Here is a 113306-nt window from a genome sequence, read left to right on the forward strand (position 1 = left end):
CAACACGACGATTAGCCCGGATACAGTACGTTATAACGATAAAAATAGGAACCTTTTCAGACTTTTTCACCTGCTTTTGTGCACAGTTTTACAATTAAACACGTGACAAAAAAAAGTTAAACAGGGTCTGTATTATCGGTTAAACATCGACAAAACATTACAGCTGTTAAACTAATTTTCTTAGCAGCAATTCACTGAGGAAAGGCTGAAAACCGCCGAAATTGCGGTTATTGTGTAACAGAGATGCTATACAGATGATCCAGATCTCATTTTTCTGCCCGAAAAACTGGCAGCGCCGCTCTTTTCAACAGCACTGTAAAAAAAGTGTCATTAGCCAGTCGCTATGATGGCTTGCCGTTCGTGCACTGAACACGACAGAGAATCTGCTGTCGGTCACTACAGGGAGATAGACTATGTCACTCACACTCTGGCAATCTCGCTATGAAAGCTGGTTTCAGGCGAACTGGATCCACGACGACGGCGCGCACGATATTGCCCATTTACGGCGCGTCTGGATGAGCGCGCAGCGAATCATGACGGGTACACCCGCTGATCCATTGGTAGTGCTCACCGCCTGTTATTTTCACGATGTGGTTAATCTGCCAAAAAATCATCCGGAACGTCATCTCGCCTCAACCTATGCCGCCACGGAAACCCAGCGCATTCTGCAGCAGGACTTTCTCGATTTCCCTGCTGAGAAGATTGATGCGGTGATGCATGCCGTTAAAACTCACAGTTTCAGTGCTGGCATACCGCCTCAGACACTGGAAGCTAAAATCGTCCAGGATGCTGACCGGCTGGAGTCACTGGGCGCAATCGGACTGGCGCGCGTTTTTTACACGGCGGGTGCGCTGAATCGCCCGTTATTTGACAGTCAGGACCCGCTGGGCAGAGATCGCGAGCTGAATGATGTTAAGTGGACGCTGGACCATTTTCAGAAGAAGCTGTTGCGCCTGCCGGAAACCATGCACACCGAAACCGGCCGCATGTTAGCTGAGCATAACGTCGATTTCCTGGTGCGCTACATGGCGAAACTTTATGCCGAACTGCAGGGCAATCTGGTGGGGCTGGATGAGGGCGTACTGCGTGACTTCACCCCATTGAAAACTGAATATTAAATTTTTATGACAGTATATTAATCGAAACGGGCATCCGGTAGCGTGTAGCGATAACAAAAAGGAGCTGCCCGATGACCGAAACTGTTAATTTAACAATTAAAATTGATCCTGAGTTGAAAGAAACGATTAAACAGCTGGCGCTGGAAAACCAGATTTCAATGAGTCAGGAAATTGTGCAACGTTTGCAGGCCAGTCTGGAAACGCATCCCCATCCGGCGATTGATAATCAGGACATCACCGAAGAGGGGACTGAGGGATCAGGTGCCACTGACGTGAAATCCGATGGATTGAGCGCCAGCGAGTTGAAGCAGATTCGTCTGCTGCTCAAGAAACAGAGCAAGAAGAAGAAATAAAACAGAAACCCGTCGCAGGACGGGTTTTTTTATTTCAGAACCATTACGATTTCAGCTGACGTATATGTGGCAGCAGCAGCTGCGCGACTGCCGCAAACACCGGCACAACCACCGAGTTCCCAAACTGTTTATAAGCCTGCGTGTCCGAGACCGGAATGCGGAACGGCTCACGGCCAGGCACATCGAAGCCCATCAGACGGGCGCACTCGCGCGGGGAGAGACGACGGGGCCGTCGTGCCATATTGTCTGCATCCTGAAACGCTGCTTCGCCAACAGCGCTGTCCCAGCCGCGGTCAATCAGAATTTCTGAGCCATCTTTATAGTACCGCGCCGACAGCGTCCGCACGCAGCAATCAGGATTACGCGGATCGTTAAGGCCAAAACCAAAGCCATTGCCTTTCGCTTTATGTTTTTTCGCATACTGGTAGAGGTAGCGCCATAACACCGGCGACAGAATATATTTGTCGTCTGGCGCGCGCTCCAGCAGGCTCTGCAGGCTGGGCACCTGCGCCGGATAGAAACGGCGGATGTCGCGTAGCGTAAAGTCCTGCTTCTTCAGGTCGCGGCGGATACCGACCAGCACAATGCGTTCGCGATGCTGTGGCAGAAAGTGACGCGCATCGATCACTTTGGCATCCGGGCTGCCGGCTCCGGCATCGGCCACGTCATAGCCCAGCTCATCCAGCGTCTCCATGATAATGGCGAAGGTGCGGCCTTTATCATGGCTCTTAAGGTTTTTCACATTCTCCAGCACAAAGAAGGGCGGTTTCTTGGCGGCCAGAATACGGGCGACATCGAAAAACAGCGTGCCCTGCACCTGACACTCAAAACCGTGCGCGCGTCCCATCGCATTTTTCTTGCTGACGCCCGCCAGCGAAAAGGGCTGACAGGGAAAACCCGCCAGCAGTACCTGGTGATCAGGGATCGCCGCATCAATCGCGCGGTAAATCGCGTCGTCATCGGTCAGACCTTCCGGCTGGGTAACCTGACGGATATCGGTATTAAAGTGATGCTCCAGCGGATCGCTGTAGTGATTGGCTTTGTAAGTGCGAACCGCCTCTTTATTCCATTCACTGGTGAAGACGCACTTGCCGCCAATTGCCTCGAATCCTTTACGAATGCCGCCAATCCCGGCAAAAAGATCGATGAAACGAAACTCAGGATTATCATAATGGGCCGGTCGGGTCGGCAGCAGACTTTGCAGCAGCGACAGCTCCGCCTCGCACAACGGCGGCAAGGCGCTTTTACCCTGACGGATCCGGTTCAGCAGTGATGGCGTCCAGCAGGAAAACCCTGCCTGATGCAGGCGGGCCGTAAGATCACGAACTGAATAGATTGCCAGCACCTGCTGAACAAGTTCAGACGCGTCAGCAGATGAGGGTGCAGCAGAGAGTGGGGCAGCGAGAGCGGCGGAATGCATGCGTTTTTCCTTAACAGTAAGGCGCCTATGCTATCACTCCAGACGCTATGAGGAAATTGCCGGGATGTGCCCCGTGCCAGCGCCCCGGAAAGTTCTGTTTTTGCGGCATACTCTCCGAACTCATCCGGCGACAGCTTTCGCTTTTCGTGGCGCAGACTAAAGTTACAGAACCAGCAAAAAAGGAGAGGTTATGGCTGATGTTCACTCCAGCGAAACGCGCAGCAAAAATATGCGTGCTATTCGCGCTCAGGATACGGCCATTGAGCAACGTATTGCACTGTTGCTGAAGGACCGGGGATTCAGCTTTCGCGTGCAGGATAAAAACCTGCCGGGTCGGCCTGATTTCGTTCTGACAGAACAGCAGGCAATCATCTTTGTTCATGGCTGTTTCTGGCATCGCCATCACTGCTATCTGTTTAAGATGCCGGCGACGCGAACAGAGTTCTGGACCGGCAAAATCAACAGCAATGTTGAACGTGATCGGCGCTATGTGCGCCAGCTGCAGGAGGGCGGCTGGAAAGTACTGATCATCTGGGAGTGTGCGCTACGGGGCAAACTGCGCCTGACGGATCAGGATCTGCTGGAGCGGCTGGAGGAGTGGCTGATGGCGATGTCGGAGAGTGCCGAGGTCGACCATCAGGGTATTCATCATTACAACGCTGATTGCTAATCAGTAACATAATTGGTTAGATCTGCGCTTTCTCCGTGGCCAGGAGCCTAAATGAGCAGCATAAAACTGACGGTAAAACGCCTCTATCAGATTCGTGACGAGCGGATGGTTAACACCAAAGCGACTGCGCGGGTCTACTGCGGTGACAGGCTTATTGCCACGGAGGAGATTACCGGCATGACCGAAAGCCCGGTCAGCAAATATTTGCATGCTGAAGGCAAAGCAGGTGAGACGGTACGGGTGGAGTGGGATTGTGAGGGCATCGCAGAGATGACCGTTACGGAAATTGAGCGCTGCCCATGTTGTCAACATAACGAACCAGACTAAGGATAAGAATTTTGGCAGGCACCAGTTTACTGACTTTACTTGATGATATTGCAACACTTCTGGATGATATTTCCGTCATGGGGAAAGTAGCGGCAAAAAAAACCGCTGGCGTACTGGGCGACGATCTGTCGCTGAATGCACAGCAGGTCACCGGCGTAAAAGCCAATCGTGAGCTGCCTGTGGTCTGGGGCGTTGCCAAGGGCTCGTTCCTCAACAAACTGATCCTGGTGCCCATGGCGCTGGTCATCTCTGCGTTTGCGCCCTGGCTTATCACGCCGCTGCTGATGATTGGCGGGGCCTATCTCTGTTACGAAGGCGTTGAAAAGGTCATGCACACGCTACAACAGGATAAGCAGAGCAAATCACCGGAAGCGCGCAAGCAGCGACTTGACTCACTGGCTAAAGAGAATGCGGCAGAGTTCGAGAAGAAGAAGATCAAAGGCGCGGTGCGCACGGATTTCATTCTCTCTGCTGAAATTGTCGCGATTACCTTAGGGATTGTGTCGGAAGCACCGCTGCTTAACCAGGTGATTATTCTGGCGGGCATCGCGATTCTGGTCACCATTGGCGTGTACGGCATCGTGGCCGCCATCGTGAAAATTGATGACCTTGGCTTCTGGCTGCGTGAAAAAACCTCGCGGCTTGCGCAGGGCATCGGCAGCGTGCTGCTGGCTGCAGCGCCCTGGTTGATGAAGATTCTTTCAGTGGTCGGCACCATCGCGATGTTCCTTGTGGGTGGTGGCATCGTGGTGCATGGCATTGAACCGCTGCATCACCTCATCGGGCAAGTCAGCAGCGGCTTTAACGGCTGGATCGCCATGCTCCTGAGTAATGGCGCAAACCTGGTGCTTGGTTTTATCATTGGGTCGATCGTGCTGTTAGTGGTTAACCTTATTGCCAGAGTGCGCGGAAAATCGGTATAAAGCGCACTGTGATTTACGGTCAGGAGAATGACGATGAACGACGACATGTTTGAATTTGATATCGACGCACAACTTGAGCAGGCTGAAGCGAAAGCGGAGAAAAAAGCCAGCGAAGTGCCGGATGATCTCGGCGACGAAGCCGATTGCGAAGGCTGTAAAATCTGACGTCAGCGTCAAGACTTCATCAAAGCGGATAAGTTTTTATCCGCTTTTTTTATTTTCCGCATATCCAGCTGATTAATTCCGAATTTGCCCTTTTTTTGCGTGCCTTAACAGGCAGGAACCTTCTTCGCCTGCTATAAAGAAAATAGTCACTCAGGTTAATAACACACAGGTAATCAAAGGAGCGCAATATGGTTTTCGCAATCAGTGAAGAAGTGCAGCACAAGGAACAGGGACAGACGATGGTGGTGACCGGCTTCGCGAGTGGCATGGTGGAATGCCGCTGGTACGACGGTTATGCTGTTCGCAGTGAAGCCTTTCGTAGTGATGAGCTGAGCGCCCTGAATCCTGAGCAACTGGCGAGCTGATAGCATACAGGCCTGTGGGTCCAGTGACCCGCCAGGCCCGCTTAAATTTTATTGATGGCCCGGCACGTCCCTGTGCCGTCCTGTTTCAGACATTCCCGTCGTTATCCTCTTCAACGGCCTGATAGATACGCTGCAGCACGTCCGGAAAAGCAGACTGGACACGGCTCCAGCTCGGTATAAACGGCTTATCGTTAGGTCGCTCAATAAAAGCCTGGCCCGCTTCCAGAATGGACTGGGTAAACATCTCTACTGCTGCCTCTTCCACATGCTGATCAAACTTCAGCCCGTTCATCGCCGCCTCGTGGTTATAGGTCTCCATCATATCCAGCGCATTACGGTAATAGGTTGCTTTCAGCACACGAAACGAGTCGCTGGTCAACGGCACACCCATGGTGGCGAGCTTACGCAGCAGTGACTGGACGATATCGCTGCTCATACGCTTCAGGCCGCCGGTGCCATCATCTTCCGCCAGTGGCTGATGCTTGTGATCGTAATTATCGGCGATTTCCACCTGGCACGACTGACGGGTGGTGTAGTTGCGGTAAATCTCTGACAGCACACCAATCTCAAGCCCCCAGTCGCCGGGGATTTTAATGCCGTTCAGCACATGGGTTCGCATAGCGAACTCGCCGGAGAGCGGATAGCGGAAGCTCGACAGATAATCCAGATATTCGGAATGGCCATAGACTTTCTGCAGCGAGCGCAGCAGCGGCCCGACCAGAAGACGGCCTACGCGGCCATTAAGCTTGCCATCCGCAACCCGCGCATAGAACCCTTTACAGAATTCATACTGAAACGCCGGGTTTGCCAGCGGGTAAAGCAGACGGGCCAGCATGCCGCGCTCATAGGTGACAATATCGCAGTCATGCAATGCCACACAGCTGGTGCGGTCCGACGCCAGGGTATAACCGGTACAAAACCAGACATTGCGGCCTTTACCCGGATTGGTGGGTGACAGACCCTCTTTATCCAGCTCCGCATCGATCGCCTTGAGGCGTGGGCCATCGTTCCACAGAATGCGATGCCGTTGCGGCAGACGGGAGAAGAATTCCCGGGCAAACAGGAACTGGTCGCGGTCAGCGCGGTCCAGACCAATCACGATTTCATCCAGATAAGGCACTTTAGCCAGTTCATCAACGATTTTTGTCAGCGCCGGGCCTTCAAGTTCAGAAAATAGCGATGGCAGGATCAGCCCCATTTTGCGTTTGCGGGCAAAGCGTACCATCTCTTTTTCCAGCGACTCCACACTGCGGTGGGTAAGGTTGTGGAAGTTAGTGATTACGCCATTCTGGTAAAAGTCACTCATCGCATCATCCTTTTAATGCCCGTGGGCAGCTTATTGAGATTGAGTCAGAAAATAGTCCAGCCCTTCACGCCAGCCTTCGGGGCCATGATGAGCCGTGTGATAAACCTGAGCAGGGTCGGTCCGGCTGAGTGTCACCGGCGTTTTACTGTAGCCTTTAATCACCACGGCATAATCAACCGCATCCAGCATCGGCGCATCATTAGGCCCGTCGCCCAGGCCGATTGTGGTGCGTGTCTCTCCGGGGAAGTGATCCAGCAGCCAGCGCAGCGCTTCGCCTTTGCCGCTCCCGGCGGGCAGGACATGCCAGAAACGTCCGCCCTGGGTCAGTGCCAGGCCTTCAGCGCGTAGTGCGTCATGAAAACGATCAAAGGCTTCGTCACTGTCGCGCCAGACAATGACTTCAGAAGCGTCGCGCTGACGGGACAGCGCTGATTCCGCTTCGCTTAATCCAGTCATTGAGGCAACTTCCGGATCAGAGAAGTCATGAAAACCGGTAAAGCGAAAATCTTTTTTTAAAGCAGCCAGGCGCAGACAGAGGTTGTCATAAGTCAGCGTGTTATCAGGCAGGCGAATCCGCTGTTGATCCTGTGTCTGTATCACTGCGCCATTCTCAGCAATAAACGGCGAACCGCTGATGCCGAGCCTTTTTTGCAACGGAATAATTTCGGCCGCTGTTTTGCTGGAACAGATCACCAGCGGAACCGCATGGTGTTTCAGCGTGGTGAGCCACTCGGTGGCCGCATCCCAGCGATAGGTATGATGGTCCAGTAGTGAACCATCCAAATCGGTAATAATCATTAACGGCTGGTGGAGATCGGGCATTAACAGGCTCCTTTCATCACGTTCGCGGCTAAAGCGGCGATTTTTCAATATTATAGTTGAATATGGCTCACACTTTTTTTCCTGCGTCATTGGCCCGAAATCCAGGATAATTCTTAAAACCAGGTCGCAATAATCCGAGGGATGCATGAAGTGTGCGGGGCGCAATGACCAGCTGGCGCGGTGTTTCCGGTAACATTTTTACATATCTGTCTGACATGTTGCAAAAATGTGCATATCTGATGCTTGTTTCAATCCAGGGATAGGGTAATCTGCAGAGGTGTTAAGAATTCCCTGGTGTAACGAATGAGTTTTTTACCCGGCCTTCCCGCCGGGTATTTTTTTGAAATCGATTTCAGCCATCAAATTCTCAGGCGCGATAATTCGAAATGTCGATCTCAAACGCCTCTGCCAGTTCGGTGTAGGAGTGAAAAACCCGGCCTTCAACTTCCAGCCGTGGCTGCTGGTCCTGATCCATATACTCCCGAATTTCTCCAGACGTTCTGGCCTGAATAGCCGTTAGTAAACCCTCGATATCAACCTGTAAATCTGACGGCTGACCCTCGCTGTGCTGCATTTCGTCTTTCATTTTCTGACTCCTGAGAGCAAACAGAATATTGAGTATAGAACCTGATGCAGAAAGGCGGGCGCGGGCAAATTTCAGGCAAAAAAAAGCCCGCGCTGCGCGGGCAAAATCCTTGTTACTTGCATTTTGGCTGCACCTATTGGGGGGGTGCAGTCAGGGAAGTGTATAGGCGAGGCGCGTAAGAAATCTTGCGGTAAAACGTTAAGATACTGCAAAACTTTATCCTTACTCAGATTTACCTGACTTTATGTCCTGACAGAGCATATTCAGCTATAGTTGATAATAAAGCTGATTTTTATCAATACCTAAAGGAATGGTCATGGACATTTTACGAATTATTATTGCGATATTGCTGCCGCCACTGGGCGTGTTTATGCAGGTTGGTTTTGGCGGCGCATTCTGGCTGAACATCCTGCTGACAATCTGTGGGTATATCCCGGGCATCATTCACGCCGTCTGGGTTATTGCCCGCCGGTAACGCGCTGCATTGGCACGGTTCTTCGTTTAGACTGTATTCAATATATTATCTGGAGAACCGAAATGAAGGTAAATGACCGCGTCAGCGTTAAAACCGATGGCGGCCCCCGTCGCACAGGCAACATTCTGGCTATGGAGCCATTCAATGAAGGCACTATGTTTTTAGTGGCGCTGGAAGATTACCCATTGGGTATCTGGTTTTTTAATGAAACAAACCAGCCGGATGGCATTTTTGTAGAGCCTTGCCAGGATGCCTGAACCTGACGCGCAATAAAAAAGCTGCGTTCCGGTATACGGAAACGCGGCTTTTTGCTGTTGGTAATCCCCCGGCAGTCGTCGCCCGCCCGGGATGACTGGCGATGACCTTAGAAGGTTTCCCAGTTATCAGTACCGGTGGCGAGCGCAGGACGTGCTGCCAGTGCCGGTGTTTTGAGTGGTGCAGCGGCGCGTGGAGCCACACCTGCGGTAGCGGGGGAATCGTGCAGGCGGAATGCGGCCACCGCCTGTGTTAATTTACCGGCCTGATCTTCAAGCGAGGCTGCTGCGGCTGAAGCTTCTTCCACCAGAGAGGCGTTCTGCTGGGTAACGTTATCCATCTCGGTAACCGCCTGGCTCACCTGCTGAATGCCACGGCTCTGTTCATCCGACGCTGCGGCAATCTCTGACATAATGTCGGTGACGCGACGGACTGCTTCTACAATTTCACCCATCGTGTTCCCGGCCGCGCCGACCTGATGCGAACCGTCATTGATCAGCGTAACCGACTCCGCTATTAAAGATTCTATCTCTTTAGCAGCCTGCGCACTGCGCTGGGCCAGATTTCGCACTTCGCTCGCTACCACCGCAAAACCACGTCCCTGTTCACCGGCCCGTGCCGCTTCAACCGCCGCGTTCAGCGCCAGAATATTGGTCTGGAACGCAATGCTATTAATGACATTGGTGATCTCAGCGATTTTCTTCGAGCTGCCGGAAATATTGGTCATGGTTTTCACGACATTATTGACCAGATCGCCTCCGCTGCGCGCTTTGCCTGAGGCATCTGCGGCGAGCTGACTGGCGTGATGCGCATTCTCGGCGTTCTGTTTCACTGTGGCGGTAAGTTGTTCCATGCTGGCTGCGGTCTGCTCCAGTGCCGCTGCCTGCTGCTCGGTACGGGATGAGAGATCGGTGTTACCGGCTGATATTTCGCTGGAACCCTGATAAATGGCCACTGCGCCTTCACGCACCGTACCCACGGTGGTCACCAGCGACTGCTGCATCAGCTGCAGATTGTGGATCAGTGTACCAATCTCACTGCGACCAAAGGGCAGGGGGGCGGAGGTCAGATCGCCCTGCGCAATACGCTCGATACGCAGCACAGACTGACGCAGGGGGCTAATGACCACGCGGCGCAGGAACACAAAGGTCAGCAGCACCAGCACCAGTGCGGCACTGAACGCCACAGCCATTGAGATAAAGCCGATGCGCGATTGCTGATCCGCTTCAGCGGTAATGGCATTGGCGCGGTCAGTACGAATCTTGATCGCTTTGAGTAATACCGCGTTGTACTCGTCATCCAGCTTGCGGGTAACGTCCGTCTCCTGAGCGATAATGCCCTCAAAACTGCCCTGTTTACCGGAATCGATCATCGGTATCAGGCCTTTATTGATGTAATTGTTGAAGCGGGTCTGCAGTGTGGCGTCCAGTTCAACGTCTGCTGGCGTCTTCACTACACGCGCCATATAGACCGCGAACCCCTGCTTTGCCTGTTGAATACGTTTTTCAGCGGCGGCGATATTGGCACGAAAATCGTCCATTTCACCGATACGCGCGGCGGCACCCGCCTGAATAATGGTCAGTCGCGCAGTACGCAGGTGGTTTGAACTGTTAGAAAGGCCCATACGAACCTGAATTTCGTCCGTGGCATCATCAAGTGAGTGGTTGCTTAAAATCAGAAAGTAACTGGCGACACCAATGCAGAGTGCGAACAGCAGCAAAATGCCGCCGAAGATCAGGCTAAACAGCGGCACCAGGCGGAGATTCTGCCAGATGCCAGCGCTTTTCTGTCCATCATTATCTAATGCAGTGTTCATATCCTTGCTCTCTTGAGGCTGTTGTTATAAGGCATAACATCGGCAAAAGAGCGAAAAAGGTTAGCAGTAAGAATGAGACATGGATCGCAATTTAGTGCAAAAAAAAACCGGCCATACCGGCCGGTTCTTCAGGATTTACGATCAGCGAATATTAACGTAAATACCCGAGGTCACATTATCGGTCAAACGCACCACATGATAAATAACCTGCTTATTATGGGTTTTGATTTTGCGTTTAATATTACCTTTGTGTGACGATACCGTTTTGGCCTTAATTTGCATTTTATCTGAGATCTGAATGGTATCATGACCTGACATCCACATCTTCAGCATGTTTGACTCAGTCTGGCTCAACGTTAATGGATGAACATCCATGCCAGAAGAGATGCGTGCAGACTGGTTAAGCTTCTTCTGCAAATAGGTGCCGAGTAAGGAGTCCAGGGTCGATGTCTTCATCGATTTTGATGTAATAATCAGGTTCTTACGAACGTAGAGATATTCCTCAAAATGGATATTGCTAATCGCCATGAATATAAAGAACAGTGTGTCCGGATGCTGCGTAATAATACTGCGAATACGTTCACTGGAATCTGACTCATGAATGAAACAATCTTCATTAATAAAGACGACACCAGGATTTAATTGCTCACATTTCTGCTGTAGTTGCTCAATATCGGAGACAGAAGAGATATTTTTCTTCTTAACTCCTTTTAAAGACATATAGTCTGATAATCCCAGGCGTGTGTAGTTGCAGGAATCCATAATAATAGTTGGCATAATAGCGACCCTCACCAATTTGTTATCCGTTTAAATCAACGATGAATACGCGTTGCGGTACGAGAGAGATTTCTTAGATACTTTTTATTCTGCTCGTGCAGTTTGGCAACAGGCAACCGCCCGTAAAAGTCTTCATCCCTGACCCGTTCTGCAAAAATTTTGTGCCGCCATGACGTCACACACTCTCCGACCATGGCGGGGGAGTGCCAGTGAAGTGTCGGAAGCAGTAAAACGCATTTTTGAGAGCTGTATCACTATCCTAGAAAACAAAGCGTTTTCTGATAGGACAATTCTCAAAAACATTTGTTTTACGAAAGTGTGAAGTCTCAGCGTGCGTTGACAATGCCGGAAAAACACTTTTTTAACAAGAAAAATCACTTAAAGAATTTTTTCTTGTAAATACAGTGATTTGCCGATTTAGCCTGCACATTCACAGTCTGACCGCTTCTGTGAACCACCCAACTAAAATACGCGAAGCCCGGTTTAATAAGAATTATTTTCAGACTCTGCGCACGTTTATCAGAATTTCCTTAGTTGCATTCTGGAAAACATGGTTCTGAAGATGCATGGATGGTTTTGTGATACTTAAGTGTCATTTTGCAAAGGTAGTTAGAAACTTAATGTTCAGGGACGGGATAGTTCTGTCAGGAACAGGGCGAGTAAATCAAAAATTTCACCGAATAAACGTTCACAGAACGGGGCTAGCAGGGGCATCAGCAAGCTGATGGTTAAAATTCCAACTGATAAGGTAATAGGGAAGCCAATTGCGAAGATTGATAACTGTGGTGAAACACGATTTAACAAACCCAGTACCAGATTTACCATGAGTAACAAAACGATTAAGGGCAGCGCTAACATCATGCCGTTAAGGAAAATTAATCCGCCCGACTTCACCAGTGCCATGAACGCGTTGGCATTTACCGGCTCACCGCCAATCGGCAGCGTATGAAAACTGTCCACCAGCAGCGAAATCAGCCACAGATGCCCGTTAAAGGTCAGGAACAGCAGCATCGCCAGCATGTCGAGAAAACGGGCCAGCACTGGCATGTTCAGGCGGCTGCCGGGATCGAAAAAGGTGGCGAACGAGATGCCCATCTGCAAACCAATCACTTCACCGGCAAGGCGCACAGCCGCAAACGCGAACTGCATGGTGAAGCCGAGGGCAATACCTATCAGCATCTGCTGAATCAGCAGCAGAAAGCCGGGAGGTGAAAACAGCGTCACATTAACAGCCGGTAACAGCGGCATGACCAGCCAGGTGATCATCACCGCCAGACCGATTTTGACACGCTTGCTGATAGATCGTTCATTGAGGATGGGAGCAGTGGCGAATAATGCCATGATGCGCACCAGAGGCCAGAAGAACTGGCTGACCCAATGAACCAGCTGGCTGCTATCGAGAGTAATCATCAGCCGATGATGTATGGCAGGTTAGTAAAGACGGTGCGGATATAATCCAGCAGCAGATTCAGCATCCACGGACCGGCAATGATACCGGTGGTGGCAACGGCCAGAATCTTAGGAATAAAGGATAAGGTCTGTTCGTTGACCTGCGTCGCCGCCTGGATCAGGCTGATCAGCAGGCCACTGACCAGGGCTGCCAGCAGCAGCGGGGCGGCCAGCATCAGGGCGACGCGCATCGCTTCCTGTCCCATTACCATTACTGATTCAGGTGTCATATGTTGCTCCGGTAAGAAAAGGGGGATCAGGAGTAGAAGCTTTGCGCCAGTGAACCGACCAGCAGTTGCCAGCCATCGACCAGAACAAACAGCATCAGTTTAAACGGCAGCGCGATAGACGCTGGCGGGACCATCATCATCCCCAGCGCCATCAGCACACTGGCAACCACAAGATCGATGATCAGGAACGGGATAAACACGGTAAAGCCAATCTGGAACGCCGTCTTCAACTCGCTGGTGACATAGGCGGGCAACAGAATGCGCATCGGCACCGCTTCAGGGCCGGCAATCGGGGCGGTATTCGCCAGACGGGCAAACAGCGCTAAATCGGCTTCGCGGGTCTGACGCAGCATAAATTCGCGCAGTGGCTGGGCGCCTTTATCGATCGCCACATCCATGCTGATCTTGTCCTGACTGAATGGCAGATAAGCGTCCTGATAAATTTTGTCGAACGTCGGCGCCATAATAAAGAAGGTCAGAAACAGCGACAGTCCAAGCAGCACCTGGTTAGGCGGCGCCGAGGGCGTGCCAAGGGCGTTACGCAGTAAGCCAAACACGATGATGATGCGGGTGAAACTGGTCATCATCAGCAGCACGGCTGGAATAAAGGTCAGTGCAGTGATAAAAACCAGCGTCTGAACCGGCAGGGACCAGCTCTGACCGCCGTTCGGCAGTGAGTGGCTCACCAGGCCCGGCAGCTGGGCATGGGCAACCGGTGCCAGTAACAGCAGTGGCAGTAAAGGAAGCAGTCGACGCATCATTGTGGTTTTCCGGGACGTTTAACCAGGTTCTGTAACAGCTGACGAAAATCCTGTGGCGCACTGTTCACCGGCGTCACAGCGACCGGTTCACCCGGCGGCAGCGTGTGCAGATGGGTAACCTGCTGTGCGGTGACGCCCAGCACCAGACGGGCATCGGCGGTATCGATAATCACCACCCGCTCACGCTGGCCCACCGATACGCTGGCGGTGAGTTTAAGCTCCTGGCTGCTGACCTTTTTCGGCGCGAAGCCGACACGGCGTGCCAGCCAGGCGCAGGCCAGAATCAATAAGATAATTACGGCTAATACGCTGCTGACCTGAGCCAGCATAGAGCCGGTTGAGATCGCCTGAGCGTGCGGTGCAGCCGGTTGCAGCGTTTGATTCTGGCTATTCATAATGTGACTCTTAGCGACTCAGACGACGCATACGTTCAGATGGGGTGATGATGTCAGTGATGCGCACGCCATATTTGTCGTTCACCACGACAACTTCACCCTGAGCGATCAGGTAGCCGTTGATCAGAATATCAAGCGGTTCACCTGCCAGGCCATCCAGCGAGACCACCGAACCCTGCGTTAAACGCAGCAGCTCTTTAATGGTCATTTTGGTGCGACCCAGTTCCACGGTGAGTTTCACCGGGATATCCATAATCAGATCGATATCCTGCAGCGATCCAGCGACGTTGCCGCTGTCGAATGATTTGAAGACGTCGTCGGTCTGCGGCGCACTGCTGCTGCCGACCTGCTCATTCATCGCTTCAGCCCACAGATCGTCCGCAGAGATATCGTCAGACGGTTTATTACTGTCAGTCATGGGGCTGTTCCTCGTTCAGCGAATTCAAAATCGGGTTAATCAGGTGTTCGACACGGAGCGCGTACTGACCATTCATCGTGCCATATTGGCTGGTTAAGACCGGGACGCTATCGACATGGGCGATAATGCGTTCCGGCTTCTCAATCGGCAGCACGTCACCGGGTTTCAGCTGCAAAATCCGTGACAGACGCAGTGAGGTTTCGGCAAAGTGCGCAATCAATTCCAGCTCAGAGTGCTGCACCTGTTTGACCAGGTTGTCGCGCCAGTGGTTATCTTCCTGACGAGAGTTTTCGAGCGGTGGGTTCACCAGCAGCTCGCGCAGCGGTTCAATCATTGAAAACGGGATGCAGATATTAAACTCACCCACCAGGTTACCAATCTCCACCTGGAACGGCGTGTTAACCACGATATCGTTCGGTGAAGTGGTGATGTTGGTGAACTTTACCTGCATCTCTGAACGTACATACTCAACGTCCAGTGGATAAATGGCTTTCCATGCGTCGCTGTAACCATCCAGCGCCAGCTTCAGCATGCGGCGAATAACGCGCTGCTCGGTATGGGTAAACTCACGGCCTTCAACTTTCGTCGGAAAACGTCCGTCGCCACCAAACAGGTTGTCGACAGCGATAAACACCAGGCTTGGTGAGAACACCACCAGCGCTGTACCACGCAACGGTTTCAGGTGGATCAGGTTCAGGTTGGTTGGCACCGGCAGATTGCGGGCAAACTCATGATACGGCTGAATCTTGATCGCCCCGACACTGATATCCGGGCTACGGCGCAGCAGGTTAAACAGCGCCATACGGAAACTACGGGCAAAACGCTCGTTAATAATCTCCAGCGCCTGCAAACGCTCGCGCACCACGCGGCGCTGGGTATTCGGATCGTAAGGACGAATATCGCCTTCCGGTCCGTTTTGTTTCTTTTCTTCTTCCGCGCTGCCACTGTCGCCGTTTAAAAGGGCGTCAATTTCAGCCTGGGAAAGAATGCTATCGCCCATTGATTCACCTCAAAATGAAGGCAGTAAACAGCACGTCGCTTACAGCCTGCGGAGGTTGACCTTTTACCAGCGGGGGTGTCAGCGCCTGTTTGATTTGTTCAACAAGCGCCTGCTTTCCTTGCTCTGTCGCCAGCGTCGCAGCGCTTTGACGCGAGAGCAGCAGCAGCAAACGGCTGCGCACCTCAGGCAGATAGTCATTCAACCGACGCCGGGTATCCTCATCGGCCAGACGCAGGGTAAAGCCTACGTAAAGCACGCGGTCGGGATCGTTGTCGGGATTGACCAGGTTAACCGTAAATGTATCAAGTGCAAAAAAGACCGGAGCGGGAGGCGGTTCAACTTTCGCCACCTCAGGCTTATCGCCCTCATGTTTATTCATCATTCGCCAGACTGCATACCCTGCCGCGCTGCAAGCGGCCAGCGTTACAATGAGCAACACTGGTATTAAGAGTTTACGTTTGCGGCCTTTTGCTTTCGCGTTATCAGACATGGTTGCAGTTACTTCCTGTGAATTATGGGCAAGCCTCTCGGCTCACGGGACAGATTATCCGCGTCTTAAGTCAAACCAATGGGTAGATAAGACGCGGGTTTTACGCTTACCTTCAGCGTTTGCCGCTGTCAGGCGAAAGTATCGACGGCGCTGTTGCCGCTAACACGAGCCTGAAGGGCGGCGGGAACGGCAATCGGCGTAATGTCGGTGTCACTGTCCTGGGTGAGGGAGAAGCGGCCGTGCTGTCCATCGCGGCGCGCCTCCTGTTGTTGCTGGAATTGCTGGCCCTGCGCGGAACTGTCACTGCTCACCTGACTCTCGCCCAGGTTAATACCGCTTTCTGCCAGCGCACTGCGCAACTGCGGTATTGCGGCTTCCAGTGCCGCTCTGACGTGGCTATGGCCGGAAACCAGATTAATTTGTGCCTGGTCGTTATCCAGTTTCAGGCTGATCTGGATAGCGCCAAGGTCTGCCGGATGTAAACGCAACTCCGCGTTCTGCTGGCCGTTACGCGTGAACATCACAATCTGCTGACTTAGCGCCTGTTGCCACTCGTCGCTGCCCAGCTGTGAGTTCAGCGTTGGCGTTGACGGGGTGCTGATGGTCGCGGAGGCGGTCACCGCGGCGGGCAGGCTGCTGGCGGTGGCAACGGGCATCGCGTTGATCGTGCTATCGCTGGTGCTGGCTTTGATCGCTTGATCATCCTGCTTAACCATATTGCTCAGTGCCTGCTGAAAACTGCTATCAAGCGTCAGGCCATTGCCTGTTGCACTCTGCGCGGCGGTGTTGCTCTGGCTGGCGGCAGTCGCGACGGCAGGTTTGCTTTGTGCGTCGCTTCTGACTTCAGCCTTCTCATCGTCACCTGTTTCGTGGCCCGGTTGTGCGCTGCTCAGCAGTTGCGTCAGCGACGTCTGACTTTTCCGGCCGGTGTCGGTCTGGGCAATCAGCTCGCCCGCCTCACTGCTGACCGGGGTCGAAGGCGTCGCTGTCGGTGTCACCGCACCGGGTAACATGGCGAACAACGCCTGCACATTTTGCATGTCAGTGGCGCTTAAGGGTGCCACGTCCGGCTTGTCTTTATCATCGGCTGATTTTGACCCAGCTTTAATATTTTCCGGTTTAAACAGGGCGGTCAGCGCAGCAGGATTATCCAGCGCCGCCATCAGTGCATTCAGGGGGGCCTTCGGGCGGGCGTCATCAGTCTTTTCTGCTTTAGCGTCAGCGGATTGCGCCACTTTCCCATGCTGTTTCGCCAGGCCGAGCAGCTGGTTTCCCAGCGCAGTCAGAAAGTCCTTAGGCAGCGCGTCTTCACCCGCTGCAAGATCGGTTGAAACTGATGGTTCCGCGTCGGTTTTAACAGACGCTTTCGTGGCAATATGTGGCAGCGTAATCATTCGCCTCTCCTCGATGCGGCCCGTTGGGCAAATTCGTCCATCCGTTTCTGATCGAGACGGTTTTCCTGTCGTAATGCATTTTCTGCTGCACGCGTTATCAGCGTCTGATAAGCGTTCAGCCGCTGCTGTTTGTCGCGCCAGTTGATCAGCGCCTGTTCCAGCCGCTGATTCCAGTTATTGAGCTGGTTACGATGCTGCTCAATCGCTTTTTCCAGCGTCTGAATAAACTGGTGATAGTTGGTCCAGCGGGTGCTGGCGATACCGGATGACATATCGTCGTTGAGCTTGTTGCGATACTCATCCTGATAGTCGAGCAGCATCGTCAGCTGCTCGTTAGCGGCGTGCTGGCCGCGACGCATATCGCCTAAGTAGATGGCGGCACGTTCGAGATCCTGCTCCGCTAGGTCGCGCAACGTATCGATGGCATTTGCAGTTTTCATTGCCGTTACCTCGTGTTAATTCATGTGACTAGCCAAACAGCGCATGCAGATGCAGGCTGGCGTCGTCATAATCGCTGCGCTCAAAGATGCCCTGTTGCAGGAAAGCTTCCATCTGCGGATAGAGCGTGATCGCTTTATCCAGCATCGGATCGCTGCCGGCGGCATAGGCGCCGACGCTGACCAGATCGCGGTTTCGCTGGAAGCTGGAAAGCAACTGCTTAAACTGGCGCACCTGTGCATAGTGGTTCTCATCGATCAGATGCGTCATCGCACGGCTGATCGAGGCTTCAATATCGATGGCCGGATAGTGACCCGCTTCGCCCAGCCGGCGCGACAGCACGATGTGGCCGTCGAGAATGGCGCGCGCAGAGTCTGCAATCGGGTCCTGCTGATCGTCGCCTTCGGTCAGAACGGTATAAAAGGCAGTGATCGAGCCGCCGCCGTCGATGCCGTTACCGGCACGCTCAACCAGCGCAGGCAGTTTGGCGAATACGGAAGGCGGATAGCCTTTGGTTGCGGGCGGTTCACCGATTGCCAGGGCGATCTCACGCTGCGCCATGGCGTAACGGGTCAGGGAATCCATAATCAGCAACACATGCTTGCCGCGGTCGCGAAAATCTTCCGCGATGCGCGTGGCGTAAGCGGCACCCTGCATACGCAGCAGCGGTGACACGTCGGCCGGCGCGGCAATAACCACTGAACGCGCGCGGCCTTCAGCACCGAGAATGTTCTCGATAAAATCTTTTACTTCACGGCCACGTTCGCCAATCAGACCGACCACGATCACGTCGGCTTTGGTGTAGCGCGCCATCATGCCGAGCAGCACACTTTTACCCACGCCCGAACCGGCGAACAGGCCCATACGCTGCCCGCGACCGACCGTCAGCAGAGCGTTAATCGCCCGCACGCCGGTATCCAGCACGTCGGTAATCGGCGTACGCTGCAGCGGGTTAAACGGCGGGGTGTTCAGCGGTGCGCGATAGCCGGTATCCGGCGACGGCAGGCCATCCAGCGGTCGACCGCTGCCATCAAGTACGCGGCCGAGCAGTTCCGGGCCCAGCATCATCTGTTTGCCTGCCTGCGGGTTCTCACCGTTCTGGCGCGCATAGACACGCGCACCCGGTAAAATGCCGTCCACTTCTTCCAGTGGCATCATCAGCAGTTTCTGCCCGTTGAATCCCACCACTTCGCTTTCGATTTCACTGATGGTTTTGCCATCGTTGCGTTCGATCACACAGGTCGCACCCAGTGGCAGCTGTAAGCCGGTCGCTTCGAGCACCAGGCCGGTGGCGCGGGTCAGGCGGCCATAACGGCGCACCGGCTGCACCTGGGCGATCCGTTTCTCAAAGGCGTCGAGCGAGCCAAGCCAGCGATTCAGACGGGTGGTCATTAAATTTCTCCAGGTGCAGCAAGACGGCAAAGTTCCTGCCAGCGCGTCGCGACGCTGGCATCCAGGTCGCCATCTTCTGCGCTGAGTTTGCAGCCGCCAGGATGCAGGGTGCTGTCAGCGATCAGACGCCAGCCATGCAGATCCAGCGTCGGACCCAGGGTCTGCTCAATACGTTGTAAATCATCCGGGTGAACACGCAGCTGCGGTTTGCCGCTGAACATTGGTTCCTGCTGCAGTAAACCCTGAATCTGGCGCAGCAGGGCGGTGCCATCTACCGTGGTCGCCTGACCAATCACCGAGCGAGCCGCTTCCAGCGCCAGCTGCATCAGACGGGCAGCGATGACGCTGTCCAGGGATTCCAGCGTGTTCTGGAACTCCGTTACCAGTTGCTGCATCCGCGCCTGAAGGGGCGCCTGCTGCTGCTGGGCATCGGCCAGACCCTGCTGAAAACCGGCGTCATAGCCCGCTTTCTGTCCTTCGGTCACACCCTGCTGATAACCTTCGTTGTAACCCTGACTCTGTGCCTCTTTCCGCATCTGCTGCTGCAGACGTTCAAGCTGCTGTTGCTGCTCATCAACGCCATCGCCATCTTCAGCGTCGTAGATTTCTGGCTGCAGCGCCGGTTCAGGCTCATCAAAACGGCCTAAATCATTGGGCTGCCACAGCTGCCAGGGGCGGGCAGAAAATGCATCAGACATACGTTTCCTCGCCACCACCAATCACCATCTCGCCAGATTCGGCCAGGCGGCGAACCACCAGCAGGATTGCTTTCTGTTCGTTTTCCACTGCCGACATCCGAACCGGACCACGGTTGGCCAGATCGTCGCGCAGGATATCGGCCGCACGGGCTGACATGTTTTTGAGGAATTTCTCGCGCAGTGGCTGTTCGGCACCTTTCAGTGCAACCAGCAGCTGCTCGGACTCCACTTCCTGCAACAGACGCTGGATGCTGCGGTCGTCCACGGCCACCAGGTTTTCGAACAGGAACATCTCGTCGATAATTTTCTGTGCGAGTTCGCCATCGAAGTCGCGTACCGCTTCGATAACGGCCTCTTCCTGCTGCGTTTTCATCAGGTTGATGATCTCGGCTGCCGTTCTCACGCCGCCCATCTTCGCGCGCTTGAGGTTGGTGCCATCCAGCAGGCCGTTCAGTACTTCGGTCAGTTCGGCCAGCGCGGCTGGCTGCACACCACCGAATGTCGCGATACGCAGCATCACATCGTGACGCAGACGTTCGTCGAACAACGCCACGATATCCGCAGCCTGGGCACGCTTGAGGTGCACCAGGATGGTCGCGATAATCTGTGGATGCTCGTCGCGAATAAGGTCGGCGGCGGCCTGCGGTTCCATAAAGTTGAGCGTTTCCATACCGCTGGTGGTTTCGCGCGTTTCGAGAATGTCCTCCAGCAGGCTGGAGGCACGCTCTTCGCCCAGTGCACGTGTCAGCACCGAACGCAGGTATTCGTTCGAGTTCAGGCTCAGCGCCGCGAACTGCTCAGCATCTGCTTCGAACTCACGCAGCACCTCTGTCAGCTGTTTGTGCGACACCTGACGCATATTGGCCATCGCACCACTAAGATGCTGCACCTCGCGCTGATTCAGGTGTTTGAAAACTTCCGCAGCACGCTCTTCACCAATGGTCATCATGAGGATGGCGCTTTTTTCGGTTCCGGTCAGACTCATAGCTCTTTACTCATCCATTCGCGAATTACCAGCGCGACGACGCGCGGATCGTTTTCTGACATGTCGCGGATGCGTTGACTCATCACTTCTGCGCTCATGCGGTTGTTTGACTTACGTTCCTGATCCAGCTCATCTTTGCTGAGCTGCACATTAAAGGCTTCTTCCTGCGGCTGATCAGTAGCGGCGCGGGCGGCAACGGCTTCAGCAGCGGCTTTCTCTGCGGCCTGCTTGCGAACCAGATGCGGACGAACCATCTTGCGGTAGAGGACGAAGGCGACCAGAGCAACCAGCAGCCACTTACCGGCATCCATCAGCTGATCAAAGAAGGACTGCTGTTGCCAGAATGGCAAATCAGTGGTCACAGGTTCAGTGGTGTTAAACTGCGAGTTCACCACGTTAATGCTGTCGCCACGGCTCTGGGAATAGCCCATCGCTTCGCGGGTCAGGTCTTCAATCTGCTTCAGTTGTTGTTCGTTCAGCGCAACGGCTTTGCCTTTATCATCTGCACGAAAGTTCACCACTACCGCAACCGACAGGCGCTGTACGTCGCCGACGTTGACTTTGGTATGACGAATGGAGCGATCCAGCTCGTAGTTCACCGTGTCATCACGACGTGAATTCGTCGGGCCTGAGCTGGCCGGTGCAGTGCTGGTGGTCTGGCTGGCGTTATTCGCCGCGTTATTCTGACCATTCGCGGCCTGACCGTTGGCTGCATTGTTGTTCGGCGTCGTCACCGGCGCGGTGTTGGCTGGCGCCGGCTGGTTAGAAAGTGCGCCCGGCACGCCGCCCGGATAAGGGCTGCCTGATTGATCGCTGGTGCTGGTCTGACGCGAACGAATCGCTGAGTTCGACGGATTAGCGTTAGGCTGATATTTCTCGTCAGTCTGCTCGGCAGTGTCGAAGTTAATCTGCGCGGTAACCTGCGCATGCACATTGCCCTGGCCAAGAATCGGATTCAGGATTGCTTCAATACGTTGCTGGTAACGCGCTTCAACTTCAGAGGAGTATTTCAGCTGCGCGTCATTCAGATCGCGACCAGCAGAATCAGAACGAGTCAGCAGGCGTCCGGTCTGATCGACCACCGTCACGTTGCCCGGCGGTAAACCGGCGACGCTGCTTGAGACCATGTGGGCAATGGCCTGAATCTGACCTTCGTCCAGCGCACGGCCAGGTTGCAGCGTTAAGGTGACAGAGGCGGAGGGCGCTTTCTGCTCACGCACAAATAAGGTTGGTTTAGGCATCGCCAGATGAACACGGGCACTTTTGACCGGGCCCAGCGATTCGATGGTGCGTGCCAGTTCGCCTTCCAGCGCGCGCTGGTAGTTAACCTGCTCGCTGAACTGGCTGATACCGAACTTCTCTTTATCCAGCAACTCGAAGCCTACCGAGCCGCCTTTCGGCAGACCCTGCTGAGCCAGACGCAGACGCAGCTCATGCACATTCGCTTCAGGCACCATTAATGCGCCGCCGTTTTCGGCGAAGCGATAGGGAATGTTCATCTGCGTCAGCTGCGTGACGATGGCACCGCCATCCTCATCAGTGAGGTTATTATAAAGGACGCTATAAGATGGCTGTTTCGCCCAGAGCACCATCGCGATCACGATTGCTATGACAGCAGCCGCGGCGATGACTAAAGGAATACGCGGATTTGCGCGCAGGCGAGCTAACAGGTCACCGAAGCCTTTCTTTTCTTGTTCTGTTGTGGCGGCTGTACTCGCATTCATGACCGTTTCCTGCCTGACGTAATTGACCGGGTAAGTTGAGATGGCAAAACAGACTCCCTGACCTGCGTAGATAAAATTTCCACTTCAATGCCAGGCATTATTAGGTGATAAGCAAAATTCGATGGCTGGATAAGGTAGGGTTTTTGATGTTATTTAGCGGCTTTGTCTCATTGACAACGTGCTAACTTTTGCTCACATCAAAAATGTCATCCTCTTTAAAAGGTATCGTTCATGTCCATTCAGGCAATTGACGGCGTACTGCAGCAGCTACAGGCGACCTCACTGCAGGCCAGTAATCGCAGCAGTGAAGCCCCCAATCAGATCGATTTCGGCGCGACCATGAAAGCGGCGCTGGATAAGATCAGCGAGACGCAGACTACCGCACGCACCCAGGCGCAGGATTTTGAAATGGGGAAACCCGGCATCGCATTGAATGATGTGATGGTCGATCTGCAGAAATCATCAATCTCAATGCAGATGGGGATTCAGGTCAGGAACAAACTGGTGTCGGCGTACAGCGAAATCATGAATATGCAGGTTTAGGCGGGTAACTGTCTGAAGCTGTTAGGGTTTATCATACTGCCACTTTAGTGGAGCACGTATGTAGCACAAGATCGCTCATTTTCGTGTTGATGAGTGATAGCTGGTCGGTATTGTTCTCTGACATCCAGGCGCCATAAACCCGGTACACCCTCTGCGCATCGGAGTGACCCATTTGCGATGCAACGTAGTTCGGGTTTGCGCCTGCTGAAAGCGCCCAGCACGCAAACGTATGACGTGACTGATAGGCTTTCCGGTGCCGCAGGCCTGCACGCCTTAGTGCGCCGGTCCATATCTGCCCGAGAGACTCTGTTGAGTAATAGGCTCCCGACCTGCCGTTGACTGCGTTAACGCTGGGATTGAACACGAATGTCTTCTGTTCCTCAATTCGCTCGCCATACTCCCTGGTATGAAAGGTGAATGAGGTCTGAGGATACATTCGGGTCAGTTCCCTTTGATCGCGCAGAATATCGACAGCTGCATCCATCAGGCATATGACACGGTTTCCGGCTTCAGTCTTCGGCGGCGTGAATAAACCCTGCGGCGTAAGGTTGCGGCTGACTGTCAGCTTATTGGCTTCAAGGTCCACATCCTCCCAGGCAAGCGCACATATCTCTCCGTGACGTAATCCTGTCAGGATGGCGAGTGACCACATATTTGCTGTCTGTCGTGTAGAGCATGCGGCGATGAGGCGAGGGTACTCCTCGCGCGTAATCGGGTCCGGACGCTTATTCGACTTTTTCAGAGGTTTGATGCCGGTCATCGGATTTGCCTCTATATACCCGTTGCCATGAGCAAAGGCGAAGATTGCCTTCAGGTCTGCCATGCTGGAGTTAACCGTGGCCGCCGTCCTGCCTTTCTTTTCTATATTCATCTTCCTGCCGGTAAAGTAACTGCCATTCAGAAGCTCAATACGGAGATTGAGGCTATCTTTCTGCATGACTGACCGGATATCCTTTCCACTGCCGATGATATCCAGCGTCACCCTGACGCGACGCTCTGTTGTGACATACGAGCTGTTGGCCCAGTCGGGCTTTTTGAGCTTGAGCCACAAATCTGCCACCTCCCTGATAGCCACCGATTTCAACGAACCTACCTCGTTCTTAAAAAGTGGTGAGTCGGGAAACTCACTCCGGTAATCAAACGTCCCTGTTTTAATGCGGTAGACAATGTTGCTTCGCAGCTCGCCAGCCATCTTCCTGTTTTTGGGTGTATCGAGAACCCCGATCGCCTCCCACCGTCTTTGCCCCTCATACATGAACCAGATTCGAAGGTGGTTCTTGTTGTGAGCCACTCCTGTCGGATATCCAGACATACGCCTTCTCCTGTTGAAATGGATCTGCATTTAAGCAGATTTCTTCCTGGCAATCGCTGCTGGCTGGTTATCAATCCACTTCTCGATCGCCTTCCAGTCGTAAGTCGTAAAAGCACATGCTGTTATCGCGCGGCGCGCCATCGGGGGAGACGTGCTTATACTCACGGCCTTCCATCCATGACACCTCGCGGGCTGTTTTGATGGTGTTTTTCTTCATGCCGGTGATTGTCATCAGTACTGCTTCAGATAAGCTGTCGGGCTATAAGTTTGGGTGGGATGGTTGCTGCGAGTTCTTTCAGAAGGACTATCTCATCGGGTGACCAGCGGCGGCCAAGAGTTAACTGATTGCCGCGACGCCGGTATTCAGGTGATTCCATGTTGTCTCCTGTTATTTGCTGAGTGCCTCTTCAATCTCCGCCTTGCGAAGCAGGTAGACATCGGTGGCCTTTTCTAACGTTTCAGCTTCGCTTGCCAGCATGCGCGCCGCGTACTTATAGAAGCGATCTAGGCTTGAAACGGAATCAGCGTTAGCAGAAGCTTCAGTGAAATCTGCAAGCAGCTCATCCGGCGTGCGCGCTGCTGCACTGGTATTCGTCGCCGGGTTAATTTCGCACTCGGCCTGCTGCGTTTCAGGCTTGCTGTTAATCAGGTTGTTCAGGTGGGCACGGCTGCGGGCTGGCGTTACGTCGCGTTCCGCTCGCTGCGCTGGCTCAAACTCGTCAGGCGTATAGACGCCGAGAATTACGTCAGGGCAGTAGAGGCGCGCCCAGTATTTAACTGCCAGATACGCCAGCTGCTGCTTTGGTGCCGTCTTCCAGAGCGGGGAATTGCGAGTGGTGACGTATTCCATATAAAGCCACTCACCCCAGGTGATTTCCGCTTCACCCTTCAGTACTGCCCCGACACGCACAGACAGTCCACGCTCATTCGATGCGTTGGCTGCACCTGGTTTGAACTTCTCCCAGTCGCCGCCGTATTCGTATTTGAAACGCCCCTGCACGGCTGTGGAGCTGGTAATTACCGCGTTGACCAGCTGCGCCTCATATCCCAGCGTGCCGTTTACCAGGTGTGTTTTCTGCGCCACGGCGTAAGGATTCATTCCCCACTGAGCAGCCTGTAATGCGATCGCCAGACAGTCAGCGGGCTTGCCGGACAGGTGAGCAGGAACTGTTGCTTTACCCTGCGCCATAACTTCCGCAAACGCCTGCAACTTCTGCAGGCCGCTCGGGCTGAAGATTGCCGCTTTCGTGTCAGCCTCATTGACGGGCGCGGTGATGATGTCTTTGCTCATGCGTAATCCTTTCTCTTAGCCCAGTAAGGGCGTGTAATTTCTTCAATGCCGCCCCAGTTACCGGACAGCATGCATTCGTGATAGGTCTCAAGATTGCGGCGGAACAGGTCGTAGCCCACGGCAACATCGTCTTCCTGCAACTGGAAGGTGCGCACCGGATAGCGGCCACAGTCGATCGACTCACTGACGGCAATGAAAACGAATAGCGGATACTCGCCGAAGTGTTTACTGAATCCCTCCTGGTAATAGGCGTCCTGAAAGTGATAGCGGAACTCTTCGGCGTGGCGGGCGAAGCGGGACATATCGGCCACTTTTTTTACGTCGACGATGACGGGCTGTCCCGAAAGGAATTTATCTGGCCGTATCCGGCAAAGTCCTCGTTGCTGATGTCGTAGTAGATGCCTGGCTGCATAGCCGCGTCAAACATTGTCATAGTCTTTAACGAATCAGCATCCTGCAGCACAGCTAACATCGCGCTCACGGTGACATCATGAGCAAATACACCGACAGAATAACCAACTATCACCGGGGAAAGCCCCTCTTTGTCGAGCATATCGACCTTTCCACGCAGCCGCTTAACGACACCTCCATAGCATTACAAAGCCTGCTCACTGCCTTCGATATCGACAGCGCAATCGGTGTGCAGCTTGACGTGTTGGGGGAGTGGATTGGGCGAACCAGAATCGTCAGCCAGCCAATCAGCGGAGTGTATTTTTCCTTTGATACCGATGGGCTCGGATGGGATCAGGGGGTGTGGCAAGGTCCATACGACCCTGATTCAGGTTTTACCAGCCTAAGCGATGATACATACCGAACCGTTCTGAAAGCGAAGATAGCCATTAACAACTGGGACGGGCAAAACGACTCACTACCCCCAATCCTTGAAACCGCTTTGGAAGGCTCAGGGCTGAAAATGCAGATTGTCGATAATCAGGACATGACGATCTCAGTATTGGTACTCCCTGAAATAGATATTGCCCTTGTTTCACGTGAGCTTATCGCTGCAATAAAACAAGGCTACCTGACAGTAAAAGCTGCGGGCGTATGGGCTGGCGATATTCAGACACCTTCAATATTGACACCATCTGTCGGAACGAAATTCTTCGGTTTCGATATGGATAATGAATTTATAGCCGGATTTGATGACGGCGCATGGGGAGTAAACCTTTAATGGCGACAAATAACTTCAAACCGTTTGCTACAGGCAGTGGTGCCAATGTTACAGCCCAGTCAGACTATGAGGCACTTGCAGCTTTACTGAGTGGCTTCCAGTCAGGTAAAGCCAGCTCAGCCCAGATCAATAAAGCTCTTCGGCAGGGAACAGTAATGGCTGCCATGCTGGGTGCATTTTTAAATGACAGGGGGCAGGACGCTAAAGATGATGGAAATATCAGCACGCTGATGGCTAGCTTTAAATCAGCACTGACGAGTCTTTCTGATACCAGATATCTGGGAATTTCAAACAGGCTAATCGAATTCCTTAATGCCGGAAGTCAGGCTCAAGCTGATGCCCGATTTAATATCGGGTGCAGCACAGCGGCAACGAAAAATGTCGGGACTGCAGTCGGTAATATCCCTGACATGGCAAGCTTTGCAAGCCTACAGTCATCAAGCGGCTATCAGCAATTACCAGGTGGCCTAGTCTTGCAGTGGATAAATAGCACCGCACCTGACGGCACAACGAGCGGATCAGTGGCTCTGCCAGTCGCTTTTAGCAATCAAACGCTTGTAGCCTTTATTTGCGATTCTATTACGACTGGCTCACCCAGCAGCTTCAACTTAGCATGGAGCATTAACACGACAACCAGGAGCTCAATCTCTTGGGTTGCAACTTCCGCAGGCGTCGGAGCCTTTACAGTTTTAGCGATAGGTAGATAAAAAAATGACTAAATTCTATTCGGCTTTAACAAACGGTTTTTACTCCGAGGAAATGAATGGCGATACTATTCCTGAGGATGCGATTGAAATAACGGATGAGGAGTGGGGAGCTTTACTTGATGGTCAATCTAAGGGCAGACTAATCTCTTCAGACAAAAAAGGCCGTCCGATCCTGAAGGACTATCCAGCACCTACGGCAGAACAGCTCGCTGTAATGGCTGCATCTGAAAAAGCAAAGCTTCTCGCTCTTGCCACTATCGCAATCGATCCACTACAAGATGCCGCAGACCTTGAAATTGCAACAGACAAAGAAGCGGCGAGCCTCAAGGCGTGGAATACTTACCGCGTAATGGTTAATCGGATTGATACGTCAAAAGCACCTAATATTGAGTGGCCTAAAGCGCCTGAGTAACAGCTTTCCGCCTGACCTTGTCTCTGATCTTCCTTATGTTCTCATCAATCAGATAGATGCAAACCAAAGACATTGCGATGGACACGATGTAACCAATAAAGAATATCTCCCACCCGCGATTCTGCTCATTAAAACCCACGATATACCAGGCTACATACCCGCCAAAATACTGACATAGAAAAACCGGGTAAGACAGGTCTCCCATTAATCTGGCTACCTTACCCGGTCTTCCTTCTGGATTTAAATCACATAACGATATAACTATCCACATAGATATTATGTTGTTTAAATAGTAATTAAATGGATGCCAGCTTCCATTCTGGCCTATGTTGAACAATTCCCAGTTCGCGAAAAATAGAAAAACTGAAGCAGAAAGTAGCGCCCATTGGTACCTTTTAAAGGCAATCATGATCGCACTCTTGGTCTTCACTTTTGAGTATATAAAATACCCAAGTGACCCTAAACTAAAGGGCAATATGGCCGCTAAGAAAGGGAAGTACGCCATTGTTGGCTCACCAGTAGTGCGGTAAACAAAGATGTGATATGCAACTGATGCTGCAATACTGAACAAGGAACAGGCAAGGTTTCGCGCTATAAATAACCAGAGAAGGAAGTAACAGACTAGCTCTACCGCGACAGACCAGCTAGATGTGATTATCCTGAACCTATATGAGTCAGCGAAAAAAGGATACGAGTCCGTAAATGCCCCAAATGTATTCGGCACTGCATAGTCAGATAAGAAAGCCCATGGGAATATTAGAGCATTACCTAGCCAATCTAATGGGAGGTAGTTACGCGACCAAGAAGGATGGAAATTAATCGTATTTGGCATTAGGTAAATTATCAGTATGCCAACGACCAGGAAAAAAAAGTAAGTGGGATATAGGCGAAGGAATCTGTTTATAGAAAAGCTGATAAAGTTGAATTTATATGTTTTATTAAGTATCAGCGTGATAAGAAAACCACTAATGACATAGAAGAAGTTGACTGCGAATTGACCAAGAAAAGGCAATTTACCGGTGAGATGAAACGCCACCACGCAACTCGCAAGTAAAAATCTGATTATCCCTAACATGGCGCTAAGGCTCCGTAAAGAATTCGTAGGGCGTAAAGATACCATTCAAACCAGAAGGCATCCATGATGTCGTGGCGCATAAAAAAGCCCCAGCGACGGTGTGGACAGTACAGCACCAGTCTCAGCGGGCTGCGGGTGTGATTTAAGATTAGCCACTCATCACCATACCAGACTGATTAAAATTCCTTTGGCCTCAGCCCCTTTACAAATCTGTGAACTGGTCCACCTTGATCAAACCTATCGATTGATATTACTGTTTATCCATACAGTATTTATCAAAGGAGGATTTATCATGGCAAGAGAGAGTGACATACACCTGGCATTTATAAGAGCGATAATATTGGACGGCAGAGGCCGCAGGGTGCTAACTACCGCAGTATTCCAGAAGCAACTGGAGGAAGTGAATCACGTGTGGACGCTGCAGGAGTGCAACAGGTGGATACGGCGTTACCAAAACTACTTCTTCGAGCTGATTACGGAGGAAAGCGAGAATAAGATCTGGTCGTTACGCAATATGGGATACGTGAGGTAGGTATGGGATTTCCATCACCTGCAACGGACTACATCGAGCGCCGCCTCGACGTGAACGACATCCTCATGCCTCATAGAAACAATATGATAATGATTGAGACACCGGACGGGTTCGTGCTGGCGGACAAATCACTCAAGGCAGTGCCAGGCGACAAGGTCGCGTTCCAGCTCGGCGAGTTTCCGCAACTGGGCAGGTTGTTCAAAACCGGGATTATCACCTCTGACGGCGAGACGATCGACGGAGAAGGCATGGAAGGGATTATCGTGCTGGGGAAAGTGACGGCCGAGATAGTGTCAGTACATGAGCCTGACAGGCCGGTAATTTAGGTGTAGCACACATGTAGCACAAAAAAATACCGCAAATCACCTCAAAACCACCAACATGGCAGTTTGTGACTTGCGGTATGTCTCTGTAAAACAACGCTTCAACCTACATCACCTTAGAGGCCATAATATCCAAAGTGAAATCATGAATATGCAGGTTTAGTTATACTGACCTGCGCATTAAATCTTTCTGTTTGCCTTAAGATAAGCAGACTTGAATGTCAGCAATAATGTCAGTCCTTTTGCTAAGCCTATGACCCTGTACTGACGTCAATGCAGGCGTCATTGGCTATACTGTTCATTATTAGTCGTTACGCACCGGGCACCTCACTTTTCGGCGCTATCGACTCATCGCCCATCAGCAGGACGCCAGCACAGTGCTAAAAATAATTATCCTTATCGCATCGTTGATTAGCCTATCAGCTCCCGGCATTGCCGCCATGCAGTGCGGACCCTTTTACCTTAAGCAGGATAAGAGTGGCTGGTTCTCAGTAAATGGTGAACGGGCAAAAACCCAGAAAGTGACGTTTGCCAGAGAGAAGGGTGACTACAGCAACGCAACGGTGAAAATCCGGGTTAAAAATAGCAAAGCGCCGGGAATGGTGGATATGGAGCAGACGAACCGCGATGGCAAAGGGTTGTTAAGGGCAGAAATCGTCCGCACCAGTCAGAGTCAGATCCGCATTCGGGGTGACTATGATTGCGAGCCAGCTAAGTAAGTTGAGTTATTACTGCAAATGCCCGTGATTATCGCAACTATGGAGTAATGACACCTGGTGCTTTTGGGTCATAGTAAAATGTCGCACTGGTTTGATGATGACTTAACTTTGCCCTTTCAACCCAGGCTACTGTTTCATTATCCTGCACCATGTTAAACCGCTTTTAACCAGTAAGCAGCGGATCATCCTGCTCCAGATTGAATCTCCGGTCCTGTGCCATTCCGGTAAGGCAAGACCGTCAAAATAAGCGGTTTTATATAAAGGCGCAGCCCAACCCGTTCACTATCCATGACCGCCAGCAGGGGCAGGCTCAGGGCAATAATGATCTTCTTCATCTGTTAAATCATAAGCATTATTTTGTCGACAAATAACATCGGGAACTCACTTGTCCCGCTGATTTTCAATCAAAAATTTGCGCTTAATATTGCTAGCGCCGCTGAGTAAATGTAACATCCGACGGATAAATAAAGCATCGAATATCTTTTAGCTGCAACAATATTTTATTCCACTGTTACATTGTTAGCCAGCTTACAATAAACACGGAAAGTTTAACGCAGTTAAATACCGCATCTATCAGACGCATATAAATCAGCCTTATAAAAAGGTATGCAGACGTTTGTTAAGTGCCATTAACACCATTGTCCTGATGAAAATTTTCTACTTAAGTGCCTCTGATGACTATGATTTATGACTGTTTTTTATACTACGATGAAGATGTTTTGCTTGAAATGCGTCTGAACACGCTTGAGCATGTTGTTGACCGGTTTGTCATTGTTGAATCGCTTTATACCTTTACGGGTAAACGCCGATGCAAGCTTAATTTTGACATTGAGAAATTCGACCGTTTTCGCGATAAAATTATTTATGTCGTCAACGATATTGCGCCAGTATTTTATCAGCACGCCTTTCAGTCGAATAGCTCTCTGGTTAAGGCGGGCGAGACCGATCCCTGGGAGAATGAATCCACTGCACGGAATCAGATTATGCAAGGTCTGGCTGGCGCGCAGGATGATGATATTATTATTGTGTCAGACGTCGATGAAATTCCCCGACCTGAAGCGATTAAAGCCTGTAGCCATCGTCACCTCTGTACAACATTGCACCAGCAATATTTCAATTTTAAATATAATGTACGTGTATTGAACAATGACGGTACACCGCGTTGTGCCACACTGGCAAAAATGGTGACGTTTAAAACATTACGAACCTTTTTCATGGGACAACCGGAATTACTGCGCAACGTTAAGCGCCGTGGAACACCCATACGCGACAGCTGGTGGCGCTGGAAATGGCTCGGCTGGCGAACGAAAGTCATTAAGGATGGAGGATGGCATTTTTCATGGGTGATGAGCGATGAACGCATAAGTGAAAAAATGGCGTCGATTTCACATACCGAACATAACTGTCCTGAATTCAATAACCCGGATCATATCCGGCGCTGCGTTGAGAACAACATTGATATCTGGAATCGCCCAAGAAGAATGGAAATATTGCCGATTACCGCTGAACATTTTCCTGAGTGGCTGGTTACACATCAGCATCAGCTGACTGATTTTATTAAATCCTGATGCTGACCAGCGCGCCCACCGGGCGCGCCTCTCGTCCTTCAGGTTGCTTTGTAGGGATCTTTTTTATCATCCTGACTGTCATCATTTTTCCGCGGCACTTCACCATGGTCTTTTGGTGCATCGGTGGCGGGATGATCATCTTCCTCATACGCATTACCGGCGTTAGGTGCTGCTTCGGGCAGGCCTTTGCTGACATCACCTTCTTTCTTACGTTCTTCATTCGTATTGTGCTTAAACATAATTCACTCCTGTTGTCCCAGTCGTTTAAGTCTAGACCAGCCCTGAGATCCCGCATTAGCATGGAATTAAAGGCAAAAAAAAGCCCGCCAGAAGCGGGCTAATCGGAGTTTCTCTCATACTGAACATGTTATCTTTTGATGTTTTGGTGTACAGCAGCTCAATGCTAACGGGAAATTCCTGATGCAGAAATGGACAAACTTGCCATATCGCTTGCGACAGGTCACATTCCAGGTCGATAAAAACATCGATAAATAAATTCGATTGAACTGATTAATGAAAAGCATATAGTGGCCTCCGTTACCAGGAGATAGAAAATATGTTACGAGACCATTTAAAGATTGAAGCAGAAGATCAGTTAATTGAACAACGCTCCCTAAGCCTGAGAAATCGTGGTCAGGAAGAGGTGACCGAGTGGATTATCGTTAATCGTCAGGGCGTTAAAAAAGGCGGTGTCACACTGTTCGATAAACTCAGTACCCGCCGATCATGGCCAGTGAACTACCGCATTATGCAGACCGATCTGCAGGGCAATGTGGTCGTGGATCAACTCACCGACGCCCTGTAGTTACCAGACCCGGACGCTGTGCACTGTTGTACGATAAAAAATTAACCCGCATTGGCGGGTTTTTTTATGACTGCCGGTAGCGGCGCAGTTCAACCACTGTACCAATTAGCTTCAGGTTCTCCCGACTGGAATGCAGTTCAGGAAAGTTGATGTTAATGGGGGCCAGCTCAAACTGCGTAACGCCACCTTCACTGCTACGTTGCCGCCAGGTACGGATCAGAGCAATCTGCTGCTGTAATGCCAGCACGCTATCGCCAGGCCGGGGTGAAACTCGCGGATCGATGATCACCACATCATCCCGCACAATCGCGGGCATCATTGCCTGTTCTTCAACGCGAAAGGCAAAGCTCTGCTGCGAAAGCGCCATATCGTTATGCATCAGCAATTCGTGTCGCACTGAACTGTCATCCGTCAGCCATCGTGTCACATCACGCTGATTAAGCAGCGGAATCTGGTGAAGACCGCCATAAGCACTTTCGCTGAAAACAGGGCCATCCCCATCTATCAAAAAAGCCGGGGCACAACCCAGCGCTTCGGCGAGCCGTAGCAGATTCTCACCGCGCGGAAGCGTCTCCTCTTTTTCCCATTGCGAAATCGCTACATGGGACACTTTTACCTGTTGTGCCAATTGCTTCTGCGTTAATTGCAGTGATTTCCGTCGGAGGCGGATTCGGTCACCCAGCGTTTCGTTTTTCATAAGCTTGACATATTGGTTGAAAGTGATTTAAGTATACTTAAGCATGGTATTTAAGTAAACTTAAATTTCAAGCGGAGGACGTGGCTTTTCAGCACGCAATATGTTCCAGCGACCTAACCGGAAAAAGGGGTATGGCATGGAAAGTAGTCTGATTACCAGTATGGGAGCGTTAGTTCTGGGTGGAGGCGCAGCAGCACTGTTCTGGAAACCGTTATTGGCGGGTATCGCGTCAATCGTAACCAGTAACCGAGCGGGCGGCGAAATTATTACCAGCTACAAAGAGCAGGTGGTGTTGCTGAAAGAGAGCAACCTGCTGATACGGGAGGAAAACGATGAATTACGCGAACGGCACGACAGGAATTTGCGGCGAATCTCGACACTCGAAACCGATCTTAGGTTAATCAAGAATGCGGTAGGGATTTTGCTAGCAATGACCGAAACCGATCAAAACGACAAATTTCGTAATGAAGTTGATCGGCTTATCTCAACTCTGGAGGATCGCAGCAATGGCAATGATTGATAATACCAGGGCTCCAATATCATACAGGCGTAAAGTTATCCTCGGCTGCATTCTTCTCAGTTGTTCGATGATTTGCATCCTGATGACGATTATTTTTCTTTATGTCAGTAATACCGCAAACAAACGAGTCGAGGAGATTAGGGCGGATTACCGGGCAATAGCGGCACGACGTGATGAAAGGGTCGAGGTGCTGACGGATAAGGTCACAGCATTACAACATAAGCTTGATGTGATACCGGATCGTACCGCTGATAAAACACTGAGTAGAGTGAAAGAGGTCGTTTCTGAAGACAACCAGACGTCCGCAAAACCGGGCCAGACACCGTAACTTCCGATTATTCTTAGTGCGGCTTCGCTATTATCGACTAGTTTTAAATCTCCGGGCAACATTTTGTACCTGAATGCAGGCCCGATGATTGGCCGGTCGATGAACCGCTAAGCCTAACCACTTTGGATAACTGACCAGAAGGAAATTTAGCATGAGCGATTCAACAGAAACCAAGACCAAAACTGACTATCTGCGTGATGTGACGTCTCAGCTAAAAGAGATGCGCCACTATGCGCAGACCAACACCGAAACGCTGTCCAGCCATTGGTTAGCGTTTGACGCCGGTGAATACAAAGATAAGACGAACGCCGACCGAATCGATGCATTGCTGAATAAGCAGGGCAAGCTGTTGGAAGATTTGGATGCCGCCATTCAGGACATCGAGATTGAAATTAATCACAGCGAGCAGGAGAGCTAAGTCATCTCCCGCTAACTGATGCGGTGGCCGGTAAAGGATTAATCGGCCACCAGCCACATCTCCGCTTCGTCGAACATCTCTTCAACAATCCGCGCAACCGTCGCTTTATCGTTCTTACTCAAATCAGTATCAATCGCGTTACGTTCCATCGGCTTGACCTTAACTTCAATGTCAGGAAACACCCGATGCACCCGCTTTTCCAGCTCCTCACGAATCATCTCGCGGGCACCCGGTAAACCGGCAACGTTGCGCTTGTCATAAATCAACTCAACAAACATGATGGCAATCCATTCAGGGCAAAATCGCTGACATATAATACTGTAAATAAAAACAGTGGCAAGGCGTGGCGCGTGATTTCGCGTAAATTTTTATGTCGTGTAAAACACGATCTTCAACTGGAAAAATGCGCACGCATCACGACATAATGACGGCTTACTTTTCAGGAGGTCCGCGATGCGACAACTGGTAATAGATATTCTGCTAAAACTGGCAAAGATGGATGTCGATGCAAAAGAGTTGACGGCGCAGCTTGAAGCGCAGTCCCTGCTGGTTGCAGCGCTGCTGGTGCAGGCGAAACAGGACAACTCGCTGACCATTTCGGAAACGGTGCAGGATGCCATCATTACCGCTTCGCAATCGTCGACCGGGTTTCTGCAATCGGATGTTGATCTGCTGCTGACGCACATTAATCGTCTGCTGGCTGTGGCAAGTTATGTTGAAGTGAAGGGTAAAGCGACGGAAGAGAGAGAGTAGGGCAGGAAAAATTCGCCTCTGGAGATGGATATTTATCAACATCTTCAGAGGCAGTGCAGGCGCAGGCGTTGTTCAGGGATGGTCATGATCTGAGTCCTGCGGAAAAGTGACTACTCTCTTAACCGGGTACACATTCTTCAGCTACTTTCATGCAGGCAGGCGTTGTGCTTTACCGGCCTCTTCTCTGCAGCGCGTATTAAAGTTCGTTTTTAATGCAAAATTCTTCCCAGCTCATACCCAATGATTCAGCGTGAGATTTGAGATAAGTCTCGATCGCTTCAGCCGCCACCGCTTTATCTGGCTCAGCGAGCTGAATGGAGAAGATCATTCCATCCAGATTCTTCTGGCGCAAAAAGGCCGCATAGATACGTTCGGCATGCCATTCGCGCAATTGGCGCAATGACAGGTTGGCGGCGCGGGCATCGCTTTCAGTTAATTCGTCAAGTGCGGATTGAAAGTCTGGATGCGCGGTAAAAAACATCTCGCGTGCCTGGGCATAGTAAGCTTCTGGAGTTTTCATATTCATATTCCTGAAAGTCTGTTGCAGCGCGTCAGTGTAGCGGGTTGTCTCCTGCTTGTCAGGCGTGGCAAAGATAAGGGATGAACCTGCTTCGCCAGCAATTTTCCGGTTAAAATGCTTCATGCAGACCTCACTGCGGGTTTCGTTCTGCCGCAATCATCGTCTGCGTGGCCTCTTAACATTCAGATATCTTGCGTAACGCGGTGGAAAAATTATAACGTAGCCGCCATTGACGTGATCTTAGGGATTAAACATGAAAAAGTGGATGCTGATTGCCGCGCTGGCATTGAGTGGTTGTGCGCAAATCAACGATTATGAAAATGCGGTGCAGACACCGGCACCTGCTGATCTGCAGGGGACCTGGCAAACCGTCGGCCCACAGAGCAGCCTGATCAGCGACAAAGCGATAGCCAGTCTGATCATTAATGCCGATGGCAGCACCCTGGATTGCCGTCAGTGGATGCGGGTCATCGCGAAGCCGGGCAAACTGACCCGATTAAATGGCGATTATGTGAATGTTACACGTAAGATACGGGTGATGCCGCTGGTGGTCGATAATGGCGAACTGAGCTATGACAGGATGACCCTACGCAAAGTGGCGCGTCCGACAGTAGAGTGCCAGCAGGCACTGGAAGAAGTCGCAAAGCAGCCAAAAGCCGCCGTGATTCAGAACATCGAACCGCAACTGTTGCGCACGGCGATTACCGAGAATAACGCGAAGTCATAACCGTCGATCCATAGCAAAACCGCCCCAACAGGTTGAGTGCCGTTCACGCACTTGTCTGCCGGGGCGGTTTTCGTTTTTACTGCATCCCTTATTTTGCTGCTAACTTATTCTGCGATGACCCAGACGCTGACGCTGCCACCGTTACAGGCAAAGACTGCTGTGCCATGCTCGTCGGCGGTAATCGTCTCTTCACGGTTACCCAGATAATCCCGCCAGACCTTACCGGCAAAACCTTCACCCATCGGCACGCTTTTCTCACCTGCATCGCCATTCGACATGATCACCACACAGCCTTGCTGCGTTTCGGTGCCGCTGCGGCTGAATGCCACGCAGTTAGGATGATCAAAATAGTCGGTCTGAACGCCCCAGCCATATTGCTGACGCGCCCGGATTAACCCTTCCAGTTCAGGGACCACCGGCATCTCTATTTTGTGCGTCTCACCGTCGCCGCCTTCATCTTCGTAGGTTGCCCCGAACAGATCAGGATAAAAAATGGTGGGCACACCTTGTTCACGCAGCAGGATCAGCGCATAAGCCAGTGGCTTAAACCAGGCTTCAACCGGCGCTTCCAGAGACTGCAGCGGCTGGGTGTCGTGGTTGGCGACGATCGTCACGGCATGCCAGGGATCAGCCACGACCAGCGAATTAGCAAAAATCTGGCTCATGTCATAGGCGCTGCCCGCGGTGGAAGCCTGATGGAAGTTCATATGCAGTGGGGCATCAAACAGCATGGTTTTACCTTCCACCTGATGCACATACTCCTGCAGTTTCTCGGTTTCAAATGACCAGTATTCCGCGACGATAAACATCGGCTCTTCAGCAACCTCCTGAATATGCTCGATCCACTCTTTGTAGAACCAGGCCGGAATATGTTTGACCGCGTCCAGACGAAAGCCAGTGCAGGGGACCTGTTCCATCACCCAGCGCGCCCAGTACTTCAGCTCTTCCCGGACCGCATTGTTACGGAAATCGATGTTGGCACCCATCAGATAGTCGAAGTTACCCAGTTCGTTATCGACCTGATCGTTCCAGCCTTCGGCGGTATAGTCATTGATGATTTTAAACACGCCGTTTTCGTCCGGATTCTCAATGTGGTCTACACCGCTAAAGCACTTGTGATCCCAGACAAACTTAGAATATTCCCCGGCACGGGCCGGAAAGGTGAATTTCGTCCAGGCTTCGCACTCGACAACCTCTTCGTAGATTTCATCACGGTTATCCGGGTTGACGCGGTTAACACTGATCGCCTCTTTCTCATCAGCACCCATTTTGTGGTTCAGCACCACATCCAGCAGTACCCCAACGTTGTGGCTGCGCAGGGCTTCTGCTGCCGCCAGTAATTGCGTTTTGTCGCCATATTTGGTGGCAACACCGCCTTTTTGATCAAATTCCCCGAGGTCGAACAAATCGTAACTGTCGTAACCGACTGAATAGCCGCCTGAACCCCCTTTGTAGCAGGGTGGTAACCACACCATACTGATTCCAATTTCGCTGAGCCAGGCTGCACGATCGGCGACCTCAGGCCACAGTTTGCTGCCATCCGGGTAATACCAATGGAAAAACTGTAATAACGTTGGGTTTTGCATGTACCACACTCCAGGGGATGATGAGAATCAAGTATGGAGTAAGCGGCAGAAAAGAGACGCCGCGCAGAGAAATAAATCTGGCGGCGTAGCAGAGAAGGGGATCAGGAGAGCGTTTCGCGCGGCACCATGACTAAGCCGCCCTGACTACTGTAGGCAGACATGACCGATTTCTGACGGGTGTTCTGACCTACCAGCGAGGCCAGCTCATCCATCCGCGCCTGCAGCAGACGTTTTACTTCGCTTTCGTTATCCAGTATACGACGCAGCACCGGGCGTAACTGCTCCTGCGTCTGCGATGAAGGCGACACAGCTTCTGTCGATTGGGCTAAGTTCTGCACCGCACTGACATACTCCATCTCCCTGCTGATCAATTCATCCCATTCGCCCTGTACTGCATGACGCAGCATTCCCTGGCTGAGATCGAGTAACTGTTGGTAAACGGTAATCAGATGCGGTGCAGTGGTCATTAAACGGCGTCCTGAATCAGGTGAGATTGAACTACTTCTTTCCACGCGTCCGCAATATTGCGCAGCAGGCCTTCGACCTCCTCGACCGCTGCAACATCATTATGCAGGTTGGCATGCAGCAGGCGACGGGTCATGTAGTTGTAAAGATCCAGCAGATTGTCTGCCAGTTCATCACCACTGTTTTCAAGCAGGCCCTCTTTCAGGCCTGCTTCGATGATATTGATCGCTTTGGAGATCGAGCTGCCTTTGCCTTCAATATTGCCATCCTGCATAAACAAGCGTGCGCGGATTAACGCGCTCAGTGCACCGTCGAACAGCATCATCACCAGCTGCTGCTGGGTGGCGCTCATCACGGCGCTTTCGACGCCAATTTTTGCATAGGCTTTGGTGCCTGTAGCGCTGTACATGGTCACTCCTAGGATTTACTTGAAGAACTTGACGTATCGAACTGCTGTGTCAGATACGTACTGGTCGAGTTGAGTTTACTGATGGCCAGATCAAGCTGAGTAAACTGTGTTTTATAACGGGCGATATCCGCATCAATACGATCGCTGGTGGTGTTATAGAGGGCGGTTAAATTATTCAGTGTCTTACTGACGCCATCGGTAGCCGCCTGAACAATCCCTTTGGTCGATAACCAGCCCGTGATGTTGGTTGCGATTTTGGTGGTAATACCGGTGGTTTTACCGTCACCCACGATCATCTCTTTTACACCTGCGGCATCTTTATCCAGCGCTGCGTTAACCTTCGTCGTATCAATTAACAATGATCCGGTTTTAGGATCGGTGGTGACTCCAATCTGCCCCAGCGATTTGAATGAAGAAGAGCTTTGCGCATTGGTCAGCATAGTTTTCAGCTGCGTCTCAATCGTCCGTAACGTGCTGTCACCAATCAGGGCACCATTGCTGGCATCCTGAGAATCCGTATTGGTATCCACCTTGGTGTACTTGGTCAGGGTGTTGAACTGATCCAGCAACGTATTGTAAGCACTTACCCAGCCGCTGATTGCGCTGGAAGCTTTTGAGGTATCTTTGGTGATCGTCAGCGACTGATCGCCAACCGTCGTCGCGGTCAGATTTAAGGTAATGCCTTCCAGCGCATCACTGATCTGGTTGCTGCTGTTCTCAATTGCCACGTTGTTAACCGTCAGCTGGGCATTCTGCGCCGCAACGCTCTGCGTCAGCGGATTGCTGCTGGCAGAGGCGTCAAAACCCACGATCCCCTGTAGCGTGCTGTCACCAGTGACAGCAATCGTCGCCACCGCATTGTCACTGCCAGTTTTATTGGCATTCATGGAGAGACGGAAGCTGCCGTCTGACACCTTAATAATGGTGGCAGTGACGCCAGCATTGGCGCCGTTGATGGCGTCACGCATACCGGTTAGCGAGGTTTGATCGCTGGAGAGGGTCACGCTTTTGCTTGAACCATCTTTTAAGGTAATCGCGATGCTGCGGCTGGCCACAGAGCTGTCGCCCAGTGCAGCAGTGTTGCTGCTTTGCACCGCAGAGGTCAGGACCTGCGCCTGGGCCAGCTGCGTCACGTTAATCGCATATTTGCCGGGCACCGTGGTTCCAGACGTGGTCGCGCTGAATGCCGTGGAGCTGCTGACCGCAGTAGTAGAGGTAAACAAATCCGCACTGTTCAGCTTAGTGTTGGCGGTCTGGAACGTCGTCAGTGAGCTTTTCAGCGATGCATAAGCACTTAACTTGGCCGTATAAGCCGTTTGCTGTTTTGAAATCGGTGTCAGTGACGCTTTTTCAGCGGTGGTCAAACTGTCAAGCATGGTACTAAGTGGCAGGCCGGAGCCCACACCAAGGTTGCTTATACTGGCCATGTTAATTCCTTTATAAGGTCGACAGAGAAATTGATACCTGGGTTATCGGCCTTGAATAAGGAAAGTTTAAGGTTATCTGCCTTAGGGTAATGAGGTAAATAAGCACTATAGAGAAGGGTAATTCAGCGGCTAGAAAATTAATGAATTAAGTCTAAAGAAGTTCGGACGGGTGGCGATAACTTAAAACGTGACAGGTTGAAGCAGAAAAATTCGCCTGGTACTAAAAAAATTCTAAAGGTTGTTAAACGGCAGACGATAACAACTTTGACGGCGCTGAAGCCGGCGGGTTGAAGCCCACACCTTAACCGAAAGACTTGATTAACAGGAAAATTCATCATGGCCCAAGTCATTAATACCAACAGCCTCTCGCTGATCACTCAGAACAACATCAACAAGAACCAGTCAGCTCTGTCTACTTCAATGGAGCGTCTGTCTTCTGGTTTACGTATCAACAGCGCGAAAGATGACGCTGCTGGTCAGGCAATTGCCAACCGTTTCACCTCTAACATCAAGGGCCTGACTCAGGCTGCTCGTAACGCCAACGACGGTATCTCTGCTGCGCAGACCACTGAAGGCGCGCTGTCAGAAATCAACAACAACTTACAGCGTGTTCGTGAACTGACTGTACAGGCTCAGAACGGCACCAACTCTGATTCTGACCTCGGTTCAATCCAGGACGAAATCAAATCCCGTCTGAGCGAAATCGACCGCGTATCGGGTCAGACTCAGTTCAACGGCGTGAACGTGCTGGCTAAAGACGGCGCAATGAAAATTCAGGTTGGCGCAAACGACGGCGAAACCATCAACATCGACCTGAAGAAGATTGACTCTTCTACTCTGGGCCTGTCAGGTTTCGGCGTCTCTAAAAACGCACTGAAAACCAGCGATGCAATCACTCAGGTTGGCGCAAGCGGTGCTCTGAAAGCTGTTGACCTGTCAGCGGTTGCCAATGCTCTGAAAGTAGATGCAAGCTCACTGTCACTGAAAAATGTTCAGACTCCAGCTGGTGCAGCAACAACTACTTATGTTGTTTCTTCAGGTAGCGACAACTATGCGGTTTCTGTTGATGATGGTACTGGCGCAGTAAAACTGAACACCACCGACGTATCTTACACCGATTCTAAAAATGGTGTAACGGCTGGTACTATGGCTGATCAATTTGTTAAAGTTGGCTCCGATAAAGCTGGCGCACCAGTTGGTTACGTAACAGTTCAAGGTAAAGACTATACTACTAACGCAACCGCTATTAACAACGGTGACGGCACCAACAAGACCAACCTTGATGTCGCGTCTAACATTAATGATATTGCAAGTGATACTAATGCAGCATCATTTACCGGTAGCGCAACTGCTGATCCGCTGGCACTGCTTGACAAAGCAATCGCGACTGTTGATAGCTTCCGTTCAAGCTTGGGTGCGGTACAGAACCGTCTGAACTCAGCGGTAACTAACCTGAACAACACCACCACTAACCTGTCTGCAGCACAGTCTCGTATTCAGGATGCTGACTACGCAACTGAAGTTTCCAACATGTCTAAAGCACAGATCGTGCAGCAGGCTGGTAACTCAGTATTGTCTAAAGCGAACCAGGTTCCACAGCAGGTTCTGTCTCTGCTGCAGGGCTAATCGCCTTCGACTCAAATTCAAAACCCCGCCTCGGCGGGGTTTTTTTTATGCGTACGATTAGCCTGGTTTTTAATCTTTTCTCTGCCAATCAATTTCTGTTCTTTTATTTATCCTGACACTCACCCTCATGGCTTTTAGCACCCTGGTTGAGCAGGTAAAAATGAAAAATATTACTGTTGTGGAACCGCAGTTTGTCAGCGCTTTTCAATGTATTGGCAGTGAATGTCGCGATCACTGCTGCAAAGGCTGGAATATCCATCTGGACAAGCCCACGGTCAATCGCTATCTGAAATCTTCGCAGATTGAAATTAAAACTCTGGCCATTGAAAATATTGATGTCACCCGAAAAAGCTATGCCAGTTGGGGCTTGATAAAGCTGACTGCATCAGGCAACTGTGCGTTTATGGATGAATCCAGTTTGTGCAAAGTACACGCCAAACTGGGCGTCTCCGCGCTGAGCAATACCTGCGCCACCTATCCCAGAAAGTCCCGGATTTTTAAAACTGAACAGCAAAAGACCCTGATGATTTCCTGTCCTGAGGCGGCCCGACAATTGTTATCTTCACCTGATGCGATGTTATTTGAGGAGACAATTAAGCCTCAGGCTGAAACCTTTAAAGCGAAAAATCTTGATCAGCAAAAGAAGCTGCTGAATCTGATGTGTCTGAATATTGTTAAAATCAGTGCATCAAAGCTAGATGAAGGATTCTACGCGCTGACGAGTTTTCTGCTGGGTGCTGATAGGATCAGCCCTGACAAAGATTGGCTTGAACAGATGGAACACAATTTTTCTGCCGTGCTAGATAGTCTGACTCAGGGCCATATCAGACAGCAGCTTGATCAGGTAAAGTCGGACCATAACCTGCAATGGTCTTTACTGTTAAGATTACAAACATGGTTCGGCAGAATGACAGACAAACGTGCTTTTCCTATGCTGTATCATTACCTTAATAAGCTGATTTATATTCAGACTGAAGGGGCTAAAACTGATGACGTCAGTCAGTCAATGATTCGGCTGGAGAACGTCTGGCAGAAGCAGGTTATGCCATGGCTTGCTGAGCGCCCATGGATAATGAACAACTATATTCAGTACCGAATTTATGATGAATTTTTTCCTAATGACGAAACCGGCAGCCCATTACTGAGTTTGTATCTTCTGACGGCAGAATGGTTCCTGCTTAAATCACTGATAGCCGCGAGTGTTGAATTAGTCGGAACCATTGATGAGGAGGATATTATCAATATCATCTACAGCTTCCACTCGATAACAAAGCATAATCCAGAGTCGGTGATAGCGTTTGTAGCCGAGATTAACAAAGTTAAGGTCAATGACGATCTGTCGCTGATTTATTTGCTGAAATAACCGTTTGTACCTTCATTAAAGCGTGTGCAGGAACCCGATGTTTCTTTCCATGGGCTTGCCTCTGCTGATATCTAAAGCGTGACTGCTGGCGTGCCGGGTTATTGTCAAACCGGCACACCAGGGCACTCGCACGCGATCAGGGCATTCGCTCTCGTTAGCAAAACGTCCTTTGTTCAGACCCTGACCACAATGGTGCAGGCCCGCTTTCTCTTATCCTTAAAACCACTCAACCCCGTTACAGTTCCCCCCACGCCTGCCGATAACTCTCTACAGAACAACATCATTAATGATTTTCACTTTGTGGAGTGTCTATGCGCTTCAATTATGACCTGTTACCGGGCGAGCGGCTGACCTTCGACGAAATCGCCCGGCGTTATGCTTTGCAATATCCTGATGAGAAAGAGCTGACAGCCCGCGCATTGCTCAGTCCCTCAACGGGCCTGCGTACGCTGAAGATTCGTGCGGTGTTCGCGCAGGAAGAGAGTAACAGTCCGCTGGAGGACCTGCTGTTCATCTCACATGACAACGAGCGAAAAAATTACCTGCGTCGCTTTGAGCACTACCTGAAGCAGAATCTCTCTTTCCTCTATTTCCGTCGCAGCGAGAACGAGAAGCGCGAAAACCTGTGGAAAGTGATGGGCAGCAGCCAGGTTTTCGCGATGATCGATCCGCAATCCGCCACGGCACAAAACCTGCTGAACAGTCGCGGCTATAAACTGGTGCTGATGCATCAGGATGATGATGACGCTTACTGGCAGCTCTTCAGTCCCCAGGCCGATCCCTGTTTTCCGCAGTCGCAGCGCATTCAGTTCATCGTAGTGCTGAGTACGCCGCAGCACAAAGTTCCTGCGGCGGTGATGCCCGGAACGGAGGTAGGGCGTCGGGTTAAAGCGCGGGTGCTGCAGCGTGCCAGTCAGGCGGAATTCAGCGCCGGTGTCAAAGCACGCTACGGCGCCTGTGTGATGACCGGAACCGAGCTGACCGAACGCCATAACTGGCCGTGGGTGGAAGCCTGCCATATCGACACACAGGAAGGCGATGACGGTATCCTGGCCGATAACAGCATCGATAATGGCCTCTTTTTACGCAGCGATTTACAGCGATTATTTATTAACCGACTGATTAGTATAAATGGTGAGTCGGGAGAGATTCAGGTGCACCCTGGCGAGGAGGCGCGGCAGCATATCGCGCCCTGGTATCAGGAGCTGGATGGTCGCGTCTGTAGCCTGTGGGCCGCCGTACCACCCGCCACGCGGCAACGGCTTCGCGCCCGTCGTTAATTTCTATTGATGGGTGCAGAACGATATGCACCCTGACTTAACAAAAATGAAATAGCCTCGTTTTACCCCGCCTATTCAGTCAATCGAAAACGCTACAGAATTGCATAATCATGCCGATAACTTCATTAACGCAGGGTAGTCAACGTGAACGATTTCTATACCGCCGAAGGCGTGATGGACAAGCATTCGCTCTGGCAGCGCTACGTGCCGCTGGTGCGTCATGAAGCGTTGCGTCTGCAGGTTCGCCTGCCGGCAAGCGTTGAGCTTGACGACTTGCTGCAGGCAGGTGGGATAGGGCTGTTAAATGCCGTAGAGCGCTACGACGCGCTTCAGGGTACAGCCTTTACCACCTACGCCGTGCAGCGTATTCGTGGCGCAATGCTCGATGAGCTTCGCAGTCGGGACTGGGCACCACGCAGCGTGCGTCGTAACGCACGTGAGGTGGCTGGCGCAATGCACAGAGTTGAACAGTCGCTGGGGCGTTCTGCTTCCGAGCAGGAAGTCGCGCAGCAGCTGAACGTTTCAATGGAGGAGTACCGGCAGATCCTGCTGGACACCAACAACAGTCAACTTTTCTCCTACGACGAGTATCGGGAAGAGCACGGCGACAGCGCGGAGCTGGTGACGGAAGGCCATGAAGAAGCCAATCCACTTCACCAGTTGCTTGAAGGGAGTCTGCGTGAGCGCGTCATTGAAGCGATCGAAGCGTTACCCGATCGTGAAAAGATGGTGCTGACACTGTACTACCAGGAAGAACTGAACCTGAAAGAGATTGGTGCGGTGCTTGATGTGGGTGAATCCCGTGTCAGCCAGCTGCACAGTCAGGCGATTAAACGCCTGCGGGCCCGACTTGCGGGAGCGCGCTAGCAGTATCAGTTCCTGGCGATTCAAAATTATAAGAAACCGGGGACTCAGTAATGGGAGCCAAGACCAAAGCCAGACCGTTAAGTCGTTATCTTAAAGACTATAAACACAGCCAGAGCAATTGTTCACACTGTGGCAAAGTATTAGATCGAATGGCGCTCGTTTTTCGTGGCCAGATCATCAATAAAGAGGCCATCGCTCGGATGGACCAGATGATTGATGAACAGCTGTGGCTGAAACTTCAGCCCGAGCTGACCGCGCTTTGTCGTTTTTGTAGTGATATTTTTTGCAATACCCATCCTAATTACTTCGACATTATGGCGTTTAAACAGTACCTGTTTGAACAGACAGAGATGAGCCCGAGCACGATTCGTGAGTATGTGGTGCGTCTCCGTCGACTGGATGAGATGCTGAAAGCCAAAAATTTCCCGGCCGAAAAGCTTAAAGGAAATAGCTGGCATCAGTGTCTGGAAAGCGATCTGCCCGATGCCGGTAATAACAATTACCGCATTGCGCTGCGCAAGTACGATCAGTTCTTAGGCTGGCAGCAGGCGTAAGCCTGATCTGCACCGATTGCTCCCCCGCGTGCCTGTGGCACAATCCTCTTTTCCCACCAGCCGGGAAAAAGGGGCGGGGGAGCACGGCGCTTCTTCCTCCTGGTTTTTTCCCTGCACTTCCGTCACACCGCATCTGCTGACACCTGAATAGGGTGATCCTTTTCGCATCTTCTGCAACACTGTAAGGATAATTCCCGTGCCCAAACGGAGGCCGCATTGTCTTTGCATTTGTTACACCAATTTCCTCGTCTTGAACTGCTGGGCGCACCGACGCCGTTAGAACATCTGCCACGGCTTTCTGATTATCTGGGGCGCGATATTTTCATCAAACGCGATGACTTCACGCCTGTCGCGATGGGTGGCAACAAGCTGCGCAAGCTGGAATTTCTGGCGGCCGATGCCCTGCGTGAAGGTGCCGATGTGTTACTGACTGCGGGCGCTATTCAGTCCAACCATGTGCGTCAGACGGCGGCAGTCGCTGCCCGGCTTGGCCTGAAGTGCGTAGCGCTGCTGGAAAACCCGATCGGTACACACGCTGAAAACTACCTGAGCAACGGCAACCGTCTGTTACTGGATCTGATGGATGCTGAAGTGATCATGGTGGATGCGCTGCACAATCCCACCGAACAGCTGGCTGAAGAGGCAACCCGGCTGGAAGCGCAGGGCTTTCGTCCTTACATCGTGCCGGTCGGCGGCTCAAATGCGCTGGGTGCACTAGGCTATGTGGAGTGTGCACAGGAGATCGCGCATCAGAGCGAAGGCGTGGTTGATTTCGCCGCCGTGATCGTTGCTTCCGGTAGTGCTGGCACCCATGCCGGACTGGCGGTAGGACTGGAGCATCTGCTGCCGGAAACCGAGCTGGTGGGCGTCACCGTTTCACGTCAAGTTGACGCGCAGCTGCCGCTGGTTGAGCGGCTGCGTCAGTCGCTGGCAGAGAAGCTGGAAGTACAGGTTAAGGCACCGATCACCCTGTGGGATGACTATTTTGCGCCACGCTACGGCGAGCCGAATGATGAAGGCATGGCGGCGGTAAAACTGCTGGCGCAGCTGGAAGGGATACTGCTGGATCCGGTTTATACCGGCAAGGCGATGGCCGGACTGCTGGATGGCATCAGCCAGAATCGTTTCCGCCGTGAAGGTCCGTTGCTGTTTATTCATACGGGCGGGGCACCGGCGTTATTTGCTTATCATCCTTCAGTCTGAGACAAGCGAATAAAACAGTTTATACTCCGTGCGTTATCATTTTGAACAGGCAGCGATACGCGGTGCTGCCCTTATAAGAACACACACACAATACTGTCAATAATGGGGTGAATATGTCCTTTTCTCGTGCAGGTCGTCAGATGGTGATGGGCGTTATGGCTGTGGCGCTGATTGCAGGCGTCAACGTTAAAACCTTTGCAGCGGAAAACCTGCTGAACAAAATTAAAGAGCGCGGCACGCTGCTGGTGGGGCTGGAAGGCACTTATCCGCCATTCAGCTTTCAGGATGAAAAGGGCAAGCTGACCGGTTTTGAAGTGGAATTCGCGGAACAGCTGGCGCAGCACATGGGCGTCAAAGCGAGCCTTAAACCCACCAAGTGGGATGGCATGCTGGCGTCACTCGACGCGAAGCGCATTGATGTGGTGATCAACCAGGTCACTATCTCTGATGAGCGCAAGAAGAAGTATGACTTCTCTACGCCATACACAGTCTCCGGTATTCAGGCACTGACCATGAAAGCCAACGCCAGCACTATCACTAAACCGGCTGATCTGGCCGGTAAGAAAGTGGGCGTGGGTCTGGGCACCAACTACGAGCAGTGGCTGCGCGAGAATGTGAAGGGCGTGGACATCCGTACCTATGATGATGACCCGACCAAATATCAGGATCTGCGTTCTGGCCGTCTGAATGCGATTCTGGTTGACCGTCTGGCCGCGCTGGATCTGGTGAAGAAAACCGGTGACACCATGGCCGTCGCGGGCGATGCGTTCTCCCGTCAGGAATCGGGCGTGGCGATGCGTAAAGGTAACGACGATCTGCTGAAAGCGGTCAACCAGGCTATTGCTGATATGCAGAAAGATGGCTCGCTGAGCAAGCTGTCTCAGAAATGGTTTGGCGCGGATGTGACGAAATAATGCAGGAAAGTCTTCAACTGGTGCTGGATTCAGCACCTTTTTTATTAAAGGGCGCGCTGTTTACGCTGCAGCTCAGCATCGGCGGGATGTTCTTTGGTCTGCTGCTGGGCTTTATTCTGGCGCTGATGCGTCTGTCACGCTTCTGGCCGGTTCGCTGGCTGGCGCGGATCTATGTCTCGATTTTCCGTGGCACGCCGTTAATCGCCCAGCTTTTTATGATCTATTACGGCCTGCCGCAGTTTGGCATTGAACTGGATCCGATCCCCTCTGCGATGATTGGTCTTTCCCTGAATACCGCCGCTTACGCCTCAGAGTCACTGCGCGGCGCGATTTCATCGATTGAACGCGGTCAGTGGGAAGCGGCGGCCAGTATCGGCATGACGCGCTGGCAAACGCTGCGCCGGGTCATTCTGCCGCAGGCCGCGCGCACCGCGTTGCCACCGCTGGGCAACAGCTTTATCAGTCTGGTGAAAGATACCTCGCTGGCAGCGACCATTCAGGTGCCGGAACTGTTCCGTCAGGCGCAGTTGATCACCTCACGCACGCTGGAAGTCTTCACCATGTATCTGGCGGCCTCGCTAATCTACTGGGTGATGGCAACGGTGTTGTCTGCGTTGCAGAACCGGCTGGAACAGCATGTTAATCGTCAGGATTCGGAGTCGAAATGAGCGCCATTGAAGTCAGAAAGCTGGTGAAATCGTTTAACGGCCAGACGGTGCTCCACGACATCGACCTTGATGTTGCCGCTGGTGAAGTGGTGGCGATTATCGGTCCCAGCGGCTCAGGTAAAACCACGCTGCTGCGCAGTATTAATCTGCTGGAAGTACCGGATAGCGGCACGATTCGTGTTGGGGAGATTACTGTGGATGCCGCGCTGGCGCAGAGCAAGCAGAAAGAGCAGGTGCGTCGTTTGCGTCAGCAGGTCGGCTTTGTCTTCCAGAACTTCAATCTGTTTCCGCACCGTTCGGTGATGGAGAACATTATTGAAGGGCCGGTCATCGTTAAAGGCGAGCCGAAAGCGGATGCAATAGCCCGTGCCCGCACTCTGCTGGAGAAGGTCGGGCTGAATGGTAAGGAGGAGAGCTATCCGCGCCGTCTGTCAGGAGGACAGCAGCAGCGCGTGGCAATTGCGCGTGCACTGGCGATGCGGCCGGAAGTCATTCTGTTCGACGAGCCGACCTCTGCGCTGGACCCGGAGCTGGTAGGCGAAGTGCTCAGCACCATTCGTGCCCTGGCCGAGGAGAAACGTACCATGGTTATCGTCACGCATGAGATGAGTTTTGCCCGCGACGTTGCGGACCGCGCCATTTTTATGGATCAGGGACGTATTGTCGAGCAGGGCGACGCGAAAGCGTTGTTCATTAACCCTCAGCAGCCGCGAACCCGTCAGTTCCTCGATAAATTCCTTAATCAGTAATTCTACTGCCTTCTCCGGAAGGCAGTTTTAGCCCTCCCGTACGCCTGTTTTAACGCAGCAATGGACTGCTTTTTCCTGAGTGTGCGGCGCAGTACCACAACTATTTATTTAGCCGTTAAACCTTTTGGCACATCTGACAAATCTTTTCTTTTCATCGGATATTAAATGGCTTTTACTGTTGCCACTTTCTCTTATTTATATTTTAGCGATCATCAGGCAATATTATCTTTTTTCCTGAGTGGAGCGGCGGTAATAAGCGTATCGCTGCGCCAATTAATAAGTGTAAGGAAACGTTCAGTCAGGTAAATAACTGTAGCAGCAGGGCCACTCTGCGGATTTTAAGAGTTTCGCTACATTCAACTTCGGCTCATTGGCGAATAATCGCTGGATAACCATAAAAGCAAAACTGCTTTCCTCGCTTTTACATTCCAGCATTCTGACCTACACAGCAGGAGTTATTAATGAGCCAGACGAAGTCAGATCAGATATTATGGGTAGATACCCTTAAGGGCGCCTGCATATTGCTGGTGGTCCTGTACCACACGGTTTTACCCGGCTTTGAAGGAACCATGAAATATCTCACTGCCGGATGGATTCCTGCCGAAATATGGATACAGTTTAATACGGTATTGTCGCCGCTGCGTATGCCTGCCTTTTTCTTTGTTTCAGGATTGCTGGCGACGAATGGCATTATTAACCGGCCCTGGGAACAGGTGTTTACCAGTCGTATCACCAATCTCTTTTATCTCTATATTCTATGGGGCTTTATTCAGTGGTGGTCTATCATAGGCATCTCTACTGAAATTACCGGCCAGCGCATTTCCCAGAATCTCAATGCCGCCTATGCGGGTTCACTATTCGAGTTCCTGAAACTGACCTTTATGGCCATGAGTACGTCATGGTATTTGTATGGGCTGGGGCTCTATTTCCTCTGTGCCAAAGTTTTCCGTCAATATAAGCTGGCCCTGGTATTGGTGGCGATCCTGCTGAATTACCTCGCGGTGGAAAAAGTGATTCCGTTCTGGGGTCCCCAGAGTCTGGCCCAATATTTCCTGTTCTTCCTGTTAGGTGCGTTCTGGAGTCAGACCATGCTGCGCCTGAGTGAGTGGCGGCGCGAGAATCTGATGCCCTGGGCGCTACTGGCAGCGGTCGCGGGGATTCATGTGATTTTCGGTCTGGATAAGAGTCTGTTCCTGTGCGTACTGGCTGTGTTGTTCAGTATTGCCGCGTGCCGCTGGCTGAATCAGCATTTCAGCATGCGCTATCTCAACTGGGTTGGCCGCAATACACTGCAGATTTACGTTATCCATCGTATCTTCATCGAGTTCTTTGGTATGTCTGCGATTCTTTTCGCGCAGCGTCATCATCTGTTTGAGCAGGCGTGGTTTTCGTTTCTCTGGGCTTGCTTCTATCCGGTGGCGATAGTCGGTCTGTGTTCGCTCTGCTCAGTGGCTATCTGGTCGCTGACCAATCGCGGCGTGGGGCAGTCGCTGTTTGTATTTCCGACACTGGTTAAGCGGGCGCATGGCAGGGGGTGAGGTTTGCGCCTTGCAGCGGGCTGCGCGGTAGCTTCCACCTGGAAGCGGGCAGGGTACGCTTTGCAGCGGGCTGACACTGAGCGGGTTACGCCCGCCAGGCGGTGGGGAGTTTCAGGTTGCCCGTTCAGGCGGACGCGTTAAGGGGCGTACGCCCGCCCCTTAACAATCCCGGCGTCCGGCAGCCTGCGCGCCCCGCGTTGCGGGGTGCCTTCGTCACGCCCTTTGGCCTGCGGACCGTCCGGACGCGCCATCCCTGGCGCGTTCCGTCCTTTCGCCGACGTCCTGTCGGCTCCTCCTTGCCTCCGGTTATTCCTCAGCGCTTCGGATGCCTCTGGTAAACCCCTGCCGGTGGGATTTTTGCCCGGTTCGGGGATTAAGGCCGCTGAAAGGGGGGGGAAGGGGCTGGCTGGTTTCGCTTTGCAGCGGGCTGACACTGAGCGGGTTACGCCCGCCAGGCGGTGGGAAGTTTCAGGTTGCCCGTGCAGGCGGACGCGTTAAGGGGCGTACGCCCGCCCCTTAACAATCCCGGCGTCCGGCAGCCTGCGCGGCCCGCGTTGCGGGGTACCCTCGTCACGCCCTGCGGCCCGCGGACCGTCCGGACGCGCCTTCCCTGGCGCGTTCCGTCCTTTCGCCGACGTCCTGTCGGCTCATCCTTGCCTCCGGTTGCTCCTCAGCGCTTCGGATGCCTCAGGTAAACCCCCGCCTTTAATATCCTGGTTTTTATCGGACGTAGCGTTGTCTGGTAATTTGAAAGCCAAAGCTAATTTTGAAAGCTATCAGCGGCAATGCATCAACATTAAAAAGAAGAGCCAACAGAGGATGGTGTGAAAGGCCACTCTTCCTGCCCGGCAGAGAGCCGCAGATAACCCTCCGGACTTACAGGGACGACGTACCCAACACAAAAAGAAGAGATAAAAAGTAGATAGGGTGGAAGGCCATTCTTCCTGCCCGGCAGAGAGACACAGATAATCCTCCGGACTTACAGCGACGACGTACCCAACACAAAAAGAAGAGATAAAAGCGGGGAAGGGAGGCCGTCAGAGCCGCTGAGCGGATGAGGGATTTCAGGACGAGCGGCAGGGATGCCGCGAAGAGGCGGGTTCGCGCCAGGGATGGCGCGTCCCGCCGGTCCGTAAGAAATCCGGAAGAAGCGAAGGAACCGCGAAGCGGCGGTGAAGCAGGCCGGAGCCCGGGGTCAAGGGGGCGCGGCGACTGGCGCCCCCTTGTTGGTCGCCTGCAGAGGCGTAACTGAAACTGGCCAGCTCACCAGGCGAACGAAACCTTCTCATAGCTCGTTCGCGCAGCGAACCCCCCAGCACCTGTGTGCACCCAAGCCCCTTCGCGAAGCGAACCCCCCCTTAAGCTTCAGCGCTACCCAATCGTCATCAGACTCGCATTACCGCCCGCCGCGGCAGTATTCACACTCAGCGAACGCTCAATCAGCAGACGTTCCAGCAGCAGATTGGTCTCGCCGCGGGCAAAGCCCTGCACCGAGACAATCGCGCCGTCGCGCGCCGCAATTTGTTCGCACAGGGTGCGCAGCTGATCGGCATCGCCGTGATAGATCACCGCATCAAACTCCGACGCTAACGGGTCACGCGCCAGCGTGATGCGTGCCTTCACGGCGTCAGGCAATGAGGCTCGCAGGGTGCGATGCAGCTCATCATCCGGCCACAACGCTTTACTGCCAACGCTGGTGACCGCAGCCAGCTGGACTAACGCATCCTGCTCGTTGTCAGCCAGACAGATCACCTGGTCACGCGGCAACAGCGAGAAAGTGTTACGTTCGCCGGTCGGGCCAGGCAACAGGCGGACCACGCCCGCCTGGGCCAGCTCGCCATAGTGCCGGCAGAGTTCAGCCAGCTCAGGCTTATCTTTAGCCCAGTTGCTGAGTGCCTGATGCGGTGCCAGCAAAGAGTGACGGAGCGTGCTGTCCGCCGGGCGCTCGGCATCCTGACGATCAAAGGTCAGACGCAGTGCGCTATCCGGGCGATGGGCCAGCAAGCGATAAAGATAGAGTGGGCCACCCGCTTTCGGACCGGTTCCGGATAAGCCTTCACCGCCAAACGGCTGAACGCCGACCACGGCGCCGACCATGTTGCGGTTAACGTAAAGGTTCCCGACCCGGGCGTTCGCCGTCACCTGCGCGATGGTTTCGTCGATGCGCGTATGCACGCCCAGCGTCAGGCCATAGCCGGAGGCGTTGATCTGATTAACCAGCTGCGGCAGGTTGTTGCGGGTAAAGCGCACGACGTGCAGCACCGGCCCAAAAATCTCTTTATCCAGATCGCTAACCTGATTCAGCTCAATCAGCGTCGGTTTCACAAAGGTGCCGCTATTCCACTCTTTGCTGTCCTGCGGGTTATCCTGCACCGCCTGATACACCGTGAAGCCCTTGTTACGCATCGCCTGAATATGACGGTCGATATTGGCTTTGGCTTCGGCATCAATCACCGGACCGATATCGGTTGAGAAGCGTTCCGGATTGCCCATGCGGCACTCCGCCATCGCGCCACGCAGCATCTTCAGCGTATGGTCGGCGACATCTTCCTGAATACAGAGCAGACGCAGGGCAGAGCAGCGCTGTCCGGCACTGTCGAAGGCCGAGGCGACGATATCGATCACCACCTGCTCAGTCAGCGCGGAAGAGTCGACGATCATCGCGTTCATCCCGCCGGTTTCCGCAATCAGCGGCACCGGACGACCATGTTGATCAAGGCGACCGGCAAGATTGCGCTGCAGCAGGGTTGCCACGGCAGTCGAGCCGGTAAACATCACGCCGCGAATCCGATCGTCTCCGGTCAGCTGTGCACCGACCGTTTCGCCCTGGCCTGGCAGCAGTTGCAGCACGCCTGGCGGCACACCCGCATCCAGCAGGATCTGAACTGCCTGCGCGGCAATCAGTGGGGTTTGCTCAGCCGGTTTTGCCAGCACGCTGTTGCCAGCTGCCAGTGCAGCTGCAATCTGACCCGTGAAAATCGCCAGCGGGAAGTTCCACGGACTGATACAGACCACCGGGCCAAGTGGACGATGCGTTTCGTTGTCGAAATCGTCCCGCACCATACCGGCGTAGTAATAGAGGAAATCAACGGCTTCACGGACTTCCGCGATAGCGTTGTTATAAGTCTTGCCCGCTTCACGCACCAGGATACCAATCAGCTGTTGCATCTGGCCTTCCATCTGCTGTGCAGCGCGTTCCAGAATCGCAGCACGCTCCTGCGGTGGCGTGGCAAACCAGATCGGTCCGCTGTTCACGGCGGCATCCAGTGCCACAGAGACCTCCTGCTCAGTAGCTTCGCGAACCTGACCAACACGGTCGCCCGGTGCGGCCGGGTTAAGGATATCGCGCAACTCGCCAGCACCCGCTTCACCCTCAATAATCGGCTCGGCCAGACAGGGCTGTGCGGCGCTGCTCAGCAGGGCGCTGGACAGTGAGGCAAGACGATGTTCGTTGGCCATATCCAGACCCGAAGAGTTAACGCGGTTATCGCCATACAGTTCGCGCGGCAGAGGGATCTTCGGATGCGGCAGGCCAATGGCGCCTTCGCTGGCACCCAGTTTCTCGACGGCAGTCACCGGATCGGCTACCAGCTCATCGATCGGCAGCGAGGTATCAGCAATACGGTTAACAAAGGAGGTGTTGGCCCCGTTTTCTAACAAACGACGAACCAGATAGGCCAGCAGGGTTTCATGGGTGCCCACCGGCGCATAGATACGGCAGGGACGATTAAGCTTGCCGTCCGCCACTTTGCCGACCACCTGCTCATACAGTGGTTCGCCCATGCCGTGCAGGCACTGGAACTCATACTGGCCCGGATAGTAGTTATTGCCCGCCAGTTGATAAATTGCCGCCAGAGTGTGCGCGTTGTGCGTCGCGAACTGCGGATAGATCAGGCTTGGCACCGCCAGCAGTTTGCGGGCACAGGCCAGGTAAGAGATATCGGTGTAAACCTTGCGGGTATAAACCGGGTAGCCCTCCAGGCCTTCCATCTGGGCGCGCTTGATTTCGCTGTCCCAGTACGCGCCTTTCACCAGACGGATCATCAGGCGACGGCGGCTGCGCTGTGCCAGATCAATCAGCTCATCAATGACAAACGGACAGCGTTTCATGTAGGCCTGAATCACAAACCCGATGCCGTTCCAGCCTTCCAGCTCTGGCTCGAAACAGAGTTTTTCCAGCATATCGAGTGACAGTTCCAGCCGATCGGCTTCTTCTGCATCGATATTGATGCCGATGTCATAAGAGCGGGCCAGCAGCGTCAGTGATTTCAGAATAGGATAGAGCTCGTCCATCACCCGCTCATACTGCGCGCGGCTGTAGCGGGGATGCAGTGCGGAGAGCTTGATGGAGATGCCGGGTCCTTCATAAATGCCACGTCCATTCGACGCTTTACCAATGGCATGGATCGCCTGCTGATAAGAGAGCAGATAGGCTTTGGCATCGCCTGCAGTAAGTGCCGCTTCGCCCAGCATATCGTAAGAGTAGCGGAAACCTTTCTCTTCCAGCTTGCGGGCGTTAGCCAGCGCTTCGGCAATGGTTTCACCGGTAACGAACTGCTCACCCATCAGACGCATCGCCATATCCACGCCTTTGCGGATCAGTGGCTCGCCACCCTTACCAATAATGCGGTTAAGCGAGCTGGAGAGGTTCGACTCATTGTGGGTCGAAACCAGGCGGCCGGTAAACAGCAGGCCCCAGGTCGCTGCATTGACAAACATTGAGGAGCTGCGTCCCAGATGTGACTGCCAGTTGCCATTGCTGATTTTGTCGCGAATCAGCGCATCGCGCGTGGGCTTGTCAGGAATACGCAGCAGCGCTTCAGCCAGGCACATCAGCGCTACGCCTTCATGTGAGGAGAGAGAGAACTCCTGCAGCAGACTTTGCACCATGCCAGCGCGTCCGGTTGCCCCTTTCTGGTGCCGCAGCTTGTCGGCGAGCTGATAAGCCAGCTGATGGGTTTTCTCTGCCAGCGCTGCCGGCAAGCGGGCCTGCTCCAGCATCATGGGTACTGCATCAGTCTCCGGACGACGCCAGGCGGCGGTCACCGCTGAACGGGTCACTGACTGAGGTAAAATCTGCTCTGCGAAGTCAAGGAACGGCTGGTGCGACTCCTCTGGCTGGGTGTCATCGGACTCCGCGACCGCCAGGGCAGAAAGCGGGATCTCCGGCACGGCGTCGCCGCTTTCAAGCTGGCCCAGGTAGTTAAAGATCGCCTGTTTAATCAGCCAGTGTGGCGTGCGATCAATCCGCTGTGCAGCCAGTTTGATGCGCTCACGTGTTGCGTCATCCAGTTTTACACCCATGGTGGTTGTAGCCATGACTCCAGAGCTCCTTGTAGTGGTTCGGTACGGCGTTGGCTGCACTATCACTTAAGTTGCAACTTTGTGCAACCGTGTTAAATGTGAGCCAGTTAACACCCTTTAAATGAGGCCGATTGTTAAATTTCTCAAAGCGGCATGGATATTGCTGCAAGATCCTCGCCAGGTTGGCAAGCCTGATAAAAAGCGGTTTTATGGCGGGTAATTCCGTGGTGCAACCGGATAACTGTGAGCGAGTGCAACCTATCAGCACGTTTTCACAAACGGTTAGTGAAATCACTGTAACGCCTGTGTTAAATCCATTGTGCGCGCCACGCCTTTCCGGCAGGATACCGCGCCGCTGGGAAATGACTGACGCCCTGACGAAAAAATCGGCCCGCTTTGCCCCGTTCCGGCTGGCGGGTAGCTGGCGATTTCTCTTGGATATCAAATAATAAGTGGAGAGACAGATGAGTGTAAGTACACCAATGCTGGTGACCTTTGTGATTTATATTCTTGGGATGGTGTTGATTGGTTTTATAGCCTGGCGCTCAACCAAAAACTTCGATGATTACATCCTCGGTGGCCGCAGCCTGGGTAGCGTGGTCACGGCACTCTCTGCCGGTGCCTCCGATATGAGCGGCTGGCTGCTGATGGGATTACCCGGTGCCATTTTCATCTCCGGTATCTCTGAAAGCTGGATTGCGATTGGCCTGACCATCGGTGCCTGGCTGAACTGGAAAATCGTGGCGGGTCGCCTGCGGGTCCAGACCGAGCATCATGACAACGCGCTGACGTTGCCGGACTTCTTCACCAGCCGCTTTGAAGACCACAGTAAAATCCTGCGTGTCATTTCTGCTCTTGTGATCCTGGTGTTCTTTACTATCTATTGCGCCTCGGGCGTGGTGGCCGGTGCGCGTCTGTTTGAAAGCACCTTTGGTATGAGTTATGAGACTGCTCTGTGGGCGGGTGCAGCGGCGACTATCCTCTATACGCTGGTGGGTGGGTTCCTGGCGGTAAGCTGGACCGATACCGTCCAGGCAAGCCTGATGATTTTTGCGCTCATCCTGACGCCGGTGTTTGTGATTATCGCGGTCGGCGGCTGGTCTGATTCCATGGCAGTGATTGAAGCGAAAAGCCTGGAAAATCTCGACATGCTCAAGGGGCTGAACTTCGTGGCGGTCATCTCGCTGCTTGGCTGGGGTCTGGGTTACTTCGGGCAGCCGCATATCCTGGCGCGTTTTATGGCGGCAGATTCACATCGCTCAATCCGTACCGCACGTCGCATCGGTATGACGTGGATGGTGCTCTGTCTGGCGGGCGCTGTGGCGGTGGGCTTCTTTGGTATCGCCTACTTCCAGAACAACCCGACGCTGGCAACGGGCGTTAATGATAATGCTGAGCGCGTCTTTATTGAGCTGGCGCGTATTCTGTTCAACCCATGGATTGCGGGAATTCTGCTGTCAGCGATTCTGGCCGCCGTGATGTCAACGCTGAGCTGTCAGCTGCTGGTCTGCTCCAGTGCCCTGACTGAAGATCTCTACAAAGGTTTTCTGCGTAAAAATGCCAGCCAGAAAGAGCTGGTGTGGGTAGGGCGTCTGATGGTGCTGCTGGTGGCACTGATTGCCATTGCCCTGGCGTCTAATCCGGAAAACCGCGTGCTGGGCCTGGTGAGCTACGCCTGGGCGGGCTTCGGTGCTGCGTTTGGTCCGGTCGTGCTGTTTGGCGTCTGCTGGAAGCGCATGAACCGCAACGGTGCGCTGGCGGGCATGATTATCGGTGCGCTGACCGTGCTGGTGTGGAAACAGTATGGCTGGCTGGGACTGTATGAAATCATCCCAGGCTTCATCTTTGCCAGCATCGCGATCGTGGTCTTCAGCCTGATGGGACGTGAACCTTCAGCAGAAGCGCAACAGCGCTTTGTCGCTGCAGAAGCAGAGTTCCAGACCAAATAAGCGAAGCGTTAATCCTTAAGGCCTGTCCCGGAAGGGGCGGGCCTTTTTGTTACAAAGATAAATCACCCAAAGATGAAATTATCTCCACCAGTAACTTGTTTTTTTCGCAGCGATAATGATAATCGGTATCGTTTACACTTTACCTGATTTTACTATTTATTGACGCTGCTTAACATTCAAGAGGTTGGCGATGTTTGTTCCTTTTCTCATCATGCTGCGTGAAGGGCTTGAAGCCGCGCTGATAGTCAGCCTGATAGCCAGCTATCTCAAACGCACCCAGCGCACCCAATGGTTCCCGGCGATGTGGGCGGGCGTGTTTATCGCCGCTGCACTCTGTCTGGGCCTGGGTCTGTTCATCAATGCCACCACCGGTGAATTCCCGCAAAAAGAGCAGGAGCTGTTTGAAGGTATTGTGGCGCTGATTGCGGTCGTCATCCTCACCTCAATGGTGTTCTGGATGCGCAAAGTGGCACGCAATATCCGGGTTGAGCTTGAGCAGGCGGTCGATCAGGCGCTGCACCGCTCCGGCCGTGGCGGTCTGGCGCTGGTGCTGATGGTATTTCTGGCCGTGGCACGTGAAGGGCTGGAGTCTGTCTTCTTCCTGCTGGCCGCCTTTACTCAGGATGTCGGTTATGCGCCGCCGATTGGCGCGGTGCTGGGGCTGGCAACGGCGGTGGTGCTGGGCATGCTGCTCTACTGGGGCGGTATCCGCCTGAATATGGCGCACTTTTTCCGCTGGACCAGCGTGTTCATTTTATTTGTTGCGGCGGGCCTGGCGGCGGGGGCAATTCGTGCGTTCCACGAAGCAGGCCTCTGGAATCGCTTTCAGGATGTGGCGTTCGACCTCAGTAGTACTTTATCGACCCATTCGCTGTTCGGCACCTTGCTGGAAGGGATTCTGGGATATCAGGAGGCCCCAAGCGTGAGTGAAGTGACCGTTTACTTCGTCTACCTGATCCCCGCGCTAATTTTGTTCTTTATGCCTGCGCGTCCTGCTGCGTCGGCCACGGTGTAATCAGACATTTAACAGGCGCGCCCGCCGCGCCGGCAACTTAACAGGGAATATCGAGATGACAATGCGTTTCCGCCGCAAGGCACTGCTGCTTCCTCTGCTGGCGATCTCCGCTTCGGCCGCGGCAGCGGTTCCTCAGGTTACCGTTAGCGTCAACGACAAGCAGTGTGAGCCGATGAGCTTAACGGTCAAGGCCGGCAAGACTCAGTTCCTGATCAAAAACAACAGCCAGAAAGCGCTGGAGTGGGAAATCCTCAAAGGCGTGCTGGTGGTTGAAGAGCGTGAGAACATCGCGCCAGGCTTCAGTCAGAAGCTGACCGCCAATCTGGAAGCAGGCGAATATGAGATGACCTGTGGTCTGCTGAGCAATCCTAAAGGCAAGCTGATTGTTGAGGCGGGCGAGGGCACGGCGAAAAGCACCACTTCCGCGCGTATGCAGTTAGAAGGCCCGATCACCGCCTATAAAGCGTATGTGACGGATCAGGTGAATCAGCTGGTCAGTAACACCCAGGCGTTTACTGATGCTGTTAAAGCGGGTGATGTGGAAAAAGCCAAAATGCTGTTTGCGCCGACCCGTCAGTATTATGAGCGCATTGAGCCGATTGCTGAGCTTTTCTCCGATCTCGACGGCAGCATTGATGCCCGTGAAGATGACTACGAGAAGAAGGCAGCCGATCCTAAGTTCACCGGTTTCCACCGTCTGGAAAAAGCCCTGTTTGCGGATAACAGCACCAAAGGCATGGCGGACTACGCGGATAAGCTGAATAAAGATGTGAAAGATTTGCAGGTGCGCATCAGTGAACTGGCCTTCCCGCCAGCTAAAGTGGTTGGCGGCGCGGCCGGTCTGATTGAAGAAGTGGCCTCCAGCAAAATCTCCGGTGAGGAAGATCGCTACAGTCGTACCGACCTGTGGGACTTCCAGGCCAACATTGATGGCGCGCAGAAAATTGTTGAGCTGCTACGCCCGATGGTGAGCAAAGCGAACCCGCAGTTGCAGGCTAAGGTTGACGCTAACTTCAAAAAAGTCGATGCAATCCTGAGCAAGTACCGCACCAAAACCGGTTTCGAATCCTATGAGAAACTGACCAGCGCCGACCGTAACGCGCTGAAAGGACCGATCACCGCGCTGGCGGAAGATCTTTCGTTACTTCGTGGCACTTTGGGTCTGGATTAATCATGAGTCGTAAGGAAGATGACGCGCAGCCTGCGCGTCGTCGTTTACTGAAAGGTTTGGGTCTGCTGGGCGGCGCGGCGGCGATCGGCGGCGGTTGTCCGTTCCACGCCGCTGCTGCGGACAGCTTTTCGCCGGGTACGGTAACGCCGCAGGCGCGACAGCAGACGCAGCCGTTTTACGGTCCACATCAGGCGGGCATCACGACGCCCCAGCAGGCATCGATGATGCTGGTGGCATTTGATCTGCTCAGTAGTGATAAAGCGGAGCTGAAGCGTCTGTTCCAGCTACTGACCCAGCGTATCGCCTTTCTCACCACGGGAGGGCCGGCACCTGCGGTGACTAATCCGCAACTGCCGCCAATGGATTCCGGCATTCTTGGGGCGACTATCGCGCCTGATAATCTGACAATTACTGTGTCGGTCGGCCATTCGCTGTTTGATGAACGCTTTGGTTTAGCGCCTCACAAGCCGAAAAAATTGCAGCCGATGACGCGCTTCCCCAATGATTCGCTTGATGCCAGTCAGTGTCATGGCGATCTGCTGCTGCAGATTTGTGCTAACACGCAGGATACGGTGATTCATGCTCTGCGTGACATCATCAAGCATACGCCTGACCTGCTGGGTGTACGCTGGCGACGCGAAGGTTTTATCTCGGACCACGCGGCACGTAGTCAGGGGCAGGAGACGCCGATCAATCTGCTGGGTTTTAAAGATGGCACCGCCAACCCGGATACGCACAATCCTGCTCTTATGAACCAGTTGCTGTGGGTGACCTCCGATCAGGATGAGCCTGTCTGGGCGCGCAATGGCAGCTATCAGGCAGTACGACTTATTCGCTTTCACGTTGAAATGTGGGACCGCACCCCACTGGGTGAGCAGCAGACTATCTTTGGTCGCGAGAAGCTGAGCGGCGCGCCACTGGGCATGCAGCATGAACATGACGTGCCGGATTACGCGCGTGATCCGGATGGTGAGGTCATTGCACTGGATGCGCACATTCGTCTTGCGAACCCCCGCACACCTGAGACCGCCAGTAGCCTGATGCTGCGACGTGGCTACAGCTACTCTGCGGGTATCTCTGCATCCGGGCAGCTTGAGATGGGATTATTGTTCGTCTGCTACCAGCACGATCTGGAGCGTGGTTTTCTCACGGTGCAGCAGCGTCTCAACGGTGAAGCGCTGGAAGAATATATCCGTCCTTTTGGCGGTGGTTACTTTTTCGCTTTACCCGGAGTTGCCGACGCCAGCCATTATTTAGGACAGTCGCTACTGGAGACTTGATTAATTTTTGAACAGCGCGGGCGGGCCTGTCTCATGCCGCCCGCGGTTTACCACTTTCAGGTATTATTGGCTAAGTTTTTACTGAGATTTACCGGGTGTCGGGTGTTTATAAAATATGGTAATTGACTGAAATGTAGAGATTTTACATTTTGCCTTAAAAGAAATACTTACCCGCGATTAGCAATTCCTTTGCCAGCAGGTAAAATTACTGTTGCAAAGGCCCAACAAAATGGTGCAATTTATTAAACAGGCGTAATCGTATGTGTTGATGTATCACACTGGAGTTCGCGAATGGGTCGAGTCTTTAATGGAAAGTCACTGTCACTAAATAAATTGCGCCTGACCGCGAGGGCAATTCTGCCTCGTTATTTCTCCCTTCCTTCAACCATTTCTTTTGTCTTATCGCATCCTGTTTTATCCGGTGTTCAGCCACGTCATTGTGTTGCTGCATACCCATTATCCTGTCCTGTCATGGCTCTAAAGGAAGCCAACTGAAACCTCTAAAGCGTTCACGTAATCGCAACGGGTCAACGACCTCGCGCGGGAAATGAAACCAACTGAAAGGTGCCACTATGGGAAGACAGAAAGCAGTGATCAAAGCGCGTCGTGAAGCAAGAAGAGTGCTTCGCAGTGACTCTCGCAGTCATCGTCAGCGCGAAGAAGAGTCGGTCACTTCGCTGGTGCATATGAGCGGACTGGATGCAATTGGCATGGCGCGTGATACGCGTGACCGGTTACCGATTGAGGCCCGTAATGAAGCTCAGGCGCACTATCTTAATGCCATAGGAACGAAACAGCTGATCTTCGCAACCGGTGAAGCCGGATGCGGTAAAACCTGGATCAGTGCTGCGAAAGCAGCTGAGGCCCTGATTAATAAGGATATCGACAGGATTATCGTTACGCGCCCGGTACTACAGGCAGATGAGGATCTGGGTTTCCTGCCCGGTGATATTTCTGAGAAATTCGCCCCTTATTTCCGCCCGGTTTATGACATTCTGGTTAAACGTCTTGGCGCATCATTTATGCAATATTGTCTGCGTCCGGAAATTGCCAAGGTAGAGATTGCGCCTTTCGCCTACATGCGAGGCCGCACTTTTGAAAATGCTGTGGTGATTCTGGATGAGGCGCAGAACGTTACCGCCGCGCAGATGAAAATGTTCCTGACCCGACTGGGCGAAAACGTCACAGTCATTGTTAACGGCGATATTACCCAGTGCGACTTGCCCGCTGGGGTGCCTTCCGGTCTCGCGGACGCGCTGGCGCGTTTTGAAGAGGACGAGATGGTTGGCATTGTGCGCTTTGTCAAAGAGGATTGTGTGCGTTCTGCGCTGTGTCAGCGCACCCTGCACGCGTATAGCTAGCGTTTGATTGAGTAGAAGTGTAGCGCCCAAACCCGGCTTCGGCCGGGTTTTCTTTTCAGGCAATCCCTCAACAGAATTCATTCTCATCTAATAAGTGATTTCACTCTCATTTTCCCATGAAACCGGTTGCATGAAATATCTCGCAGGATACCGTGAAACCGGTTGCATGGCAGGTTTCCAGATTGCCATGCAAATATTTTCACTTTTTCAGACGGTGTAGTCAGTGACAATGAAAGGGAAAAAATATGACAGGCATCAGGGATTACAATAAGTTAGCAAGCGATATTCTTCATGAAGTTGGTGGGCAAGAGAATATCCAAAGTTTTACCCGCTGCGCCACGCGTTTAAGGCTGGTGCTTGTTAAAACGCCCGCTGAGGCGAAGCGTAACGTGCAACGTCTGTCAGGTGTCATTGCCGTAGTTGAGAGTGGCGGGCAGTTTCAGGTTGTGATCGGTACCCATGTCGCCGATGTGTTTAATGCAATGTCCGGCCTGGTTAAAGAGACAGGAACACCGAAACAGCTGGGAAAAACACGCAAACTGGATGCGGTCATTGCCACGATGTCGGCGGTATTTGCGCCTATTGTTTATATTCTTGCAGCGGCAGGTATCCTTCAGGGACTGCTGATTGTTCTGGGTTTGATTAATGTTGATATTAAAACAACCGGTACATTTGCTGTACTCAACTTCATGTCCTGGACGCCGTTTGCTTTTTTGCCCGTATTTATCGCGATTACGGCCGCACGGCATTTTAAATGTAACCCGTTTATTGCTGTCCTGTGTTGTTGTGCGTTAATTAGTCCGGACTGGACTTCGCTGGCAGCGCGCATTGCCGGGGGAGAAAGCATCAATTTCCTTTTCTTCCCGCTTTCTGAAACAGTTTATACCTCTTCAGTTTTACCTCCCTTGTTTCTGGTTTGGGCACTCTCCTGGCTTGAACATCGTGTAGTCAGGTGGTTACCAGAGGTCATCAGTCCGCTTTTTACCCCATTAATCTGCTTTGTGGTGATTGTGCCGCTGACTCTGATCGTTATTGGTCCGATTACCACATGGGCGGCTTTGGCGGTAGCAAATGGCTATAACGCATTGTTCCATGCTGCGCCCATGCTGGCCGCCGCGGTAATTGGAGGCATCTGGCAGATAATCGTTATTTTTGGCGTTCATTGGGGTATTACGCCCGTCATTATGGCGAACTTCGATACGCAGGGTCATGACTCCTTCCAGGCTTATCAGACTATCGCGGTTATCGGTCAGATGGCGGCAGTGTTAGGTGTCTTTCTGAAAACCCGCAACGCGCGGTTAAAAGCAACTTCGCTCTCTGCCGGCGTCACCGCTATTTTTGGCATCACTGAGCCGGCGATTTATGGCGTGACATTGCGCTTTAAAAAACCCTTTATCTGTGGCTGTATTGGCGGGGCAATTGGTGCCGTTGTTGCCAGCCTGTTCGGTAGCCTTTACTACGCGTATGCTGCACTGCCGGGTCTGTTTACGCTGGTTAATGCCATCAGTCCTGATGCGCCGATGTCGTTTATTGGTGAGCTTGCAGGTGCGGGTACGACAATAGTGCTGACTATTTTGATGGTGCAGTTTGTAGGCTTCGACGATCCCATCGATGAAGAAGAGTCTGCGCCTCTGGCATCCACCCCGCAGGCAACATCCACAGCGGCGAGTGGTCAGGCGATTGATATTCTAAGCCCGTTAAAAGGAGAGGTCCTCGCGCTGGAAAGTGTTACTGATGAGGTCTTTGCCGGTAAGGTGATGGGTGACGGTATCGCCATTAAGCCGGCCGCGGGAAAAGTGGTGGCACCCTGTAATGCGAGGGTGGAATCCCTGATCGCTTCCCATCATGCCATCGGGTTATTGTGTGATAATGGCGCCGAATTGCTGATCCATGTTGGATTAAATACGGTCGAGTTGCAGGGGCAATATTTCCGACCGTTGGTAAAAGAGGGGGATGTTGTTAAAGCAGGTACGCCACTTCTTGAATTCGACAAAGACTGCATTGAACGTGAAGGCTATGACCTGACAACACCCGTCCTGGTGGTGAATAGCGAAGACTTTATTTTAACAGAATATCAGTCTCAGGGTCCCATCGGGCCAGGGATGCCGCTGATGTCTATGACACAAAGAGAGGGGGCTGGGCGCGCACAGGTTAAATGACCCCGGTTTTAGTCGATACGATTAATGTGTATCTCACTTTACAGCCTGGTTCATCCTGGGTGGTTTAAGCCATCCAATGATTGAGGTTCATTAATGGTCACAATACAGGACATCGCCAGGGTGGCTGGTGTATCAAAAGCCACCGTATCGCGTGCGTTAAGTGGCAAGGTTTTTGTGCGCGAAGAGGTGAAAGCCAGAATTATGCAGGCTGTAGCTGATACGGGTTATCGACCTAATCTGCTGGCACGAAACCTTTCTACTAATAAAACGCATTCGATTGGGCTGGTTATCACTAACGGATTATACAACGGGCCGTTTTTTTCAAGCCTGGTTTATCAGGCGGCAACGCTCAGCGAGAAACAAAACCGTCAGCTGGTGCTCGCGGACGGTAAACACAGTGCTCAGGACGAGCGCAATGCGATTGACTTACTTATTGAGCTCCGTTGCGAAGCGATTATGCTCTACCCCAAGTATCTTTCAGTCAGTGAGCTGGATGATATTGTCGATAAAATTCAGACGCCGATAGTGGTCATTAATCGTGAACTCATCAGAAATCGACGCCACTGTGTGTTCACCGACCATCAGCGCAGTAGTGAAGAGATGATGGCGCATCTGTTGGCGCATGGGCATACCCGGATTGCGTTTATATCGGGATGCAATGATTCACCGACAGGTGAGCGTCGTTTACAGGGCTATCGTAATGCACTACTGAACGCGGGGATCGAGCCGGATCCGCAATTAGTGGTGCAGGGTAGCTGGAGCACGGAGAGTGGATACGACGCCGGACTCCAGCTATTAGCGCGCAATATTCCGTTCACCTGCGTGCTGGCGGCCAATGACGACATGGCCATTGGTGTGGCAAAAGCGTTTCAGGACGCGGGCAAAACTATACCTGGCGATATTTCACTTGCCGGGTTTGATGACTCAGTGATTGGAAAGTATTACACACCCTCTCTAACGACTGTTCGTGTGCCTATTGATGAAATGATACAGGATGCGATTAAGATTTTATTGCATCCCGATGAGAGCGTCCCGTCTTCTCATCAGGGAACGCTGGTAAGCCGGGATTCAGTGACGCCGCAGGCTGTGGCGGTGTGATGCTGGTGGCAGGCGCCAGGACTTGTGTCTGCCATGCGTTAATTTAAGGCTGTGACTTTGCATTTAAAGGTGTGCGGCTCTCACAATAACCGTCATTCAGGCTCTTCTTCAGAATGTGGCGGTGAGAGGGGGATTGATTCGCTGCGCTCACCCTTCGGGCAGCGTCGCAGGCTCCGCTGTCCAGCGGGCATGGCCCGTTGTCGAACCCCGGCGGGGGTTCTCATACCCCTCTCTCTTTGCAATATGCAAAAAAAAAGCCTGAACAAACGTTCAGGCTCTTCTTCAGAATGTGGCGGTGAGAGGGGGATTCGAACCCCCGATACGTTGCCGTATACACACTTTCCAGGCGTGCTCCTTCAGCCACTCGGACACCTCACCACATTTACTTCGCCGACCGCGCTGGGTCAACGGGGCGGTACTATAGGGAGTCGGCTGAAAAGGGTCAAGCACTATTTTTCTCTTTTGATCTATTCGCTTAAGCTCTGAACGAATCGATTTACTGCGACATAAAACCGGGGATTTATGTCGCATATTTTGCTTCGTTAAAGGCTAAATCAGCTCTTCACCCGATTCGCGAAACTTTTGCGCAGTTTCTGCAGCTTCGGTGGGATTACCGCCATGCAGTAGCCGTTGCGCTGGCCCGCGCCTTCCCAGTAATCCTGATGATAGGCTTCGGCAGGGTACCACTCTTTCAGCGGCTCAATGGTGGTTACCACCGGCACATCATGGTCAGCCTGAGCACGGGCAATGGCGGCGCGCGCTTCTGCTTCCTGTTCTGCGTTGGCCGGGAAGATCGCCGAGCGATACTGGGTGCCGATATCATTGCCCTGACGGTTAAGCTGGGTCGGATCATGCGTCACAAAGCTGATATCCAGAAGATCGCCGTAGGTCACTTTCTCCGGGTCAAAGCCAATGCGGATGGCTTCTGCATGACCGGTTGCACCACTGCAGACCTGCTCATAAGTCGGATTAGGACGGGCACCACCGGTATAGCCACTTTCAACCGACTCTACGCCGATCACATCTTTAAACACCGCTTCGGTACACCAGAAACAGCCGCCGGCGATAACTGCATATTCGATAGCCATAATAATTTACTCCTGTCAGGTCGAAAGAAGTGAATGGGGGCGCGACAGACCGCTTTCAACTAGATCAGCATCTCCGGTTTAAAATCTCTGCTCCTGTCCACTATTTTCTCGCTCATCACGCTGAACCGGCCCTCGCCGGTATAGTGCAGAGTAGTGGGATATTCCGGCTGCTCAGCGACATGGGCTTTCACAATCTCAAAAATAAACAGGTTGTAGTTAGCGACCATTGAATCGTCATAGAGCTGACACTCAAAGCTGGCAAAGCATTCGGCAATCATCGGCGCGCCCACGACCTGAGCCGGTTCTGGCGTGAGGCCAAAAGCCTCGAACTTATCCAGCTGGTCGCCGTGACTGTTGCCAATCCCTACAACTTCATCAATCAGTGAGGCCGAAGGGATATTCAGCACGCATTGACCGCTATTCCGAATCAGCTCATGGCTGTAATTCATGCCAGCAATCACGCAACCGACCAGGGAGGGCGAGAACTCCATCACCGTGTGCCAGCCGAGCGTCATGATGTCATGGTGATCTTTGTACTGTGAACTGAGCAGCAGCACCGGCCCGGGTTCAAGATATTTACGGGCTTTACTGACCGGGAAAGCATATTTGTGCATGCGTTGGCTCATGACATAACTCCTTTAGCGTAAGGGTGCCATTAAGTGTAGAGCACCCGGCGCGGAGAGCAGGAGCCTCAATGGTCAGAAATGCGAGGTTGATAGCGGAGGGAAGAGCGCTGACATTTTACTGCAGTATCGCGACCTTAAGGTTTCCTTAATATGCAGTCGCGATACTGCCCGCTCTAAGTGAGGATAATATTATGAAAACTGTACCTGTCTCTCTTCCTGTTACTGCTTCACGTCCGATGAGTGAATATGCTGCATTCCTGATTGCCGCAGCCACCGTTGTTCTTTTCCTGTCAGCCTGGTTTACTGCTTAAAATTTAACGACGGCCCGACACCCGCTTCGGTCGCGACGATTCCCCAGGAAAAACTGAAACCGGTGTAGCTGGACGATACGGCTGACAATGCTCAGCCCAAGTCCGATACCGCCGTAACGACTGTCCATGCGGATAAATGCCTTACTCAGCTCGCCACTTTTACTCTCATCGATACCGGGTCCCTCATCTTCCACCACCAACATCAGGTCGGGAGCAGAGAGCAGCTGCACACTGATCGTGCTGTTATCCGGGCTGTAGCGATGAGCATTCTCTACCAGGTTACGCAACAACATCTTCAGCAGCGTGGCATCACCGCGCACAAACTGCTCCTGCGGCAAATCAAGCAACAGCGTCTGCTGATGCGCCTCCAGCATGATACTCAGCTCCGCCTCCATCGGCAGGATCACATCTTCGATCAGCCCGACGTTCTGATAGGTACCAGAGGTAAACGACTGCCCGGCTCGCGCCAGATTCAGCAACTGCGACACGCTGTGTGTCATTTGATCCAGGCGCTGCACCAGCGGCTGAACTTTGACATCGCTATTACGCTCAATTAATTCCAGATGCAGGCGTAATCCCGCCAGCGGCGTACGCAACTCGTGCGCGACGTCGGCGGTGAACAACCGTTCGCGCTCGAGGCTGCTGTTCAGACGCGCGACCAGCTGATTGATCGCCTGGGTCACGGCATCGATCTCATGGACCTGACTGTAACAGGCGACAGGCTCGAGATTTTCTTCGCTGCGACTCTCCAGTTCACGCTGCAATTGATAAAGCGGCCGGGTAATCCATTTTACCGCCTGATAGCAAAGCAACAGCGTCAGAGTAATCATGACCAGACTAGGCACCGCCAGGCTGGCTACCGCTTCATGAATTTCACGTTTAACGTGACTGTCCATGTTACGTTTCTGCAACTGCGCTTCCACCAGAAACTGAATCTGCTCTTTACTCTCATGCCATAGCCAGATCACGCTGATGATCTGAAAGACCAGCAGAATCAGGCCGATAGCCAGAATGAGGCGAAAGCGCATACTACGGTGATCGAAACCTCTTATCATGTTGCCTCACGAACGCCATCCTGCGTTACCAGCGCATAACCGAAGCCGCGCACGGTGCGAATCGCGCTTTTACCAATTTTGTCACGCAGATTATGGATATGTACTTCCAGCGTATTAGTAGAAGGCTCGGTCTCCCAGTTGTAAATATCCTGGTAGAGAATTTCACGGTGCACCGGGTTTCCAGCCTTGAGCATCAGCCGTGACAGAATCGCAAACTCTTTAGGCGTCAGATCCAGCAGCGCGTCATTAAGCATAATCTGGCGATGGGTCATATCCAGTGCCAGCGCACCCACTCTGACATGACTGTCGCCCTGATTAACGTGACGGCGGATCAATGCGCGGATACGCGCCAGCAGCTCATCCAGCGAAAACGGTTTAATCAGATAGTCGTCAGCACCCGCGTCGAGTCCGGCAATCCGCTCGTTGATGGTGTCGCGCGCGGTCAGAATCAGCACGGGTGTCATCTGCTTCTGGCGACGCAGTCGTATCAGAAAATGCAGGCCATCTTCGTCCGGCAGGCCAAGGTCCAGCACCACCAGACTATAGAGGCCGCTGGCGAAGTGCGCTTCAGCGTCCCGCACGCGCGTCACGCCATCACAGACATAGCCTTCACCTTCCAGCGCCAGTATCAGACCCTGCAACAGCAGAGCATCATCTTCAACAATCAGTATCTTCATTAAGGTTGGCTCCGACACGACGTCAAAATATCATCCGCTGGCACATATTCGTGAGTCGCGGTGCCGGTTAATCCCAGCATGGTTGAAAACAGATTATCCTGTGAAAATTCGTCTGTCGCCGCCAGTTTATTCAGGCAACTGCGATTAACGGCATAGCGTTTCTGATAATCATCGGAAAGCCAGATCAGAAGCGGCACATGTTTCTGGGTATCCGGTGCAATAGCATAGGGCAGGCCATGCAGGTAAGCCCCGTTTTCACCCAGCGATTCGCCATGGTCTGACAGATAGACCAGGCTGGTGGTGAAGCGATCCTGATGCGCACGCAGTACGTTAATGGCTTTATCGACAATATGATCCACATTGACCAGCGTATTGTCATAAGTATTGATCAGCTGTTGCTGCGAACAGTCCTGTATCTGATTGGTATCACAGGTCGGTTCAAACTGACGGAACTGCGGCGGATAGCGATGGCTGTAAGTCGGACCATGACTGCCAATGGTGTGCAGCACGATCACCGCATTGCCTTTTAACTGACTGATGTATTCATCCAGACCGTGGAACAGCACGTCGTCATAACACTCACCCTCAATGCACATGCCAGGCAGGTTCAGGCTGGTCATATCCTGATGTGGAACGCGATCGCAGGCACCTTTACAGCCGCCATCGTTCTCATTCCACAACACGCTGATCCCGGCACGCTGAATGACATCGAGCAATCCTTCCTGGTGCGCGGCCAGTACATCATCATAATGTGCGCGCGGCATATTAGAGAACATGCACGGCACGGAAACCGCCGTAGCTGTGCCGCACGAGGTGGTGTGCGGGAAATAGATCACATCATCTTTCGCCAGTAAGGGATTGGTAAGACGGCCATAACCGCCCAGCGAGAAGTTTTGCGTGCGTGAGGTTTCACCCAGCACCAGAATCGTCAGATTCGGCTTGCCGCTGCTGCGGCTGGGTTGCAGGTGGGCATCTTCACCGATACGAATCAGCGGCGCGTTCTGCAGCTGCTCGTGTTTATACCAGGAGAGCGTCGCCGCAATGCTGTTAGAAGGACTAAGCGCTTTAACCAGCTCGCGGTTGTTGCGAAATAGCGAGGCGTAATCTTTATAGAAGAGCAGGGCGACCAGCACGATCAGTGCGGCTGAGAGCAGCACGCTGAGCAGTCGCGCCAGCACGCCGCGCCACCGCTGCTTTTTGATTCGCGGCCAGAACACCAGCAACGCCATCAGCACCCCTGAGCTAAGCAGGGTCACGAGCAGCTTTGGCGTGATCAGCGCAAAGGATTCCGAAGCCGTGGTGTCCATCATGTTGGTGATCATCGAGCGATCGACCACGATGTTATAGGTCTGAATAAAATATTGTGCCGACGCGGAGAGCAGAATAAACAGCACGGCCAGCAGGCGATCCAGCCAGATAAACGAGGCCAGTGTAATCACGATATTAATGACGCTAAAGGCGACCAGCGGCATCGATAAAAACACCAGCGTGGTATGCAGGTCGTTCAGCGGCATTATCGTCAGAACCTGACGGTAATAGGCAATATTAAGGAAAATCGCGATGTAAACCGCAGCCAGAATCAACAACGTAAGGCGGCTGATTAGCGGCCTTTTAAGGGTTAACGCCATGTGAGCAGGAACCAAAGTAATAAAAGTGTCACGAGAATGCACTTTCAATATTAGGAATACCTTAAGAAACTTAAGGTTTGAATGTGGCTGGCTGGTGAGGCAGCGATACAACAACGGCCGCAGCGAACAGTGGATCGGCGAAGGCCCGTAAAGCTAAAAAAAACAGATGTGCAGTGCGCTGTTATGCTGTCTTAACCGCAGCGGCTGGCATGAAAACTGCATATTTCTGGCATAACCCCTGTTAATGACTACACTTAATGTGAAGATGTTCTCAGTTAGCCAGTATTGTCAGCAATGCGCTTGCAAGTTTGAGGAGTGTGACCTATTCAATCACCGCGTTTTATCCCTCAATCACCGTTTTATCAGAATTTCCCGCTTGCTGACCTGACTGCGTCAGGACATTCTTGTTTTAACTCAATGTTTTATTAAAATTCGATTTTCAGGAGAAGTAACGTGACTCAAGCGGCAGATACCCATGCCAGGTACCCGACATTAAGCAGCGGGCAATACGCCTTCTTTTTTGATGTCGACGGCACGCTGGCAGCGATACAGTCCCGTCCCGAAGCGGTATTTATTCCTGAGCAGGTCATTGCGCAACTGCAGCGACTGTCTGCACTCTCACAGGGTGCACTTGCGCTGGTTTCTGGCAGACCCATAGAACAACTTGATGCGCTGGCCGCGCCTCTGCACGGCCCGGCCGCGGGTGTGCATGGTGCTGAACGCCGTGATGCCGAGGGTAATCTGCATCGCATCAGCCTGCCGGCTGAGGTTGAGCAACCGCTCAGAACCGAACTGCAGGCGGCCATGGCCGCGTGGCCAGGCACTCAACTGGAGATCAAAGGCATGGCCTTTGCGCTTCATTATCGTCAGGCGATGCAGCATGAGCAGGATGTCATGCGACTGGCCGAACAGTCAGTAAAGCGTTTCCCGGGACTGGCGCTTCAGCCGGGAAAATGTGTGGTAGAAATCAAACCAGCAGGTATCGATAAAGGCGCCGCAATAGGCGACTTTATGCAGCAGTCCCCTTTTGCCGGACGTACGCCGGTCTTTATTGGCGACGATCTCACTGATGAGAAGGGCTTTCTGGCCGTCAACGAACGACAGGGCGTTTCTGTCAAAGTCGGCGAAGGGTTCAGCCAGGCCGATTATCGGCTTAGTGATGTCGATGCGGTTTACGGCTGGCTGGAAAAAACATTATTACTATTAGAGCAAGACAACGTCGGTAAGGAGTTTAGGTTATGAGTCGTTTAGTGGTTGTTTCTAACCGTGTCGCCATGCCAGATGGGTCTAAAACCAGTGCTGGCGGCCTGGCCGTCGGCATTCTCGATGCTCTGAAAAGCACCGGTGGAATGTGGTTTGGCTGGAACGGTGAAATCAGCGAGTTCACTGGCGAGGAGGTAGAGGACGTCAAGGTTCAGGAACATGAAGGTATCGAATATGCCTCGTTCCCGCTGAGCCAAAACGATTACGATCTCTATTATTGTCAGTTCTCCAATACAGTGATCTGGCCTGCCTTCCATTATCGCCTCGACCTGGTGCAGTTCCAGCGTGAAGCGTGGGAAGGGTATTGCGACGTCAATGATTCGGTGGCGCAGCGTTTAAAACCGCTGATCAAGCCTGATGATATTGTCTGGATCCACGATTATCACTTTTTACCGTTTGCCGCCGCACTGCGTCGCGCAGGCATCAATAACCGCATCGGTTTCTTCCTGCATATTCCGTTCCCGACGCCTGAAATCTTTAACGCGCTGCCACCACACAAAGAGCTGCTGGAAATGCTGTGTGAGTATGATCTGCTGGGCTTCCAGACCGAATCCGATCGGGTGGCATTCCTTGACAGCGTCAGTCAGCTCACGCAGTTACAGAATAAGGGCGACAAAAAGCATCGTGCCTTTGGCAACACCTTTATGACGGAGGTGTATCCGATCGGGATTGAGCCAGACAGCATTAAAGAGATGGCCGAAGGACCGCTGCCGCCGAAAATGGCTGCCATGAAGAAAGAGCTTGGCGATGCGCGCAACATCATTGCCTGCGAACGTCTCGACTATTCCAAAGGTCTTCCGGAGCGTTTCCTGGCTTATGAAGCGCTGCTGGAAAACTTCCCGGAGCATCGCGGCAAGATCCGCTATTCGCAGATCGCCCCAACTTCGCGTGGCGATGTGCAGGCGTACCAGGATATCCGTCATCAGCTGGAGACCGAAGCAGGGCGCATCAACGGTAAGTACGGAACGCTGGGCTGGACCCCGCTCTACTATCTTAACCAGCATTTCGACCGTCGCCTGCTGATGAAGATCTTCCGCCTCACCGATGTCGGTCTGGTGACGCCGCTGCGTGATGGGATGAACCTGGTGGCCAAAGAGTATGTTGCTGCGCAGGACCCGGACGATCCAGGCGTACTGGTGCTGTCGCGCTTTGCCGGGGCAGCAAATGAGCTGACCTCAGCGCTGATAGTCAATCCTTATGACCGTGATGAAGTGGCCGCCGCACTGGACAAGGCGATTACCATGCCGCGTACCGAAAGGATTTCACGCTACAACGACATGATGGCGGTATTGCGTAAGAATGATATTACCGCATGGCGTGAAAGCTTCCTGAAAGACCTGGAACGCATCGACCCACGTAGCGTTGACCACAACACGGCCAACAAGGTTGCAACCTTCCCAAAACTGGCTTGATCTGAGTCCAGGTTAAGATGATAAAAGCAGCGATACCCGAGTCAGGGTTTCGCTGCTTTTTTTGGTACCGCTCACAGAAAAGCCGCCCCGCATCTGTTAAGGACCGTATGTGGTAAGCAGGCGTTAGTGCCTGCCGTGAGTGCGCAGAGTGGCGCGATTCCTGCAACCCCTGCGATCCCTGCAACGCCCACCATGTCCCAAACCCCGTCAGCACGGCCCCTGCCGCTTTATTTACCTTCTTTACTCAAGTTTTCCGACAGGCTGCCGATAGTATTAGTGCCAACCTATAACTCCTCGTTAATTCATTCGACATTCTTATGTAACCCCTTGTTACATCGGATATCTCAGCCCGGACACATCCCTGCAACTGTTAACACCCGTTGTCAGAAAATTCGCGTACTGCCGTATAAACCTTAACGGTTTCATTACTTACCTGCTGCGATACTCCCGTTAAGTAACTAATTTAACAGCAATTACGCGCACCGCCTGCCAGCACAATCTTCTGATAACGCGTGTTTGGCTGGTTCTAAATAGGGTGTTAAAACGATTAACACCCGATATTCATTCCGGACTGCTCAAAGCGTCGAATAGCGATGATTTTACCCCCTATTAAACCTTTCTCAGGACCAATTGGACTTAAAATTGCTCTTTTTTGAGCAAAAAATGACCGGTCGGTAAGAAATCGTAAAGGGTTGCTGAAGAAATTTGCCTTAAAAGTGTGATCTACGTCACACTTTATCTAAAATTACGTGTCGCTGTCGTTGTATGTCGAAATCAGACGATATAGATTTGCCTTGTTTTCGGATTAGTCCTAAAAAACGTAAGAAGATGTCACGGAAGATGTCCAGAACTCGAAAATAGAATGGCATGGATTTTCGACCTTCGGTGGGTCTGAAACCCACAAAAAACAGAAGGCGAAAACGGTGACATTAATTATATGTGAAGTTTTTTTTGCCATCTTTTGATTTAACAAACAGCAGCTCGAACCGCAGAGTTTTATCTGCGATACAGTTACGTCGCATCTCTCAGGATGGAAAAATAATGGGCACCTCTGAAGTACTGAAACATATTTACGATCTCAACTTGTCTTATTTACTGCTGGCACAGCGCTTAATTAACCAGGATAAAGCCTCAGCGATGTTTCGCCTCGGCATTGACGAGAAAATGGCGAACGCATTATCTGAATTAACATTGCCTGAAATGGTAAAAATGGCAGAAACCAATCAACTGGTTTGTCAATTTCGTTTTACCGACAGCAGCAGCATTAGTCGGCTGACGCAGGAATCTCGCGTGGATGATTTACAGCAAATCCATACAGGAATTTTATTATCCAGCCGTTTACTGCGTAATGCGTCTAAAGATGATGCGCCTGCTAAAAAGAGAGCAATGTCATGAGTGAGAAAAGTATTGTTCAGGAAGCACGTGATATTCAGCTCGCAATGGAGTTGATCACACTGGGTGCACGCTTACAGATGTTAGAGAGTGAAACCCAGCTCAGTCGTGGTCGTCTGATCAAGCTCTATAAAGAATTACGTGGCAGTCCGCCACCGAAAGGCATGCTGCCGTTCTCCACGGACTGGTTTATGACGTGGGAGCAGAACATCCATGCTTCGATGTTCTGTAACGCCTGGAAGTTTTTACTGAAAACTGGCCTGTGCAGCGGCGTAGATGCCGTGATTAAAGCTTACCGCCTGTATCTTGAACAGTGTCCTCAATCGGACGAGGGCCCACTGTTGGCGCTGACTCGAGCCTGGACCCTGGTCCGATTTGTTGATAGCGGTATGCTGGAACTGGCGGATTGTAAGAGCTGCAGCGGCAGCTTTATTAACCATGCGCATCAGCCGGTTGGCAGCTTTACCTGCAGCCTGTGCCAGCCGCCATCACGTGCCGTAAAAAGACGTAAACTTTCTGCAGAACCTGCCGATATATTTCCACAACTGCTGGATGAACAGGTTAAACACGCCGTTTAAATTTGTTCGCATTGTGGAAGCCATCCAGCAGCGGTTAATACCGCTGCTTTTTTTTTGCTTGCGGTTCAGGAATAGCACCTGCAGCTCTCTGGCTTAACTTCCACCAACACGTTACGGACGTAAGGATTTTTTGTGCTGATAATTATAGGTTACCTGATTGTTTTAGGCTCCGTGTTGGGCGGATATGCGCTGGTAGGTGGCCATCTTGGCGCGCTTTATCAGCCTGCTGAATTATTAATGATCGGCGGTGCCGGTGCGGGTGCTTTTTTAGTCGGCAACAATGGCAAGTCGATTAAAAAAACGCTGAAAGCGCTGCCTAAATTATTTCGCGGCTCCAAATATAATAAAGCCGTTTACATGGATTTAATGGCGCTGCTTTATCGCCTGATGGCGAAGTCGCGCCAGCAGGGGATGTTGTCGCTGGAACGGGATATTGAAGATCCGAGCCAGAGTGAAATTTTTGCTAATTATCCTCGTATTCTTGCCGATAAACAGTTAGTCGATTTTATCACTGACTATTTACGTCTGATGGTGAGCGGCAACATGAACGCCTTTGAAATCGAAGCGTTGATGGATGAAGAGATAGAGACCTACGAACATGAGTGTGACGTACCAGCGCAAAGTATTGCTGCAGTCGGTGATGGTCTTCCTGCATTCGGTATCGTCGCAGCAGTAATGGGCGTGGTTCACGCACTGGCTTCTGCTGACCGTCCGGCCGCTGAGCTGGGTGCGCTGGTCGCGCATGCGATGGTGGGGACGTTCCTGGGCATTTTGCTGGCGTACGGGTTTGTCTCCCCGCTGTCGTCAGTATTGCGTCAGAAGTGCGCGGAAACCACCAAGATGATGCAGTGCATCAAGGTGACATTGCTGTCGAGCCTGAATGGTTACGCGCCGCAAATCGCGGTGGAGTTTGGTCGCAAGACGCTTTATTCCGCCGAGCGCCCATCGTTCAGCGAACTGGAAGAGCACGTGCGTAACGCCAAGAACCCGGCTAAACAGACGTCAGATGAGGCTTCATGAAACACGGCAATCGCCCAATTGTGCTGATCAAAAAGCGCAAACATAAAGGCCATGAAGGCAGCCACGGATCGTGGAAGATTGCCTACGCCGACTTTATGACGGCGATGATGGCCTTTTTTATGGTGATGTGGCTGCTCTCTATCGCCAACCCGCAGGAGCTGGTGCAGATTGCAGACTACTTTAAAACACCTCTTAAAGTTGCGATTACCGGTGGTCAACGCAGCAGCGACAGTACCAGTCCAATCCCTGGCGGCGGTGACGATCCGACGAAAAAGATTGGTGAAGTTAATAAAGTTGTCGATATGGATGCCCAGAAACGCAAGCTGGATGAGATTCGTCTTAACCGTTTGCGTGAAAAGCTCGACCAGTTGATCGAAGCGGATCCGCGCCTTAAAACGCTGCGCCCGCATCTGATCATCAACATGGTGGAAGAGGGGCTGCGTATTCAGATTATCGACAGTCAGAACCGCCCGATGTTTAAAACCGGTCGGGCCGAGGTGGAGCCTTATATGCGCGATATCCTGCGTGCAATAGCGCCCATCCTTAATGACATCCCGAACCGCATCAGCCTGGCCGGACATACTGACGATTTTCAGTATGCCAGCGGTGATAAAGGCTACAGCAACTGGGAACTGTCGGCTGACCGTGCGAACGCCTCACGCCGTGAACTGGTTATTGGCGGTCTGGACAGTGGCAAGATTTTACGGGTGTTAGGCATGGCCGACACCATGAGCCTGAAAAATCGTGGCGGGAATGATGCAGTAAACCGCCGCATTAGCCTGCTGGTGTTGAACCACGACACCGAAGCGGCAATTGAAAAAGAGAACGCAGAAAGTGATGCCGTCCAGATCAGCGATCCGGCGGCGATTGAACAGATTACCGCACCTGCAACACCAGGCAGCGCGGTGAATACAGCAGCCCCCTCACAGCCGAGGTGATTCCCGTGAGTATGGACATCAGCGATTTTTACCAGACGTTTTTTGATGAAGCCGATGAGCTATTAGCGGATATGGAACAACACCTGTTGGGTCTGGACCCACAGGAGCCAGATTCGGAACAGCTTAACGCCATCTTCCGTGCCGCTCACTCCATAAAGGGTGGGGCCGGAACCTTTGGTTTTACGGTATTGCAGGAAACGACTCATATCCTGGAAAACATTCTGGATGGTGCTCGTCGCGGCGAGATGCAGCTCAGCACCGACATCATCAACCTGTTTTTGGAAACCAAAGATATTATGCAGGAACAGCTCGATGCTTATAAAACCGCGCAGGAGCCTAACGCGGAGAGCTTCAAATATATCTGTGAAGCGCTGCGCCAGCTGGCGTTAGAGGCCAAAGGTCTGCCGGTTGAAGCACCGGCCAGTGTTGCCACTGCCAGCGCAGAGCCCGCCAGCACCAGCGGCCTGCGTGTACAGCTGATCGATCTCAAAGAGAAAGAGGTCGATTTGATGCTGGAAGAGATGAGTAATCTGGGCACGCTGACCAATGTGCAGAAGGGCAGCAACATGCTGGACGTCTGCATTGATGGCGTCGGTAAAGATGACATCGTGGCGGTGCTCTGTTTCGTCATTGACGAAGCGCAAATTCGCTTCCCGGCCGCTGATGACGCTGTTGCTGAGCCGGTTGCCGTCGCCGCTCCCGCCGCACCTGTGGTGGAAGAGGTTCACACCGCGACCGTCACCGAACTGCCTGTGGCAGCGGCAAAGCGTGAAACTAAGCGCGCTGCAGCGCCGGCTAAATCAAGCGAATCCACCAGCATCCGCGTAGCCGTGGAGAAAGTCGATCAGCTGATCAACCTGGTGGGCGAACTGGTGATTACCCAGTCAATGCTCGCCCAGCGTTCCGGCGAACTCGATCCGGTGGCGCACGGCGACCTGCTGAACAGCATGGGTCAGCTGGAGCGTAACGCCCGCGATCTGCAGGAATCGGTGATGTCGATTCGTATGATGCCAATGGAATATGTCTTCAGCCGCTTCCCGCGTCTGGTGCGTGACCTGGCAAGCAAACTTGGCAAAGAGGTCGAACTGACATTGCTGGGCAGTTCAACCGAACTCGATAAGAGCCTGATTGAACGCATCATTGATCCATTAACACACCTGGTGCGTAACAGTCTTGACCACGGTATCGAAACGCCAGAGAAACGCCTTGTCGCCGGTAAAGTGGCAACCGGTAACCTGACGCTTTCAGCGGAACATCAGGGTGGCAACATCTGCATCGAAGTTTCTGATGATGGTGCCGGTCTGAACCGTGAACGTATTCTTGCAAAAGCACTGTCATCGGGCCTGCCAGTCCATGAGAACATGAGCGACGAAGAGGTCGGCATGTTGATTTTCGCACCAGGCTTCTCTACAGCGGAGCAGGTGACGGATGTTTCAGGACGCGGCGTCGGTATGGACGTGGTGAAACGAAATATCCAGGAGATGGGCGGTCACGTTGAAATCGCCTCGAAGCAGGGCAAAGGCACGACCATTCGTATTCTGCTGCCGCTGACGCTGGCCATCCTTGATGGCATGTCCGTTCGCGTCGCCAATGAAGTCTTTATTCTGCCGCTGAATGCGGTGATGGAGTCGCTGCAACCGCGTGCCGAAGATCTCAAACCGATGGCCGGTGGCGAGTGCGTACTGGAAGTCCGTGGTGAATATCTGCCACTGGTTGAGTTGTGGAACGTCTTTGATGTGCAGGATGCTAAAACCGAAGCCACTCAGGGCATCGTGGTGATCCTGCAAAGCGCGGGCAAACGCTATGCGCTGCTGGTCGATCAGCTGATTGGTCAACATCAGGTGGTGGTGAAGAACCTGGAAAGTAACTATCGCAAAGTGCCGGGCATCTCCGCTGCCACCATTCTTGGCGATGGTAGCGTAGCGCTGATTGTCGATGTTTCAGCACTGCAATCACTTAACCGTGAAAAACGTGTGGCTGGCGCTGCCGCCTGATTGATAACGAAAGGGTAAATAACATGAATGGAATGGCAACCGTGACAAAAATTGCTGGCGAAACTGTGGGTCAGGAGTTTCTGGTCTTCACGCTGGGCGACGAAGAATACGGCATCGATATCCTCAAAGTTCAGGAAATTCGCGGTTACGATCAGGTAACACGTATTGCGAATACCCCTGATTTTATCCGCGGAGTGACTAACCTGCGCGGTGTCATCGTGCCCATTATCGATCTGCGCGTGAAGTTTGCGCAGCCCGATGTTGAGTACAATGAAAACACAGTGGTTATCGTGCTGAATCTGGAAAATCGTGTGGTTGGTATTGTGGTTGACGGCGTTTCTGACGTGCTGTCGCTGACTCAGGATCAGATCCGACCTTCACCGGAGTTTGCGGTGACCATGTCGACCGAGTACATGACCGGTCTGGGTGCACTGGGCGATCGCATGCTGATTCTGGTCGACATCGAAAAGCTGCTGAGCAGCGACGAGATGGCGCTGGTTGATAATCTGCGTAGCGCGTAATCGAATCTTCACGGGCCAGTTATGGCTGGCCCGTGATAATTACTTCATGTGATAATCCCTTTAAATTCATAGAATAAAGTTACGTCCTCCCTAATTTCCTGCGATCACCTGCCGATAATCCCTGAGTCACTTTTTAATTACCTACTTTGTTCAGGGTTACTCATGTTAACGAAAATCCGTGTTGTCACCAGCCTGTTACTGGTGTTGCTGGTGTTCGGGCTGTTACAGGCCTTCTCCGGTTCTGTCTTTTACTCCGCATTAAGTCACGATAAGCAAAACTTCGCCGTGTCACAGCTTGCCATGCAAAATACGCAGGGGCTTAATGATGCCTATATGAGTCTTAACCAGAGCCGTGTATTGCTGACCCGCATTCAGCTGCGTTTTGCCACCAGTAAACTTGAAGGCAAACCGGCGGATGTTGCTACGCTGTTTGAAGAGAGTCAGCGTTTCCAGCAGGCGGCCGCGGGCTTCTACAAGGCGTTCAGAGAGACGCCAGAAACCCCAGGAATGGATGAGCAACTCGGCAGCCAGCTTGACCAGCGCTTCAGAGACTATGCGGGCGCGCTGAGCAGCCTGCAGAGCGCGCTGCAGGTAAACGACATGGTCGCGGCCGCTAAAGCCCCGGTCGCACCGAGCCAGAGTGCATTTCTGACGCTCTACCGTGAGTGGCGCGCCGACCAGAGTCGTCTGACCAGCCTGGGTGTGGCAGAAAACAGCAGTGCCTATACCCGTATGATGTGGATCCTCTCCATCATTATGGCCGCGGTGGTGGCGGTGATCGTGCTCTGCTGGTTTGGCCTGCGCAAAATCGTCATAACGCCGCTGAACAGCAGCATTAACCACATCCAGCATATCGCCCGGGGGGATTTAACCCAGCCGATCGTGGTGGAAGGGCGCAATGAAATGACCCAGCTCGCGGCCAGCCTGCATGATATGCAGCAGTCGCTGGTGCGCACCGTAACCAATGTACGTGAAGGATCGGATGCGATTTTCACCGGCGCCAGCGAGATCTCTGCCGGGAATAATGATCTCTCCGCCCGCACAGAACAACAGGCGGCCTCCCTTGAGCAGACGGCAGCCAGCATGGAGCAGCTCACCGCCACGGTAAAACAGAATGCTGAAAACGCCCGCCAGGCCTCACAGCTGGCACTTAGCGCCTCCGAAACCGCAGAGAAAGGCGGGAACGTTGTGGCTGGCGTGGTGAAAACCATGAGCGAAATCGCCGGCAGCTCGAAAAAAATTGCCGATATTACCAGCGTGATTGATGGGATTGCGTTCCAGACCAATATTCTGGCGCTTAATGCGGCCGTTGAAGCGGCGCGTGCCGGAGAGCAGGGTCGCGGTTTTGCTGTGGTGGCGGGTGAAGTGCGCAGTCTGGCGCAGCGCAGCGCCCAGGCGGCCAAAGAGATCAAAGGATTGATCGATGACTCCGTGAGCCGGGTCAACGTCGGTTCGCAGCTGGTTGGCACCGCGGGCGAAACCATGAGCGATATCGTCAGTGCCGTCACACGCGTCACCGACATCATGGGTGAAATTGCCTCGGCGTCGGACGAGCAGAGTCGCGGCATCGATCAGGTCGGTCAGGCGGTCACCGAGATGGATCGCGTGACCCAGCAGAACGCCTCGCTGGTGGAGGAATCCGCTGCGGCGGCCGCCTCGCTGGAAGACCAGGCCAGCCGGTTAAGCCAGGCCGTGTCGGTGTTCAACATTACACGCGGCACCGTGCAGCAGACGCTGACAAAGCATCTGCCGATTGCCGCGCCAGCCACGGTTGCGCAGATCCCCCGCAAAGCCCTGACGGCCCCCGTCAGTGATACCCACTGGGAAACCTTCTGATGTCCCGTTGCGCATCCTGAGGGATGCGCAACACTCCCCGTTATTCCTCTGCTTAAAGCCAAACTCAGCAGCTCATGCTGATAAAAATAATTACAAAAGCCACTTCTCTCCTGAAAGCGCCAAAAAGCGTTAATTAATCCTGAAGGGTCGCCGATATAGCCGCTGCACCTTAATCAACCTGCAGGGGAACAAGATGTTAAAAAAAATAAAAGTGGTAACCAGTTTAATCGCAGTGCTGGTTATCTTTGGCGCGCTCCAGTTAGTCTCTGGCAGCCTTTTTTGGTCAGCACTGAATAAAGACAAAGCTTCCTTCGCGCTGTCTCAGGTCTCTAATCGTAATGTTACTGAGATGACAGATGCTTATATTTCCTTAAACAACAGCCGTACCACGCTGAACCGCGGCATGCTTCGGTTACAGACCAGCATGGCTTCGCAGATGAACGGCGGTCAGCTTGATGAACTTATCACCAAAGCCAATAACCAGTTAGCAGAGGCCGATCGTCACTTCAAAATCTATTACCATCTGCCTACCACCGCTGGTCTTGACGAGACGCTGGGGGACAAGCTTGAAGCTGATTACGGCAATTATGAAAACGGCCTGAAAGCGATGGTAAAAAGTCTGCAGGCGCGTGACCTGGAAGGGATGTTCAAACAGAACATCGAACAGAAGCAGGTGGCGATGCAGGAGAGTTACAATAAATGGCGTGCGCTGCAGACTGCACTTTCTGACAAGGGCATGGAACAGAACCACAACGCGTACACCCAGATGATGTGGCTGCTGGCCACCATTGGCGTTGCGGTACTGGCGGTGATTATTACCTGCTGGTTTGGCCTGCGTCAGGTGCTGATTCAGCCCCTGCAACAGCTGCTGGCACAGATTCGTGCTATCGCTTCCGGTGATCTGACACAGACTATTGTGGTTGAGGGACGCAATGAGATGAGCCAGCTGGCCGCAGGCATCCATGAGATGCAACAGTCTCTGGTGATGACCGTGGGTAATGTCCGTGATGGCTCAGATGCCATCTTTACCGGTGCCAGCGAAATCGCCGCCGGTAACAACGACCTGTCGTCACGCACCGAAGAGCAGGCCGCCTCACTGGAACAGACTGCCGCCAGCATGGAGCAGTTGACCGCCACGGTGAAGCAGAATGCGGACAACGCCCGTCAGGCGTCGCAACTGGCGCTGACCGCCTCCGAAACCGCACAGCAGGGCGGGAAAGTGGTTAATGGCGTTGTCACCACGATGAAAGAGATTGCGGACAGCTCGAAGAAAATTGCTGACATCATCAGTGTGATCGACGGTATCGCCTTCCAGACTAATATCCTGGCGCTGAATGCCGCCGTTGAAGCCGCGCGGGCCGGTGAGCAGGGGCGTGGTTTTGCAGTAGTGGCGGGTGAAGTGCGCAGCCTGGCACAGCGTAGCGCCCAGGCCGCAAAAGAGATCAAAGGCCTGATTGAAGACTCCGTCTCTCGCGTTAACGATGGGTCACTGCAGGTTGAAAGCGCCGGCAGTACCATGAATGAGATTGTGGGTGCCGTGACCCGCGTTACCGACATCATGGGCGAAATCGCCTCAGCGTCTGATGAACAGAGCCGCGGTATTGAACAGGTCGGCGTGGCCGTTACTGAAATGGATCGCGTGACGCAGCAGAATGCTTCTCTGGTTGAGGAGTCTGCCGCCGCCGCCGCCGCTCTGGAGCAGCAAGCCAGCGTTCTGACCCAGGCAGTCTCCGTATTTAAAATTTCCCGCGCCTGATTTTCTGCTTTTCACCATGGCAGCGGCTTTAAGCTGCTGCCATGCATAAAGTTCCCCCTGACTCCGCCGATAAATAAACACGAATCGCCAACCAATGAGGTGTGTATGTTTAGTCGTGTACGAGTCGTTTCCGGCCTGCTGTGTGTGCTGGCGCTGTTTGCGCTGCTGCAGCTTTTTTCCGGCGGAATGTTTTTCAAAACTGTCAGCTCAGATAAAGAGAATTTTGCTTATAACCAGCGTCTGAATACGTTGCAACAGGCGATGGGCACCTCATGGGTTTCGCTTGTTCAGGCGCGTAACACCCTTAACCGCGCTGGTATCCGTTTTTTGCAGGATGCACAGATGTCGGGGTCGGGAGCCAGCGTGAAAGAGCTGGTCGCCCTGGCGGGCGAGGAGCTGAAACAGGCCGAAACCAGCTATCAGATTTTCAACGATAACCTGTCAGAAAAGGGCAAAACAGCTGAAAACGTCCTGACGTTACAGGCCAACTATAAGGCCTATCACGATGCCCTGGCAGAACTGATGGTCTTCTTCACGACCGGTAACTTCAAAGGTTTTGTCGATCAGCCTACGCAAAGTTTCCAGGACAAGTTCCAGAAAGATTACAGCGCCTGGCTTGAGCACAACAAAGAGCTTGCAGAGGAGGGTGTAAAAACAAACCAGCAGGCTTACAGCCGCTCTATCACCATTGTCATTGCCACGCTGGCTGTGACATTGCTGATGATTGTACTGGTGTGGAACGTGATGCGTTCAGTGCTGATCCGTCCATTGCGTCAGAGCATTGAGCACATCCAGCACATTGCACGTGGTGATCTGACCCAGCCGGTTGAGATTAATGTACGAAATGAAATCGGCGAATTGCTGACTTCACTGCAGCACATGCAGCAGGAGCTGGTGCGTACCGTTCGCACTGTCCGTGATGGCTCCGACGCCATCTATACCGGCGCCAGCGAAATTTCCATCGGCAATAACGATCTCTCTTCGCGAACGGAACAGCAGGCCGCCTCGCTGGAGCAGACTGCCGCCAGCATGGAGCAGCTCACCGCAACCGTGAAACAGAATGCTGAAAACGCCCGTCAGGCGTCGAAGCTGGCGCTGACTGCCTCAGAAACCGCGCAGCAGGGCGGCAAAGTCGTGGATGGCGTGGTCACCACCATGAAAGAGATTGCGGGCAGTTCTAAGAAGATTGCCGATATCACCAGCGTGATTGATGGCATTGCTTTCCAGACCAACATCCTGGCGCTGAATGCCGCGGTTGAAGCCGCGCGTGCCGGAGAACAGGGTCGTGGTTTTGCGGTAGTGGCGGGTGAAGTCCGCAGCCTGGCACAGCGCAGCGCCCAGGCCGCCAAAGAGATTAAAGGGCTGATTGAAGATTCCGTTAGCCGCGTTAATACCGGCTCAGTGCTGGTAGAGAGTGCCGGTGACACCATGAGCAACATCGTCAGCGCGGTTACCCGCGTCACCGACATCATGGGTGAGATCGCCTCCGCGTCAGACGAGCAGAGCCGTGGCATTGACCAGGTGGGCCTTGCGGTGACCGAGATGGATCGCGTTACACAGCAGAACGCCTCACTGGTTGAAGAGTCAGCCGCCGCCGCTGCAGCGCTCGAAGATCAGGCAAGTCACTTAAAACAAGCGGTTTCAGTGTTCAATATTGGTAAAGAATTTGTCGCTCAGGCCGTTAACAAGACAACGGCGATGAAAACTCTCCAGTTAGATGCACCGTTAGCCGTTGGTCGTTCGTCTGCGTCACGCAGCGACGACAACTGGGAAACCTTTTAAACGCCCGTGGTCCGTTCGCTGTTATAGCGCCGGGCATCGCAGCAGACAGTTAATGTATAAAGTTCGGGCCAGGTGCAGAGATGAAAAAATCGACGATTTTAGATCAAAATGAGACGACAACACTGCTGTCGCAAATGGTGCAGCGTTTGCCGCTCTCCGATACGCATTTTCGCCGTATCAGCCAGCTGATCTATCAGCGTGCCGGCATCGTATTGGCCGACCACAAGCGTGAGATGGTTTACAACCGTCTGGTTCGTCGTCTGCGTACGCTGAATATCGACGATTTTGGTCGCTACCTGGCGCTGCTGGAGTCCGATCCAAACAGTGCCGAGTGGCAGGCTTTTATCAATGCGCTGACGACCAACCTGACCGCGTTCTTCCGCGAAGCGCATCACTTCCCGATTCTGGCGGAGCATGCACGTAAGCGACAGGGCAACTTCAGCGTCTGGAGTACCGCAGCGTCAACGGGTGAAGAGCCTTATTCGATCGCCATGACGCTGGCGGAAACGCTGGGCACAGGACCTGGCAAGTTCCAGGTTCATGCCAGCGATATCGATACTCAGGTACTGGAAAAGGCGGTGGCAGGGGTTTACCGCCAGGAAGAGCTGCGCACGCTGTCACCGGCGCAAATGCAGCGTTTCTTCCTGCGCGGAACCGGTCCGCATGCCGGTATGGTGCGGGCGCGTCCCGAGCTGACCAATATGGTCACTTACGCGCAGCTTAACCTGCTGGCGAATGACTGGGCGCTGCCGGGTCAGTTCGACGCTATTTTCTGTCGCAATGTGATGATCTATTTCGATAAAGAGACGCAGGAGAAGATTCTGCGTCGGTTTGTCCCACTGCTAAAACCGGGCGGAATCCTTTTCGCCGGACACTCAGAAAACTTCAGTCAGATCAGTAAAGAGTTCTGGCTGCGTGGGCAAACCGTCTATGGACTGACGAAGGAAAGATGATGAGCAAAATCACCGTGATGTGCGTAGATGACTCTGCGCTGATGCGGCAGTTGATGACAGAAATCATCAACAGCCATCCGGATATGGAGATGGTCGCTACGGCGCCCGATCCGCTGGTCGCCCGCGATTTGATCAAGCAGTTCAATCCGCAGGTGCTGACACTGGATGTGGAAATGCCGCGCATGGATGGCCTCGATTTCCTGGAAAAACTGATGCGGTTACGGCCAATGCCGGTGGTGATGGTTTCATCGCTGACCGGAAAAGGCTCCGAAATTACGCTGAGAGCGCTGGAGCTGGGCGCGGTGGATTTCGTGACCAAGCCGCAGCTCGGCATCCGCGAGGGGATGCTGGCGTACAGCCAGATGATTGGCGACAAAATTCGTGCGGCTTCCCGTGCGCGCCTGCACAACCGCACAGCGATGCCGGTGCCGGCGACACTGAAAGCGGGTCCGCTGCTGAGTAGTGAGAAGCTGATTGCGATTGGCTCCTCAACCGGCGGAACTGAGGCGATTCGCCATGTGCTGCAGCCGTTACCGGCAACCAGCCCGGCACTGCTGATTACCCAGCATATGCCGCCAGGCTTTACCCGCTCCTTTGCCGAGCGTCTGAACAAGCTGTGTCAGATCACGGTAAAAGAAGCCGAAGATGGTGAACGTATTTTGCCAGGCCACGCCTATATCGCCCCAGGCGCAATGCACATGGAGCTGGGCCGAAGTGGTGCCAACTATGTGGTGAAACTGAATGAAGGGCCCCCGGTAAACCGGCACAAACCCTCTGTGGATGTGCTGTTCAAATCGGTGGCGATTAACGCCGGACGAAATGCGGTGGGGGTCATCCTCACCGGAATGGGCAACGATGGTGCGGCCGGGATGCTGGAAATGCACCGGGCAGGCGCCTGGACCATCGCCCAGAACGAAGCCAGCTGTGTGGTATTTGGCATGCCGCGTGAGGCTATTGCCACGGGCGGCGTGAGCGAAGTCGTAGATTTAAGCAACATCAGCCAGCACATGCTGGCGAAAATTAGCGCCGGACAGGCATTGCGTATTTAACAGGCCCGTCCCGCCGGGCGAGACAACTCAGGAGTAGATATGGCAGATAAAAACATGCGCTTTTTGGTAGTAGACGACTTCAATACGATGCGTCGTATTGTGCGTAACCTGCTGAAAGAGCTTGGCTTCAATAACGTAGAAGAAGCGGAAGATGGTGTGGATGCCCTCGGCAAACTGAAAGCGGGTGGTTTCGACTTCGTGATTTCCGACTGGAACATGCCAAACATGGATGGCCTGCAGCTGCTGCAGACCATTCGTGCTGACGCGGCAATGAGTTCGCTGCCGGTGTTGATGGTCACTGCGGAAGCCAAGAAAGAGAACATTATCGCCGCCGCCCAGGCGGGTGCCAGTGGATATGTAGTGAAACCTTTCACTGCGGCAACCCTGGAAGAAAAGCTGGGTAAAATTTTCGAAAAACTGGGCATGTAAGGGGATGTGATGAGCGACTTTCCGAAACCAACTGAGGATGCCGCGGCACACGACATCATTTCACGTATTGGCTCTCTGACGCGCATGCTGCGCGACAGTCTGCGCGAGCTGGGGCTGGATAAAGCCATTGCCGATGCGGCTGAAGCCATTCCTGATGCCCGCGATCGTCTGGATTATGTTGTGCAGATGACGGCGCAGGCCGCTGACCGTGCGTTGAACTGTGTTGAAGCAGCACAACCTCATCAGGATAAAATGGAAGCCGGGGCAACCCAGCTGAAAGGACGTTGGGATGAGTGGTTTGAGAACCCAATTGAACTGGGTGATGCGCGGGAGTTGGTGACGGATACGCGCGCATTCCTCACCGCCGTGCCAGAGCATACCGCCTTTACCAACAAGCAGTTGCTTGAAATCATGATGGCGCAGGATTTCCAGGACCTTACCGGTCAGGTGATCAAGCGTATGATGGATGTGATTCAGGAAATTGAGCGCCAGCTGTTAATGGTGCTGCTGGAAAACATGCCAGAAGTCAGTGCTGAAAAGCGTCAGGAAGGCACCAGCCTGCTGAACGGACCGCAGATTCACGCTGATGCTCCAGGCGTGGTGGCGAACCAGGATCAGGTTGATGACCTGCTGGACAGCTTAGGGTTTTAAGCGTCGTTCGCCCGCGTGCGGGCGAAACAGCGGCATATTATAATAAACAGGGTCACCTTCCGGTGGCCCCGTTCTGCATTGTCAGATCCATCCCCGAAAGAACGCCTGTTTTTCCCATCTTATCTCCGCTTTGACTTAAGCCAGATTTGGCATCCTATGCTCAGAATTCCTGCCAACCGAGGTTTGTCGTGTCTGATAGCGACGAGGACAAAACAGAATCGCCCACGGCCCACCGACTTGAGAAAGCGCGTGAAGAGGGCCAGATTCCGCGTTCGCGCGAACTGACATCCGTACTGATGCTGCTGGCCGGCATCATGATCCTGTGGATGGGCGGCAACATGATGGCGCACCGGCTGGCGGCGATGGTCGCTACCGGGCTTCGTTTTGACCACGGCATGGTCAGAGATGACAAAATTATCGTCAGCCACATTGGCAGCCTGATCACGCAGGCACTGATGGCGCTGCTGCCGCTGATGGGCGGTCTGGTGCTGGTGGCGATTGCCGCCCCTATGCTGCTGGGCGGTATCGTTTTCAGCGGTAAATCGATCAAGTTTGATCCGAAAAAGATGAACCCGATTGCCGGCTTTAAGCGAATGTTCGCCGCTCAGGCCTGGACCGAACTGTTTAAAGGGATCCTCAAGACTATCCTGGTTGGCGCAGTGGGCTGGTGGTACATCTGGAGTCACTGGCCTGAGATGCTGCGGCTGATCAGCGAAGCACCGGTGACCGCGCTCATCCACGGCATGGAGATGATTGCGGTCTGCTGCTCGCTGGTGATGCTGGGGCTGATACCGATGGTGGGCTATGACGTTTTCTGGCAGCTCTACAGCCACTTTAAAAAGCTGAAGATGTCGATGCAGGAGATTCGCGACGAGCATAAGCAGCAGGAAGGCGACCCGCATGTTAAAGGACGCATCCGTCAGCAGATGCGCGCCGCTGCACGACGCAGAATGATGGCAGATGTGCCAAAAGCCGATGTCATCGTTACCAACCCGACGCACTACTCCGTCGCCCTGCAGTACAACGAGAAAAAGATGAGTGCGCCAAAAGTTGTCGCGAAAGGGGCCGGCGAGATCGCCCTGAGAATTCGTGAACTGGCTGCTGAACACCGCATCCCGGTTCTGGAAGCACCGCCGCTGGCGCGTGCGTTATATCGTCATACCGAAATTGGTCAGCACATCCCTGGCGCGCTGTATGCTGCCGTGGCCGAGGTGCTGGCGTGGGTCTGGCAGTCGCGTCGCTGGAAGCGCGAAGGGGGCCTGATTCCAACCAAACCAAAAGACCTGCCGGTTCCGGCAGAGATGGACTTTGCAGGAGAGAGCAAAAACGATGGCTAATAACCTGGCCGTAAAGCTACGTCTACCGGGCTTTAAAGATATGCAGTGGCAGGTACTGGCCGGGCCGGTACTGATCCTGATGATCCTGTCGATGATGGTTCTGCCATTGCCGCCGTTTATCCTCGATCTGCTGTTCACCTTTAACATTGCGCTGTCGATCATGGTCCTGCTGGTGGCCATGTTCACCCAGCGGACCCTGGAATTTGCGGCGTTCCCGACCATTCTGCTCTTCTCAACATTGTTGCGTCTGGCGCTGAACGTTGCGTCAACCCGTATCATCCTGATGGAAGGGCACACTGGTGCCGCTGCGGCCGGACAGGTGGTTGAAGCGTTCGGTCACTTCCTGGTGGGCGGTAACTTCGCCATCGGTATCGTGGTGTTTATCATCCTCGTGATCATCAACTTTATGGTTATCACCAAGGGTGCCGGTCGTATCGCGGAAGTGGGTGCGCGCTTTGTGCTGGACGGCATGCCCGGTAAGCAGATGGCAATCGATGCCGACCTCAACGCCGGTCTGATCGGTGAAGATGATGCCAAACGCCGCCGTGCAGAAGTGACCCAGGAAGCCGACTTCTACGGTTCGATGGACGGTGCGAGTAAGTTCGTTCGTGGTGATGCCATCGCCGGTATCATGATCATGGTCATCAACGTCATCGGCGGCCTGCTGGTGGGCGTGGTGCAGCACGGTATGGATGCGGGGCATGCCGCAGAGACCTATACGCTGCTGACCATCGGTGATGGACTGGTCGCGCAGATCCCGGCGCTGGTTATCTCCACTGCTGCCGGTGTTATCGTGACGCGCGTTGCCACCGATCAGGATGTCGGCGAGCAGATGGTCACTCAGCTGTTCAAAGATCCCCGCGTACTGATGCTCAGCGCCGGGGTGATTGGCTTACTGGGTCTGGTGCCTGGCATGCCTAACTTTGTTTTCCTGCTGTTCACCGCCGCCTTACTGGGTCTGGCCTGGTGGTTGCGTGGTCGCGAAGCACAGCCGAAGAAGAAAGTGGACGTTGCAGGCAGCATCAGCAACAAACCAGCAGACACGCCAGCCGCCACCGAAGCGTCCTGGACCGATGTGCAGCTGGAAGATACCCTGGGCATGGAAGTGGGCTACCGCCTGATTCCGATGGTCGATCATCAGCAAAACGGTGAGCTGCTGGGACGTATCCGCAGTATTCGTAAAAAGGTTGCTCAGGATGTTGGTTTCCTGCCGCCGGTGGTGCATATCCGTGACAACATGGAGCTGCCGCCTGCGCGCTATCGCATCCTGATGAAAGGGGTAGAGATTGGTAGCGGTGATGCCTATCCTGGCCGCTGGATGGCGATTAACCCGGGGACGGCTGCCGGAAGTCTGCCTGGTGAAGCGACCGTCGATCCCGCCTTTGGTCTGGCAGCGGTCTGGATTGATAGCGCACTCAAAGAGCAGGCGCAGATTCAGGGCTTTACTGTCGTCGAGGCCAGTACCGTTGTGGCAACCCATCTCAACCATCTTATCGGCCAGTTCGCCAGCGAACTGTTTGGCCGTCAGGAAGCGCAGCAGCTGCTGGATCGCGTAACCCAGGAGATGCCGAAGCTGACTGAAGATCTGGTGCCAGGCGTGATTTCACTCACCACGCTGCACAAGGTGCTGCAGAACCTTCTGGTGGAGCGGGTGTCGATTCGCGATATGCGCACCATCATCGAAACGCTGGCGGAACACGCGCCGGTGCAGAGCGATCCCCAGGAGCTGACCAGCGTGGTCCGTGTGGCGCTGGGCCGTGCGATTACGCAACAGTGGTTCCCGGGTAATGACGAAGTGCAGGTTATCGGGCTGGATTCAACGCTGGAACGTCTGCTGTTGCAGGCGTTGCAGGGCGGTGGCGGACTGGAGCCGGGTCTGGCCGACCGCCTGTTGAGTCAGGCACAGGCCGCATTGCAGCGCCAGGAGATGCTGGGGGCACCGCCGGTGCTGCTGGTCAATCATCCGCTGCGTGCACTGCTGGCGCGATTCCTGCGCCGCAATCTGCCACAGCTGGTGGTGCTCTCAAACCTGGAGCTGAGCGATAACCGTCAGATCCGTATGACTGCCACCATTGGAGGCAAATAATGCGCAGACTGATCATGGCATTGTTAATGATGCCACTGATGGCTCAGGCGGCTGGAGGGGCCTGGAGTGCCTCGGCTAACGGGCCGCTACTGGCGAACCGTGGCAGCTGGCAACGGGCGCAGCCGCTGACGCCACCCGCCGGCGTCGGTGGGGAAGTCAGCATCATTAACTGGCGTTATGAGCTGAGCAGGCCGGCGCCCTCTGGCCTGGAAGTGCGGCTGTGCGGTGAACAACGTTGCACGTCGCTTGAAGGTGCCAGCGGCACCACGCGCGGGCTGGCGCATCTGAATGCCGGTGAGACATTGCACATGGTGTTTGGTTTTGCGGGCAGCGGGGCGCTTCCACCCGGATTACGGGTGGTCAGCAGTGAAGTGATGGTCAATTACGAATAATGAATCAGCAACGTTGATGCCTGCGCGGGACACGCCGATGCACACCAGATATGTGCATCGGCTGTTACGTCGTTTACAGAGCAACAATTAACGCACTGACTCTCAGCCGATACATCAGGCACCGACGCAAAGGTCAGAATTCAGGCATTAACGCCTTTCATTCCCTCTTCCGAGTAACGCCCCCCTTTAACTTCTATTTGCCGGTGAAGTGCATTCAGCAACAGGAGATCGTTCTCTTCCAGCTGAATATCCGCGGCCTGCGCGTTTTCATTAAGATAAGCGATCTGCCTGGTGCCCGGTATCGGCACAATTCTTTCATACTGGGCCAGGAGCCAGGCCAGCGCAATCTGCCCGGTGGTGGCGTGATATTTCTCCGCCAGCGGCGTAATCGCATTTACCAGCTGCAGGTTGTGATCGATATTCTCCTGCTGGAAACGCGCGTTATTTTTGCGGAAATCATCCCCGGCAAAATCACTGTTCTGGCGGTATTTCCCGGTCAGAAAACCTCTGCCCAGCGGGGAATAGGGCACCAGACCGATACCGAGCTGTTTCACCGCTGGCAGGATGTCTTCTTCAATGTCACGCGTCCACAGAGAATATTCCGTCTGCAGCGCGGCCAGCGGATGGATGGCGTGCGCCCGATTCAGCGTGGCAGCCGACGCTTCACACAATCCAATCCGGGCAATTTTCCCCTCTTTTACCAGGCGGCTCAGACACTGCATGCTCTCCTCAATCGGTGTTGCCGGGCTGATACGATGCAGATAAAAGATATCAATACGCTCGACGCCCAATCGTTTCAGGGAGGCATGGCAGCTGCGGGTAATGTAGTCCGGCTTATTGTTAATGGTACGGGCATAAGCCTCATCTGCCGGACGCTCGATACCACATTTGGTGGCGACGGTGAACGTCAGGCGTTCAGCCTTGCTCATCCCGGCAAGAAACTCACCGATCAGCTGCTCATTGTGGCCACGTCCGTAAAGATCGGCGGTATCAATGAAGGTGATATCCAGGTCGCGCAGCTGGCTAAGCAGCTGGAGAGACTGGCGGTCGTCGGAGTGACCGTAAAATTCGCTCAGCCCCATTGCGCCATAGCCTATGGCGCTGACATCCAGACCCTGACTTAAGGTTCGCTTTTTCATTGTTTCTCCTCGTGAGTGAAAGGCGATTGTTTCACCCCGCGTGAAGGCAATGAATTGCTCTTTTCGTCATGCAAAAAAGGTATCAGGAAAGGTAAGACCGGGGACAACACAGGAGCGGGCGGAACCGCGCATCATCAGCCACAGGCAGCGCGACGTAAGAGGGCGGCGACTCAGTCCGATGAATGCGGGTGAGCGTCGTGATCAGCCGACTGTGAAAGCACGCTCAGCGCATTCAGCACTGCCGCATTTTTTTCATTGGCGCGAATGGCCGCATAAACATCAATCGTCAATTGCCGCGCCGCGCTTTCAGTCAGCGGGCGATAACAGAGTCCTGTCTGGTTAAAGGTACATTTTGACTGCGGCATCAGGGCGAATCCTTTGCCTCTGGCAATGTGCGACAGCATCAGCAGAGAATCATCCGGCTCTCTTATTCGTTTTAACGTGACGTTGAGCGTCGCAAAGTAGCGTTCGCATTTATCGTAAAACTGCGGATTGGCACTGCGCGCAAACCAGAACAGCGGCAGGTCGGCCAGCGCCTCCAGTGCGACCTTTTCTCCTGCCAGACTGGCAGGGTGCGTTGACGGCATAGCGAGCAGCAACGGTTCACGGTAAACCCAGGTGTACTGAACCAGGGTTTCCGCTTCCGAACCTTTTTCGCCAGTGAGAATTAAATCCAGGCTGTTTTTGGCCAGGCTTTGCAGCAGTTGAGCGGAGGTCAGGCTGGGCATCTCCATTTCATCGCTGGCATGGAAACTGGCGAGTTGCCGGTTAAGCGGTGCCATTAATTCAAAGTTGAGCGTGCGGGTCAGTCCGATACGTGGTCGCACAGCAGCAGGCTGCTTTAGGCTATTCAGCGCGGTAAGAATCGCTTCTGCTTTTGCAACCAGCGCACGGCCAGCATCGGTGAGCATCACCTCATGAGTCGTTCGGCTGAACAGCGGCTGACCGAGCAGATCTTCCAGGCTTTGAACCTGACGGGTGAGCGGCGGCTGCGTCATGCTGAGGCGTTCTGCGGCCCGGCGAAAATTAAGCTCGTGCGCAACAGCCAGAAAGCACTGCAATTGCTTTATGGTGGGAAGATGACTGCTGATAAGGTGCGCGGCGACAGACATAACACCATCCTGCTGCGGAAATTTGGGGGGCGTTCAGAGCGGATGACTGGGAACAGCAACGGAGAGGGAAATCCCTCTCCGTTTTACAGGTTACATGCGCTCGACGGTGTCGATACCCAGAGTATCCAGACCCTGCTTCAGCGTCTTCGCCGTCAGCGCGGCCAGCTGCAGACGGCTCAGGCGCGTTGCGTCTGATTCTGCGCTGAGAATCGGGCAGTGCTCGTAGAAGCCGGAGAACAGACCGGCCAGATCGTAGAGATAGGCACACATCACATGTGGCGTGCCGTCGCGAGCGACCTGAGTAATGACCTCTTCGAACTGTAGCAAACGCGTGGCCAGCTGTGCTTCGCGCTCTTCACTGATCACAATCTCTGCATCCAGCGAATCGGCATTAATGCCCGCTTTACGGAACACGGAAAGCACACGGGTATAGGCATACTGCATGTAAGGCGCGGTATTGCCTTCAAACGCCAGCATGTTATCCCAGTCGAAGATGTAGTCGGTGGTGCGGCTTTTTGACAGATCAGCATATTTGACAGCACTGATCCCCACCACTTCCGCCAGGGTTTTCACTTCCGCTTCGCTCATCTCCGGGTTCTTCTCACGCACCAGCGAGTAGGCACGCTGATAGGCTTCATCCAGCAGATCAGAGAGTTTAATAGTACCGCCGCTACGTGTTTTAAATGGTCGTCCATCTTTGCCCAGCATCATGCCGAATGCATGGTGCTCCAGCGGCACAGACTCCGGCACATAACCCGCTTTACGGACAATCGTCCATGCCTGCACCAGATGCTGATGCTGACGTGAATCGATGTAATAGAGTACGCGATTGGCTTTCAGCGTTTCATAACGATATTTCGCACAGGCGATGTCCGTGGTGGTGTAGAGGTAGCCACCATCCTTTTTCTGGATGATGACGCCCATCGGCTCACCCTCTTTGTTCTGGAATTCATCCAGGAACACCACGGTTGCGCCTTCGCTCTCGACCGCTAAGCCTTTCTGTTTCAGGTCGGAAACAATGCCGGGCAGCATGTCGTTATAAAGACTTTCACCCATTACATCGTTGCGCGTCAGCGTCACGTTCATGCGGTCGTAGATTTTCTGGTTCTGACTCATGGTGATGTCGACCAGCTTCTTCCACATCTGGCGGCAATATTCATCGCCACCCTGAAGTTTCACGACATAGCTGCGCGCACGCTCGGCAAACTCAGGATCTTCATCATAAGTGCGTTTTGCTTCACGGTAGAAGCCTTCGAGGTCGGCCAGCGCCATCTCTGCGTGATCTTCATTCTGCTGCTTTTCAAGGAACGCGATCAACATGCCGAACTGCGTACCCCAGTCGCCAACGTGGTTAGCGCGGATAACGTTATGGCCGAGAAACTCCAGCGTACGCACCGCCGCATCACCAATGATGGTGGAGCGGACGTGACCGACGTGCATCTCTTTTGCAACATTAGGGGCGGAATAGTCGACCACGATGGTCTGCGGCTCAGCCAGCTGCACGCCAAGACGCGGCAGGCTAAGTGCCTGACGGGCGTGTGTTGCCAGCCAGTTGTGGTCAAGGAAAATATTAATGAAACCCGGCCCGGCAATTTCAACCTTGCTGGCGATGCCGGTCAGGTCGAGGTGCTGAATCACCGCTTCCGCTAATTGTCGCGGTGCCTGTCCCAGCTTTTTCGCCACGGCCATAATGCCGTTGGCCTGATAGTCTCCAAACTGAACCCGTGCAGACTGACGAACCTGTGGTTCGCAATCGGCGGGTGCGCCGGCTAAAACCATTGCCTGACTGACTTTTGCGGAAAGAAGTGCCTGAATATTCACCGAGTTACCTTCATAAGCTGAACAGCGCCCTGGACTGCTAAACCGGGCTGTCATCATCTTGCCTGAGCACATCGCGTTACGGCGGGGCAGAAACGGATGGGGCAGACAAAATGGAAAAAAATGAGGGGAAAAGTATACGTGAAATGTGGATGGGCGTCAGCAGTTGGATGAAGCGGGGAAACAGAGCTGAAGAAGATGTTTCCCGGAGGCGTTAACGACGTCGCAGATGACGACGTGGGTTCTTTACGCTTTTATCTTCAAGCACCTTCCAGTGGCGCGCAATTGCGAATCCCATCAGTGCGATCAGTACAGCGACAACGATGAGCATAGACATATAGCCATTCCTTTTGTTTGTGTTAGGTCAAATTTATAGGAAGGCAGAGAATGCTGCAATTGTTTATCAGTCAATTGAGACTTATCTTATTGTATTAAAGAAGTTGATTATAATCATGCAGTTAACTCACTTTCATCAAGGAACTTATGGCCCTAAACAGGAGATAAATCCGAAATGAAAGATGTTATTATGAGGTTTTGCGTTAAATTTCAGTCCAAATAAGATGAATCTTATCATTATGTGACGTCAGGCACGCGGCGCTCCATAAACGAGACTGTTTATAAATGCTAAACAAATTGAGAGGATTTACGGTGTCAGAGCGATCTTTTCCGGCAGAATTGGACGATTTAAAGACAGATTTAAGGCGTTTTGAAAAATCGTTGCAAAGTTTTGCGCAGCAACTTGGTTTGCGCCTTAACGATCTTGAAGTGGACCATATTTCGGTGCGTTGTCATCAGGACACGACGGCGATCCGCTGGCAGCAAGGCCTGCAGCAGATGGGTACGCAGTTTTCCGCGACGATGATTAACGGACGGCAGATTTGCCTGTTTAAACTACATGATCCACTGGTTGTGGCGGGCAGAGAGATCGATGTGGTTGAGCTGCCGTGGCCGGGTGAGAAGCGTTATCGCCATGAAGGCTGGGAGCACATTGAAGTGGTGTTACGTGGCGATCATCGAACGCTGGGCATGCGCGCGATGGCATTATTGTCTGATGAGGCACTGACGCAGCCCGGTATTTCCTTTAAAACCAGCTCACCGCAGGGCGAGAATGAGCGTCTGCCTAATCCGACCCTGGCGGTGACGGACGGGCAGACAACCATCAAGTTTCATCCGTGGCGACTGGAGGAAATTGTCGCCAGTGAGCAGCACTAAATGCGGGCAGCCACGGCGCGTTTCAGTCGGGCAACCGCCTCGTCCAGTAGCGCTCGGGTACAGCCGAAATTGAGCCGGACAAACTGGTCGTTGCCGAACTCACGTCCGGCGGTTAAGCCCAGTCCGTGCTTCTCAAAATAGAGGGCAGGACTGGCCACACCCAGCGCGCTGGCATCAATCCAGGCCAGGTAGGTTGCTTCCGGGGTGGCAACTGACAGACCGGGCATTTTATTGACCTGAGATACCAGCCAGTCCCGGTTACTGCGCAGGTAAGCATTCTGTGCCTTCAGCCAGGGCTCACCTTCGCGCCAGGCTGCTGCTGCTGCGGTGATGGCCAGAATATCTACATCCGGCACAATGCCGCGTCGCACCCGGTTAAAGCGCGCGCGCAGTTCAGCATTCGGTATGATGGCGATGGACGCACCCAGACCGGCGATATTGAAACTCTTGGAGGGCGACATCAGCGTGACACTTCGCTGGGCCGCATCCTCACTTAGCGAAGCAAACGGAATGTGCTGCACGCCCGGTTCCAGTAGCAAATCGCTGTGGATCTCGTCGGAACAGACAATCAGATTGTGTTTCCGGGCGAATTCCAGCTGCGCCTGTAGTTCGTCCTGGCGATAGACCGTGCCGCCCGGATTCTGCGGGTTACACAGCATTAACAGCCGTTCTTTACCCCCAGTCTGTTCTTCGGCTGCATCCAGATCCAGCAGCCAGCGCCCCTGTTGCAACGTGACAGGCACATTGATCTGACCTCGCTCTGCCAGTTTTGCCGCCCCGCGAAACGGTGGATAGATCGGCGTGGGAGAAATCGTCAGCTCGTCCGACGCAGTGAAGGCACGCACGGCGAGATTCAGTCCACTCACCACGCCGGGTAAAACCACAATCCATTCCGGATTGACGTGCCACTGATAGCGTGAGGCGAGCCACGCAACTGCGCTGTCGAGAAACGCTACCGGCGTATCGCCATAGCCGAAAATGCCATGCCCGGCGCGGGTTTTGATCGCATCGATAACGCAGTCAGGCGATCGGAAATCGGTATCTGCCACCCACAACGGCAGAATGTCCTGGTCCGCATATTTGTTCCATTTAAGGCTATCGCTGTGACGACGGTCTATCCGTTGGTCGAAATTGAATGCCATAGTTAACTTTCCCGGTAAACTCATATCAGCAGCCAGACTAACTGATGAATCTGCCTTGAACCAGAGTCATGTAAAGGAGAAGAGAATGACCACACTGGAAATTTGCTGCTATGGCGTGGATTGCGCCGTGACCGCACAACAGGCGGGCGCCGATCGGGTTGAACTTTGTGCCGCACCGCGTGAGGGTGGTCTGACCCCATCGGCAGGGATGCTGAATGCCGCCCGGCGCGAGGTTTCAATCCCGGTTCATCCTATTGTCCGGCCACGGGGTGGTGACTTTTGTTATACCGCGCGCGAGTTTGAAGCGATGAAATCGGATGTGGCGTTGATACGCGAACTGGGTTTTCCGGGGCTGGTCATTGGGATGCTTGATGAGGACGCGCATATCCATCATGGTCAGATGCGGCAGATTATGGCGCTGTGTGACGGCCTGTCAGTGACGTTCCATCGCGCCTTCGATCTGTGCCACAGCCCTAAGCGAGCGCTGGAAGAATTAACAGATTTGGGGGTAGCGCGCATTCTGACATCCGGTCAGCAACACAGTGCTGAAAACGGAATTGCACTCCTCAGGGAACTAAATGAGGCCAGCACCGGTCCTATTATTATGGCGGGTGCCGGGGTTCGTCTCAGCAACCTGCAAAAGTTTCTCGACATGGGTATTGATGAAGTTCACAGCTCGGCAAGTCGCCTGATGGTGTCGCCGATGCGCTACCGCAAAGCGGGGGTCTCCATGTGTTCTGAAGCCGAAAGCGATGAGTTCAGCCGCTACTGTGTAGACGGCGATGTCGTTGAGGCGATGAAAAGTGTGATGCAGATGAGCACCGTTCGGGTCGCCTGAATCACAACAGATTTTGCCGCGCAGCACGCCGATTATTGACGTGGTGTTTGCAAGTACCAAACCCCAGTATTCTTGCTGGGGTTCTTTTTGTCTGAAGCCCTCTCAAGTGCAGTGACCTTATTCCGGGGTTCTCTGGCATTGTCATGATGTGAACGGAAGATGACACCTGACGTTTGTGCCTTTTCACCTCTCTAATCATTTAAAGCACTGCAGGCCGGAATCGTCAAAGATTGGCGCTGTTTATCACCACAGCGTTTACACTGAAAGCAACGTCGCCTGGAAATTACCCTATGAAACGCAATCAGATTCTTGTTTTAAGCCTGATGCTGACTGCCTGGACTGAAAGCGCAGCGGCCAGCGCCTGCAGCCCGAATAATGCGGCCGTTGCAAACAGCAATAACCTTATTCTGCTGGGGGGAAACGCGAAAGGCGCTGTGAAGCAGGTGATTGCGGGCGAGTTTGGCAAAGATGTTAACTCGCAAAAGCGGGTGCTGGGGCAGTTTGACGCCTGCGGCGATCTGACCGTCGCCGACGTCAGCTACGATAAAAGCGAACGTAATGTGATTCTCAGCATGGAGCAACATATCGCCAGAGTGCAGGGCGGCTGGGTGGCGGAATACGCCTATCTGGTCAAAGTGCTGAAAGAAGGTAAGGAAGTCGTCGTGGATAATCGACAGGGAACGATTAACTGGCAGAAAGGCCGGCATGGCACGATTACCAGCGCCTCTGATAGATTTACCAGCATGGGGAAAAGCGGCTTTACCGACATCACCTATCGCTATGATCCCCAGCTACGGCTGGAGAAGAGCGTGGCGCGCGGCAGCGATCCGCTGACCAACGGTGAATTTCACTATCACTGGAACCCAAAAGGTCTGGTCACGCGCACCACATCTGCAAGAGGCACCGACGAATACACCTATGATCCTCAATGGCGTGAAGTACGACTTAACGGCACCGAGACCACACCGCTGAGCACCATCCGGTCGGTTGATGAGTGCCAGTCATGGGATGAGGTCGGCAACTGTACACTCAGCTATCTGCATGAGACCGAGATCTTTACGCGTGGCACTATCGAGCGCCACCTCAGTTCGGCTTACAAATATGAGTACTGGAACCAGCCTGCGACAGAAGAGTAACAGGCGATCGGGTGATCGCCCGTTCCTGACCTATTTTACAGTCTGACTAAAGGCATCCAGTGCCAGCAGAGCATTAGCGATATCTTCGGGTGACAGGTGTGGGTTGAGGTTTTTCAGCGTATCTCCCTCACTGTTTGCCAGCGCCCCCACTTTCACCAGATTCTCCCAGCTTTCATTTTCCAGATGCAGCTCCCGGAGTGTGGTTGGCATATTGATTGAGCGATAAAAGCGTATATAGCGCGCAATATCCTCATCCGTACGCTTCTCAAGCACCATCTGCGTCAGCGTGCCATAGGCAACTTTCTCGCCATGAGTCAGATGGTGGATATCGCCATCGATGGCGGTAAAACCATTATGAATCGCGTGAGCGGCTGCCAGACCACCGTTCTCAAACCCCAGTCCCGAGAGCAGCGTATTGGCCTCAACGACCGCTTCCACCGCTGGCGTTACCCGTTTTTCGGAAACGGCAACATAGGCGCTGTAACCCCATGTAAGAAGCGTTTCTTCACAGGCTCGGGCAATGGCCAGCCCGGCAAGTGTCGGATCACCGTTAACCATTGATTTCGCATGCGAACGTGCCACGGCCTGCGCTTCAACCCAGGTCGCCAGTCCATCTGCAATGCCTGATGCAAACAGCCGTGCTGGCGCACTGGCGCAGACTGCCGTGTCCACGAGCACCAAATCTGGATTTTTGCTGTAAAAGCGATAGCTCTCGAATACACCGCTGTCAGAATAGATGACCGACAGGGCGCTACAGGGCGCATCGGTGGACGCAATGGTTGGCACGATAGCCACCGGCAGTTTAAGTTCATCCGCCACCGCTTTAACCGTATCCAGCGTTTTTCCCCCGCCCAGGCCGACAATCACATTACAGCCCTGACTTTTTGCGAGCGCACTGAGTCGGGAAATCTCATTACTGGAGGCTTCGCCATTGAATTGCTGCCAGCTGAATGTCACGCCAGCGGAATCCAGGGCGTGTTGCGTCCGTTCGCCAATCAACGTCCAGACCGTGTTGTCAGCCACCAGAAAAGCCTGATCGCCCAGTTCAGTCAGATACGTTCCCAGCTCGTCCAGCACTCCTGCGCCCTGTACATATTTACGGGGTGAGGAAAAAATAAATTTACTCATAATCAAAACTCCCTGATATGAATGAATCAACCTGATCCAGTCTGGCACAATCCGGGAAGAGTGACAGTTGATGAAGGATTGCGGTCACCGGAGCTGTTAAGCTGCGTGAACACCCAGGAGATAACGGAGAAATCATGATGAGCGCAATGCTCTTTTCATTTCTGCTTGCGATAACCATTCTGACACTCACACCCGGATTTGACACCGCACTGGTGCTGCGAACCGCTATCGCGCAGGGCTGGCAGCGCGCCTGCGCCACCGCGCTCGGCGTGACGCTGGGCTGTCTGATCTGGGGAGTGGCGGTAGGCCTGGGGCTGGGTGCGCTATTGCTGGCCTCTGAAATTGCATACAACCTGCTGAAGTGGATGGGGGCGGCCTGGCTGCTCTGGCTCGGTATCAGGCTACTGCTTAAACCGCGTCAGCAACCGCTCATCGTGGACGAACAGCCTGCCAGGTCGCAGGGTTATCTGGCCTGCTTCAGTCGGGGGTTGATGGGGAATCTGCTGAATCCAAAAGTGGGCGTGTTTTACGTCACCTTCCTGCCACAGTTTATTCCGGCCGGGGCGTCAGTGGCGCTCTGGTGCACACTGATGGCGCTGGCACATATGCTGCTGGGGCTGATATGGAATGCCGTGTTAATCGGCGGCAGTCACTATTTTGCGGGTCATCTGCAAAAACCGCGGGTATTAAAGGTGATGGATCGCCTGACCGGCTGCGTGTTTATTGGATTTGCGGCGAAACTGGCGTTGTCTCGCCGCTGAGATTTAAGGTTTGGTGGCGACCAGCACGGCGCGCAGCGGAGCCGGATAGCCCTCAACCGTTTTGCTCGGATCATCGGGATCGAGGAATTCCGCCAGCGACTCGCTGGTCATCCAGTCTGTCCGACGTTGTTCTTCGGTGGTGGTCAGGGCGAAATCGACAATCCGTACATCGACAAAGCCGCTTTTCTCCAGCCAGCTTTTCAGCGCCTCGGCGGAGGGGATAAAGAAGACGTTGCGCATCTGCGCATAGCGCTCACCGGGCACCAGCACCTGATTCACATCGCCCTCAATTACCAGCGTCTCCAGCACCAGTTCACCGCCGCTCACCAGCTGATTTTTCAGCTGTAACAGGTGATCCAGCGGGGAACGGCGATGGTAGAGCACACCCATCGAAAACACGGTATCAAACGCCTGTAACGCCGGTAACTGTTCAATACCCAGCGGCAGCATGTGCGCCCGGCGATCATCGTTCAGCAGCTTACGCACGGCTTCAAACTGCACCAGGAAGAGCTGCATCGGATCAATGCCGACCACCAGATGCGCACCCGCACCAATCATCCGCCACATGTGATAACCGCTGCCACAGCCAACATCCAGCACCGTCCGGCCCGCCAGCGAGGATATATGCGGCAGGACACGCTCCCATTTCCAGTCAGAACGCCACTCAGTGTTGATATGGGTGCCATAGAGGAAATAGGGCCCTTTGCGCCATGGCATCAGGTTACGCAGTAATTTCTCAATACCCTGACGATGACGATCGCTGATGTCATCGCGGTCGGCGGTGACACTATGCAGCAGATCGAGCTTTTGCGGCTCCAGCAGCGGCAGATACTCCAGCGACTTGTACCAGTCACGGAAGTGCCCATGCAGGTTTTCACGCTGCCACTCGCTGATTTGCGCCGGTAAAACTTCCAGCCACTTCGCCAGTGGACCTACGGCAATTTGCTGATAAAAACGGCCAAAGTCGATCATTTCAACGCCACCAGAGATCCAAAATTAAAGCACTGGAACCAGAGTTCGGCGTGCGAGAAACCGGCCTGTTTCAGGCGGGCTTTATGGGCTTCGACGCTGTCAGTCAGCATCACATTTTCCAGCATGCTACGTTTCTGGCTGATTTCCAGTTCGCTGTAGCCGTTGGCGCGCTTGAAGTCATGGTGCATGTTGAACAACAGTTCACCGACTTCGGCATCTTCAAAACTGAATTTCTCCGACAGCACCAGCGCGCCACCGGGTTTAAGTCCCTGCCAGATTTTTTCCAGCAGAGCCAGACGTGCGGGTGGCTCCAGAAACTGCAGCGTAAAGTTAAGCACCACCAGCGAGGCGTTTTCTATGTCAATATCACGGATATCCGCTTCCAGCACCGTCACCGGCGTATCAGCGCGAAACGCATCCAGATGACGACGGCAACGCTCCACCATCGCCGGGGAGTTATCCACTGCGATGATCTGGCAACCCGGGACATGAATATTGCGGCGCACCGAGAGGGTGGCGGCGCCCAGCGAGCAGCCCAGGTCATAAACCGTGCTGTCGGGCGTAACAAAACGTTCTGCCAGCATGCCAATCATCGAAATGATGTTGGAGTAGCCCGGCACCGAGCGCTGAATCATGTCTGGAAAGACTTCAGCTACGCGCTCGTCAAAAGTCCAGTCGCCCAGTTTTGCAATGGGCGCTGAGAAGAGTTGATCGCGGTCAGACATATCGAAAATCCGAAGAGACGACGGAAAGGGCGCTATTCTCGCAGAAAGTGGGGCGGCCTGCACCCCTTAACCCAGGGCGACTTAATGAAGTGTCAGCACCAGTTCCCACGGCAGATAAATAAGATTAAAAATGACCATGCCGCACAGGGAAAACAGCGTCAGCAGCATGCCATATTTACGGCCAGCCATGGCGCTGCTGCGTAAACCCCAGGCATGGAGTAACCGGCTGATGAAAAAGAGCAGGCCAGTGAGATGCACCATCCAGATATCGGCGCCATTCATCTCCATCATCACCAGCAGCAACAGCGCCAGCGGGATAGTTTCGATGGCATTGCCGTGAATGCGAATCGCCATTTTCAGGTCGTGATAGCCGCCATCGCCATACGCCACGCGATAGAAACGGCGGTAACGCACCACGTCCATTGTAAATTTCATTACCAGCAATGCACCCAGTACGACGTATAACGCGCTAATCATTGTCACTCCGGTATCCATCCGTAAAGTAGCTATTCTATCCAGCGTACAGCACGCTGTCCTGTGCAGTGATCAAAACAGTGATGTCTGTTGCGGCCAGTCGGGTCCATTGCCAATAGCCGGATCGATCTGCTGCAGCTGCGGCCATAGCGCCTGCACCAGCGGAAACACCTGACCCATATCGGGCGTATGCAGAAACAACATGGCGTCGCCCTGTTGCTGCCATTGCGAGAGCTTGTCACGCCAGATCTGAAATAGCGGCACGGTCTCTTCCACACTGTCGCTGCCGATAAAACGGACCATTGGCTGCGAGCCGGTTCGTAAGGCATGAGGCGGCACTTTAGGCTTCTGAGCACGGGCCACCAGCGCTGCCGGGTTTTGCGAGGTGGAGGCGTGAACCGGGCGGCTGTCCAGCATGACGCGATTGATGCCGCGCTCAAGCAATCCGCGATTCAGCGCCCGCTCTGCGTCACCTTTGGCAAAGAAAGCGGGATGGCGGACTTCGACGCCGTAGTGAAAACGACGCGGCAAACTATCCAGAAAGCGCCACAGATCGGCGATCTGCGCCGGAGAGAAGCTGGCAGGCAGCTGCAGCCAGTACTGACCGATGCGATCGGCCAGCGGCTCCATCAGGCGCAGGAAATCGGTCAGCAGGTCGTCACTGTGCTGTAGCGCCGCCTGATGGCTGATGGTGTTGGGAAACTTAAAGCAGAAGCGAAACGCATCATGCGTCATATCGCGCCAGCGCATCACCGTTTCGGTATCAGGCAGCGCATAAAGCGTGGTGTTTCCCTCTACACAATGGAAGTATCGGGCATAGTCCGCCAGGCTCGTGATACCCCAGCGTTTCCAGTGTGAATGCCCCCACTGGGGCAGGCCAATACGAAGTGTCACGCGCGCTCCTGGCGATGGGTTAAGATGCCCCATTATCTTCTATGTTCGGTCAGGTGGGCAAATGCACACAGGAAATCGGTGCTTTGGCGTGGATCTGCTTATCCTGCCTGGCTTTTTCCATTATAATGACCGCCATTTTTGCGACAGCATCGCAACAGGTAACGCGGCCGGATGCTGTCAGCTGCAGCGGCGAAGTTAAAAGGATAGTGTTATGCGTACAGAATATTGCGGACAGCTCAATCTGTCTCATGTAGGTCAGCAAGTCACGCTTTGCGGCTGGGTAAATCGCCGTCGCGATCTGGGCAGTTTGATTTTTATCGACATGCGCGACCGTGAAGGCATCGTGCAGGTGTTTTTCGATCCCGATCGTCAGGACGCATTTAAGCTGGCTTCTGAACTGCGTAACGAATTCTGCATCCAGATCACCGGCACCGTGCGTGCGCGTGATGAGAAGAATAAAAACAGCGACATGGCGACCGGCGAAGTCGAAGTGTTTGCCCAGGCGCTGACCATCATCAACCGCTCTGAGCCACTGCCGCTGGACTCTAATCAGACCAACAGCGAAGAAGCGCGCCTGAAATACCGCTATCTGGATCTGCGTCGTCCTGAGATGGTGACGCGTCTGAAGACCCGCGCGAAAATCACCAGCTTTGTTCGCCGCTTTATGGATGACGAAGGGTTCCTGGATATCGAAACCCCGATGCTGACCAAAGCGACGCCAGAAGGCGCGCGTGACTATCTGGTGCCTAGCCGGGTTCATAAAGGCAAGTTCTACGCGCTGCCGCAGTCACCGCAGCTGTTCAAACAGCTGCTGATGATGTCAGGTTTTGACCGCTACTATCAGATCGTTAAATGCTTCCGCGATGAAGATTTACGCGCCGATCGTCAGCCCGAATTTACCCAGATCGACGTTGAAACCTCCTTTATGACCGCGCCGCAGGTGCGTGAAATTATGGAGCGTTTAATCCGCAATCTGTGGCAGGACGTGCAGGGCGTTGATCTCGGCGAGTTCCCTCAGATGACCTTTGCGGAAGCGATGCATCGTTACGGTTCTGATAAGCCGGATCTGCGTAACCCGATGGAGCTGGTGGACGTGGGTGACCTGCTGAAAAATGTGGAGTTCCAGGTCTTCTCTGGCCCGGCTAACGATGAAAAAGGCCGTGTTGCGGCACTGCGTGTGCCAACTGGTGCGCAGCTGAGCCGTAAGCAGATTGATGAATATGGCAAGTTCGTAGAAATTTACGGCGCGAAAGGCCTGGCGTGGATGAAAGTTAACGTCCGCGCGGACGGCCTGGAGGGCGTGCAGAGTCCGGTTGCCAAGTTCCTGAATGCAGAGATCGTTGAAGGCATTCTGAGCCGCACCGGCGCACAGGATGGCGACATCATCTTCTTTGGTGCCGATCGCGCCAAAGTGGTTGCGGATGCACTGGGTGCGCTGCGCCTGAAAGTGGGTCGCGAGCTGAACATCACCGATGAAAAAGCCTGGGCACCGCTGTGGGTGATCGACTTCCCGATGTTCGAAGAGGACGAGGAAGGCGGTCTGGCTGCGATGCACCACCCGTTCACTGCACCAAAAGAGATGAGCGCAGAAGAGCTGGCTGCGGATCCAACCCGTGCCGTGGCGAATGCCTACGACATGGTGATCAACGGTTATGAAGTGGGCGGCGGTTCAGTGCGTATCCACAACGGCAAAATGCAGCAGACGGTGTTCAGCATTCTGGGTATTGAAGAGCACGAGCAGCGCGAGAAGTTTGGCTTCCTGCTGGATGCGCTTAAATTCGGTACACCACCGCATGCGGGCCTGGCGTTTGGTCTGGATCGCCTGACCATGCTGCTGACCGGCACCGACAACATTCGTGACGTTATTGCGTTCCCGAAAACCACGGCGGCAGCCTGCATGATGACCGAAGCGCCAAGCGAAGCGAACCCGGCTTCTCTGCTGGAACTGGGCATTCAGGTCATTAAAAAAGAAAAGCCTGAGATTAAATAATGGGCTATAAACACCCGGTTTCAGTGCTGGTGGTTATTTCGGCGCGCGATACTGGCCGGGTGTTGATGCTGCAGCGGCGTGACGATCCCTCATTCTGGCAGTCGGTTACCGGCAGCCTGGAAACGGGGGAGTCACCGCTGGCGACCGCGTGTCGTGAAGTGAATGAGGAGGTCGGCATTGACGTGCTGACTGAGCAGCTGGAGGTGGAGGATTGTCATCGTCAAATCGACTTTGAAATCTTTCCCCATTTCCGCCATCGCTATGCGCCTGATGTCACCCATAATCACGAGCACTGGTTTCGCCTGCAACTGCCGGAAGAGCGCGATGTGACGCTCACGGAGCATCTGGCGTTTCGCTGGCTGGCACCTGCTGACGCTGCAGCATTAACCCGATCATGGAGTAACCGCCAGGCAATTGAAGAATTTATCTGAATGCTCGCCATCGCCCGGTATTCCGGCGGCGGATAGATTAAATTTTATGAATCTGGTGAGTTTTAACAGGACTTCACCAATATATTGAACAGCCAGGCATCATCTACGCTGCGACGTTGTTTACCACCCGCGTGAAGTCATCAGCATACTGTTGTACGTGATGATCATGCGCGATGCTCGCCCAAAGCGGGTACACGGGTTTTTAAAAACGGTGTAAGCACCGACGGTAAACAGGCTCGCAGCCAGGATAGCCTGCACCCTGTAAAAGATCGGAGAAACGTTAAAATGGCAGGACACAGTAAGTGGGCAAACACCAAACACCGTAAGGCGGCGCAGGATGCTAAGCGCGGCAAAATCTTCACCAAAATCATTCGTGAACTGGTGACAGCGGCCAAGCTGGGCGGTGGTGATCCGGGCTCAAACCCGCGTCTGCGTGCCGCGATGGATAAAGCGCTGGCGAACAACATGACCCGCGACACCATGGATCGCGCTATCGCGCGCGGTGTGGGCGGCGATGACAACGCCAACATGGAAACCATCATTTATGAAGGTTATGGTCCAGGCGGTTCAGCCATCATGATTGAATGCCTCAGTGACAATCGTAACCGTACCGTGGGTGAAGTGCGTCACGCCTTTACCAAAACCGGTGGCAACCTGGGTACTGACGGATCCGTGGCTTACCTGTTCAACAAGAAAGGCGTGATCTCTTTTGCGCCAGGTCAGGATGAAGATGCGGTAATGGAAGCGGCCCTGGAAGCGGGCGGCGAAGACGTTGTCACCTATGACGACGGCGCGATTGATGTTTTCACCGCATGGGAAGAGATGGGCACGGTGCGTGATGCACTGGAAGCACTTGGTCTGAAAGCGGATACCGCAGAAGTGGCGATGATCCCGACGACCAAAGCCGAAATGGATGCGGAAACCGCACCAAAACTGCTGCGTCTGATCGACATGCTGGAAGATTGCGACGATGTGCAGGAGGTTTATCACAACGGTGAGATCTCCGACGAGGTGGCGGAAACGCTGTAATGGCGTCTGCCGCCCTGTTAACCGGAGAGGCGTAATGTCGATTATCCTGGGAATTGATCCCGGCTCACGCATCACCGGTTATGGTGTTATTCGTCAGACTGGCCGCCAGCTCACCTATCTGGGCAGCGGCTGTATCCGCACCAATACCACCGAGTTGCCCGCCCGTCTGAAGCTGATTTATGCGGGCGTCTGCGAAATCATCACGCAGTTTTCACCCGATTTCTTCGCCATTGAACAGGTGTTTATGGCGAAGAATGCCGACTCGGCGCTGAAGCTCGGCCAGGCGCGCGGTGCCGCCATTGTTGCCGCGGTTAACCACGATCTGCCGGTGTTTGAGTATGCCGCCCGTCAGGTGAAACAGACCGTGGTTGGCATCGGCAGCGCCGAGAAAAGTCAGGTGCAGCACATGGTGCGAACCCTGCTGAAGCTGCCCGCAAACCCGCAGGCGGATGCCGCCGATGCACTGGCGATAGCCATCACTCATTGTCACGTGGCCCAAAACGCGGCGCGCATGAGTGACAGCAAGCTGGTGCTGACGCGCGGACGATTGCGCTCAAGTTAGCGCTTATCGCTCAGGTCTCACTCTCAGGCTGGATATTCATCCAGCCTTTTTTATGTTATAAAATCCGCCACATTCTTTAGTTAAGGAAGCATTCAGGTGATAGGTCGTTTACGGGGCAATATTCTGGAAAAGCAGCCGCCACTGGTGCTGCTTGAGGCACACGGCGTCGGCTATGAAATTTACATGCCCATGACCTGTTTTTATGAGTTGCCTGAACTTCAGCACGAAGCGGTGATTTTTACCCATTTTGTGGTGCGTGAAGATGCGCAGTTGCTGTTTGGTTTTAACAGCAAGCAGGAGCGCGCGCTGTTTCGCGAACTGATTAAAGTGAATGGCGTCGGGCCCAAGCTGGCGCTGGCGATCCTCTCCGGCATGTCGGCGCAGCAGTTTGTGACTGCCGTCGAGAAAGAAGAGATCGCATCACTCGTTAAACTGCCCGGTGTGGGCAAGAAGACGGCTGAGCGACTGGTGGTCGAGATGAAGGACCGCTTCAAAGGGATGCACGGCGACCTGTTTGGCGGCGATTCTGCGTTTACGCTCACCACGCCGAGCGCCGAGCCGGAAACCAATGATGCGGAATCCGAAGCGGTTGCAGCGCTGGTTTCACTGGGTTATAAACCGCAGGAAGCGAGCCGTATGATCAGTAAAGTCGGTCGACCGGATGCGGATTGCGAAACCCTGATCCGCGAAGCGCTACGCGCCGCCATTTGAGGTAAGTCATGATAGAAGCCGACCGCCTGATCTCCGCTGCCAGTATCAGCGAAGAAGAGGTTATTGACCGCGCGATTCGCCCGAAGATGCTGACCGAATATGTCGGTCAGCCGCAGGTGCGTGAGCAGATGGAAATATTCATCAAGGCAGCGCAACTGCGCGGCGATGCGCTCGATCATCTGTTGATCTTCGGTCCACCAGGGCTGGGTAAAACCACTCTGGCCAACATCGTGGCCAATGAGATGGGCGTCAATCTGCGCACCACATCCGGTCCGGTGCTGGAGAAGGCGGGCGATCTGGCGGCGATGCTGACCAACCTTGAGCCCCATGACGTCCTGTTTATCGATGAAATCCATCGCCTCTCACCGGTAGTGGAAGAGATACTCTACCCGGCGATGGAAGATTATCAGCTGGATATCATGATTGGTGAAGGCCCGGCTGCGCGTTCAATCAAACTCGATCTGCCGCCGTTTACGCTGATTGGTGCCACCACGCGTGCTGGCTCGCTGACCTCGCCGCTGCGCGACCGTTTTGGCATTGTGCAGCGTCTGGAGTTCTATCAGGTTAAAGATCTGCAGCATATCGTGGGTCGCAGTGCCGCCTGTCTGGGCCTGGCGCTGAGTGATGAAGGGGCATTAGAGATCGCCCGTCGCGCACGCGGCACACCGCGTATCGCCAACCGCCTGCTGCGTCGCGTTCGTGACTTCGCAGAAGTGCGGGCAAACGGTGATCTCAGCGGTGAAGTCTCCAGCAGCGCGCTGGATATGCTTAACGTTGACAGCGAAGGGTTCGATTATATGGACCGTAAACTGCTGCTGGCGATCATCGACAAATTTATGGGTGGGCCGGTGGGGCTGGACAACCTGGCTGCTGCCATTGGTGAAGAGCGGGAAACCATTGAAGATGTGATTGAACCCTTCCTGATTCAGCAGGGCTTCATTCAGCGCACACCACGTGGCCGGATGGCCACGCAGCATGCTTATCGTCACTTCGGTATGACGCGCGAAGAGTAACTACATGGCTGGTTTGCGTACCATGCTGAAGATAAACAGGATGGCAGCGCAGAGCACAACCGACGGCCCGGCAGGCGTGTCGTAGAACGCGGAGAAGGTCAGACCGCCGGTGACGGCAATCACACCGATGACCACCGCGACGCCCGCCATGCCTTCCGGTGAGCGCACGAAACGGCGTGCGGTCGCCGCCGGGATAATCAGCAGTGAGGTGATGATCAGCGCACCGACAAACTTCATCGCTACCCCAATTGTCAGCGCCGTGACCAGCATCAGAACCAACCGGGTA

117 protein-coding genes, 1 tRNA gene, 1 other RNA gene and 1 pseudogene (1 of these 120 cut by a window edge) are annotated in these 113306 nt (G+C 53.4%); 68 read left to right on the forward strand and 52 right to left on the reverse strand.

Annotated features, from left to right (window positions below):
- Nucleotides 1–413 precede the first annotated feature (413 nt).
- Both KTJ90_RS07410 and KTJ90_RS07415 read left to right on the forward strand, forming a co-directional pair.
- Nucleotides 414–1118 carry a phosphohydrolase gene (locus tag KTJ90_RS07410; protein WP_499026122.1) on the forward strand — a complete coding sequence of 235 codons (705 nt, stop codon included), beginning with the start codon at nucleotides 414–416 and terminating at the stop codon, nucleotides 1116–1118.
- Nucleotides 1119–1189: 71 nt separating this feature from the next.
- A complete protein-coding gene (locus KTJ90_RS07415) occupies nucleotides 1190–1471 on the forward strand; it encodes an Arc family DNA-binding protein (protein ID WP_003854433.1) in 282 nt (93 codons plus the stop codon).
- Nucleotides 1472–1514: 43 nt separating this feature from the next.
- On the opposite strand, the gene dcm is transcribed toward KTJ90_RS07415, so the two are convergent.
- Nucleotides 1515–2891: a DNA (cytosine-5-)-methyltransferase gene (gene dcm / locus KTJ90_RS07420; protein ID WP_039659965.1), complete on the reverse strand. Its 1377-nt coding sequence runs from the start codon at nucleotides 2889–2891 to the stop codon at nucleotides 1515–1517.
- 190 nt (nucleotides 2892–3081) lie between these two features.
- On the opposite strand from dcm, the gene KTJ90_RS07425 reads away from it, so the two are divergent.
- From KTJ90_RS07425 to KTJ90_RS07445, 5 genes are all read left to right on the forward strand, one after another.
- Complete coding sequence (locus tag KTJ90_RS07425) at nucleotides 3082–3561, forward strand: very short patch repair endonuclease (RefSeq protein WP_003854438.1); 480 nt, start codon at nucleotides 3082–3084, stop codon at nucleotides 3559–3561.
- Nucleotides 3562–3612: 51 nt separating this feature from the next.
- Nucleotides 3613–3888: a hypothetical protein gene (locus KTJ90_RS07430; RefSeq protein ID WP_003854439.1), complete on the forward strand. Its 276-nt coding sequence runs from the start codon at nucleotides 3613–3615 to the stop codon at nucleotides 3886–3888.
- Nucleotides 3889–3899: 11 nt separating this feature from the next.
- Nucleotides 3900–4811 carry a DUF808 family protein gene (locus KTJ90_RS07435; protein ID WP_283543837.1) on the forward strand — a complete coding sequence of 304 codons (912 nt, stop codon included), beginning with the start codon at nucleotides 3900–3902 and terminating at the stop codon, nucleotides 4809–4811.
- A 33-nt stretch (nucleotides 4812–4844) separates the two neighbouring features.
- Entirely contained in the window at nucleotides 4845–4976 is a 132-nt protein-coding gene (locus KTJ90_RS07440) for a hypothetical protein (RefSeq protein WP_003854444.1), read from the forward strand.
- A 188-nt stretch (nucleotides 4977–5164) separates the two neighbouring features.
- A complete protein-coding gene (locus KTJ90_RS07445) occupies nucleotides 5165–5341 on the forward strand; it encodes a YodC family protein (RefSeq protein WP_003854445.1) in 177 nt (58 codons plus the stop codon).
- A gap of 85 nt (nucleotides 5342–5426) precedes the next feature.
- Here KTJ90_RS07445 and KTJ90_RS07450 read toward each other — a convergent pair whose 3' ends face one another.
- From KTJ90_RS07450 to KTJ90_RS07460, 3 genes are all read right to left on the reverse strand, one after another.
- Entirely contained in the window at nucleotides 5427–6647 is a 1221-nt protein-coding gene (locus KTJ90_RS07450; RefSeq protein ID WP_003854447.1) for a glycosyltransferase family protein, read from the reverse strand.
- 30 nt (nucleotides 6648–6677) lie between these two features.
- Nucleotides 6678–7469 (reverse strand): mannosyl-3-phosphoglycerate phosphatase-related protein, encoded by a 792-nt coding sequence (locus KTJ90_RS07455; protein WP_105099071.1) that lies wholly within the window; start codon nucleotides 7467–7469, stop codon nucleotides 6678–6680.
- Nucleotides 7470–7836: 367 nt separating this feature from the next.
- Nucleotides 7837–8055, reverse strand: a complete 219-nt coding sequence (locus KTJ90_RS07460; protein WP_003854453.1) for a DUF2525 domain-containing protein — start codon at nucleotides 8053–8055, stop codon at nucleotides 7837–7839.
- 316 nt (nucleotides 8056–8371) lie between these two features.
- On the opposite strand from KTJ90_RS07460, the gene KTJ90_RS07465 reads away from it, so the two are divergent.
- The gene (locus KTJ90_RS07465; RefSeq protein ID WP_003854456.1) at nucleotides 8372–8530 is read left to right on the forward strand and encodes a YqaE/Pmp3 family membrane protein; all 159 of its coding nucleotides are present in this window, start codon (nucleotides 8372–8374) and stop codon (nucleotides 8528–8530) included.
- A 62-nt stretch (nucleotides 8531–8592) separates the two neighbouring features.
- The gene (gene dsrB / locus KTJ90_RS07470) at nucleotides 8593–8787 is read left to right on the forward strand and encodes a protein DsrB (protein WP_003854458.1); all 195 of its coding nucleotides are present in this window, start codon (nucleotides 8593–8595) and stop codon (nucleotides 8785–8787) included.
- A gap of 107 nt (nucleotides 8788–8894) precedes the next feature.
- Here the strand turns inward: dsrB and KTJ90_RS07475 are convergent, their stop codons facing one another.
- From KTJ90_RS07475 to fliF, 15 genes are all read right to left on the reverse strand, one after another.
- On the reverse strand, nucleotides 8895–10601 hold the full coding sequence (locus tag KTJ90_RS07475) for a methyl-accepting chemotaxis protein (protein WP_003854460.1): 1707 nt from the start codon (nucleotides 10599–10601) through the stop codon (nucleotides 8895–8897).
- A gap of 141 nt (nucleotides 10602–10742) precedes the next feature.
- Nucleotides 10743–11378 carry a transcriptional regulator RcsA gene (gene rcsA, locus KTJ90_RS07480; RefSeq protein ID WP_008926881.1) on the reverse strand — a complete coding sequence of 212 codons (636 nt, stop codon included), beginning with the start codon at nucleotides 11376–11378 and terminating at the stop codon, nucleotides 10743–10745.
- Between the two features lie 624 nt (nucleotides 11379–12002).
- Entirely contained in the window at nucleotides 12003–12788 is a 786-nt protein-coding gene (gene fliR, locus KTJ90_RS07485; RefSeq protein WP_003854464.1) for a flagellar biosynthetic protein FliR, read from the reverse strand.
- Nucleotides 12788–13057: a flagellar biosynthesis protein FliQ gene (gene fliQ / locus KTJ90_RS07490; protein WP_003854466.1), complete on the reverse strand. Its 270-nt coding sequence runs from the start codon at nucleotides 13055–13057 to the stop codon at nucleotides 12788–12790. Before fliQ ends, fliR begins: the two co-directional genes overlap by 1 nt.
- A 26-nt stretch (nucleotides 13058–13083) precedes the next feature.
- Entirely contained in the window at nucleotides 13084–13815 is a 732-nt protein-coding gene (gene fliP / locus KTJ90_RS07495) for a flagellar type III secretion system pore protein FliP (protein ID WP_031593200.1), read from the reverse strand.
- Nucleotides 13815–14213, reverse strand: a complete 399-nt coding sequence (gene fliO / locus KTJ90_RS07500; RefSeq protein ID WP_003854470.1) for a flagellar biosynthetic protein FliO — start codon at nucleotides 14211–14213, stop codon at nucleotides 13815–13817. Before fliO ends, fliP begins: the two co-directional genes overlap by 1 nt.
- Nucleotides 14214–14223: 10 nt before the next feature.
- Nucleotides 14224–14631 carry a flagellar motor switch protein FliN gene (gene fliN, locus KTJ90_RS07505; RefSeq protein WP_003854471.1) on the reverse strand — a complete coding sequence of 136 codons (408 nt, stop codon included), beginning with the start codon at nucleotides 14629–14631 and terminating at the stop codon, nucleotides 14224–14226.
- Nucleotides 14624–15631 carry a flagellar motor switch protein FliM gene (fliM, locus tag KTJ90_RS07510; RefSeq protein WP_003854473.1) on the reverse strand — a complete coding sequence of 336 codons (1008 nt, stop codon included), beginning with the start codon at nucleotides 15629–15631 and terminating at the stop codon, nucleotides 14624–14626. The genes fliN and fliM overlap by 8 nt, the downstream gene beginning before the upstream one ends.
- 4 nt (nucleotides 15632–15635) lie before the next feature.
- The gene (gene fliL / locus KTJ90_RS07515; RefSeq protein ID WP_003854474.1) at nucleotides 15636–16121 is read right to left on the reverse strand and encodes a flagellar basal body-associated protein FliL; all 486 of its coding nucleotides are present in this window, start codon (nucleotides 16119–16121) and stop codon (nucleotides 15636–15638) included.
- Between the two features lie 128 nt (nucleotides 16122–16249).
- Nucleotides 16250–17515, reverse strand: coding sequence for a flagellar hook-length control protein FliK (locus KTJ90_RS07520; RefSeq protein WP_283543840.1), 1266 nt, complete (start codon nucleotides 17513–17515; stop codon nucleotides 16250–16252).
- Complete coding sequence (gene fliJ / locus KTJ90_RS07525) at nucleotides 17512–17955, reverse strand: flagellar export protein FliJ (RefSeq protein WP_003854478.1); 444 nt, start codon at nucleotides 17953–17955, stop codon at nucleotides 17512–17514. The genes KTJ90_RS07520 and fliJ overlap by 4 nt, the downstream gene beginning before the upstream one ends.
- 28 nt (nucleotides 17956–17983) lie before the next feature.
- Entirely contained in the window at nucleotides 17984–19345 is a 1362-nt protein-coding gene (fliI, locus tag KTJ90_RS07530) for a flagellar protein export ATPase FliI (RefSeq protein ID WP_003854480.1), read from the reverse strand.
- On the reverse strand, nucleotides 19345–20043 hold the full coding sequence (gene fliH / locus KTJ90_RS07535; RefSeq protein ID WP_039659975.1) for a flagellar assembly protein FliH: 699 nt from the start codon (nucleotides 20041–20043) through the stop codon (nucleotides 19345–19347). The genes fliI and fliH overlap by 1 nt, the downstream gene beginning before the upstream one ends.
- Nucleotides 20036–21028 carry a flagellar motor switch protein FliG gene (gene fliG, locus KTJ90_RS07540; protein ID WP_003854483.1) on the reverse strand — a complete coding sequence of 331 codons (993 nt, stop codon included), beginning with the start codon at nucleotides 21026–21028 and terminating at the stop codon, nucleotides 20036–20038. Before fliG ends, fliH begins: the two co-directional genes overlap by 8 nt.
- The gene (fliF, locus tag KTJ90_RS07545; protein WP_105099072.1) at nucleotides 21025–22752 is read right to left on the reverse strand and encodes a flagellar basal-body MS-ring/collar protein FliF; all 1728 of its coding nucleotides are present in this window, start codon (nucleotides 22750–22752) and stop codon (nucleotides 21025–21027) included. Before fliF ends, fliG begins: the two co-directional genes overlap by 4 nt.
- 231 nt (nucleotides 22753–22983) lie before the next feature.
- On the opposite strand from fliF, the gene fliE reads away from it, so the two are divergent.
- Nucleotides 22984–23295, forward strand: coding sequence for a flagellar hook-basal body complex protein FliE (gene fliE / locus KTJ90_RS07550; RefSeq protein ID WP_003854485.1), 312 nt, complete (start codon nucleotides 22984–22986; stop codon nucleotides 23293–23295).
- Between the two features lie 31 nt (nucleotides 23296–23326).
- On the opposite strand, the gene KTJ90_RS07555 is transcribed toward fliE, so the two are convergent.
- The 4 genes and pseudogenes from KTJ90_RS07555 to KTJ90_RS07570 form a co-directional block, all read right to left on the reverse strand.
- Nucleotides 23327–24607, reverse strand: a complete 1281-nt coding sequence (locus KTJ90_RS07555; protein ID WP_499026134.1) for an Arm DNA-binding domain-containing protein — start codon at nucleotides 24605–24607, stop codon at nucleotides 23327–23329.
- 70 nt (nucleotides 24608–24677) lie between these two features.
- The gene (gene xisR, locus KTJ90_RS07560) at nucleotides 24678–24839 is read right to left on the reverse strand and encodes an excisionase family protein (RefSeq protein ID WP_485522975.1); all 162 of its coding nucleotides are present in this window, start codon (nucleotides 24837–24839) and stop codon (nucleotides 24678–24680) included.
- 156 nt (nucleotides 24840–24995) lie between these two features.
- Nucleotides 24996–25898 carry a RecT family recombinase gene (locus KTJ90_RS07565; RefSeq protein WP_499026136.1) on the reverse strand — a complete coding sequence of 301 codons (903 nt, stop codon included), beginning with the start codon at nucleotides 25896–25898 and terminating at the stop codon, nucleotides 24996–24998.
- Nucleotides 25895–26272: pseudogene (locus tag KTJ90_RS07570) on the reverse strand (PD-(D/E)XK nuclease-like domain-containing protein); the annotation flags it as partial. The gene KTJ90_RS07565 and the pseudogene KTJ90_RS07570, both read right to left, overlap by 4 nt.
- 116 nt (nucleotides 26273–26388) lie before the next feature.
- On the opposite strand from KTJ90_RS07570, the gene KTJ90_RS07575 reads away from it, so the two are divergent.
- Genes KTJ90_RS07575 through KTJ90_RS07585 form a run of 3 tightly spaced genes read left to right on the forward strand, consistent with a single transcriptional unit; the run spans nucleotide 26389 to nucleotide 28188 of the window.
- Nucleotides 26389–27069 (forward strand): baseplate wedge 1 family protein, encoded by a 681-nt coding sequence (locus tag KTJ90_RS07575; RefSeq protein WP_499026138.1) that lies wholly within the window; start codon nucleotides 26389–26391, stop codon nucleotides 27067–27069.
- Nucleotides 27069–27776 (forward strand): gp53-like domain-containing protein, encoded by a 708-nt coding sequence (locus KTJ90_RS07580; RefSeq protein WP_499026140.1) that lies wholly within the window; start codon nucleotides 27069–27071, stop codon nucleotides 27774–27776. Before KTJ90_RS07575 ends, KTJ90_RS07580 begins: the two co-directional genes overlap by 1 nt.
- A gap of 4 nt (nucleotides 27777–27780) precedes the next feature.
- Complete coding sequence (locus tag KTJ90_RS07585) at nucleotides 27781–28188, forward strand: tail fiber assembly protein (RefSeq protein ID WP_499026145.1); 408 nt, start codon at nucleotides 27781–27783, stop codon at nucleotides 28186–28188.
- Here the strand turns inward: KTJ90_RS07585 and KTJ90_RS07590 are convergent.
- Nucleotides 28172–29308 (reverse strand): acyltransferase family protein, encoded by a 1137-nt coding sequence (locus tag KTJ90_RS07590; protein WP_499026147.1) that lies wholly within the window; start codon nucleotides 29306–29308, stop codon nucleotides 28172–28174. The genes KTJ90_RS07585 and KTJ90_RS07590 overlap by 17 nt on opposite strands.
- A 570-nt stretch (nucleotides 29309–29878) precedes the next feature.
- Here KTJ90_RS07590 and KTJ90_RS07595 point away from each other — a divergent pair.
- Complete coding sequence (locus tag KTJ90_RS07595) at nucleotides 29879–30121, forward strand: phage repressor protein (RefSeq protein ID WP_499026149.1); 243 nt, start codon at nucleotides 29879–29881, stop codon at nucleotides 30119–30121.
- A gap of 437 nt (nucleotides 30122–30558) precedes the next feature.
- Nucleotides 30559–30837, forward strand: a complete 279-nt coding sequence (locus tag KTJ90_RS07600) for an STY1065/STY2022 family phage-derived protein (protein WP_238329304.1) — start codon at nucleotides 30559–30561, stop codon at nucleotides 30835–30837.
- A 182-nt stretch (nucleotides 30838–31019) separates the two neighbouring features.
- Here the strand turns inward: KTJ90_RS07600 and KTJ90_RS07605 are convergent, their stop codons facing one another.
- Nucleotides 31020–31172, reverse strand: a complete 153-nt coding sequence (locus KTJ90_RS07605; RefSeq protein ID WP_225613750.1) for a hypothetical protein — start codon at nucleotides 31170–31172, stop codon at nucleotides 31020–31022.
- 345 nt (nucleotides 31173–31517) lie between these two features.
- On the opposite strand from KTJ90_RS07605, the gene KTJ90_RS07610 reads away from it, so the two are divergent.
- On the forward strand, nucleotides 31518–32405 hold the full coding sequence (locus tag KTJ90_RS07610) for a glycosyltransferase family 17 protein (protein ID WP_078805256.1): 888 nt from the start codon (nucleotides 31518–31520) through the stop codon (nucleotides 32403–32405).
- Nucleotides 32406–32443: 38 nt separating this feature from the next.
- Here the strand turns inward: KTJ90_RS07610 and KTJ90_RS07615 are convergent, their stop codons facing one another.
- A complete protein-coding gene (locus tag KTJ90_RS07615) occupies nucleotides 32444–32644 on the reverse strand; it encodes a hypothetical protein (RefSeq protein ID WP_003854493.1) in 201 nt (66 codons plus the stop codon).
- A 317-nt stretch (nucleotides 32645–32961) separates the two neighbouring features.
- Between KTJ90_RS07615 and KTJ90_RS07620 the strand changes: the two genes are divergently transcribed.
- Nucleotides 32962–33210 carry a hypothetical protein gene (locus KTJ90_RS07620; protein WP_039659986.1) on the forward strand — a complete coding sequence of 83 codons (249 nt, stop codon included), beginning with the start codon at nucleotides 32962–32964 and terminating at the stop codon, nucleotides 33208–33210.
- Between the two features lie 64 nt (nucleotides 33211–33274).
- Here the strand turns inward: KTJ90_RS07620 and KTJ90_RS07625 are convergent, their stop codons facing one another.
- Nucleotides 33275–33907, reverse strand: a complete 633-nt coding sequence (locus tag KTJ90_RS07625) for a helix-turn-helix domain-containing protein (protein ID WP_499026152.1) — start codon at nucleotides 33905–33907, stop codon at nucleotides 33275–33277.
- Between the two features lie 136 nt (nucleotides 33908–34043).
- Between KTJ90_RS07625 and KTJ90_RS07630 the strand changes: the two genes are divergently transcribed.
- The 3 genes from KTJ90_RS07630 (at nucleotide 34044) to KTJ90_RS07640 (ending at nucleotide 35173) form a co-directional block, all read left to right on the forward strand.
- A complete protein-coding gene (locus KTJ90_RS07630) occupies nucleotides 34044–34427 on the forward strand; it encodes a hypothetical protein (RefSeq protein ID WP_008926860.1) in 384 nt (127 codons plus the stop codon).
- Nucleotides 34414–34755 (forward strand): hypothetical protein, encoded by a 342-nt coding sequence (locus tag KTJ90_RS07635; protein ID WP_033763175.1) that lies wholly within the window; start codon nucleotides 34414–34416, stop codon nucleotides 34753–34755. Before KTJ90_RS07630 ends, KTJ90_RS07635 begins: the two co-directional genes overlap by 14 nt.
- A gap of 151 nt (nucleotides 34756–34906) precedes the next feature.
- A complete protein-coding gene (locus KTJ90_RS07640; RefSeq protein ID WP_003854505.1) occupies nucleotides 34907–35173 on the forward strand; it encodes a hypothetical protein in 267 nt (88 codons plus the stop codon).
- 38 nt (nucleotides 35174–35211) lie between these two features.
- On the opposite strand, the gene KTJ90_RS07645 is transcribed toward KTJ90_RS07640, so the two are convergent.
- Complete coding sequence (locus tag KTJ90_RS07645; RefSeq protein WP_003854508.1) at nucleotides 35212–35451, reverse strand: DinI-like family protein; 240 nt, start codon at nucleotides 35449–35451, stop codon at nucleotides 35212–35214.
- Nucleotides 35452–35626: 175 nt separating this feature from the next.
- Between KTJ90_RS07645 and iraP the strand changes: the two genes are divergently transcribed.
- Nucleotides 35627–35926: an anti-adapter protein IraP gene (iraP, locus tag KTJ90_RS07650; RefSeq protein WP_003854510.1), complete on the forward strand. Its 300-nt coding sequence runs from the start codon at nucleotides 35627–35629 to the stop codon at nucleotides 35924–35926.
- A gap of 196 nt (nucleotides 35927–36122) precedes the next feature.
- On the opposite strand, the gene KTJ90_RS07655 is transcribed toward iraP, so the two are convergent.
- Nucleotides 36123–36446, reverse strand: coding sequence for a DUF6388 family protein (locus tag KTJ90_RS07655; RefSeq protein WP_008926858.1), 324 nt, complete (start codon nucleotides 36444–36446; stop codon nucleotides 36123–36125).
- A 253-nt stretch (nucleotides 36447–36699) separates the two neighbouring features.
- Between KTJ90_RS07655 and yedD the strand changes: the two genes are divergently transcribed.
- Nucleotides 36700–37173 carry a lipoprotein YedD gene (yedD, locus tag KTJ90_RS07660; protein WP_003854513.1) on the forward strand — a complete coding sequence of 158 codons (474 nt, stop codon included), beginning with the start codon at nucleotides 36700–36702 and terminating at the stop codon, nucleotides 37171–37173.
- Between the two features lie 104 nt (nucleotides 37174–37277).
- Here yedD and amyA read toward each other — a convergent pair whose 3' ends face one another.
- From amyA to fliD, 4 genes are all read right to left on the reverse strand, one after another.
- The gene (gene amyA / locus KTJ90_RS07665; RefSeq protein WP_499026156.1) at nucleotides 37278–38759 is read right to left on the reverse strand and encodes an alpha-amylase; all 1482 of its coding nucleotides are present in this window, start codon (nucleotides 38757–38759) and stop codon (nucleotides 37278–37280) included.
- A 101-nt stretch (nucleotides 38760–38860) separates the two neighbouring features.
- The gene (gene fliT / locus KTJ90_RS07670; protein ID WP_039659989.1) at nucleotides 38861–39226 is read right to left on the reverse strand and encodes a flagella biosynthesis regulatory protein FliT; all 366 of its coding nucleotides are present in this window, start codon (nucleotides 39224–39226) and stop codon (nucleotides 38861–38863) included.
- Entirely contained in the window at nucleotides 39226–39633 is a 408-nt protein-coding gene (fliS, locus tag KTJ90_RS07675) for a flagellar export chaperone FliS (RefSeq protein WP_090960064.1), read from the reverse strand. The genes fliT and fliS overlap by 1 nt, the downstream gene beginning before the upstream one ends.
- A gap of 8 nt (nucleotides 39634–39641) precedes the next feature.
- A complete protein-coding gene (gene fliD / locus KTJ90_RS07680; RefSeq protein ID WP_499026159.1) occupies nucleotides 39642–41060 on the reverse strand; it encodes a flagellar filament capping protein FliD in 1419 nt (472 codons plus the stop codon).
- Between the two features lie 336 nt (nucleotides 41061–41396).
- Here fliD and KTJ90_RS07685 point away from each other — a divergent pair, with 336 nt between their 5' ends.
- The 10 genes from KTJ90_RS07685 to KTJ90_RS07730 all read left to right on the forward strand — a co-directional run bounded on the left by KTJ90_RS07685 (nucleotide 41397) and on the right by KTJ90_RS07730 (nucleotide 51822).
- A complete protein-coding gene (locus KTJ90_RS07685; protein WP_499026161.1) occupies nucleotides 41397–42686 on the forward strand; it encodes a FliC/FljB family flagellin in 1290 nt (429 codons plus the stop codon).
- A 160-nt stretch (nucleotides 42687–42846) separates the two neighbouring features.
- The gene (gene fliB / locus KTJ90_RS07690; protein ID WP_499026163.1) at nucleotides 42847–44049 is read left to right on the forward strand and encodes a flagellin lysine-N-methylase; all 1203 of its coding nucleotides are present in this window, start codon (nucleotides 42847–42849) and stop codon (nucleotides 44047–44049) included.
- 311 nt (nucleotides 44050–44360) lie between these two features.
- Nucleotides 44361–45329 carry an HNH endonuclease signature motif containing protein gene (locus tag KTJ90_RS07695; protein WP_275769358.1) on the forward strand — a complete coding sequence of 323 codons (969 nt, stop codon included), beginning with the start codon at nucleotides 44361–44363 and terminating at the stop codon, nucleotides 45327–45329.
- 144 nt (nucleotides 45330–45473) lie between these two features.
- A complete protein-coding gene (locus KTJ90_RS07700; RefSeq protein WP_003854529.1) occupies nucleotides 45474–46196 on the forward strand; it encodes an RNA polymerase sigma factor FliA in 723 nt (240 codons plus the stop codon).
- Nucleotides 46197–46246: 50 nt separating this feature from the next.
- Nucleotides 46247–46750, forward strand: a complete 504-nt coding sequence (gene fliZ / locus KTJ90_RS07705) for a flagella biosynthesis regulatory protein FliZ (RefSeq protein ID WP_008926851.1) — start codon at nucleotides 46247–46249, stop codon at nucleotides 46748–46750.
- 216 nt (nucleotides 46751–46966) lie between these two features.
- The gene (locus KTJ90_RS07710; protein WP_039660002.1) at nucleotides 46967–47953 is read left to right on the forward strand and encodes a D-cysteine desulfhydrase; all 987 of its coding nucleotides are present in this window, start codon (nucleotides 46967–46969) and stop codon (nucleotides 47951–47953) included.
- Nucleotides 47954–48066: 113 nt separating this feature from the next.
- Nucleotides 48067–48867: a cystine ABC transporter substrate-binding protein gene (tcyJ, locus tag KTJ90_RS07715; protein ID WP_033743520.1), complete on the forward strand. Its 801-nt coding sequence runs from the start codon at nucleotides 48067–48069 to the stop codon at nucleotides 48865–48867.
- On the forward strand, nucleotides 48867–49535 hold the full coding sequence (gene tcyL / locus KTJ90_RS07720) for a cystine ABC transporter permease (RefSeq protein ID WP_003854540.1): 669 nt from the start codon (nucleotides 48867–48869) through the stop codon (nucleotides 49533–49535). The genes tcyJ and tcyL overlap by 1 nt, the downstream gene beginning before the upstream one ends.
- Nucleotides 49532–50284: an L-cystine ABC transporter ATP-binding protein TcyN gene (tcyN, locus tag KTJ90_RS07725; protein ID WP_283543847.1), complete on the forward strand. Its 753-nt coding sequence runs from the start codon at nucleotides 49532–49534 to the stop codon at nucleotides 50282–50284. The genes tcyL and tcyN overlap by 4 nt, the downstream gene beginning before the upstream one ends.
- A gap of 461 nt (nucleotides 50285–50745) precedes the next feature.
- The gene (locus tag KTJ90_RS07730; protein ID WP_283543848.1) at nucleotides 50746–51822 is read left to right on the forward strand and encodes an acyltransferase family protein; all 1077 of its coding nucleotides are present in this window, start codon (nucleotides 50746–50748) and stop codon (nucleotides 51820–51822) included.
- Between the two features lie 1371 nt (nucleotides 51823–53193).
- On the opposite strand, the gene putA is transcribed toward KTJ90_RS07730, so the two are convergent.
- A complete protein-coding gene (gene putA, locus KTJ90_RS07735) occupies nucleotides 53194–57141 on the reverse strand; it encodes a trifunctional transcriptional regulator/proline dehydrogenase/L-glutamate gamma-semialdehyde dehydrogenase (RefSeq protein ID WP_499026167.1) in 3948 nt (1315 codons plus the stop codon).
- A 116-nt stretch (nucleotides 57142–57257) separates the two neighbouring features.
- On the opposite strand from putA, the gene KTJ90_RS07740 reads away from it, so the two are divergent.
- The 8 genes from KTJ90_RS07740 (at nucleotide 57258) to KTJ90_RS07775 (ending at nucleotide 67159) form a co-directional block, all read left to right on the forward strand.
- On the forward strand, nucleotides 57258–57575 hold the full coding sequence (locus tag KTJ90_RS07740; protein WP_476158591.1) for a hypothetical protein: 318 nt from the start codon (nucleotides 57258–57260) through the stop codon (nucleotides 57573–57575).
- Between the two features lie 15 nt (nucleotides 57576–57590).
- Complete coding sequence (putP, locus tag KTJ90_RS07745; protein WP_033762713.1) at nucleotides 57591–59075, forward strand: sodium/proline symporter PutP; 1485 nt, start codon at nucleotides 57591–57593, stop codon at nucleotides 59073–59075.
- A gap of 190 nt (nucleotides 59076–59265) precedes the next feature.
- A complete protein-coding gene (gene efeU / locus KTJ90_RS07750) occupies nucleotides 59266–60090 on the forward strand; it encodes an iron uptake transporter permease EfeU (protein ID WP_008925387.1) in 825 nt (274 codons plus the stop codon).
- 55 nt (nucleotides 60091–60145) lie between these two features.
- On the forward strand, nucleotides 60146–61261 hold the full coding sequence (gene efeO / locus KTJ90_RS07755; RefSeq protein WP_499026170.1) for an iron uptake system protein EfeO: 1116 nt from the start codon (nucleotides 60146–60148) through the stop codon (nucleotides 61259–61261).
- Nucleotides 61262–61263: 2 nt separating this feature from the next.
- Entirely contained in the window at nucleotides 61264–62541 is a 1278-nt protein-coding gene (gene efeB, locus KTJ90_RS07760; RefSeq protein ID WP_499026172.1) for a Dyp-type peroxidase, read from the forward strand.
- Between the two features lie 572 nt (nucleotides 62542–63113).
- Nucleotides 63114–63902, forward strand: a complete 789-nt coding sequence (gene phoH / locus KTJ90_RS07765) for a phosphate starvation protein PhoH (RefSeq protein WP_499026174.1) — start codon at nucleotides 63114–63116, stop codon at nucleotides 63900–63902.
- A gap of 245 nt (nucleotides 63903–64147) precedes the next feature.
- Entirely contained in the window at nucleotides 64148–66061 is a 1914-nt protein-coding gene (locus KTJ90_RS07770) for a PTS sugar transporter subunit IIABC family protein (RefSeq protein WP_499026176.1), read from the forward strand.
- Nucleotides 66062–66154: 93 nt separating this feature from the next.
- Entirely contained in the window at nucleotides 66155–67159 is a 1005-nt protein-coding gene (locus KTJ90_RS07775) for a LacI family DNA-binding transcriptional regulator (RefSeq protein ID WP_476158584.1), read from the forward strand.
- A 116-nt stretch (nucleotides 67160–67275) separates the two neighbouring features.
- Here the strand turns inward: KTJ90_RS07775 and KTJ90_RS07780 are convergent.
- The 7 genes from KTJ90_RS07780 to eptA all read right to left on the reverse strand — a co-directional run bounded on the left by KTJ90_RS07780 (nucleotide 67276) and on the right by eptA (nucleotide 72544).
- Nucleotides 67276–67404, reverse strand: a non-coding RNA gene (locus tag KTJ90_RS07780) — RtT sRNA.
- A gap of 45 nt (nucleotides 67405–67449) precedes the next feature.
- A tRNA-Ser gene (locus KTJ90_RS07785) sits at nucleotides 67450–67537 on the reverse strand.
- 176 nt (nucleotides 67538–67713) lie between these two features.
- Nucleotides 67714–68247, reverse strand: coding sequence for a peptide-methionine (S)-S-oxide reductase MsrA (gene msrA, locus KTJ90_RS07790; protein WP_003849120.1), 534 nt, complete (start codon nucleotides 68245–68247; stop codon nucleotides 67714–67716).
- Nucleotides 68248–68306: 59 nt separating this feature from the next.
- Nucleotides 68307–68873, reverse strand: a complete 567-nt coding sequence (locus KTJ90_RS07795) for a flavin reductase family protein (protein ID WP_186336225.1) — start codon at nucleotides 68871–68873, stop codon at nucleotides 68307–68309.
- A 307-nt stretch (nucleotides 68874–69180) separates the two neighbouring features.
- On the reverse strand, nucleotides 69181–70239 hold the full coding sequence (gene pmrB, locus KTJ90_RS07800; RefSeq protein ID WP_008925381.1) for a two-component system sensor histidine kinase PmrB: 1059 nt from the start codon (nucleotides 70237–70239) through the stop codon (nucleotides 69181–69183).
- Nucleotides 70236–70916, reverse strand: coding sequence for a two-component system response regulator PmrA (pmrA, locus tag KTJ90_RS07805; protein WP_110411332.1), 681 nt, complete (start codon nucleotides 70914–70916; stop codon nucleotides 70236–70238). Before pmrA ends, pmrB begins: the two co-directional genes overlap by 4 nt.
- Entirely contained in the window at nucleotides 70916–72544 is a 1629-nt protein-coding gene (eptA, locus tag KTJ90_RS07810; protein ID WP_457173002.1) for a phosphoethanolamine transferase EptA, read from the reverse strand. Before eptA ends, pmrA begins: the two co-directional genes overlap by 1 nt.
- A 453-nt stretch (nucleotides 72545–72997) precedes the next feature.
- Here eptA and otsB point away from each other — a divergent pair, with 453 nt between their 5' ends.
- The 18 genes from otsB (at nucleotide 72998) to flhE (ending at nucleotide 93933) form a co-directional block, all read left to right on the forward strand.
- The gene (otsB, locus tag KTJ90_RS07815) at nucleotides 72998–73786 is read left to right on the forward strand and encodes a trehalose-phosphatase (RefSeq protein WP_003849131.1); all 789 of its coding nucleotides are present in this window, start codon (nucleotides 72998–73000) and stop codon (nucleotides 73784–73786) included.
- Nucleotides 73783–75219 (forward strand): alpha,alpha-trehalose-phosphate synthase, encoded by a 1437-nt coding sequence (otsA, locus tag KTJ90_RS07820; protein WP_003849133.1) that lies wholly within the window; start codon nucleotides 73783–73785, stop codon nucleotides 75217–75219. The genes otsB and otsA overlap by 4 nt, the downstream gene beginning before the upstream one ends.
- 1041 nt (nucleotides 75220–76260) lie before the next feature.
- Nucleotides 76261–76614, forward strand: a complete 354-nt coding sequence (gene flhD / locus KTJ90_RS07825) for a flagellar transcriptional regulator FlhD (RefSeq protein ID WP_003849135.1) — start codon at nucleotides 76261–76263, stop codon at nucleotides 76612–76614.
- Nucleotides 76611–77189 (forward strand): flagellar transcriptional regulator FlhC, encoded by a 579-nt coding sequence (gene flhC / locus KTJ90_RS07830; RefSeq protein WP_003849136.1) that lies wholly within the window; start codon nucleotides 76611–76613, stop codon nucleotides 77187–77189. Before flhD ends, flhC begins: the two co-directional genes overlap by 4 nt.
- A 132-nt stretch (nucleotides 77190–77321) precedes the next feature.
- Nucleotides 77322–78209 (forward strand): flagellar motor stator protein MotA, encoded by an 888-nt coding sequence (gene motA, locus KTJ90_RS07835; protein WP_003849139.1) that lies wholly within the window; start codon nucleotides 77322–77324, stop codon nucleotides 78207–78209.
- A complete protein-coding gene (motB, locus tag KTJ90_RS07840; RefSeq protein ID WP_003849141.1) occupies nucleotides 78206–79147 on the forward strand; it encodes a flagellar motor protein MotB in 942 nt (313 codons plus the stop codon). Before motA ends, motB begins: the two co-directional genes overlap by 4 nt.
- A gap of 11 nt (nucleotides 79148–79158) precedes the next feature.
- Complete coding sequence (gene cheA, locus KTJ90_RS07845; protein ID WP_003849143.1) at nucleotides 79159–81141, forward strand: chemotaxis protein CheA; 1983 nt, start codon at nucleotides 79159–79161, stop codon at nucleotides 81139–81141.
- Between the two features lie 23 nt (nucleotides 81142–81164).
- Nucleotides 81165–81662 (forward strand): chemotaxis protein CheW, encoded by a 498-nt coding sequence (gene cheW, locus KTJ90_RS07850; protein WP_003849145.1) that lies wholly within the window; start codon nucleotides 81165–81167, stop codon nucleotides 81660–81662.
- A 162-nt stretch (nucleotides 81663–81824) separates the two neighbouring features.
- Nucleotides 81825–83498: a methyl-accepting chemotaxis protein gene (locus KTJ90_RS07855; RefSeq protein WP_337027136.1), complete on the forward strand. Its 1674-nt coding sequence runs from the start codon at nucleotides 81825–81827 to the stop codon at nucleotides 83496–83498.
- A gap of 193 nt (nucleotides 83499–83691) precedes the next feature.
- Nucleotides 83692–85254: a methyl-accepting chemotaxis protein gene (locus KTJ90_RS07860; protein ID WP_039660023.1), complete on the forward strand. Its 1563-nt coding sequence runs from the start codon at nucleotides 83692–83694 to the stop codon at nucleotides 85252–85254.
- 105 nt (nucleotides 85255–85359) lie between these two features.
- The gene (locus tag KTJ90_RS07865; protein WP_003849150.1) at nucleotides 85360–87036 is read left to right on the forward strand and encodes a methyl-accepting chemotaxis protein; all 1677 of its coding nucleotides are present in this window, start codon (nucleotides 85360–85362) and stop codon (nucleotides 87034–87036) included.
- An 80-nt stretch (nucleotides 87037–87116) separates the two neighbouring features.
- Nucleotides 87117–87989: a protein-glutamate O-methyltransferase CheR gene (gene cheR / locus KTJ90_RS07870; RefSeq protein WP_003849153.1), complete on the forward strand. Its 873-nt coding sequence runs from the start codon at nucleotides 87117–87119 to the stop codon at nucleotides 87987–87989.
- A complete protein-coding gene (locus KTJ90_RS07875; RefSeq protein ID WP_003849155.1) occupies nucleotides 87989–89038 on the forward strand; it encodes a protein-glutamate methylesterase/protein-glutamine glutaminase in 1050 nt (349 codons plus the stop codon). The genes cheR and KTJ90_RS07875 overlap by 1 nt, the downstream gene beginning before the upstream one ends.
- Nucleotides 89039–89077: 39 nt before the next feature.
- Nucleotides 89078–89467 carry a chemotaxis response regulator CheY gene (gene cheY / locus KTJ90_RS07880; RefSeq protein WP_010258559.1) on the forward strand — a complete coding sequence of 130 codons (390 nt, stop codon included), beginning with the start codon at nucleotides 89078–89080 and terminating at the stop codon, nucleotides 89465–89467.
- 9 nt (nucleotides 89468–89476) lie between these two features.
- On the forward strand, nucleotides 89477–90118 hold the full coding sequence (gene cheZ / locus KTJ90_RS07885; RefSeq protein ID WP_003849160.1) for a protein phosphatase CheZ: 642 nt from the start codon (nucleotides 89477–89479) through the stop codon (nucleotides 90116–90118).
- Nucleotides 90119–90306: 188 nt separating this feature from the next.
- Nucleotides 90307–91455, forward strand: a complete 1149-nt coding sequence (gene flhB, locus KTJ90_RS07890; protein ID WP_003849164.1) for a flagellar biosynthesis protein FlhB — start codon at nucleotides 90307–90309, stop codon at nucleotides 91453–91455.
- Complete coding sequence (gene flhA / locus KTJ90_RS07895; protein WP_003849166.1) at nucleotides 91448–93541, forward strand: flagellar biosynthesis protein FlhA; 2094 nt, start codon at nucleotides 91448–91450, stop codon at nucleotides 93539–93541. Before flhB ends, flhA begins: the two co-directional genes overlap by 8 nt.
- Nucleotides 93541–93933, forward strand: coding sequence for a flagellar protein FlhE (flhE, locus tag KTJ90_RS07900; protein WP_105099091.1), 393 nt, complete (start codon nucleotides 93541–93543; stop codon nucleotides 93931–93933). Before flhA ends, flhE begins: the two co-directional genes overlap by 1 nt.
- Before the next feature lie 140 nt (nucleotides 93934–94073).
- Here the strand turns inward: flhE and KTJ90_RS07905 are convergent, their stop codons facing one another.
- The 4 genes from KTJ90_RS07905 to KTJ90_RS07920 all read right to left on the reverse strand — a co-directional run bounded on the left by KTJ90_RS07905 (nucleotide 94074) and on the right by KTJ90_RS07920 (nucleotide 98339).
- Entirely contained in the window at nucleotides 94074–95072 is a 999-nt protein-coding gene (locus KTJ90_RS07905; RefSeq protein WP_457173009.1) for an aldo/keto reductase, read from the reverse strand.
- Nucleotides 95073–95242: 170 nt separating this feature from the next.
- A complete protein-coding gene (locus KTJ90_RS07910; protein ID WP_457173011.1) occupies nucleotides 95243–96184 on the reverse strand; it encodes a LysR family transcriptional regulator in 942 nt (313 codons plus the stop codon).
- 90 nt (nucleotides 96185–96274) lie between these two features.
- Complete coding sequence (argS, locus tag KTJ90_RS07915; RefSeq protein ID WP_033743091.1) at nucleotides 96275–98005, reverse strand: arginine--tRNA ligase; 1731 nt, start codon at nucleotides 98003–98005, stop codon at nucleotides 96275–96277.
- Nucleotides 98006–98216: 211 nt separating this feature from the next.
- Nucleotides 98217–98339, reverse strand: a complete 123-nt coding sequence (locus tag KTJ90_RS07920; protein ID WP_003849175.1) for a hypothetical protein — start codon at nucleotides 98337–98339, stop codon at nucleotides 98217–98219.
- A 284-nt stretch (nucleotides 98340–98623) separates the two neighbouring features.
- Between KTJ90_RS07920 and KTJ90_RS07925 the strand changes: the two genes are divergently transcribed.
- Nucleotides 98624–99214, forward strand: a complete 591-nt coding sequence (locus tag KTJ90_RS07925; RefSeq protein ID WP_050540834.1) for a VOC family protein — start codon at nucleotides 98624–98626, stop codon at nucleotides 99212–99214.
- On the opposite strand, the gene KTJ90_RS07930 is transcribed toward KTJ90_RS07925, so the two are convergent.
- Nucleotides 99211–100356, reverse strand: a complete 1146-nt coding sequence (locus tag KTJ90_RS07930; protein WP_003849179.1) for a MalY/PatB family protein — start codon at nucleotides 100354–100356, stop codon at nucleotides 99211–99213. The two genes, KTJ90_RS07925 and KTJ90_RS07930, sit on opposite strands and share 4 nt — an antisense overlap.
- Before the next feature lie 85 nt (nucleotides 100357–100441).
- Between KTJ90_RS07930 and cutC the strand changes: the two genes are divergently transcribed.
- Complete coding sequence (gene cutC / locus KTJ90_RS07935) at nucleotides 100442–101194, forward strand: copper homeostasis protein CutC (protein ID WP_003849180.1); 753 nt, start codon at nucleotides 100442–100444, stop codon at nucleotides 101192–101194.
- A 290-nt stretch (nucleotides 101195–101484) separates the two neighbouring features.
- Nucleotides 101485–102330, forward strand: coding sequence for a hypothetical protein (locus KTJ90_RS07940; protein WP_442843707.1), 846 nt, complete (start codon nucleotides 101485–101487; stop codon nucleotides 102328–102330).
- Between the two features lie 30 nt (nucleotides 102331–102360).
- Here the strand turns inward: KTJ90_RS07940 and KTJ90_RS07945 are convergent, their stop codons facing one another.
- Nucleotides 102361–103458 (reverse strand): glycerol dehydrogenase, encoded by a 1098-nt coding sequence (locus KTJ90_RS07945; RefSeq protein WP_485526309.1) that lies wholly within the window; start codon nucleotides 103456–103458, stop codon nucleotides 102361–102363.
- Nucleotides 103459–103595: 137 nt separating this feature from the next.
- Between KTJ90_RS07945 and KTJ90_RS07950 the strand changes: the two genes are divergently transcribed.
- Nucleotides 103596–104219: a LysE family translocator gene (locus tag KTJ90_RS07950; RefSeq protein WP_003849184.1), complete on the forward strand. Its 624-nt coding sequence runs from the start codon at nucleotides 103596–103598 to the stop codon at nucleotides 104217–104219.
- Nucleotides 104220–104222: 3 nt separating this feature from the next.
- Here the strand turns inward: KTJ90_RS07950 and cmoB are convergent, their stop codons facing one another.
- The 4 genes from cmoB to KTJ90_RS07970 form a co-directional block, all read right to left on the reverse strand.
- Nucleotides 104223–105191 carry a tRNA 5-methoxyuridine(34)/uridine 5-oxyacetic acid(34) synthase CmoB gene (gene cmoB, locus KTJ90_RS07955; RefSeq protein ID WP_003849185.1) on the reverse strand — a complete coding sequence of 323 codons (969 nt, stop codon included), beginning with the start codon at nucleotides 105189–105191 and terminating at the stop codon, nucleotides 104223–104225.
- Entirely contained in the window at nucleotides 105188–105916 is a 729-nt protein-coding gene (gene cmoA / locus KTJ90_RS07960; RefSeq protein WP_003849187.1) for a carboxy-S-adenosyl-L-methionine synthase CmoA, read from the reverse strand. Before cmoA ends, cmoB begins: the two co-directional genes overlap by 4 nt.
- Nucleotides 105917–105997: 81 nt before the next feature.
- The gene (locus tag KTJ90_RS07965) at nucleotides 105998–106393 is read right to left on the reverse strand and encodes an MAPEG family protein (RefSeq protein WP_003849188.1); all 396 of its coding nucleotides are present in this window, start codon (nucleotides 106391–106393) and stop codon (nucleotides 105998–106000) included.
- A gap of 69 nt (nucleotides 106394–106462) precedes the next feature.
- A complete protein-coding gene (locus tag KTJ90_RS07970) occupies nucleotides 106463–107284 on the reverse strand; it encodes a DUF72 domain-containing protein (RefSeq protein WP_499026189.1) in 822 nt (273 codons plus the stop codon).
- Between the two features lie 211 nt (nucleotides 107285–107495).
- Between KTJ90_RS07970 and aspS the strand changes: the two genes are divergently transcribed.
- The 6 genes from aspS (at nucleotide 107496) to ruvB (ending at nucleotide 113020) form a co-directional block, all read left to right on the forward strand.
- A complete protein-coding gene (gene aspS / locus KTJ90_RS07975) occupies nucleotides 107496–109274 on the forward strand; it encodes an aspartate--tRNA ligase (RefSeq protein ID WP_008925362.1) in 1779 nt (592 codons plus the stop codon).
- Nucleotides 109274–109705, forward strand: a complete 432-nt coding sequence (gene nudB / locus KTJ90_RS07980) for a dihydroneopterin triphosphate diphosphatase (RefSeq protein ID WP_003849197.1) — start codon at nucleotides 109274–109276, stop codon at nucleotides 109703–109705. The genes aspS and nudB overlap by 1 nt, the downstream gene beginning before the upstream one ends.
- A 285-nt stretch (nucleotides 109706–109990) precedes the next feature.
- Nucleotides 109991–110734 (forward strand): YebC/PmpR family DNA-binding transcriptional regulator, encoded by a 744-nt coding sequence (locus tag KTJ90_RS07985; protein WP_003849201.1) that lies wholly within the window; start codon nucleotides 109991–109993, stop codon nucleotides 110732–110734.
- A 34-nt stretch (nucleotides 110735–110768) separates the two neighbouring features.
- Entirely contained in the window at nucleotides 110769–111296 is a 528-nt protein-coding gene (ruvC, locus tag KTJ90_RS07990; RefSeq protein WP_499026192.1) for a crossover junction endodeoxyribonuclease RuvC, read from the forward strand.
- Nucleotides 111297–111392: 96 nt separating this feature from the next.
- Nucleotides 111393–112007 (forward strand): Holliday junction branch migration protein RuvA, encoded by a 615-nt coding sequence (ruvA, locus tag KTJ90_RS07995; protein WP_003849207.1) that lies wholly within the window; start codon nucleotides 111393–111395, stop codon nucleotides 112005–112007.
- An 8-nt stretch (nucleotides 112008–112015) separates the two neighbouring features.
- Nucleotides 112016–113020, forward strand: a complete 1005-nt coding sequence (ruvB, locus tag KTJ90_RS08000; protein WP_140033327.1) for a Holliday junction branch migration DNA helicase RuvB — start codon at nucleotides 112016–112018, stop codon at nucleotides 113018–113020.
- On the opposite strand, the gene znuB is transcribed toward ruvB, so the two are convergent.
- Nucleotides 113021–113306 carry the final stretch of a zinc ABC transporter permease subunit ZnuB gene (znuB, locus tag KTJ90_RS08005; protein WP_003849211.1) on the reverse strand. The gene runs 500 nt beyond the window's last position, so 286 of the gene's 786 nt are visible here — the last part of the coding sequence; its start codon lies off the right edge, out of view; the stop codon is at nucleotides 113021–113023.

The sequence above is a fragment of the Pantoea jilinensis genome (genome assembly GCF_019104105.1).
Lineage (GTDB): Bacteria > Pseudomonadota > Gammaproteobacteria > Enterobacterales > Enterobacteriaceae > Pantoea > Pantoea eucalypti.

Bases quoted from the DNA above. Each gene is read 5' to 3' on its own strand.
- KTJ90_RS07410 (WP_499026122.1), top strand. From the start codon at position 414: ATGTCACTCACACTCTGGCAATCTCGCTATGAAAGCTGGTTTCAGGCG.
- KTJ90_RS07415 (WP_003854433.1), top strand. From the start codon at position 1,190: ATGACCGAAACTGTTAATTTAACAATTAAAATTGATCCTGAGTTGAAA.
- dcm (WP_039659965.1), bottom strand. From the start codon at position 2,891: ATGCATTCCGCCGCTCTCGCTGCCCCACTCTCTGCTGCACCCTCATCT.
- KTJ90_RS07425 (WP_003854438.1), top strand. From the start codon at position 3,082: ATGGCTGATGTTCACTCCAGCGAAACGCGCAGCAAAAATATGCGTGCT.
- KTJ90_RS07430 (WP_003854439.1), top strand. From the start codon at position 3,613: ATGAGCAGCATAAAACTGACGGTAAAACGCCTCTATCAGATTCGTGAC.
- KTJ90_RS07440 (WP_003854444.1), top strand. From the start codon at position 4,845: ATGAACGACGACATGTTTGAATTTGATATCGACGCACAACTTGAGCAG.
- KTJ90_RS07445 (WP_003854445.1), top strand. From the start codon at position 5,165: ATGGTTTTCGCAATCAGTGAAGAAGTGCAGCACAAGGAACAGGGACAG.
- KTJ90_RS07450 (WP_003854447.1), bottom strand. From the start codon at position 6,647: ATGAGTGACTTTTACCAGAATGGCGTAATCACTAACTTCCACAACCTT.
- KTJ90_RS07455 (WP_105099071.1), bottom strand. From the start codon at position 7,469: ATGCCCGATCTCCACCAGCCGTTAATGATTATTACCGATTTGGATGGT.
- KTJ90_RS07460 (WP_003854453.1), bottom strand. From the start codon at position 8,055: ATGAAAGACGAAATGCAGCACAGCGAGGGTCAGCCGTCAGATTTACAG.
- KTJ90_RS07465 (WP_003854456.1), top strand. From the start codon at position 8,372: ATGGACATTTTACGAATTATTATTGCGATATTGCTGCCGCCACTGGGC.
- dsrB (WP_003854458.1), top strand. From the start codon at position 8,593: ATGAAGGTAAATGACCGCGTCAGCGTTAAAACCGATGGCGGCCCCCGT.
- KTJ90_RS07475 (WP_003854460.1), bottom strand. From the start codon at position 10,601: ATGAACACTGCATTAGATAATGATGGACAGAAAAGCGCTGGCATCTGG.
- rcsA (WP_008926881.1), bottom strand. From the start codon at position 11,378: ATGCCAACTATTATTATGGATTCCTGCAACTACACACGCCTGGGATTA.
- fliR (WP_003854464.1), bottom strand. From the start codon at position 12,788: ATGATTACTCTCGATAGCAGCCAGCTGGTTCATTGGGTCAGCCAGTTC.
- fliQ (WP_003854466.1), bottom strand. From the start codon at position 13,057: ATGACACCTGAATCAGTAATGGTAATGGGACAGGAAGCGATGCGCGTC.
- fliP (WP_031593200.1), bottom strand. From the start codon at position 13,815: ATGCGTCGACTGCTTCCTTTACTGCCACTGCTGTTACTGGCACCGGTT.
- fliO (WP_003854470.1), bottom strand. From the start codon at position 14,213: ATGAATAGCCAGAATCAAACGCTGCAACCGGCTGCACCGCACGCTCAG.
- fliN (WP_003854471.1), bottom strand. From the start codon at position 14,631: ATGACTGACAGTAATAAACCGTCTGACGATATCTCTGCGGACGATCTG.
- fliM (WP_003854473.1), bottom strand. From the start codon at position 15,631: ATGGGCGATAGCATTCTTTCCCAGGCTGAAATTGACGCCCTTTTAAAC.
- fliL (WP_003854474.1), bottom strand. From the start codon at position 16,121: ATGTCTGATAACGCGAAAGCAAAAGGCCGCAAACGTAAACTCTTAATA.
- KTJ90_RS07520 (WP_283543840.1), bottom strand. From the start codon at position 17,515: ATGATTACGCTGCCACATATTGCCACGAAAGCGTCTGTTAAAACCGAC.
- fliJ (WP_003854478.1), bottom strand. From the start codon at position 17,955: ATGAAAACTGCAAATGCCATCGATACGTTGCGCGACCTAGCGGAGCAG.
- fliI (WP_003854480.1), bottom strand. From the start codon at position 19,345: ATGACCACCCGTCTGAATCGCTGGCTTGGCTCGCTCGACGCCTTTGAG.
- fliH (WP_039659975.1), bottom strand. From the start codon at position 20,043: ATGTCTGATGCATTTTCTGCCCGCCCCTGGCAGCTGTGGCAGCCCAAT.
- fliG (WP_003854483.1), bottom strand. From the start codon at position 21,028: ATGAGTCTGACCGGAACCGAAAAAAGCGCCATCCTCATGATGACCATT.
- fliF (WP_105099072.1), bottom strand. From the start codon at position 22,752: ATGAATGCGAGTACAGCCGCCACAACAGAACAAGAAAAGAAAGGCTTC.
- fliE (WP_003854485.1), top strand. From the start codon at position 22,984: ATGTCCATTCAGGCAATTGACGGCGTACTGCAGCAGCTACAGGCGACC.
- KTJ90_RS07555 (WP_499026134.1), bottom strand. From the start codon at position 24,607: ATGTCTGGATATCCGACAGGAGTGGCTCACAACAAGAACCACCTTCGA.
- xisR (WP_485522975.1), bottom strand. From the start codon at position 24,839: ATGACAATCACCGGCATGAAGAAAAACACCATCAAAACAGCCCGCGAG.
- KTJ90_RS07565 (WP_499026136.1), bottom strand. From the start codon at position 25,898: ATGAGCAAAGACATCATCACCGCGCCCGTCAATGAGGCTGACACGAAA.
- KTJ90_RS07575 (WP_499026138.1), top strand. From the start codon at position 26,389: ATGAGCAAATACACCGACAGAATAACCAACTATCACCGGGGAAAGCCC.
- KTJ90_RS07580 (WP_499026140.1), top strand. From the start codon at position 27,069: ATGGCGACAAATAACTTCAAACCGTTTGCTACAGGCAGTGGTGCCAAT.
- KTJ90_RS07585 (WP_499026145.1), top strand. From the start codon at position 27,781: ATGACTAAATTCTATTCGGCTTTAACAAACGGTTTTTACTCCGAGGAA.
- KTJ90_RS07590 (WP_499026147.1), bottom strand. From the start codon at position 29,308: ATGGTATCTTTACGCCCTACGAATTCTTTACGGAGCCTTAGCGCCATG.
- KTJ90_RS07595 (WP_499026149.1), top strand. From the start codon at position 29,879: ATGATAATGATTGAGACACCGGACGGGTTCGTGCTGGCGGACAAATCA.
- KTJ90_RS07600 (WP_238329304.1), top strand. From the start codon at position 30,559: ATGCAGTGCGGACCCTTTTACCTTAAGCAGGATAAGAGTGGCTGGTTC.
- KTJ90_RS07605 (WP_225613750.1), bottom strand. From the start codon at position 31,172: ATGAAGAAGATCATTATTGCCCTGAGCCTGCCCCTGCTGGCGGTCATG.
- KTJ90_RS07610 (WP_078805256.1), top strand. From the start codon at position 31,518: ATGATTTATGACTGTTTTTTATACTACGATGAAGATGTTTTGCTTGAA.
- KTJ90_RS07615 (WP_003854493.1), bottom strand. From the start codon at position 32,644: ATGTTTAAGCACAATACGAATGAAGAACGTAAGAAAGAAGGTGATGTC.
- KTJ90_RS07620 (WP_039659986.1), top strand. From the start codon at position 32,962: ATGTTACGAGACCATTTAAAGATTGAAGCAGAAGATCAGTTAATTGAA.
- KTJ90_RS07625 (WP_499026152.1), bottom strand. From the start codon at position 33,907: ATGAAAAACGAAACGCTGGGTGACCGAATCCGCCTCCGACGGAAATCA.
- KTJ90_RS07630 (WP_008926860.1), top strand. From the start codon at position 34,044: ATGGAAAGTAGTCTGATTACCAGTATGGGAGCGTTAGTTCTGGGTGGA.
- KTJ90_RS07635 (WP_033763175.1), top strand. From the start codon at position 34,414: ATGGCAATGATTGATAATACCAGGGCTCCAATATCATACAGGCGTAAA.
- KTJ90_RS07640 (WP_003854505.1), top strand. From the start codon at position 34,907: ATGAGCGATTCAACAGAAACCAAGACCAAAACTGACTATCTGCGTGAT.
- KTJ90_RS07645 (WP_003854508.1), bottom strand. From the start codon at position 35,451: ATGTTTGTTGAGTTGATTTATGACAAGCGCAACGTTGCCGGTTTACCG.
- iraP (WP_003854510.1), top strand. From the start codon at position 35,627: ATGCGACAACTGGTAATAGATATTCTGCTAAAACTGGCAAAGATGGAT.
- KTJ90_RS07655 (WP_008926858.1), bottom strand. From the start codon at position 36,446: ATGAAAACTCCAGAAGCTTACTATGCCCAGGCACGCGAGATGTTTTTT.
- yedD (WP_003854513.1), top strand. From the start codon at position 36,700: ATGAAAAAGTGGATGCTGATTGCCGCGCTGGCATTGAGTGGTTGTGCG.
- amyA (WP_499026156.1), bottom strand. From the start codon at position 38,759: ATGCAAAACCCAACGTTATTACAGTTTTTCCATTGGTATTACCCGGAT.
- fliT (WP_039659989.1), bottom strand. From the start codon at position 39,226: ATGACCACTGCACCGCATCTGATTACCGTTTACCAACAGTTACTCGAT.
- fliS (WP_090960064.1), bottom strand. From the start codon at position 39,633: ATGTACAGCGCTACAGGCACCAAAGCCTATGCAAAAATTGGCGTCGAA.
- fliD (WP_499026159.1), bottom strand. From the start codon at position 41,060: ATGGCCAGTATAAGCAACCTTGGTGTGGGCTCCGGCCTGCCACTTAGT.
- KTJ90_RS07685 (WP_499026161.1), top strand. From the start codon at position 41,397: ATGGCCCAAGTCATTAATACCAACAGCCTCTCGCTGATCACTCAGAAC.
- fliB (WP_499026163.1), top strand. From the start codon at position 42,847: ATGAAAAATATTACTGTTGTGGAACCGCAGTTTGTCAGCGCTTTTCAA.
- KTJ90_RS07695 (WP_275769358.1), top strand. From the start codon at position 44,361: ATGCGCTTCAATTATGACCTGTTACCGGGCGAGCGGCTGACCTTCGAC.
- fliZ (WP_008926851.1), top strand. From the start codon at position 46,247: ATGGGAGCCAAGACCAAAGCCAGACCGTTAAGTCGTTATCTTAAAGAC.
- tcyJ (WP_033743520.1), top strand. From the start codon at position 48,067: ATGTCCTTTTCTCGTGCAGGTCGTCAGATGGTGATGGGCGTTATGGCT.
- tcyL (WP_003854540.1), top strand. From the start codon at position 48,867: ATGCAGGAAAGTCTTCAACTGGTGCTGGATTCAGCACCTTTTTTATTA.
- tcyN (WP_283543847.1), top strand. From the start codon at position 49,532: ATGAGCGCCATTGAAGTCAGAAAGCTGGTGAAATCGTTTAACGGCCAG.
- KTJ90_RS07730 (WP_283543848.1), top strand. From the start codon at position 50,746: ATGAGCCAGACGAAGTCAGATCAGATATTATGGGTAGATACCCTTAAG.
- putA (WP_499026167.1), bottom strand. From the start codon at position 57,141: ATGGCTACAACCACCATGGGTGTAAAACTGGATGACGCAACACGTGAG.
- putP (WP_033762713.1), top strand. From the start codon at position 57,591: ATGAGTGTAAGTACACCAATGCTGGTGACCTTTGTGATTTATATTCTT.
- efeU (WP_008925387.1), top strand. From the start codon at position 59,266: ATGTTTGTTCCTTTTCTCATCATGCTGCGTGAAGGGCTTGAAGCCGCG.
- efeO (WP_499026170.1), top strand. From the start codon at position 60,146: ATGACAATGCGTTTCCGCCGCAAGGCACTGCTGCTTCCTCTGCTGGCG.
- efeB (WP_499026172.1), top strand. From the start codon at position 61,264: ATGAGTCGTAAGGAAGATGACGCGCAGCCTGCGCGTCGTCGTTTACTG.
- phoH (WP_499026174.1), top strand. From the start codon at position 63,114: ATGGGAAGACAGAAAGCAGTGATCAAAGCGCGTCGTGAAGCAAGAAGA.
- KTJ90_RS07770 (WP_499026176.1), top strand. From the start codon at position 64,148: ATGACAGGCATCAGGGATTACAATAAGTTAGCAAGCGATATTCTTCAT.
- KTJ90_RS07775 (WP_476158584.1), top strand. From the start codon at position 66,155: ATGGTCACAATACAGGACATCGCCAGGGTGGCTGGTGTATCAAAAGCC.
- msrA (WP_003849120.1), bottom strand. From the start codon at position 68,247: ATGGCTATCGAATATGCAGTTATCGCCGGCGGCTGTTTCTGGTGTACC.
- KTJ90_RS07795 (WP_186336225.1), bottom strand. From the start codon at position 68,873: ATGAGCCAACGCATGCACAAATATGCTTTCCCGGTCAGTAAAGCCCGT.
- pmrB (WP_008925381.1), bottom strand. From the start codon at position 70,239: ATGATAAGAGGTTTCGATCACCGTAGTATGCGCTTTCGCCTCATTCTG.
- pmrA (WP_110411332.1), bottom strand. From the start codon at position 70,916: ATGAAGATACTGATTGTTGAAGATGATGCTCTGCTGTTGCAGGGTCTG.
- eptA (WP_457173002.1), bottom strand. From the start codon at position 72,544: ATGGCGTTAACCCTTAAAAGGCCGCTAATCAGCCGCCTTACGTTGTTG.
- otsA (WP_003849133.1), top strand. From the start codon at position 73,783: ATGAGTCGTTTAGTGGTTGTTTCTAACCGTGTCGCCATGCCAGATGGG.
- flhD (WP_003849135.1), top strand. From the start codon at position 76,261: ATGGGCACCTCTGAAGTACTGAAACATATTTACGATCTCAACTTGTCT.
- flhC (WP_003849136.1), top strand. From the start codon at position 76,611: ATGAGTGAGAAAAGTATTGTTCAGGAAGCACGTGATATTCAGCTCGCA.
- motB (WP_003849141.1), top strand. From the start codon at position 78,206: ATGAAACACGGCAATCGCCCAATTGTGCTGATCAAAAAGCGCAAACAT.
- cheA (WP_003849143.1), top strand. From the start codon at position 79,159: ATGGACATCAGCGATTTTTACCAGACGTTTTTTGATGAAGCCGATGAG.
- cheW (WP_003849145.1), top strand. From the start codon at position 81,165: ATGAATGGAATGGCAACCGTGACAAAAATTGCTGGCGAAACTGTGGGT.
- KTJ90_RS07855 (WP_337027136.1), top strand. From the start codon at position 81,825: ATGTTAACGAAAATCCGTGTTGTCACCAGCCTGTTACTGGTGTTGCTG.
- KTJ90_RS07860 (WP_039660023.1), top strand. From the start codon at position 83,692: ATGTTAAAAAAAATAAAAGTGGTAACCAGTTTAATCGCAGTGCTGGTT.
- KTJ90_RS07865 (WP_003849150.1), top strand. From the start codon at position 85,360: ATGTTTAGTCGTGTACGAGTCGTTTCCGGCCTGCTGTGTGTGCTGGCG.
- cheR (WP_003849153.1), top strand. From the start codon at position 87,117: ATGAAAAAATCGACGATTTTAGATCAAAATGAGACGACAACACTGCTG.
- KTJ90_RS07875 (WP_003849155.1), top strand. From the start codon at position 87,989: ATGAGCAAAATCACCGTGATGTGCGTAGATGACTCTGCGCTGATGCGG.
- cheY (WP_010258559.1), top strand. From the start codon at position 89,078: ATGGCAGATAAAAACATGCGCTTTTTGGTAGTAGACGACTTCAATACG.
- cheZ (WP_003849160.1), top strand. From the start codon at position 89,477: ATGAGCGACTTTCCGAAACCAACTGAGGATGCCGCGGCACACGACATC.
- flhA (WP_003849166.1), top strand. From the start codon at position 91,448: ATGGCTAATAACCTGGCCGTAAAGCTACGTCTACCGGGCTTTAAAGAT.
- flhE (WP_105099091.1), top strand. From the start codon at position 93,541: ATGCGCAGACTGATCATGGCATTGTTAATGATGCCACTGATGGCTCAG.
- KTJ90_RS07905 (WP_457173009.1), bottom strand. From the start codon at position 95,072: ATGAAAAAGCGAACCTTAAGTCAGGGTCTGGATGTCAGCGCCATAGGC.
- KTJ90_RS07910 (WP_457173011.1), bottom strand. From the start codon at position 96,184: ATGTCTGTCGCCGCGCACCTTATCAGCAGTCATCTTCCCACCATAAAG.
- KTJ90_RS07920 (WP_003849175.1), bottom strand. From the start codon at position 98,339: ATGTCTATGCTCATCGTTGTCGCTGTACTGATCGCACTGATGGGATTC.
- KTJ90_RS07925 (WP_050540834.1), top strand. From the start codon at position 98,624: ATGCTAAACAAATTGAGAGGATTTACGGTGTCAGAGCGATCTTTTCCG.
- KTJ90_RS07930 (WP_003849179.1), bottom strand. From the start codon at position 100,356: ATGGCATTCAATTTCGACCAACGGATAGACCGTCGTCACAGCGATAGC.
- cutC (WP_003849180.1), top strand. From the start codon at position 100,442: ATGACCACACTGGAAATTTGCTGCTATGGCGTGGATTGCGCCGTGACC.
- KTJ90_RS07940 (WP_442843707.1), top strand. From the start codon at position 101,485: ATGAAACGCAATCAGATTCTTGTTTTAAGCCTGATGCTGACTGCCTGG.
- KTJ90_RS07945 (WP_485526309.1), bottom strand. From the start codon at position 103,458: ATGAGTAAATTTATTTTTTCCTCACCCCGTAAATATGTACAGGGCGCA.
- KTJ90_RS07950 (WP_003849184.1), top strand. From the start codon at position 103,596: ATGAGCGCAATGCTCTTTTCATTTCTGCTTGCGATAACCATTCTGACA.
- cmoB (WP_003849185.1), bottom strand. From the start codon at position 105,191: ATGATCGACTTTGGCCGTTTTTATCAGCAAATTGCCGTAGGTCCACTG.
- cmoA (WP_003849187.1), bottom strand. From the start codon at position 105,916: ATGTCTGACCGCGATCAACTCTTCTCAGCGCCCATTGCAAAACTGGGC.
- KTJ90_RS07965 (WP_003849188.1), bottom strand. From the start codon at position 106,393: ATGATTAGCGCGTTATACGTCGTACTGGGTGCATTGCTGGTAATGAAA.
- aspS (WP_008925362.1), top strand. From the start codon at position 107,496: ATGCGTACAGAATATTGCGGACAGCTCAATCTGTCTCATGTAGGTCAG.
- nudB (WP_003849197.1), top strand. From the start codon at position 109,274: ATGGGCTATAAACACCCGGTTTCAGTGCTGGTGGTTATTTCGGCGCGC.
- KTJ90_RS07985 (WP_003849201.1), top strand. From the start codon at position 109,991: ATGGCAGGACACAGTAAGTGGGCAAACACCAAACACCGTAAGGCGGCG.
- ruvC (WP_499026192.1), top strand. From the start codon at position 110,769: ATGTCGATTATCCTGGGAATTGATCCCGGCTCACGCATCACCGGTTAT.
- ruvB (WP_140033327.1), top strand. From the start codon at position 112,016: ATGATAGAAGCCGACCGCCTGATCTCCGCTGCCAGTATCAGCGAAGAA.